Source organism: Streptomyces sp. NPDC029152 (assembly GCF_055564355.1).
The window spans coordinates 114,762-224,808 of the sequence record NZ_JBVHWR010000001.1; the positions used below are offsets into that span (position 1 = coordinate 114,762).

Below are 110,047 nucleotides of genomic sequence, written 5' to 3' on the forward strand. Positions count from 1 at the left end.
CAGGTCGACGGCGACGGGGTCGCGGTCGGCAAGTCCTTCGGGCAGTCCGTGATCGCCGCCGTGCTCTACGTCGCCTACGACACCTACATGACCGCCCGCACCGGTCAGACCCTCGGCAAGAAGTGGCTCGGCATGCGGGTGGCCGACCTGGGCAACGGCGCCACGCCCTCCGTGCAGACCTCGCTGATCCGGGCCCTGGTGCTGTGGATCCCGTTCGCGTTCTGCTGCGCCTGCGTGTGGACGGTCATCGCGGGCGGCTGGAGTTTCTTCGACAAGCCCTACAAGCAGGGCCTGCACGACAAGGCGGCCAAGACGGTGGTGGTCAGCACCCGCTGAGGGGCGCCGGGGCCGTGGTCAGGCGGCCCGGCCCCGCACCGACTCGCCGGCCCCCGCGTGGATCCGGGACGCGGCCGGCACCGGTTCCTCGGCCGCGGCGGGCCGCACGGCGGCCACCGGGCGGGTCCTCGGCTGCGGGACCGTCAGGGCGACCAGCAACCCGAGGGCGAGTGCGGCGACGGCGACGACCGCGATCCCCGGACCCGAACTCGTCCGTGACAGCAGCAGCATGGCGAGCGTCGAGACGATCACGGTGCACGAACCGTAGGCGAACTGAGCGGCAGTCGGACGGGGCATGGCCATCGTGTCCTCGGAAGGCGATCTGTGGGTAGGGCCGGCTGTCAGCCTGGCTTTCCGCCGACCTCGGGCGTTCCGCCAGACGACTCTAACGGGCTGTGTGCCCGAGTGGAACAAACAGTAAGCGTGACCTGGCCGACAGGGCAGATGCACGGGGGGCGCACGGATTCATGGTGCCGGACGCGGGGTCCGTCCCCGCACCCGCGGGCCGCGGCCGGTGTCCGCAAAGCGAACGGCGACTCCGCATAGTGCACTTGTTCTGCTCAAGTCAAGGTCTGTCTTTTCGCGCGAACCTCTAGTCAAATGTCGTCACTTGACTACACGCGTTGAGCACGTGTGCGCGGACTTCGCCATGTCCTTGGTCCCCCGATCCGCGCGCGTGGACGCGGGGGAGGAACTCAAGTGACCAGTAGATCCTGGACGTTCAGAACGGCGGCCACCGCCGTCGCGCTCGCCGCGGCGGGCGCCACGCTCTCCGCCGCCACCGTGGCGTACGCGGACGCGCCCGTCCGCCCGGCGGCCGCGGAGGGCAACGACCCCCACCCGGCCAAGGGCGTGGACTCGCACGACCTCGACGGCCCCCTCAGCAAGACCCAGGAGGCCCAGCGCCAGGAGGCGCTGAACCAGGTCCTCGCGGGCAAGGCCTCGGTGAAGAAGAAGGACGGCTCCAACGTCGTCCAGCTCAAGAGCAAGAAGGGCGACGCCAAGTACGTCGAGCTGGGTCGGGAGAAGACCGACAAGATCTTCACCATCCTGGTCGAGTTCGGCGACAAGGTCGACAGCCGCTACGGCGGCGAAGCGGGCCCGCTGCACAACCAGATAGCCAAGCCGAACCGCAAGAAGGACAACTCCACGGCCTGGCAGGAGGACTACGACCAGCAGCACTACCAGGACCTCTACTTCGGTTCCGGCACGGGCGTCGACTCCGTCAAGACGTACTACGAGAAGCAGTCCTCGGGCCGCTACTCGGTCGACGGCGAGGTGTCCGACTGGGTCAAGGTCCCGTACAACGAGGCCCGTTACGGCAACAACGCCTGCGGCGACACCAACTGCCCGAGCGTGTGGAACGTCGTCAGCGACGGTCTGAACGCCTGGGTCGCCCAGCAGAAGGCGGCCGGCCGCACCGACGCCCAGATCAAGGCCGACGTCGCCCGCTTCGACGAGTGGGACCGCTACGACTTCGACGGCGACGGCGACTTCAACGAGCCCGACGGCTACATCGACCACTTCCAGATCGTGCACGCCGGTGAGGACGAGTCCGCGGGCGGCGGCGTCCAGGGCACCGACGCGATCTGGGCCCACCGCTGGTACGCCTTCGGCACCGACGCCGGCGCCACCGGTCCGTCCGAGAACAAGCTCGGCGGCGCGCAGATCGGCTCCACCGGCGTCTGGGTCGGCGACTACACCATCCAGCCGGAGAACGGCGGACTCGGCGTCTACGCCCACGAGTACGGCCACGACCTCGGCCTGCCGGACCACTACGACACCGCCGGCGGCGACAACTCCACCGGCTTCTGGACGCTCATGTCGTCCGGCTCCTGGCTCGGCACCGGCCGCAACGAGATCGGCGACCTGCCCGGCGACATGAACGCCTGGGACAAGCTCCAGCTCGGGTGGCTGAACTACGACACCGCCAAGGCGGGCGTCAACTCCTGGCACAAGCTGGGCGTGGCCGAGTACAACACCAAGCACAAGCAGGGTCTGGTCGTCGAACTGCCGAAGAAGGCGGTCACCACCGAGATCGTTCCCCCCGCCCAGGGCCAGACCCAGTGGTGGAGCGGCAGCGGTGACGACCTCAAGAACACGCTGACCCGCAGCGTCGACCTCACCGGGAAGACGTCGGCCGCCCTCACCCTCGACGCCTGGTACGACATCGAGGCCAACTACGACTACCTCTACACCGAGGTGTCCACCGACGGCGGCGCCAACTGGACGGCCCTGGACGGTACGTTCGACGGCCGGCCGATCGAGCGCGACGGCAGCGACAAGCCGGCCCTGAGCGCCTCCGTCGACGCCTACGGCAAGCTCGTCTACCCGCTGGACGCGTACGCGGGCAAGAAGATCGACCTCCGCTTCCGCTACCAGACCGACGGCGGTCTGGCCATGAAGGGCTTCACCGCCGACGAGATCACGGTGACGGCCGACGGCGCGGTGCTCTTCTCCGACGACGCCGAGACCGCGGACGCCGCGTGGACCGCGAAGGGCTTCACCCGTCAGGGCGCGTCCTTCACCAAGGACTACGCGCAGTACTACCTCGCCGAGAACCGGCAGTACGTGTCGTACGACAAGACGCTGAAGACCGGTCCGTACAACTTCGGCTTCACGGACCGTCCGGACTGGGTGGAGCACTACCCGTACCAGAACGGCCTGCTGATCTGGAAGTGGGACACCTCCCAGGCGGACAACAACACCAGCCAGCACCCCGGTACCGGCCTGGTCCTGCCGGTCGACTCGCACCCGACCGCGATGACGTGGAAGGACGGCACGCTGCTGCGCAACCGCATCCAGGCGTACGACTCGCCGTTCAGCCTCTACCGCACGGACGCCATCACGCTGCACAAGGCGGACGTCGCGAAGTACTTCCCGGGCTCGAAGGGCGTCTCGGTCTTCAACGACCGCAAGAACACCTACTACGACCCGGCGAACCCGACCGGTGGTGTCAAGATCACTGACACCAACACGCAGATCAAGATCCTCAAGGAGGCCAAGGACGGCTCGACGATCGAGCTCGAGGTCGGCCCCGCGGGTAGGTAAATAGTATTTGCGCAGGTCAGAGCGTGATCGGCGGTGACCCCCTGGCGGGTTGCCGCCGATCCGTGTTTAGGTGCGTCCTGTGGCTCGCTTATTGACACCGGAACCCGCACCGACCGACACGGGGGTATGACCGCATGGCCGCAGGAGGCTTCTGCAAGCTGCCGAACGGCACGGTGGTGGTGGCACTGAACCTGCCCAGCCCCGCCGCCGAGGGCGACGTGCGCGTACTCGTCCACGCCCACAACCGGGCGCGCGCCCTGACCAGGCTGCGCAACCTGGGGCTGCGCGCGGTCTACCTGCGGGGCAACGCGGCACCACCCACCCCGGACGAGATCACGGCGGTCCTGCACCACCCGGACGGCCTCATATGGCGCACGGCCCCCGTGGGAGGCGCCCTCGTCCAGGAGCTGTGGCACCCGATCCGGGCGCTGCTCAGGCGCCCGGCGGCACAGCCCCAGGGCTAGCTGCTACTGGACGACGGGCTTGCCCGACAGCTCCACGCCCGCCGCCCGCAGCTCCTCCAGCGCCCGCTCGGTCGTCTCCGGGGCGACCCCGGCGGTCAGGTCGAGGAGCACCTGCGTGCGGAAGCCCTCCCGGGCGGCGTCCAGGGCGGTGGCCCGGACGCAGTGGTCCGTGGCGATGCCGACGACGTCGACCTCGTCGATCCGCCGGGCGCGCAGCCAGTCGGCGAGCGTCGTGCCGTTCTCGTCGGTGCCCTCGAAGCCGCTGTAGGCGGCCGAGTAGGCCCCCTTGTCGAAGACGGCGTCGATGGCGCCGGAGGCGACGGCGGGGGCGAAGTTCGGGTGGAAGCCCACGCCCTCCGTGCCGGCGACGCAGTGCGCCGGCCAGGAGTGGACGTAGTCGGGGTTGTCGGCGAAGTGGCCGCCCGGCGCTATGTGGTGGTCGCGGGTGGCCACGACGTGGCGGTAGCCGGCGGGCGCCTGCCCGATCAGCTCGGTGATGGCGGCGGCCACGTCGGCACCGCCGGTCACCGCGAGGCTGCCTCCCTCGCAGAAGTCGTTCTGCACGTCTACGACGATCAGGGCGCGGCGCATGGGCGGTGTCCTTCGACTGGGGATCGACGGGGGAGGGGGGACGGGAGGTCGAGGGCGGTGCGGGCCTTTTCGCGTCGCACCAGCATTAGCTACCCGAGCCTCCGTGGACGTACTCCGTCGGAATGACGGGTTCCCCACGGGACAGCTGGGTCGCGGACAGCGGCAGACCGGCGCGGGCGGCGGCGTGCCGGTCCCGGGCGACGTCCAGCGGCTCGCGGGCGACGACCTCGCCGCCCTCGACCAGCCGGACGAGGAGCTGCCGGTCGGCCAGCTCGGCGGGGACCGGGCCGGTGCCGACGACCTCGGCCTCGGCGTAGCCGTAGGAGTCCAGGCGGCGGGCGGCCCACTTGCGGCCGCCGATCGAGGTCTTGCCGCCGCTGGACTTCTTGGCCACCGGCACCAGCGGCGCCCCGGGGGCGTCGGACTCGGCGCGGGCGACGAGCTTGTAGACCATGGAGGCCGTCGGGTGCCCGGAACCGGTCACCAGCTGGGTGCCGACGCCGTACGCGTCCACGGGCGCCGCCGCCAGCGAGGCGATGGCGTACTCGTCCAGGTCGGAGGTGACGACGATCTTCGTCTCGGTGGCCCCCAGCTCGTCCAGCTGCTGCCGCACCCGGTGCGCGACCAGCAGCAGGTCGCCGGAGTCGATGCGCACGGCGCCCAGTTCGGGCCCGGCCACCTCCACCGCCGTGCGGACGGCCTCGGCGACGTCGTAGGTGTCCACGAGCAGCGTCGTGTCCCGGCCCAGGGCGTCCACCTGGGCCCGGAACGCGTCGCGCTCGGTGTCGTGGAGCAGGGTGAAGGCGTGGGCGGAGGTGCCGACGGTGGGGATGTTGTAGCGGAAGCCGGCGGCCAGGTCGGAGGTGGTCGCGAAGCCGCCGACGTAGGCGGCGCGGGCGGCGGCCACAGCGGCCAGCTCGTGGGTGCGGCGGGCGCCCATCTCGATCAGCGGCCGGTCACCGGCGGCGGAGGCCATGCGGGAGGCGGCGGCGGCGATCGCCGAGTCGTGGTTGAGGATGGACAGGAGCACCGTCTCCAGCAGCACGCACTCGCCGAAGGTCCCCTCGACCCGCATGATCGGCGAGCCGGGGAAGTACACCTCGCCCTCCGGATAGCCCCAGACGTCACCGCTGAAGCGGTAGTCGGCGAGCCAGTCCAGGGTCTCGCCGTCGACGATGTCCCTCTCGCGCAGGAAGCGCAGGACGCCGGCGTCGAAGCGGAAGTTCTCCACCGCGTCCAGCACTCGTCCGGTGCCCGCCACGACGCCGTAGCGGCGCCCGTTCGGCAGCCGGCGCGTGAAGACCTCGAACACGCTCCGCCGGCCGGCCGTGCCCGCCTTCAGGGCGGCTCGGAGCATGGTCAGCTCGTACTGGTCCGTGAAGAGCGCCGTCGAGGGAACGTCCACCGGCAGCCCAAGGTCCGCTGTGTTCATACCGGGGATCGTACCCCCATTTCGTCAGTCTGACGATTTGTGGTCCCGTGGCGTGGCCCACAGCCCCGTTTGTGCGGGCGCCCCCCTGTGGTGGCAGCATGGGCAGTGTGACGGCAGCCGCACCCATGGAGATCGAGAAGACCGAGTCGGCGGAGGAGGTCTTCGCCGTACCCGAACCCGACGTGCCCTGGGTGACGATCGTGCACAACGACCCCGTCAACCTCATGAGCTACGTGACCTACGTCTTCCAGTCGTACTTCGGCTATCCGAAGGACAAGGCCACCAAGCTCATGCTCGACGTCCACCACAAGGGCCGGGCGGTCGTCTCCAGCGGCAGCCGCGAGGAGATGGAACGGGACGTCCAGGCCATGCACGGCTACGGCCTGTGGGCCACTCTCCAGCAGGACCGGAAATGACCGACGCCCGCCCGCAGGACGGAAGCAGCTGAATCACCTCCATGCCAGGACAGTTCGAACCGCTCCCCGGCGGCGGCGCGGCCGTCGCCCTCGACGACGTCGAGATCTCCATCATCCGCTCGCTCGCCGTCCAGCTCCTGGAGCTGATCGGCCCCGGCCCCGCGGAGGACGCCTCCGGCGACCCGCTCGCCGAGCTCTTCGCCGACGGCCCCAGCGAGCCGCCCTCCGACCCGGTGCTGCGCCGCCTGTTCCCGGACGCCTACGTCGATCCCGAGGGCGCTCCGCGGGCGGAGGAGGCCGAGGAGCAGCGGGCGCACTCCGCCGAGTTCCGCCGCTACACCGAGAACGACCTGCGGGCCGGCAAGCGCGAGAACGCGCTCGCGGTGGTCCGCGCCCTGGACGCCCTGGCCTCCGCGTCGGCGTCGGCGGGCGAGGACGGCGCGGTGCTGAAGCTGTCGCCGGACGAGTCCCGGCAGTGGCTGGGCGCCCTGAACGACCTGCGCCTCGCGATCGGCTCCCGGCTGGAGATCACCGACGAGGACGACTCCGACCTGCTCTACCGGCTGCCCGACGAGGACCCGCGCAAGCCGATGGTGATGGCGTACCTGTGGCTGGGCGGCCTCCAGGAGACGCTCGTCGCCACCCTGATGCCCTGACCCGACCGGGGCCGTCCGGGGGGATCCGGGGGGAATCCGGGGTGTCCGGCGTGAACGTCCGCTCAGGGGACGTTCACGTCCGCATAACGATCCTGTGAAAACGGCACCCCCTTCTGCCCCGTTCAGGTGGCTTTTGTCCACTTCTTCTTGTGGGATGCGTCACAGGGTGCACCTGTGATCACTGTTGCGGCCGTGATAAATCTTCACGACCGCCCGGCGAACACCACCCGTATGTTCGGCCGGGTGCGCCACCGAGCCGGTAACCGCCGGCCAGGCACGAGCGAGCCCGTGAAGCCCGCTCAGCTCCATCATCCGGGGGGATCGAGACCCGATCCGCGGCCGACTCAAGGCCCGGGTCGGCATGGAGAAAGGCGCACCACTCATGACCTCTGCGCAGGTCGACCAGCATCACGACGGCAACGAGGCCGTGGAGCACGAGGGCGGCGAGGGGTATCAGCGCGGGCTCGGCGCCCGGCAGATCCAGATGATCGCCATCGGCGGTGCCATCGGCACCGGCCTGTTCCTCGGCGCGGGCAAGGGCATCTCCAAGGCCGGTCCCAGCCTGATCCTGGCCTACGCCATAGCGGGCCTGGTCATCTTCCTCATCATGCGGGCGCTCGGCGAGCTGCTGATGTACCGCCCGGTGTCCGGCTCCTTCTCGGAGTACGCCCGCGAGTTCATCGGCCCCTTCGCGGGGTTCGTGACCGGCTGGACGTACTGGCTCTTCTGGGTCGTCACCGGCATCACCGAGGTCACCGCCGCGGCGGCCTACATGACGTACTGGTGGGACATCCCGCAATGGGTGTCCGCGCTGGTCTTCACGGTCGTCCTGTACGGCGCGAACCTCATCTCCGTGAAGCTCTTCGGTGAGCTGGAGTTCTGGTTCTCGATGGTCAAGGTCACCGCGATCATCGGCATGATCCTCATCTGCGCCGGCGTCCTGACGATCGGCTTCTCGGACGCCGGCGACACCGCCTCCGTCTCCCACCTCTGGAACGACGGCGGCTTCTTCCCCAACGGCGTCGGCAGCAGCCTGATGACCCTGCAGATGGTCATGTTCGCCTTCCTCGCCGTCGAGCTGGTCGGCGTCACCGCGGGCGAGTCCAAGGACCCGAAGACGGTCCTGCCCCGCGCGATCAACACCGTGCCGTGGCGCATCGCCGTCTTCTACGTCGGCGCGCTGATCATGATCCTGTCGGTCGTGCCGTGGACGCACTTCCAGCCGGGCGTCAGCCCCTTCGTCGCCGCCTTCGAGAAGATGGGCCTGGCCGCCGGCGCGGGCATCGTCAACTTCGTCGTCCTGACGGCCGCGCTGTCCTCCTGCAACTCCGGCATGTACTCCACCGGCCGCATGCTGCGCGATCTGGCGCTCAACAGCCAGGGCCCGAAGTTCTTCACCAAGCTGACCCGCAGCGGCACCCCGCTCGTCGGCACGACGTTCTCCGCCGCGCTGATGATGGTCGGCGTCTGGATCAACTACCAGTGGCCGGGCAAGGCGTTCGACTACGTCGTCTCCTTCGCCACCATCTCCGGCATGTGGGCCTGGATCATGATCCTGGTCTCCCAGATCCGCTACCGCGCCAAGGCCGACCGCGGCGAACTGCCCCGCTCGGACTTCCGCGCCCCGGGCGCCCCGCTCACCAGCTGGTTCGCGCTCGCCTTCATCGGCATGGTGATCGTGCTGATGGGCATCGACAAGGACGCCCGCATCTCGCTGTACTGCGCTCCGCTGTGGGGCCTGCTCCTCCTGGTGTCCTACCTGGTGCTCAAGCGCCGCAACCCGCAGGCCGCGGCCTTCGCCAAGCGCTGACGCACCCGCCGGGGACGTCCGGCCGCCGGGAGCTCTCGTGGCGCCCCACGGCGGCCGCCGCTCAGGACGTCCGGCATGTGGGCCGTTCCGTACCGACCCTCGGTACGGAACGGCCCTTCTGCTTATCCTGACGGACATGCTGACCCTCACCCAGGCCCTCTACGACCAGATCGTCGCCCACGCCCGCAAGGACCACCCCGACGAGGCGTGCGGCGTCGTCGCGGGCCCGGCCGGCTCGGACCGCGCCGAGCGCTTCGTCCCCATGCTGAACGCGGCCATGTCGCCCACCTTCTACGAGTTCGACTCGGGCGACCTCCTCAAGCTCTACCGCGAGATGGACGACCGCGACGAGGAACCGGTGGTCATCTACCACTCCCACACGGCCACCGAGGCCTACCCCTCCCGCACCGACATCACCTACGCCAACGAACCCGGCGCCCACTACGTCCTCGTCTCCACCGCCGACACCGACGGCCTCGGCGAGTTCCAGTTCCGCTCCTTCCGGATCGTGGACGGTGAGGTCACGGAGGAGGAGGTCAAGGTGGTGGAGGCGTACTGATCTCGCACTGCGGATGAAAAGCGTCCGAGGCGTGAGATCACACTCCGGAAGCCGGACCGGGAATCGATACGATGAGCCCATGGTTCTTCTCGACGTGAGCGAAAAGGCGCCGGGCACGCTGCTCGTGGCGCGGCTGCACGTCGACCTGTGCAGGCTGAACAGCGCCATCTGTTGATCTTCCGCTGCCGCCGTACGGCCGTGAGCCGCGGCGGGCCGTCGCGTGCCGCCGCGCGCCCCACCGAACCCACGACACCTTCCGACAGGAGCCCTCAGCCATGGCCATCGAGGTCCGCATCCCCACCATCCTCCGCCAGTACACCGACGGCCAGAAGGCGGTGGAGGGCGACGGGGACACCCTCGCCGAGCTCTTCGCCGACCTCGAGACCCGGCACGCGGGTATCCGGGCCCGACTCATCGACGAGGCCAACGGCGACCAGCTGCGCCGCTTCGTCAACGTCTACCTGAACGACGAGGACGTCCGCTTCCTCGACGGCATCGACACCAAGCTCGCCGACGGCGACAGCATCACGATCCTGCCGGCCGTCGCCGGCGGTATGGCCTGATCGGGATGCGGTACGACTCCCCGCTGGCCGCGGTGGGCAACACCCCCCTGGTGCGCCTGCCGCGGCTGTCGCCGTCCGACGACGTCCGCATCTGGGCCAAGCTGGAGGACCGCAACCCGACCGGCTCGATCAAGGACCGCCCCGCCCTGCACATGATCGAGCAGGCGGAGAAGGACGGCCGGCTCACCCCCGGCTGCACCATCCTCGAGCCCACCTCCGGCAACACCGGCATCTCGCTGGCCATGGCCGCCAAGCTCAAGGGCTACCGCATCGTCTGCGTGATGCCCGAGAACACCTCGCAGGAACGCCGGGACCTGCTCGCCATGTGGGGCGCGGAGATCGTCTCCTCCCCGGCCGCGGGCGGCTCCAACACCGCCGTGCGGGTCGCCAAGGAACTCTCGGCCGAGCATCCCGACTGGGTGATGCTCTACCAGTACGGCAACCCGGACAACGCCGGCGCCCACTACACCGGCACCGGCCCCGAGATCCTCGCCGACCTGCCCTCGGTCACCCACTTCGTGGCGGGACTGGGGACGACGGGGACGCTGATGGGCGTCGGCCGCTACCTGCGCGAGCACAAGCCCGACGTGAAGATCGTCGCCGCCGAACCGCGCTACGACGACCTGGTCTACGGCCTGCGCAACCTCGACGAGGGCTTCGTGCCCGAGCTGTACGACGCCTCCGTGCTCACCACCCGCTTCTCGGTGGGCTCGGCCGACGCGGTCACCCGCACCCGCGAACTCCTCCAGCAGGAGGGCATCTTCGCGGGCGTCTCCACCGGCGCCGCCCTGCACGCCGCCATCGGCGTCGGCAGGAAGGCGGTCAAGGCGGGGGAGAGCGCGGACATCGTGTTCGTCGTCGCCGACGGCGGCTGGAAGTACCTCTCCACCGGCGTCTACACGGCGGCCACCACCGAGGAGGCCATCGAGACGCTGCACGGCCAGCTCTGGGCCTGACGCCTCACCGGGCGAGGTGGCGCACCTGGTCCCACAGGGCCGGGTCCACCTCGCCCACCCGGCGCCGGAAGTCGCCCACCGGCACCTGGCGCAGCTCGTCCGTCTCCAGGAAGCTCGTCCGGCCCCGCCCGTCGCCGACGGCCCCCGGCGGCAGCGTGATCACCCCGGCCCGGTCCTCCCGGTAGCGGCTGGTGATCTTCGCGACCAGCGCCCGCCGCCCGCGCACCGCGATCACCAGGCACGGCCGGTCCTTCGCGCCCCGGGTGTCCTCGAAGGGCACCTTCGCCCACCAGATCTCCGCCGGCCGCGGCCGCACCGCCCGCCCCCGCGGGCCCCGGGGACGCCCCGGCGGCCGCCGGCCGCCCGCGGGCCGCCGCCCACGCCCCCGGCCGTCGACGACCACGGCGACGAACGCGAGGAGCACCACCGCCGCGAGCGCGAACCACCAGGACGTGTCCATACGGACGACGTTACCGGCGCGCACCCGCGCCGCGCTCCCCCTCGGTGGCTCCGCGCGCCCCACTTCCAGCCGAACCGGTGACACCACAGGTGAGTTCGCCCACAACGGCCCTTGGCGGAGGAGCGACCAAAGGTTTCGCGCCTTACGCTCGACGGACCGCACGACCCCCGTCTCCCACACCCGCCAGCGGAGGTTTCTGCTTCATGAAGCTCACCGTCGTCGGCTGCTCGGGGTCGTTCCCGTCCGCGGAATCGGCCTGCTCGAGCTACCTCGTCGAGGCCGACGGCTTCCGGCTGCTCCTCGACCTGGGCAACGGCGCCCTCGGCGAGCTGCAGCGCCACTGCGGTCTCTACGACCTCGACGCGATCTTCCTCAGCCACCTGCACGCCGACCACTGCATCGACATGTGCGCCTACTTCGTGGCGCGCTACTACCGGCACGACGGCGGCCGCTGCGCCCCCCTCCCCGTCTACGGACCCGAGGGCACCGAGCACCGGCTGACCACCGCCTACGCCGACACGCCCTCCGCCTCCTCCATGAGCGAGGTCTTCGACTTCCACACGGTCAAGCCCTCCACCTTCGAGGTCGGCCCCTTCACCGTGCACACCGAGCGCGTCGCCCACCCCGTGGAGGCCTACGCGATCCGCGTCGAGCACGGCGGCCGGTCGCTGACGTACTCCGGCGACACCGGCACCACGCCCGTGCTGGACGAACTCGCCCGGGACACCGACCTGTTCCTGTGCGAGGCCGCCTTCACGCACGGCAAGGAGAACATCCCCGACCTGCACCTCAACGGTCGCGAGGCGGGGGAGACGGCGAGCCGGGCCGGCGCCCGCCGCCTGGTCCTCACCCACATCCCGCCGTGGACCGACCCGCGGGTCAACCTGGCCGACGCCCGCGAGGTCTACGAGGGCCCGGTGGACGTGGCGGCACCGGGCGCGGTGTACGAGATCTGACGCCGGGCCCGCGCCCGCGCGGACGCGACGAGGCCCCCGGAGCTCTGCGGCTCCGGGGGCCTCGGTCGTGCCGTGCTCATGCCGTGCGGCGGGACCTCACGCCTTGGTGAGGTCCTCGACCTCCTCCTCGGGCTCGCGGCCCGGGGTCTTGAGGTCGAACTTGACGATCGCGAAGCGGAACGTCACGTAGTAGATCGCCGCGAACACCAGACCGATCGGGATGATCAGCCACGGCTTGGTCGCCAGGTGCCAGTTCAGGGCGTAGTCGATGAAGCCGGCCGAGAAGTTGAAGCCGGCGTGCACCCCGAGACCCCAGGTCACCGCCATCGAGACGGCCGTCAGCACCGCGTGCAGCACGTACAGGACCGGCGCGATGAACATGAACGAGAACTCGATCGGCTCGGTCACACCGGTGACGAACGAGGTCAGGGCGAGCGAGACCATCATGCCGAGGACGGCCTTGCGGCGCTCCGGGCGGGCGCAGTGGGCGATGGCGATCGCGGCGGCCGGCAGACCGAACATCATGATCGGGAAGAAACCGGCCTGGAAGAGCCCGGCGTTCGGGTCGCCGGCCAGGAAGCGGGTGATGTCGCCGTGCACGACCTCACCGGCGGAGTTGGTGAAGTCGCCGAGCTGGAACCAGGCCACGGTGTTCACGAACTGGTGCATGCCGACCGGGATCAGCGCGCGGTTCACGCCGCCGAACAGGGCGGCGCCGCCGGAGCCGAGACCGGTCATCCACTCGCCGAAGTTCGAGATGCCGGTGCCGATGGGCTCCCAGACCAGACCGAAGAAGACGCCGACGACGATGCCGACGAAGGCCATGATGATCGGCACCAGGCGGCGGCCGTTGAAGAAGCCGAGCCAGTCCACCAGCTTGGTGCGGTGGAACCGCTGCCACAGCACGGCGGAGAGCAGACCCATGATGATGCCGCCGAGCACCCCGGGGTCGTTGTACGTCGCGGCGACGTCCTCGCCCTTCTGGATCACCGCCTCGGTGACCGGGAAGGCCTCCAGGACCTTGCTGTAGACGAGGAAGCCGACCACCGCGGCCAGCGCGGTCGAGCCGTCCGCCTTCTTGGCGAAACCGATGGCCACGCCTATGCAGAACAGGATCGGCAGCGAGCCGGTGAGGGCACCGCCCGCGTTGTTGAAGACGGCGGCGACCTTGTCCCAGCCGAGGCCGTCCTTGCCGAAGATGTCGTCCTGGCCGAGCCGGACCATGATGCCCGCTGCCGGCAGTACGGCGATCGGGAGCTGCAGGCTGCGGCCGACCTTCTGCAGGCCCTGGAAAAGGCCCTGTCCCCGCTTCTTCGCGGGGGCCGCCGTTGCGGTGGCGGTGCTCATAAGTCCTCCATCGGGTGATGGTCTACACCACTGAGTGGTGTAGACCTGTTGTAGCACGATGAAGGGCGCATAAGGAACCCGCGAATCCGCTACTGCGGCGCTACGCGCAGTGCCGGGCGAAGGCCCCGGGTCACACCCCGGCCGACCCCCCTCGGGAGCGCGCCGAAGGCCCCCGGACCAGAGGTCCGGGGGCCTTCGCGAGACCACGCTCCAAGGGTACGTGAGGTCTACACCTTGGTGACGTCCTCGACCTCGTCCTCCGGCTCCCGCCCCGGAGTCCTCAGGCCGAACCTCGTGATCGCGAACCGGAACACCACGTAGTAGACGGCCGCGAAGCACAGGCCGATCGGGATGATCAGCCACGGCCGGGTCGCCAGGTTCCAGTTGATGACGTAGTCGATCAGCCCCGCCGAGAAGCTGAACCCGTCGTGCACCCCCAGCGCCCACGTCACCGCCATCGACACACCCGTCAGCACCGCGTGCACCACGTACAGCGCCGGCGCGACGAACATGAACGAGTACTCCAGCGGCTCGGTGATGCCCGTCACGAACGACGTCAGCGCCACCGACAGCATCAGACCGCCCACCTCCTTGCGGCGGTGCGGCTTCGCGCAGTGCGTGATCGCCAGCGCGGCGGCCGGCAGCGCGAACATCATGACCGGGAAGAACCCCGACGTGAACTGCCCCGCGTCCGGGTCCCCGGCGAGGAACATGTTGATGTCGCCGTGCACCACCGTGCCGTCCGGCTTCGTGAAACTGCCGAACTGGAACCACATCGGCACGTTCAGGAACTGGTGCAGCCCGATCACCAGCAGCGCCCGGTTCGCCAGCCCGAACACGCCCGCGCCCCACGAGCCGATGCCGTTCAGCCAGTCGCTGAAGCCCTCCAGCGCGTCCCCGATCGGCGGCCAGACCCACAGGCACAGCGCCGCGAACAGGATCGCCACGAACGCCATGACGATCGGCACCAGCCGGCGGCCGTTGAAGAAGCCGAGCCAGTCCACCAGCCTCGTCCGGTGGAACCGCCGCCAGAAGTACGCCGACAGCAGCCCCATCACGATGCCGCCGAACACCCCCGGATTCTGGAAGACGAACGCCGTCACCGTGCCCGACCCGTCGGTCACCTGGCAGCCGACCTGCGGGATCGCCCTCGACCCCTTTGGGCAGTCCTCCGGGAACTGCCGCAGCACGTTGTAATAGACGAGGAACCCCGCCACCGCCGCCAGCGCCGTCGAACCGTCGGCCTTCTTCGCCATCCCGATGGCCACACCGACGCAGAACAGCAACGGCAGCCCCAGCGACCCGTCGAGCAGGGCGCCGCCCGCGCCCGTCATCACCTTCGAGACGTTCGTCCAGCCCAGACCGTCGGCCCCGAACACGTCCGGCTGCCCCAGCCGGTTGAGGATGCCCGCCGCGGGCAGCACCGCGATGGGCAGCTGCAGACTGCGGCCCATCTTCTGCAACCCCTGGAACCCCTTGTTCCAGCGAGCGCGCGCAGGACTGACCGCACTGTCGGCACTCATCCGGTCTCCATCCGGTCGCCGGTACACTGGTGTAGACCAGTTGTGGGACGGTTCCGCTGTCGTGACGCCATCATCGGGCAGCCACCACATGACCGCTCGCGAAGATGGGCCAACTGTGGGTTACTGCGACAAAGCGGTTCGGATCAGGGAGAAAGAACATGGCCAGCAAGGCTGAGAAGATCGTCGCCGGCCTCGGCGGCATCGACAACATCGACGAGATCGAAGGCTGCATCACCCGCCTCCGCACCGAGGTCAACGACCCCGCCCTGGTCGACGAGGCCGCCCTCAAGGCCGCCGGCGCCCACGGCGTCGTCAAGATGGGCACCGCCATCCAGGTCGTCATCGGCACCGACGCCGACCCGATCGCCGCGGAGATCGAAGACATGATGTGACCACCGGTCCACACCGGCTCACCGGACAGGGGCCCTTCCCGCCAGGCTCTTCCACAGCGGGGAAGGCCCCTTCCGCATGGGCCGCTAGGCTCACCCGCATGTCACGAATCGACGGCCGCACCCCCCGACAGCTCCGCCCCGTCACCATCGAACGCGGCTGGAGCAAGCACGCCGAAGGCTCCGTCCTCGTCTCCTTCGGCGACACCAAGGTCCTCTGCACCGCCTCCGTCACCGAAGGCGTCCCCCGCTGGCGCAAGGGCAGCGGCGAAGGCTGGGTCACCGCCGAGTACGCCATGCTGCCCCGCGCCACCAACACCCGCGGCGACCGCGAGTCCGTCAAGGGCCGCATCGGCGGCCGCACCCACGAGATCAGCCGCCTCATCGGCCGCTCCCTGCGCGCCGTCATCGACTACAAGGCACTCGGCGAGAACACCGTCGTCCTCGACTGCGACGTCCTCCAGGCCGACGGCGGCACCCGCACCGCCGCCATCACCGGCGCCTACGTCGCACTGGCCGACGCCATCGGCTGGGCCCAGGGCAAGAAGCTCATCAAGCCGGGCCGCAAGCCCCTCACCGGCACCGTCTCCGCCGTCTCCGTCGGCATCGTCGGCGGCACACCCCTCCTCGACCTCCGCTACGAGGAGGACGTCCGCGCCGACACCGACATGAACGTCGTCTGCACCGGCGACGGCCGCTTCGTCGAGGTCCAGGGCACCGCCGAGGCCGAACCCTTCGCCCGCGAGGAACTCGACGCCCTCCTCGACCTCGCCGCCGCCGGCTGCACGGAACTGGCCGACCTGCAGCGCAAGGCACTCGACACCGCCCTCGAAAAGTAAAGAGGGCACCAAGAAAAGGACGGCCGGCACGCAACTCGACCACCCGCCGCCGCGTCTTGGCCAGTACGGGCGTACGGCTCCACCGCCGTACGCCCGGCGCAACACGTCACACGGGCCGCCCGGCCCTGTCACAAGGGGAGGACCGAGACCCATGGCCGCGACCCGACGCAGCCGCCGTCGCCGCACCGCATACGCCGCCGCAGCCCTGGCGACCGCCGCCCTGACCGCGGGCCTGACCACCGGCTGCGACGCCGTCGACAAGGCACTCGACTGCGTCCAGACCGCCGACGCCATCGCCGACAGCGTCACCGCACTCCAGCAGGCCGTGGAGAACACGTCCGACGACCCGACACGCCTCGAGGAATCCCTCGACTCCATAGACAAGAACCTCGACGAGATCGGCGACCGGACCGACGACACCGACGTCGACAAGGCCGTCGAGGACCTCGGCAAGGCCGTCGACAACATCCGCACCTCCGTCAAGAACGGCGACAACACCCCCGACATCAGCCCCGTCACCGACGCGGCCGGCGAACTGACCAAGGTCTGCACGCCGTAAGGGAAGGCGGCCGCGAAAGAGGACGGGACCCGGCGCCCCCGGAACCGTCCGGAATACTGGGCCCCATGACCCGCCTGATCCTCGCCACCCGCAACGCCGGAAAGATCACCGAACTCAGGGCCATCCTCGCCGACGCGGGCCTGCCCCACGACCTCGTCGGCGCGGACGCCTACCCGGACATCCCCGACGTCAAGGAAACCGGCGTCACCTTCGCCGAGAACGCCCTCCTCAAGGCCCACGCCCTCGCCCGGGCCACCGGCCTGCCCGCCGTCGCCGACGACTCCGGCCTCTGCGTCGACGTCATGAACGGCGCCCCCGGCATCTTCTCCGCCCGCTGGGCCGGCCGCCACGGCGACGACAAGGCCAACCTGGACCTCCTCCTCGCCCAGCTCGGCGACATCGCCGACGAACACCGGGGCGCCCACTTCGCCTGCGCGGCGGCCCTGGCCCTGCCCGACGGCACGGAACGCGTGGTCGAGGGCCAGCTCCGCGGCACCCTGCGCCACGCCCCCGCCGGCACGGGCGGCTTCGGCTACGACCCGATCCTCCAGCCCGACGGCGAGACCCGCACCTGCGCGGAACTGACGGCGGCGGAGAAGAACGCGATCAGCCACCGGGGGAAGGCGTTCAGGGCGCTGGTACCGGTGGTGCGGGAGCTGCTGGGCTGAGGCAGCCCGTACAAGAAGCCGAAAGGCGCGGCTCCCTGCCAGGAGCCGCGCCTTCAACGTGGGGCCGACGAGACTCGAACTCGCACTGTCCACTACCTAAAAGTGGTGCCTCCTGCCGAAATTGGGCTACGGCCCCACGCACAGCTTACTGGTACTCGGCGAGCCGTTGCGGCGGGATGAAGCGTTCGCGCGATCGATTGGCGAACGTACTCGTCTGACTGTGGCAGGACGGGCAGAGGTAGCGCAGGTTTTCCCGGCGGTTGTCCAGACGATCGCCACTGATGTGGTCGATCTCCAGCACGAGTCGCCTGCCCTGCCAGGTGTCTTTGAGGCCGCACTCGCTGCAGACATGCGGCACGCCGAGGTCGTCAAGAGCTCGCCGAAGCAGAGCCGTCTTGGTACGGGCACATCCGGGAGCGAGCTGCACCAGGATCTCGGACGCCGCCTTGCGGTTCGGGGAGCGGATGCCGCGATAGTGACCCTGTCCTGTGAAGTGAGCGGTCGACAGACCGTACGCTTCGATGCTGCGCTTCACGAGTGTTCGAGCTGCACCGCCGTTGCTTCGGCCAAGGGCCGCGAGAACTCCCGCCACGCTCGTGGCGGCCTCCACCGCTGCCGCCAGTTCGCCGCGAGGAAGAAGGCCAGGACCGTATCTGCGTCCGCCGGTGAAGTGCGAGGTGTCGATCCCGAACTGGTCCAGCCTCTTCCTGATGTGGCCGTACGGGCTGTCCTGCGGGGGCAGCCCCATGTACTCCAGCATCTCCCTGATGCTGTTCGTATAAGCGGCGGCTTCTCTGAGGAGTTCTTCCGGGTAGCTGCGTCGTTCGCGCTCTGGCAGCGGATCATCGCGGAAGTGCGAGGTGTCGATGCGGTAGTGCTGTAGCCGCTTGCTGAGATAGCGGCGAGGGCCGTTTCCGATCGGCGTTCCGAGCTTGCGCATCAGGTCGACCATGCTGGTGGCCCCAGCTGCAGTGCGAGACAGCAGGTCACGTGTGTACTTCGGCTTGCTCATGCGGCCCTGCGCCTGCGGCCTCGATACGTGTCCGTCACGGCATGGCAGTTGGGGCAGAGCAGCCGGAGGTTCTCCGGGCGGTTGTCCCACCAGGCGCCGTCGAGGTGGTCGACCTCCAGCCGGAGGGGTTTGCCGTTCCACTTGGGCCCGGTGCTGCACATTGCGCAGCTTTCCGGAACTCCCAGCCGGAGCAGGTGCCGTAGCAGCCGGCTTCCCGGGATCCTGCCGTCTTGTGGTGTGCGAAGGACCAGGGGGTCGCCGTGTGAACTCTTGGGCCTTCGTGGTCGCTCGGTGAAGTGAGAGGTGTCGATGCCCAGTGTCGCGATACGGCGGCTGATGTGCGTGTGGTTGCCGCCTACCGGGTTGATGCCCAGGTGGCGTAGCACCTCCTTGACGCTGGCCGACGCGGCAACGGCCTCTCGGAGGGTTTCCTCGGTGTGGCGTGTCCATTGCGTGGGAAAGTGTGCGACGTCTACGCCTGTCTCGGCCATTTTCTGACGCAGGTAGCGTCTGCTGCCAGGCGTGGGCGTTCCGCCACACCAGCGTACGGCGTCGTCCCAGTTCGTTGTCGCCCGAGCCGCCTCTTCAAGCAGCTCACGGGTGTATCTGACCCCCATGCTTCCCCTCCGTTCCCGGCCGCGCGTTCGTGGCCTCGTACGGAGTAACGAACCGGTTATCGGACAGTCACGTACGAAAAACGGAACGGTCCGTACCGGAGTTCCGGTACGGACCGTTCCGCAGGCGCGGCGGAGTCAGATGCCCAGGTCCTTGATGATCTTGGCCACGTGGCCCGTCGCGCGGACGTTGTACAGGGCGCGTTCGACCTTGCCCTCCTCGTCCACGACGATCGTGGAGCGGATGACGCCCATGTAGGTCTTGCCGTAGTTCTTCTTCTCGCCGAAGGCGCCGTACGCGTCGAGGACCTTCTTGTCCGGGTCGGCGAGGAGGGTGACCTTCAGGGACTCGGTGTCGCGGAACTTGGCGAGCTTCTCCGGCTTGTCGGGGGAGATGCCGAGCACGTCGTACCCGGCGGCGGCCAGCAGTTCCAGGTTGTCCGTGAAGTCGCAGGCCTGCTTCGTGCAGCCGGGGGTAAGCGCGGCAGGGTAGAAGTAGACGATGACCTTGCGGCCCTTGTGGTCGGCCAGGGACACCTGGTTGCCGTCGGCGTCCGGGAGGGTGAAGGCGGGGGCCGGGTCCCCCGGCTGCAGTCGCTCGCTCATCGATCCAGCGTAACCGGGGGTCCTGGGAGTGCAGAGACACGAGTAGCTGACAGACTGTGCGGGACAGCGTCAGCAGACTTCGGAGGCCGTACGGTGGCGGACACGTCGGACATCAGAACCCCGGCGCAGATCGAGGCGGACATCAGGCGCCGCCGCGAGGTGCTGGCCGAGACGCTCGACGAGATCGGGGTGCGGGTGCACCCGAAGACGATCGTGGGCGATGCGAAGGCCAAGGTCGCTTCCAGCGTCGATCACACCCTTGGACGGGCGTACGTCCAGGTCAATCGTGTGGTCAGCGATGTGAAGTCGCAGTTCGTGGACGAGGAGGGCTCGCCGCGGATGGAGCGGGTCGTGCCCGTGGCGCTCGTCGTGGTCGGGGTGGTGGGGCTGCTCGCCCTCGGTACCCGGCGGCGCAAGGGCTGAGGCGGGGCAGGTAGGTTTCAGGGCGTGAGCGCCAACAGAAACGAGCACAGTTCCCCGGACGACAAGCTGCCCATCCGGATGCTGCACGACCGTGTCCTCGTGCGGCAGGACACCAACGAGGGCGAGCGGCGTTCCGGGGGCGGGATCCTGATTCCCGCCACGGCGGCGGTCGGCCGGCGGCTGGCCTGGGCCGAGGTCGTCGCGGTGGGGCAGAACGTACGGACGGTGGAGCCGGGCGACCGGGTGCTGTACGACCCGGAGGACCGGGCGGAGGTCGAGGTGCGGGGCACCGCGTACGTGCTCATGCGCGAGCGCGACCTGCACGCGGTGGCCGCGGACCGGTTCGAGGGGTCGGAGGACTCGACCGGGCTGTACCTCTAGAGCGGTGGGTGGAAGGGGCCGGTGACCGAGGTCACCGGCCCCTTTCCCCTGCCTTTGCTACCTTGGGAGACATCCCGACGAGACGCGCCGTACCGGGTTGAAGGAAAAGACGACGCACCACCGTTCAGTTCGCTCCACGGAGGTGCCTGTCATGGCGTGGGTCCTGCTTGTCGTCGCCGGTCTGCTCGAGGTCGGCTGGTCGATCGGGATGAAGTACACCGAGGGTTTCACGCGGCTGTGGCCGAGTGTGTTCACCGGTGCCGGGATCGTCGCGAGCATGCTGCTGCTGTCGTACGCCGCCCGGACGCTGCCCATCGGTACCGCCTACGGCGTGTGGGTGGGCATCGGCGCGGCCGGGGCGGCGGTGCTCGGCATGGTGGTGCTGGGGGAGCCGGCGACCGCCGCCCGGATCTTCTTCATCTGTCTGCTGCTGGTCGCCGTGGTGGGTCTGAAGGCGACCTCGGGTCACTGACCCGGTGCGGGGGTCACTGGCCGCGTGGCGTGGCGGGGAGGCCACCGACGAGTCCGCCGGTGTCCGTCCCGCCGCCGTCCGCCCCGCCGCCGTCCGCCCCGCCGGGCTCGCCCTCGTCGGTGCCGCCGTCGCCGTTGTCGCCGTCTCCGTCCCCGCCGCCGGTGGGGCCGGGTTCGGTGGTGGCGCCGCCGGTGGTGGGGCCGTCGGTCGAGGGGCCGCCGGCGCCGCCGGGGCCGCCGGTGTCGCCCGGTTCGGTGCTGGTGCTCCCGTTGTCGCCGGGGGTGGGGGTGTCGGTCTCCTGCTCGTCGGTGTGCTCCTCGTCGCCGGTGCCGCCGTCGGACCCGTCGCCCGTGCCGGTGTCGTCGGAGGGGTTGGCGGAGGGGGGTGCGGTGACGTCGGCGCCGGCCTGGAGCTGGAGGTCGAAGTCGGCGACGGGTTCGCCCTCGAGGGCCGCGCGGGTGTACTGCCCCCAGATCTCGGCGGGTGCCCCGCCGCCGTTGATGCGGTCGAGGCCCATGACGCCGTACAGGGGCATGTGCTGGGCGGTCTTCGGTTCCTGGCCCATGACGGCGACGACGGTGGCGAGGTCGGGAGTGTATCCGGCGAACCAGGCGGCCTTGTCGTCCTCGGCGGTGCCGGTCTTGCCGGCGGCGGGGCGGCCGGCGGCCTGGGCGGCGGTGGCGGTGCCGTTCTGGACGACGCTGCGCAGGACGGACGTGGTGGTGTCGGCGGCCTCGCGGCTGACGGCCTGGCTCTCGCGCGGTTGCGGCAGGTCGACCTCGTGCCGGCCGTCCTTCGTGACCTTCTCGACCAGGACGTACGGGGTGTGCCGGCCGTGGTTGGCGAGGGTGGCGTAGGCCTGGGCCATGTCGAGGGGGCTGGCGGTGGCCGTGCCGAGGGCGATGGCGGGGCCTTCCGGCATCTCGGGGGTGTCGGCGGCCAGTCCGAGGTCGATCGCGGTCTGCTTGACCTTGCCGGGGCCGACGTCGACCGCCATCTGGGCGTAGACGGCGTTCACGGACTTGTCGGTGGCCTCGCGGACGGTGATGTCGCCGTAGTCCCGGTGGTCCTCGTTCTCCGGGTTGTAGCGGGTGCCGGTCCAGCCCTGGACGGTGCGTTCGCTGTCACCGTTGTAGATCGTGTTCGGGTTGATCATGCGGCCGTCCTGGGTGCGGGAGTGGTTCTCGACGGCCGCGGCGAAGACGAAGGGCTTGAAGGTGGAGCCGACCTGGAAGTCCCGGCGGGTGGCGTTGGGCGTGTACTGCTTGACGTAGTCGATGCCGTTGTACATGGCGACGACCTTGCCGGTCTTCGGGTCGATGGAGGCGCCGCCGGCGCGGACGTAGGCGTCGACCTTGCGGTCCTCGTCCAGTTCGGACATGAGCTTGTCGTCGACGGCCTCGACGAAGGCGTCCTGCTTGTCCTTCTGGAGGGTGGTGGTGATGCGGTAGCCGCCGCGGTCGAGGTCCTCCTCGTCGACGATGTCGTTCTCGACCAGGTAGTTCTTGACGATGTTGACGACGTAGCCGCGCTGTCCGGACATGCTGGTGGAGACGGTGGTCTGCTTGGGGGCGGGGAACTCCAGCCCGGCGCGTTCGGACGGGTCGAGCCACTTCATCTTGACCATGCCGTCCAGGACGTAGTTCCAGCGGGCCTGGGCGGCGGCCTTGTTCTCCGGGTGGGCGACGATGTCGTACTGGCTGGGTGCGTTGAGCAGGGAGGCGAGGTAGGCGCCCTGGGCGGCGGTGAGGTGGGTGGCGTCGACGCCGTAGTAGGCCTGGGCGGCGGCCTGGATGCCGTAGGCGCCGCGGCCGAAGAAGCTGGTGTTGAGGTAGCCCTCGAGGATCTCGGCCTTGCTCTTCTCCCGGTCGAGCTTGATCGAGATGAAGAACTCCTTCACCTTGCGGGAGACGGTCTGCTCCTGCGCGAGGTAGTAGTTCTTGACGTACTGCTGGGTGATCGTGGAGCCGGACTGCTTGCCCTTGCCGGTGGCGGTGTTCCAGCCGGCCCGGATCATCGCCATGGGGTCGACGGCGGACTCCGTGTAGAAGTCGCGGTCCTCGGCGGCCAGGACGGCGTGCTGGGCGTCCTCGGAGATGCGGTCGAGGGAGACGTTCTCGCGGTTGACCTCGCCGTCGCGGGCGAGGACGGTGCCGTCGGCGTAGAGGTAGACGTTGCTCTGCTTGGTGGCGAGGGCGTTGGCCGACGGGATCTGCACCAGTGAGTAGCCGAGGAAGAAACCGCCGATCAGCAACAGGACGCCGACGACGAAGGCGCCCAGCGTCATGCGCCAGGTGGGGATCAGCCGGCGCCATCCGGTCCGCTTGGGCCTCTTCGGCTTCTTCGGCGTCGCCGTTCCCGGTTGCGAGCCCTGGTCAGGCTGCTGCGGCTCGTCGCTCATCTCGTGCACGGACTCCTGTTTCGCGTCGTACGGTTTGGTCTCGTACGGCCTTGTACGCTTCTGCGCCCTCTGTTGAAGACTCTCGCACCGGGCGTTCCGTTCCCGCTCTGCGGCACACCCGTGAAAACGGATGCCGTCGTCCGGGTGTCCGAACCGTGGCCCGGTAATTCCGTGGCGTTCCCCGTCGCCGTCGTACTACGCTCCTGCGCTTTGCTGTCGGGCGGAGGTGGAGGGCTGTGGGCGTGGGCTCGGGACGGTTGTACGCGGCCGTCGCGGTGGGGGGATTCAGACGGTACGCGACGTACCGGGCGGCCACCGCCGCGGGTGTGTTCACCAACACGGTCTTCGGGCTGATCCTCGTCTCCGCCTATCTGGCCCTGTGGGACGAGAAACCGCAGCTCGGTGGGTACGACCAGGCGCAGGCGGTCACGTTCGTGTGGCTGGGGCAGGCCCTGCTGGCGGCGTTGGCGATCGGTGGCGGCGGCTTCGAGGCCGAGTTGATGGAGCGCATCCGTTCGGGTGACATCGCCGTCGATCTGTACCGGCCGGCCGACCTCCAGCTGTGGTGGCTGGCGGCGGACGTGGGGCGGGCGCTGTTCCAGTTGCTGGGGCGCGGGGTGGTGCCGTTCGTGTTCGGGTCGCTGTTCTTCCCGGTGGCGCTGCCGCGGGAGGTGTCCGCGTGGCTGGCGTTCCTGGTGGCGGTGGGGCTGGCGATGGTGGTGGGTTTCGCGCTGCGCTATCTGGTGGCGCTCTCGGCGTTCTGGCTGCTGGACGGCACCGGGGTGGCGCAGATGGCGTGGATCACGGGGACGTTCTGCTCGGGGATGCTGCTGCCGCTGAACGTGTTCCCGGGCGCTCTCGGCGAGGTCGTACGGGCGCTTCCGTGGTCGTCGCTGCTCCAGGCGCCGGCCGATGTGCTGCTGGGGGAGGCGGATCCGGTGGGGACCTTCGCCTTCCAGGCGGGGTGGGCGGTGGCGTTGCTGGCGGTGGGGCGGCTGGTGCAGTCGGCGGCGACGCGGCGGGTGGTGGTGCAGGGTGGCTGAGACGGTGGTGGACGCGGAGGCGGACGCGGACGCGCAGGCGTGGGCGGGCCGGGGCGGCCGGGCCGTCGCGGGGCTGCGGGCCTACGGGCTGATCGCGGGGATGTGGATCCGGTCGACGATGGCGTACCGGGCCTCTTTCGCGCTGGCGGCGTCGGCGAGCTTCGCGGTGACCGCGCTGGACTTCGTGGCGGTCCTGATGATGTTCTCCCGGGTCGACGCGCTGGGCGGCTACGCGCTGCCCGAGGTGGCGTTCCTCTACGGGCTGTCCGGTGTCTCCTTCGGGCTGGCCGATCTGACGGTCGGCTCGATGGAGCGGCTGGGGCGGCGGGTGCGGGACGGCACGCTGGACACGCTGCTGGTGCGTCCGGTGCCGGTGCTGGCGCAGGTGGCCGCGGACCGGTTCGCGCTGCGCCGGGTGGGCCGGGTGACGCAGGGCGCGCTGGTGCTGGGCTACGCGCTGGTGGTGCTGGACATCGACTGGACGGCGGCGAAGCTGCTGCTGATGCCGGTGATGCTGCTCAGCGGCGCGGGGATCTTCTGCGCGGTGTTCGTGGCGGCGGGGGCGTTCCAGTTCGTGGCGCAGGACGCCTCGGAGGTGTCGAACGCCTTCACCTACGGCGGTACGACGATGCTGCAGTACCCGCCGACGGTGTTCGCGCAGGAGCTGGTGCGGGGGGTGACGTTCGTGGTGCCGCTGGCGTTCGTGAACTGGCTGCCGGCGAGCCACGTGCTGGGGCGGCCGTATCCGCTGGGGCTGCCCGGGTGGGTGGCGTTCACGTCGCCGCTGGTGGCCGTGGCCTGCTGCGCGCTCGCAGGGCTGGCGTGGCGGGCGGGACTTCGTTCGTACCGGAGCACAGGGAGTTGACGCGGATGGACACCAGTGGCGGCACCGGGGGGCCCGGGGCGGGCTTCATCGAGCTGGAGGGCGTCGAGAAGGTCTTCGACGTGCGCAGGAGGACCGGTTTCCTCAAGCGGGAGCGGCGCGAGGTGCGGGCGGTGGACGGGCTGTCGTTCACCGTGGCGCGGGGCGAGGTGGTCGGCTACATCGGCCCGAACGGTGCCGGGAAGTCGACGACGATCAAGATGCTCACCGGCATCCTGACGCCCAGCGGCGGGCGGCTGCGGGTGGCGGGCATCGACCCGTCGCGGGAGCGGACGCGGCTGGCGCACCGCATCGGGGTGGTGTTCGGGCAGCGGACGACGCTGTGGTGGGACCTGCCGCTGATCGACTCCTACCGGCTGATGCACCGCATGTACCGGATCCCGGACGCGCGTTACCGGGCGAACCTGGAGCGCTGCGTGGACCTCCTCCAGCTCGGCGCGCTGCTGGACGTGCCGGTGCGGCAGCTGTCGCTGGGGCAGCGGATGCGCGGCGACATCGCGGCGGCGCTGCTGCACGACCCGGACGTGCTGTACCTGGACGAGCCGACGATCGGTCTGGACGTGGTGTCGAAGGCCAAGGTGCGGGGTTTCCTGCGGGAGTTGAACGCGGAGCGCGGTACGACGGTGCTGCTGACCACGCACGACCTGCAGGACATCGAGCAGTTGTGTTCCCGGGTGATGGTGATCGACCACGGGCGGCTGATGTACGACGGCCCGCTGGCCGGACTGCACGAGGCGGGGGAGGGCGAGCGGACCCTGGTGGTGGACCTGGAGCGGGAGGTGCCGCCGATCGAGGCGCCGGCGCCGGCGCGGGTGGTGCGGGTGGAGGGGCCGCGGCAGTGGCTGGCGTTCCCCGCCTCGGCGTCGGCCGCGGGGCTGGTGGCGGACGTCGCGGCCCGGTACCCGCTGGTGGACCTCTCGGTGCGGGAGCCGGACATCGAAGCGGTGATCGCCAGGATCTATGCGGAACGGACGAGCGCGTAGTGCCCGGCGGGGCGAGCTCGTAGGCTGCTGTCCATGACTGACGACGCCCCGGAGCTCCGTGCATCCGACGCCGACCGCGAACGAGTCGCCGAGGTCCTGCGGGACGCCCTCGCCGAAGGCCGCCTGGACATGGGCGAGTTCGAGGAGCGGCTGGACGCCACCTACCGTGCGCGGACGTACGGGGAGCTGGCTCCGATCACGCGGGACCTGCCGGCCGGGGAGGGCGTCGTGGCGCCGGCGCCCCGGGTGTCGATGACCAAGGAGCCCGCGGGGGGCGGGGGCTGGGCGGGGCGGATCACCGGCGGCGAGGGGTCGTCGGCGTCGGCGGTCGCCGTGATGTCCGGCTTCGAGCGCAAGGGCCGCTGGACGGTGCCGAAGCGGTTCAACTCCTTCGCCTTCTGGGGCGGCGGCGAGCTCGACCTGCGGGAGGCGAACTTCGCGGACGGCGAGGTCGTGATCAACTGTGTCGCGATCATGGGGGGCATGAACGTGATCGTGCCGCCCGGCGTCGAGGTGATCGTGCGCGGCATCGGGATCATGGGCGGTTTCGACCACCGTGAGGAGGGCGTCCCCGCCGAGCCGGGGGCGCCGCGTGTGATCGTCACGGGCTTCGCCTTCTGGGGCGGGGTCGGCGTGGAGCGCAAGGTGACGCGGGCGGAGCGGCTGCGGCTGAAGGAGGAGCGGCGCCGGGAGAAGCTGGAGCGGAAGGCCGCGCGGCGGGAGCTGCACGCCTCGTTCCGGGAGGACGTGGAGGAGGCGCATCGCAGGATGCTGGAGGGGCATCGGGGGCTGATGCGTGAACACCGCGACGAGCGGCGCGAACGCCGGGACGAGCGGCGTGAGGGGCGCCGCGACGACGGCTGAGCCGCGGCGGGGCGGGTGCGCGGCCCGGCGCTGCCGGGTGCCTCCCCCGGAGGGGGTGCCGCCGCCGGCGCCCACCCGTGCCGCCTCGGCGGCACGACCGCCCGCGGCCGGGGGGCCGGGCGGTCACAGCATCGCCGGGGTCGTGTTCCTCAGGTCGTTCAGGTCCAGTTCCGCGGCCATCCGCGCGTAGCCCCTGTCGTTGGGGTGCAGGTGGTCCCCGCAGTCGTACTCCGCGCGCAGCCGCCGTGGGTCGTGGGGATCGCGCAGTGCCGCGTCGAAGTCGACGACCGCGTCGAACACCCGCCCCTCGCGGATCTCCTCGTTGATCTCCTGCCGCATGCTCTCGCGGGCGTCGGTGTAGCCGCCGTACCCGCCGAACGGCGTCACGGTCGCGCCGATGACCTTGAGCCCGCGGGCGTGGGCCATGTCGACCAGCGTGCGCAGCCCCGCGAGGACCGAGTCCCGGTCGGCGAGTTCCGGGCTGTGCAGGACGTCGTTGACGCCGATGGCGACGACGACCGCCTTGGCGTTGGTGCGGCCCAGGACGTCCCGGGGGAACCGGGACAGCGCGCTGGGGTTGGCGGGGGGCGTGCCCTGCCTGCCGGTGAGCAGGCGGTTGCCGCTGATGCCCTGGTTGACGACGCTGTAGCGGGGCACGTTCCGCCCGGCCGCGGCCGCCGCGCGCAGCCGTTCGGCGAGGACGTCGGTCCAGCGGCGGTTGGCGTCCGCGGTGGAGTGGGCGCCGTCGGTGATCGAGTCGCCGAGCGCGACGACGGTGCCCACGGCCTCGTGGCTGAGCACGTCCAGCGCGGTCACGTAGCGCCAGTAGGAGGTCCTGCCCGTGTACGCGGCGGCGGTGACGTCCTCGGCGCGGTCGCCCTCGGCGACGTAGCTGGTCTGCAGTGCCTGCGGGTGGTAGGTGACGGGGCCGGAGGGCACGGGGGAGTAGGTGGTGATCAGGACGTCGCCGCCGCGGGGGACGGCGATGCGGGCGGCGTCGCTCGTCACCTGCCCGCCCGCCGGGACGACGACCCGGGGGCTGCCGCCGAAGGTGAGCCGGCGCATGCTGCCGGCGACCGCGGCGGCGGTGCCGTCGCCGGCGGCCAGGGCGACGGACGCGTGGGTGACGGTCAGCGGCGACCGGCCGTACAGGTTGGACAGGGTGATCCGGGCGCCGGTGCCGCCGACGGCGGCGTGCACGACGTTGCGCACCGAACGGCCGGCCGTGCCCTGTGCCGCGGTGCCCGGTTCCGGGCCGGCGGGCGAGGCGGACCAGGCGCCGACCCAGATGCCGGTGGAGGCGGGCGCGGCGTCGTTGTGCGGGAGCCGGCCGCCGGTGAGCGGCGTGCGGTCGCGGACGCCGTCGTCGGAGGCCACGGTGGCGTACAGGGCGGCGGAGATCGCCACTGTCAGGGCGACGACCGCGGCCGGCAGGGCGCGGTGCCTGCGGGCAGGCGTCGCCGGGTCTTCGTCATGACCCCGGGTCATGCTGTGTTGTTCTCCTCGGGCGAGGGGAGCTTCGAGGCTCCGGTCCGACGAGGCCATGATGCGGCATGGGCCGGGGGAAGGCCGTGCGACTTCCCGGCCTTCCCCGTTCCCGTCGGACGCCGGGAACCCGTGTTCCGTTCCGGGAGCCGGTCAGGAAGGGACAATGGGTGCGGGACGGATCGTCGAACGGTGGAGCGGATGGCACGCACGAGGGCAGAACGTCCGAAGGGTCCTGCGGGTGGCGGGGAGGGCGTCGGGGAGGGTGAGGGCCCGCCCTCCGCGTCTGCCGGCGCCGTCCGCGACCGGGCGATGACGGCGTTCAGCCCGGCCGACGAGGAGAAGCGGCGCGGCGTGCGCCGCATGAAGCTCACCGCCACCGGCCTGCTGCTGTTCGTGGCGGTGGTCTACGTCCTGGCCGAGTGGGCCTCCCACCGGGGCGCGGGCGCCTGGGCGGGCTACGTGTCCGCCGCCGCCGAGGCCGGCATGGTCGGCGCGCTCGCCGACTGGTTCGCGGTCACCGCGCTCTTCCGCCACCCCCTCGGGCTGCCCATCCCGCACACCGCGATCATCCCGAAGAAGAAGGACCAGCTGGGCGTCTCGCTGGGCGAGTTCGTCGGCGAGAACTTCCTCTCCGAGGACGTCGTGCGCGGGCGGCTGCGCGCCGTCGGCATCGGCAGCCGGCTCGGTGCCTGGCTGGCGGTGCCCGAGCACGCCGACCGGGTGACGGCCGAGCTGTCGGCCGCCCTGCGCGGCGCGCTGACCGTGCTGCGGGACTCCGACGTGCAGGCGGTGGTCGGCGAGGCCGTCACCCGGCGGGCCGACGCGCAGGAGATCGCCCCGGGCATCGGCAAGATGCTGGACCGGGTCGTCGCCGACGGAGGGCACCGGCGGGCCGTCGACCTGATCGTCTCCCGCGCCCACGACTGGCTGGTGCTGCACGGCGACAGCGTGATGGACGCCGTGCAGGGCGGGGCACCCGGATGGACGCCCCGGTTCGTGGACCGGAAGGTCGGCGAGCGCGTCTACAAGGAGCTGCTGCGCTTCGTCACCGAGATGCGCGACATGCCCGCCCACCCCGCGCGCGGCGCCCTCGACCGCTTCCTCACCGACTTCGCCTCCGACCTGCAGTCCGACACCGAGACCCGGGCGCGCGTGGAGCGGCTGAAGACGGAGGTGCTGGGCCGCGGGGAGGTGCAGGACCTGATCGCGTCCGCCTGGACCGCCGTACGGTCCATGATCGTCTCGGCGGCGGAGGACGAGCGCAGCGAGCTGCGGCTGCGGGTGCGGGCGTCGCTGCTGTCGCTGGGGGCGCGGATGGCCTCCGACCCGAAGCTGCAGGGCAAGGTCGACTCGTGGGTGGAGGGCGCCGCGGTGTACGTCGTGACCACCTACCGGCGGGAGATCACGTCGCTGATCACCGACACGGTGGCGGGCTGGGACGCCGAGCACACCACGAGGAAGATCGAGGCGCACATCGGCCGGGACCTGCAGTTCATCCGGATCAACGGCACGGTGGTCGGCTCGCTGGCCGGGCTGCTGATCTACACGGTCTCCCGCATGCTGGGGGCGTAGCCCCCCGACCGGCCTGGCTTGTCCGCCGCGGTCGCGGGCACACGGGTTGCGATCGCTCGGTCCGACGGCGCCGCACGGCACCGGTGGCCCGGGCGTCGTCGTCCCACGGTCCTCAAGGGAGAGGGAGCCATGCCAGCGGAATCGTCGTCACCGGACTCCGTGCCGGCCTCCACGGGAACCGTCACCACGGCGGTCCCCGCACGCCTCGACCGGCTGCCCTGGTCCCGGTGGCACTGGATGATCGTGATCGGCCTGGGCACCGTCTGGATCCTGGACGGCCTGGAGGTCACGATCGTCGGCAACGTGGCCGGCCGGATCGCCGAGGACGGCAGCGGCCTGGACATCAGCTCCGCCCAGATCACCGGCCTGGCCGCCGCCCTCTACGTGGCCGGCGCCTGCTCGGGCGCCCTGTTCTTCGGCTGGCTGACCGACCGCCACGGCCGCAAGAAGCTGTTCATGGTGACGCTGGTCGTGTACCTGGCGGCGACCGCGCTGACCGCGGTGTCCTTCGAGTCCTGGTGGTTCTTCCTGTTCCGCTTCCTCACCGGCTTCGGCATCGGCGGCGAGTACGCGGCGATCAACTCGGCGATCGACGAACTGATCCCGTCCACGTACCGGGGCCGGGTCGACCTGATCATCAACGGCAGCTACTGGCTGGGCGCCATCGGCGGTTCCCTGCTGTCCATCGTCATGCTGGACACCGACATCTTCCCCAAGGACCTCGGCTGGCGGCTCAGCTTCGCCCTCGGCGTGGTCCTCGGCCTGGTCATCCTGCTGGTGCGCCGGCACGTCCCGGAGAGTCCGCGCTGGCAGTTCATCCACGGCTACGGCGACGACGCCGAGGAACTCGTCTCCTCCGTCGAGAGGGAGATCGAGCGGGAGAAGGGGAAGCCGCTGCCGCGGCCGGCCGGTGAGATCACCATCCACCAGCGCAAGAACATCGGCTTCGGCATGATCGCCAGGACGGTCTTCGGCAAGTACCCCCGCCGCGCGGTCCTCGGCCTGTCGCTCTTCATCGGCCAGGCGTTCCTCTACAACGCCATCACCTTCGGCTTCGGCACCATCCTCATCACCTTCTTCGACGTGCCGACCGGCCACACCGGCTACTACTTCGCCGTCATCGCCGCCGGCAACTTCCTCGGCCCGCTGCTGCTGGGCAAGCTGTTCGACACGGTCGGCCGCCGGATCATGATCTCGGGCACGTACCTGCTGTCCGGTGTCCTGCTGTTCGTCACGGCGTGGCTCTTCGACCGGGGCTCGCTGACGGCGAACACGATGACGGCCTGCTGGTGCGTGGTGCTGTTCTTCGCCTCCGCGGGCGCCTCCAGCGCGTACCTGACCGTCTCCGAGATCTTCCCCATGGAGACCCGGGCGATGGCCATCGCCTTCTTCTACGCCCTCGGCACGGCCGCCGGCGGCATCAGCGGCCCGCTGCTCTTCGCCGACCTCACGGAGTCCGGCGTGGTCGGCGACACGGTGCTCGCCTTCCAGATCGGCGCCGGGCTGATGTGCGCGGCCGGCCTGGTGGCGGCCTTCCTCGCGGTGAAGGCGGAACGCCGTTCCCTGGAGGACATCGCGGAGCCGCTGTCGGCCGCGGGGGCGGGCGCGGGGACGAGGGAGACCCCGGGCGCGGGCACCGCGACGGCGTAGAGTCCGGGCCGGACGTCCCCCGGCCCGACCGACCGCGAGGAGCCTTCGATGACCGTCCGCAGGATCGTCCCCAACATCCACGCCGGATCCGAGGAGGAGATGGCCTCCGGCCGCGACTTCTACGGCCTGCTGGGCTTCGAGGAGGTCATGGACATGGGCTGGGTGGCGACCCTGGCCTCGCCGTCCGTCCCCACCGCCCAGATCAGCTTCTTCACCGGGGAGCGCACCGGGCCCGTCGTCCCCGACCTGAGCGTGGAGGTCGAGGACGTCGACGCGGTCCACGCCCGGGTCGTCGCGTCGGGCGCGGAGATCGTACGGGAGCTGCGCGACGAGGAGTGGGGCGTACGGCGCTTCTTCGTGCGGGACCCGAGCGGGCGCGTCGTGAACGTGCTGACGCACCGCTCCTAGGCCGACGGGGTCAGGCCCGCCGGTCGGCGACCGCCCAGGACGCCAGCGCGACGGCGCCGGCGACGCCGAACACGGCGGGCCAGGCGCCCACCTTCCTGGCCAGCGGGTGGGACCCGGCGAAACCGGCGACGTACGCGGCCGTCAGCGCCCCGGCGGCCTTCCCGCCGGCCCGCTCGCGCCACTGCTGCGCGGCGGCGGCCCCGGCGACGGCGAGCACGGCTCCGCCGAGCTGCCGCTTCCCGCTCCAGCGGGCCACGCCGTACCCGCCGACGAGACCGCCCGCCGCGACCACCGCGCTGGGAACCTTCGCCATGTCTGCCTCCTGCTCTCCTGCTGCTTCTCTCCGTCTTCTCGGACCCGAGGCTAATCCCCGCCCGGCACGGCAGCCGTGCCGGGGCGCACGGCCGGCCGCACCGGAAAGACCGTGACGCAGGTCACGTCGTTCTCGGCGGCCGGCCTGTCACACCGCACGCCCGCGATCCGTCGTAGCTGTGTAACGCGATACGGCAACGGCCCACGGCCGACGACAACGACGGAGGACCCACCATGGACGCTCGCCTCAACCTCTTCGCCAACCCGGTCGCGGGCAAGCTCATCCGGCACATCAACGCGGCGGGCAAGGCCCTGGCGGACTCCACGCTGCCGGCCGCCACCCAGGAACTGGTGAAGATCCGCGCCAGCCAGATCAACGGCTGCGGCTTCTGCCTCGACATGCACACCAAGGACGCCGCGAAGGCGGGGGAGACCTCGCTGCGCCTCAACCTGGTCGCCGCCTGGCGGGAGGCCAAGGTCTTCACCGACGCCGAGCGCGCCGCCCTGGAGCTGACCGAGCAGGGCACCCGCGTCGCCGACGGCGGCGGCGTCACCGACGAGGCCTGGGCCGAAGCGGCGAAGCACTACGACGAGGACCAGCTGGCGGCGCTGGTCGGACTGATCGCCGTGATCAACCTGTACAACCGGGTGAACGTCATCACCCGGCAGCCGGCGGGCGACTACGAGCCGGGCATGTTCGGCTGACGCCCCCGCGGAACGCCGACGGCCCGCCCCGGCGCACCGGGGCGGGCCGCCCCGCCGGTCAGCCGGCGTGCAGCAGGACCGGGAGCCGCTGGTGGCCGTTGCTGATCAGGGAGGGCACGGCCCCGAGCCCGGCCGAGGGCTCGGCGAGCCGGATGCCGGGGAAGCTCTCGAAGAGGCTCCGGAGCGCGAGGGCGACCTCCATGCGGGCGAGGGGCGCGCCGAGGCAGAAGTGGACGCCGTACCCGAACGCCAGGTGGTCCTTGACCGTGCGGGCCGCGTCGAACGTGTCGGCGTCGTCGTGCCAGTCGGGGTGGCGGTTGGCGGCGGCGTAGGACGCGAGGATCGCCTCGCCGCGGGCGATGGTCCGCCCGTCGGGCAGGGGGATGTCCGTGACGGCGTACCGCAGCGGCAGGTGCTTGACCGCCGGTTCGTGGCGCAGCGTCTCCTCGACGACGTCGTCCCAGGTGACGGTGCCCTCGCGGACCAGTTCGAGCTGGTCGGGGCGGGTCAGCAGGGTGTGGACGGCCTGGTCGATGACGTTGACGGTGGTCTCGTAGCCGGCGCTGATCATCAGCAGCAGCGTGTCGCGCAGCTCCTCGTGCGTCAGGCCCGCGCCGTCGCTCTCGTCGTCCCGCGCGGAGATGAGCAGGGACGTCATGTCGTCGCCGGGGGCGCTGCGCTTGTCGGCGATGAGCCGGTCCAGGGTCTCGTACAGCCGGGCGGTGTTGGCCTGGGCCTCCTCCTGGCTCAGCGTGGTGTCGAAGACGCCGTCCACGAGGGCCCGGAAGCCCTCCCGCCGGCTCTCGGGCACGCCCATGAGGTGGCCGATCACCGCGATGGGCAGCGGGTAGGCCAGCTCCTGGCGCAGGTCGACCGGCTCGCCCGCGGGCAGGCCCGCGAGACGGTCGACGAGCCGGGCCACCACGCCCTCGACGGCCGGCCGCATGTGGGCTATGCGGCGGGAGCTGAAGGCGGGCGCCACCAGGCGGCGCAGCTTGCGGTGGTCGGGGCCGTACGCGGTGAACATGTTCTCCACCGCCACCCACAGGGCGAGCGGCCACGTGCCGACCACCTGCCCGAAGGCGGGCCAGTGCGCCCGGGCGTCCTTGGAGACGTCGGGGCTGGTGAGCAGCTGCTTGAGCAGGACGGGGTCGGAGACCGACCAGGCCTCCACGCCGAGCACGTCCACCCGGGTGGCCGGACCGCGGGCGCGCAGGGCGCGGTGCTCGGCGTGGTGGTCGGCGCCGGCGGGGTCGAGGACGAGGGGAGACTGCTGGTCGGCCATGGCGGACTCCTTAGGGGGCGGCGGGGAAGGTGACGGGCAGGGATTCCAGGGCACGGTGGAACGGGCCGGGGCGCCAGACGAGTCCGGCGACGGGGACGGCGAGCTCCGTCTCCGGCAGCGCGTCGAGGAGGTGGGTGACCGCGGTCTCCGCGATGAGGTACGCGTGCGAGCGGGCGGGGCAGGTGTGCGGGCCGGTGCTCCAGGCCAGATGGGCGCGGTTGCCCGTGTGACCGCCCCCGGGCACGCCCTCGGTGAGGACCGGGTCGTTGTTGGCGGCCGCCATGGAGATCACGACCGGCTGGTCGGCGGGCAGGAGCACCCCGTCCACGTCGACCGGGTACGGGGGGTACGAGATGCAGTAGTTCGCCATGGGCGGGTCGGTGTAGAGGACGGTGTCGAGCGCATCGCGCACCGTGGACAGCCCGGCGTGCAGGTCGGCGGAGAACTCCTCGTCGGTGAGGATCTTCAGCACCGTGTTGCCGATCAGGTTGGTCAGCGGCTCGATCCCGGCGCCGTAGAGCGTGACGAGCTGGTGGCCCATCTCCTCGTCGCTCAGCCGGGCGGAGTGGGCGATCAGCCGGGACGTGATGTCGTCGCCGGGCTGCTGCCGGCGCAGGGCCACCAGGTCGGCGACGGCCTGCCCGAGGATCCGGTTGCCCTGCTCGGCGTTGGTGGTGTCGAAGATCTTCGCCATGCCGTCGGCGATGCGCACGCCGATCTCGTCCGGGCAGCCCAGCAGCGCGCTCAGGACGCGGAAGGCGATCGGGAACGCGTACTGGGAGAGCAGGTCCGCCTCGCCCCGCCCGCGGAAGTCGCCGATGGCGCCCGAGGCGACCTTCTCGACGAGGGCCCGCAGCCCGTGCTGGTCGACCCCGCCGATCGCGGCGGTGTTCGCGCCGCGGTAGCGGGCGTGCTCGGCGCCGCCGGAACGCAGCGCGTTGGGACGCCACTCCATCATCGGCCTGACCGGGCAGGACGCCGGGACCAGCTTCTCCCACGCGCGGGGGTCGGCGGGGAAGCGCAGCGGGTCGTTGAGGATGCGGCGGGCCTGGTAGTAGCCGATCACCAGGGTCGCCGGGACGCCGGGCGCCAGGTCGACCGGGACGAGGGGGCCGTGGGTGCGGCGCATGCGCCGGTAGGCGGCGTGCGGGTCCGCCGCGAACTCCTCGGTGTACAGGGGGATCCGCCCCGGCGGGCTCGTCGGCGCGGACGCGGCGGGCGGCATCGTCATCGGCGGGACTCCAGGAGGGCGGCCGAGCGGTGCTCGGAGAGGTACTCGGTGAGCGTGATCAGGGCGTGCAGGGAGGACGTGCGGTCGCGGGCGTCGCAGGTCGTCAGCGGCGTGAAGGGGTCGAGGGCCAGGGCCTCGCGCAGCTCCGACTCGGGGTACTCCGGGGCGCCGGGGAAGGCGTTGACGGCGACGGCGTACGGTATGCCGCCGCCGTCCAGGAGACCGAGGGCGTCGTGGGAGGCGTCGAGGTCGCGGGTGTCGGCCAGGACGAGACAGCCGAGCGCGCCCTCGGCCAGGTCCTCCCACAGCGGCTGGAAACGGGCCTGCCCCGGCAGCCCGAACAGGTACAGCGCGATGCGTCCGCCGGCCATGTGGATGCGGCCGAAGTCCATCGCCACGGTGGTCGTCGTCTTGTGCGGGGTGCCCCGCAGGTCGTCCACGCCCACGCTGGCCTGCGTGATGGGTTCCTCCATCCGCAGGGGCCTCACCTCCGAGACGCTGCCGATCAGCGTCGTCTTGCCGACGCCGAAACCCCCCGCGACCACGATCTTGGCCGACCGCGTCACCGTGGCCGGGACGTAGGCGACGGGCGGGTCAGACCATGGAGCGCAGTCCACGCAGTACCTCCTGCAACAGGTCGGGTTCGGGCTGGTGGTCGCTCGCGGCGACCGGGCGGGCCAGGTGGCCGGAGTCCATCAGCGAGGAGACGAGGATGCGCACCGTGGAGGGCGGCAGCTCCAGCGCGGCGGCGATGTCGGCGACGGCCAGACCCCCCTCCGCGCCGGCGAACAGGCGCATCACCCGGCGTGCGTCCGGGCCGAGGGCGTCCGTGGGCCCGGTCGCGGCGATGAGCACGCTCTCCGGGCGCACGTCGGCGCGGGCGCGGACCCGGCCGCCGGTGCGGACGTAGGGCCTGACCATGTCGGGGTCACGCCGCGGCCCGCTCATGCCGGCCAGCCGCCTTCCGCGGCCGGCACGCGCTCGGCGGTGCTCAGTTCGTGCCCCACCCGGGTGGCGAGCCGCACCATGTGGTGGGAGATCAGCCCGACGTCGGCGTCCGGGCCGGTGGTGCACACCGACAGCATGGTGTTCTTCGCGGCGGTCGTCGTCAGTCCGATGCAGCCGACCGACTCGATCAGCAGCTGGCGCATGCCCTGGCCGCCGGTGAACTCGTCCCACGCCTTGCCCGCGGCCCGCAGCGCCGCCGTCAGCGCGGCGAACTTCTCCCCGTCGTCCTGGCCGATCGTCTCGGTCCGGGCCTTCAGCAGGCCGTCGCTGCTCATCAGCACGGCGTAGCGGACGCCCTCGACGGTGCCGAGTTCCTGGTCGAGCAGCCAGCCCAGGCTGTTGGTGTGTGTGTCTCGCACGATCAGTGTCCTTCTTCGTGTGCGGCGCCGGGTGCGACGTCGGGGCCGGGCCCGGACGCCGTGCGGTGCGCCGCGTCGGTTCCGGCGGGGGTCGGGGCGGGCTCGTCCAGCCGGCCGCGCCGGGTGCCCTCCGCCCAGGCCGCGATGACGGCGGGACGGCCGGGCCCGGCGTCGGCGGCGGGCGCGGCGGCGCGGCGCGCGGCGACGGGAGCCTTGGTGCGCCGGCGGACGGTCAGGCCGCTGGCGGTGGTGGCCGCGGGGGCGGCCTGCGGTCCGGGCCCGGCCGCGGGGGCCGCGGCCACGGGCTGCGGGGCCGGTTCGGCCACGAGGGCCGGTGCGGGGGCGGGCGCCGCGGCGGGCGGCCCGGTGTGCGCCACGGGGGCCGGCGGCGCCGAGGCGACGGCGGGGGCGGCCGGTCCGGGGACGGCGAGCAGGTTCTTCGGCAGCACGATCATGGCCCGGGTGCCCTGGTAGATGTTCGGCGCGGTCAGCTCGACCCGGAAGCCGTAGTTCTCCGCCAGCAGGGACGCCACGCGCAGCCCGGTCTGGGGGTGGGCGCCCAGACGGGTGATGTCGTCGCGCTGCTCGCCGGACATCACGTCGCTCGCCCACAGCAGCCGCTCGTCGTCCATGCGCAGCCCGGCGTCGTCCACGATCAGGAAGCACGCGTGGTGGCCCTGTTCGAGGGAGACGTGGACGCCGGCGGCGGGCGGGGAGTAGCGCAGCGCGTTGTCCAGCAGCACCGCGAGGGCGTGCACGACCGCCTCCACCGCGCGGCCCTCGACCGCGACGGACCCCATCTCGGGGTGCTTGATCCGCTCGTACCCCTCGATCCGGCCCATCGCCGCCCGCACGATGTCGGTCAGCGAGGTGGCGGGCCAGCGCCGCGAGAGCTTGTCCCCGGCGAGCACGGCGTACCCCGACGCCGTGAGCAGCATCTGCTGGGTGAGGTGGTCGATCTCCACGAGCGTCGCGTACGCCTCGTCCGAGATGTGCCGCCGCACCCCCTGGCTGACGGTCCGGCCGAGCCGTGCCGCCCGTGCCACCACGTTGTTGGCGAAGCCCCGTACGGCGGCCCGGGCCACGCCCACGGACTCGTGCCGCACCTGCGCGATCTGCCGTTCCGTCTCCTGCCGGAGCTGGTCGGCGGTGCGGACGGCCGCCGCCCGCTCCTGCGCCCGTATCCCGTCCACCGCGGAGGCGAGCGCCCCGGGCAGGGCGCGCAGCCGCTCGGCGAGCGGGGTGCCGTCGAGGTTCGGCGGGACGGTGAGGGCGCCCTTGCGGCCGGCGCCGTCCCGTCCGGGGGCGGCCGCCGCGGGGATGACGGTGGTCGCGAAGTGGCCCACGCACTGCTCGGCCGCCAGGAGTTGCAGGGTGAGCCGGTCGGCGTGCCGGCGCAGCAGCTCGGTCTGGCGCCGGGCCTGGTCGCGTGCGCGCCGGAAGTACCAGGCGGCCCCGGTCCCGGCCACCGCGAGCAACGCGGCGCCGGTCAGTACCAGTTCAGTCATCGGGTCCTCACGGATGGGGGAAGCCGTCGGTGGGGGAGCGGGGGCCGGTCCCGGCCGGGGGCGGTGGGGTGACCGGCGGGCGCGGCGGGGGCCGGCCCGGTGCCGCGGGCCGCCGGGAACGTGCCGACGCCGCCCGACGGCGTCCGGGGGCCTCAACAAGCCATAAAAAGCCGGCCCCTCCCGGCCTGCGGCAAAGGGACGCGGCGGCCCCCGGCGCTCTCCCGCGGTACCACCCGGGACCGCGCCCCCGTCACGCCCCCACGAGCCGAGGACTCATCGACGCTGACGACGGTGACGGTGCGCGACATGGATCTCCCGGGGACGAGCGCGGTCCTGCACGCGTGGCGGACCGACGGCGGAGCGGGCTCGCGGCAGCGCAGGTTCGTTCCTGCGAACACCTGGACGGCCGCGTCCGCCAAGGGCGTTCGGCAGGGACCATACCGCTTGTGCTCACGCGTCGTGGCCGCCCGGTGACCAGGGAACGGCGACCCCGGGGGAATGAGGCGAAAAATGCGCGGTTGATGCCCAACTTCCTTTGGCCGGAAAGGGGTTGGATCCCGGCCCGGCGTCCTGCTAACCGGGTGGCCGGACGCGGCCGGCTTCCCGTACGGGAGATCCGGCGCCGTCCCCCTCGACGTGAACCCCGCCCCGCCGCGGCCCCGGCCCGGACTGCTCGCGCAGCCACCCCTTCTCACGGTGCGCGGACATCGGCGGCACTAGGTTGGTGCCCCGATCGTCCACGCCACCCCGTAGGAGACCCCACCGTGACGACCCGCCCCGTCGACCACGAACTGATCCGGGCCGCGGCCGACGTCGCCCGCACGCGCTGCCGCGGCGACAACCACACCATGGCGGCCGCGGCCCGCGCCCGGGACGGCCGGATCATCACCGCGGTGAACGCCTACCACTTCACCGGCGGCCCCTGCGCCGAACTGGTCGTCGTCGGCACGGCAGCCGCCCAGGGCGCCTACGAGCTGGACACGATCGTCGCCGTGGGCGACCGCGACCGGGGCATCGTCCCCCCGTGCGGCCGGTGCCGGCAGGTCCTCGCCGACTACTTCCCCGACCTGGAGGTCATCGTCGGCACGGCCGCCCACACCCGGGCGGTCCCCGTCACCGACCTGCTGCCGGAGACGTACGTCTGGGCCGACCACCAGCTCGAGGCGGACACCGCGGAGGCGTCCTCCTGAAACCCTTCCCGCCCGTGCCCGGCGGGCCGGGGGGCCGCCGACGGCCTTCCCGCGCCGGGCCGCCCCCCGCCCCGCATCGGTACCGCACCGACCGGGCCCGGCTTGTCCCGCGTGGCCGGGGCCGGGGACCCGGGCATGCCGGCGACCTCTTCGAGACGGGTGGCCGGTGTGCCGGGTCCGTCGTCATGGGCGCGGTCATGACGGCGGTGGTGCGACCAGGCGGACCTCCCGGCCGCGGACCCGGTGCCGGCGGGGCGGGCGCGGGGCCGGCGACCCCACCGGACGCTCACCCCGCTCGGCGCGAACCGGGCGATCGGCGAAGGGAGTTGACGCCCGGCGGACGGAGTCCGCACTAGGTTGGTGCTCTGATCGCCCACGCCAACCCCGTAGGAGACTCTGCCGTGTCAGACACCACCTCCCAGGTCGCCGCGAGCGCGGAGATACGGGCCAGGATCGACACCTCCACGCCGCACTCGGCCCGCTTCTGGAACTACTTCGTCGGCGGCAAGGACAACTACGAGGTCGACCGGGAGATCGGGGACCAGATCAAGGAGATCTTCCCCGGCCTCGTCGACGTAGCCCTCACCAGCCGGCTCTTCCTGGGACGCGCCGTCCGCCACCTCGTCCGGGAACAGGGCATCCGCCAGTTCCTGGACATCGGCACCGGCCTGCCCACCGCCGACAACACCCACGAAGTGGCCCAGCGCGAGGCCCCCGACGCCCGCATCGTGTACGTCGACAACGACCCCATCGTGCTGGCCCACGCCAACGCCCTGCTCACCAGCACCCCCGAGGGCCGCACCGCCTACCTGGACGCCGACCTTCACGCCCCCGAAAGCGTCCTGGAAGCCGCCTCCGGCACCCTCGACCTCTCCCGGCCGGTCGCCCTGATCATCCTCAACACCCTCGGCCACGTCGCCGACCACGAGCAGGCCCGCGACCTGGTACGCCGCCTGATGGACGGCCTCCCGTCGGGCAGCCACCTGGTCATCAGCGACAGCACCGCCACCAGCGAGGGCATGGTCGCCGCGTCGAACGCCTACAACGCCAGCGGCGCGACGCCGTACCACGTGCGCAGCGTCGAGGAGATCGCCGGTTTCTTCGACGGCCTCGACCTGGTCGCCCCCGGCATCACCCGGGTCCCGTCCTGGCGCCCGGACCCCGACGCCCCGGCCACCGGCCCCGTCGACGCCTACTGCGGGGTCGGCCGCAAGCCGTGAGACGGGGCGCGGCACGTGCTCCGGCGGAACGCCGTTCCGCCGGAGCACGTACCGCGAAGCGGCTGGTATGACTGGGGTATGCAGGAAGAGACAGCGCGGTCCGCGATCGACACGTTCCTCTCCGCGTTCAACGCCTCGGACGACAGCTACGTGACTGCGCTGCTCTCCCAGGCGTTGACCTCGGACGTGGTCTTCTGGGGGCCGTTGGGCCGCAGGGAGGGGATCGAGGCGGTCGAGCAGTTCGTGCGGGACATCCGGTGCCACCCGGCGGGGCCCGGCACGATGGTGCGCTGCTCGGCGGTGGACATGCCCGACGAGTGGGCCCGGTACCAGTGGGCCTTCACCACGCCGGACGGAGGCCCCCGCCTGGCGGGAACGGACGTCGTCCACCTGCGGCGGAGCCTCATCGACCAGGTGATCGTCTTCGTGGGGGAGATCGAGCCGTCCGCTACCTGAGCGATCCCGATCCGGCACCGCCCTCCCCTCCGGCGGCGCGCACCCACGGCCGTCCGCTCCCCGACGGCGGCAGGGCGCCCCGGGCGGCCCGACGCGGCAGCACGGCGACGCGGCCTCACCCCGCGCTCTGCGAGCCGACGTGGGCGAGCACCGCGGCGGCGCCGTCCTCCGCGGCGATCCCGCGGGCGAGTCCGGCCGCGCGGCGACGGTGGGCCGGCTCGGACAGGCAGGCCGTGATCGCGTCGCCGAGGACCTCGGCCGTGAGTTCCTGGAACGGCACGGACCGCGGAGCGACTCCCAGCTCGCACAGCCGGGACGCCCAGAACGGCTGGTCGGCCATGACGGGAACGGGCACCGCGGGCACGCCGGCGCGCAGTCCGGCCGCCGTGGTGCCCGCCCCGGCGTGGTGGACGACGGCGGCGACGCGGGGGAACAGCCAGTCGTGCGGGACGTCGCCGACGGCCAGGACGTCGGAGCCGCAGCCGCCCAGACCGGCCCACCCCGCCTGTACCACCGCGCGCACGCCCGCCCGCTTCACCGCCGCGGCCACCAGCTCACTGAGCCGTTCCCCCTGCCCCACCGCCATACTGCCGAACCCGACGAACACCGGGAGCGGACCGGCCCGGAGGAAATCGACCAGCCCGGCCGGGGGCCGCCAGCCGTCCGGCCGCGCGGGCCACCAGTAACCCGCCACCTCGGCCCAGGCCGGCCAGTCCTCGGGGCGCGGCACCACCAGCGGGCTGAAGCCGTGGACGACCGGCCGGACGCCCACCGGCGCCGAGGGCGCGTCCGCGGGCAGCCCGAGGCGGACGCGCAGCCGGGTGACGGCGCCCGCGAAGACCCCCTGCGCGCGCCTCAGCACCTCCCGGCCCGCGGCGAGGTTGTCCTCCGGCCCCAGGCCGTCGGCGCTCCGTGCGTTGGGCAGCGGAAACCGTCTGGTGGCGAACGCCGGTACGAGGTAGGTGCCGATGACGGGGACGCCGAACGCCTCGCCGGCCGTCCGGCTGAGCGGTGCCGGACCGAAGGCCGTGAGCAGCAGGTCGGCTCCGCCCGCCACGGCCTCCGCCACTCCGTCGGCGAGCCCGTCCGCGTACGTCCTCGTCAGGGCCCGGGTCTCCTCCCGCGACGTCGCCCGGCCCCAGTCCCGGATCAGCCCCTGAGGGTCTCCCGGCACGGGCCGGTGGTCGAGGCCGCACCCGCCGACGAGCGCCTCGAAGGACGGATGAGCGGCCACGGCGACCTGATGCCCCGCCTCCAGCAGGCGCCGCCCCAGGCCCGTGTAGGGCGCGACATCTCCCCGTGAACCGGCGGTGACGATCAGAATGCGCATGGAGCGATTCTCCTCCGCGCACACCCCCCGGCCACCGTCGCCCGCCACGGGGCTCCCCGGGCCACTCGACCGCCGTGCCCCGGGCCGGGTGTGCTGTCGCCGCTCGGCGCCCCGGCCCGACCTCCGCGGAGCGGGACGGCAAGGCCGTGTCCGCGCCCGGACCGGGCATCGCCTGCCAACCGGTCCTCCGGGTCCGCCGGCCCTTCCGGCGAGGCACCGGCTCACCGACGGCGCCGCTCCCCCTGTCGCTCGTCTGCGTCGTCGGAGGCGACGGCGGCCGGCCCTCCGCCGAGGCTGGAACGAGAAACGGTGCGCTGCCGGTTCGGGGACCGGCCGGGAGGACGGGACCGCGGCACGGCAGGCACGCCTTTCCGAGGAAGGAAAAGTGCAGCCGGATGTCACACCACACCGCGACGAGGCCGGAAGCCACCTGGGCGGCCAGGTGGGCGGGAGCTCTGCTGTGTCTCGCGGTGGCCGCCATCCACGTCGTGGACCAGGGCGGCCTCACGACGACGAGAGACCCCTACTACGTCGGCGTCGCCTACCACGTGCTGGAGATCGTGGCTGTGGTCACCGCCGTGCTGCTCCTCGTCGGCCTCGTCCGATGGGGATGGCTGCTGGCCGCCGGGGTCGCCGCCGGCCCCCTGCTGGGCTACCTCCTTTCGAGGGGCCCGGGACTGCCCGACTACAGCGATGACGTCGGCAACTGGACGGAACCCCTCGGACTGGTCAGCCTGGCCGTCGAAGGAGCCCTGCTCCTGTTGTCGGTGCCACTCCTCCTGCGGAGCCTGCGCCGCGGAACCCGCTGAGGCGGCGCAGAACGTTCCCGTCGGCGCGACCGACCCGTACGCCGGTGGGCGCACGGACCTGACGGTCGTCGAGGGCGGGAACGAGGGGCAGGCCGACGACCGGGCGGGACGCGCCCCGCGTCATGAGGCTCGCAGAGCTACTCGGGAGTTCCGTCGTCCGGAGTCACCGACGTGATCGCAACCGTCGGAGGCGGAGGCGTCGATGTGTATACGTACGCCACCGCGAGCCCCGGTACGTCGTCCGACGGCTCGATCCTCGTCTTGCGTACTTCTATGCCATCCTCCCGGCGGGGACCCAGCAGCACTCCGAGCCGAGGAACCAGCTCCAGTTCCCGCCGCAGGGCTTCTACCGCCTGCTCCGCGCCGAGATCTTTCGCCCGTTGAGCCGCTCGCGCCGTCACGACAGCGATGACACCGGTCACTCGCCTCGCGCCTCCCGCTTCAAGCGCGTCACCAGATCGATTCCCTCTTGGACGGCGACGTCGAAGTCCGGGTCCTGATAGAGACGGATCCTGCCCCGGTAGTCGACGATCACCGCGGCCACGGCCTTGAGGTCCGTCTCCGTCGACGACTCGAGCGCACGCTGCAGGTCGGCCTCGAAGCTCTCCTTGTCACCAGGAAAACCATGCCCGGAACGCAGAGCAGCTCTTATGTCACCGATGGTCTTCAACGGCAGCGGTGCAGAACTTCCGGTCTCCGCGTGCTGTGCGCTCACGATCATCCGCTCCTCGGTCTCCTCGGTACTGGTTGGAGTCTCCTACAGACCGCCACGCGCCGCGGGCTCGGTCCGTCGCCTCACGCGTCATCGAGCCTTCGGCCAGCCTCGACCCATCGCGCGTGTGAAGGCGCGCCATGCCTGCGCCCCCACCTCGGTGACCACCTGGTCGCCGACCTTCGTGTCGCGCACGAGCACCAGGTCGTCGACACGGGCGCACTCGACGCACTCTCCCCCCGCGCCATTGCTGTAGGAGGACTTGACCCACGTGCACGAGGGCTCGGCACCGTCGGGATCACTGTTCACTGCGCGTGTTCCTTCACAACGTCTCTGATCAACTCAAGGGTCCGTCGCGGGCTCAGGGCCGAGGCCCGCAGCTCGTCGAACGCCCGGGTGTACTCACGGACATGGGGTTCCCCTTCCAAGTACATCGCATCGGTGATGCCGTCGCGGTACACCATGTCGGGGTCTTCCGGGTCGGGGAACCCCAGAATGGTGAACGGTCCCGTCGTGGGGCAGGTGCCGGCGTCGAAGGGAAGCACCTGGAGGGTCACGCTCGGCCGCTCCACGGCCTCCAGTACGTGCTCCAGCTGGTTCCGCATCAACGCCCGGTCGCCGATGACCCTGCGCACGGCGCCCTCGCTCACGACGAACCAGCAGTCCGGGGCCCCGGAACCGCTGAGCATCGCCTGACGTTCCAGCCTCACTCGTACGGCCCGGTCGATGTCCTCGGGGGACATGGAGGAGCCACAGGTGTGGAGTTCGTGGGCGTAGGGCTCCGTCTGCAGGAGTCCGGGCAGGACTTCGCACTGGTACTGGCGGAGCGTCGACGCGTCCTGTTCGAGGCCGATGTAGATGGAGAACCACTCGGGTACTCCCGACCCGTGGACCTGCCACCAGCCCCGCGTCTTCGCCTGTCGAGCCAACGACTTGAGGAACTCCCGCAGCTCGTCGGTGGTCTCGTAGAAGCGACACAGCGCTTCCACGTCGGACGGTTGGACGCGCCCGCTGCCGGTCTCCATGCGATTGACCTTGGAACCGCTCCAGTCGAGAGCCGACCCCACCTGGGCGCAGGTCAGTGAGTTCTTCTCCCGCAGCTTCTTCAGTTCGATGGAGAGGCGACGGCGGCGTGCCGTCGGTGATCCGGCCATCTGGGCCCCCTTCGTCCGAACGGCGTTCAGTCTCCGTGCCAAGAGCTCCCTCCGCCAATCACCCGAAGGTGGGATTCTCTCCGTGCACATTGCACGGCGGGATGCGCGCCGGCCATGCTGGCAGGCAGGACGACCGGTGCGGTACCGGAGCGGCGCACCGGCGTCTGCACGGGCCCACGAGTGTGGGAGGTCGGGAGTGATCCCAACTGCATGCATGACGCAGCCGTCGTGGGTTGTGGAGTTCACCGCTCTGGAGGAGGAGGTGGCGGGGCTGCGACGCGACGTGCGGGCGCGTCTCGGAGCGTGGGGACTATGGGACCTCGTGGACGAGGCACAGCTCTGCGTGAGCGAACTCGTGGCCAACGTCATCACCCACGTGGGCGCCGGCACCCCGACGACGCTGGTGATCCGGCTGGACGGCGCCTCCCTGCGCATCGAGGTCCACGACCCCGACACCCACGCCCTGCCCAGGCTCGTGGCCGCGGACTCCGAGTCGGAAGGGGGCCGCGGAATGGCGCTCGTCGGGGCGGTCACGGACCGATGGGGTGTCCAGCTCGATGCCGAACGGAAGATCACCTGGTGCGAACTCGCCACGGGGCTGCCGCCGGTGAGCGGACATGACGGCTGTCTCAGGACGACCCGGGTCGAGGCGATGATCGGTCTGTACGGTGCCCATGGAGCCAGGTCCGGACCGCGGCGCGGCAGGCTCGGCGTCACCGAGGGGGAGGAGGCGGCGATCTGCGTGATCACCGACCTCCTCCACTGGCTCAGCGCGCACGGCCGCGACGCGGACGACGTACTGGACCGTGCCCAGGTGCGGTTCGAGGCCGAGGTCTTCGAGGCGCGCTGGTGAGCCGCGGTGCCAGGTGTCAGCCCACGGTGAGGGGCGCGAAGAACCCCAGGGAGGGGTCCTCCGGCGTGCCCACCAGCAGCGCGCGGTCCAGGAGGATGTTGTTGTGCTCGCAGCTCGTCTCCGGGAGCATCACGCAGGCGTGGCAGGCGGCGAGGTTCGTACCGGCCGAACCGGCCGCCTCGGCCTCCATGCAGAGCGGGTCGGAGGAGCACCACTCGGCCCGGCGGACCGCCGAACGCAGCGCGCGGTCGAGGGACTCCGGTTCGCCCTGGGCGACGAGACCGCCGAGGCTGCCCGCCGAGTCGCTCGTCGCCGTGTAGACGAGCACCCCGGCCATGTCGTCCGCGGCGTACAGACGCTCGCGCAAGGAGGCGGACGGGTAGCCCGCCTCCAGGCTCCACTCGTTGATGAGCACGTGGGCCAAGGTGTGCAACAGCACCATGCGGGGCGTGGCCGGGGACTCCACGGCCCGGCTCGGGTCGTCGGCCCGCTGCTCGAGAACCCGCTGGTGAGCAGTACGCATGCGCTCGACCCGGGCCGCCACGGCCGGCGCCTTCTCCCAGGCCTCCAGGCGGCTCTCGTCCAGGCGCAGGAAGACTCCTTCGCCCTGGACCTCCATGGCCGGCAGCCAGCGCATGGGCTTCTCGGAGAGCGGCATCTCCTTCGCATCGGTCGTCGACTCGGCGTCGACGAGGCGGGTGAACGCCTTCAGGGCCCGCACCTCGCGGAGCTTCTTCACCAGCATCGGGCCGGTGATCCCGAGCGGCTGGAGCACGCTCGGATCACCGAGCGGCGTCTCGCAGACGAACTGCTCGTCACGGGACTGCTCGCTCTCGTCGTTGCCCGAACGCAGACGCTCGTACTCCTTGTTGCGGAGGGCGCGGTAGCGGTGGTCGAAGCTGGGCGTCTTCTCGTCCTCCGGGTCCTCCTCGCGTTCCGCGTCGAGCAGGGCCATGACCTCGTCCAACGGGACCGGGCACTTGCCCTGGAAAGCCCCCTGGAGGTAGATCCGGATGTGCTCACGGTCGTCGAACCGGCGGAGCGCGGACCAGTGTTCCGCGAGCGGATCCGCGCGGCCGCTGCTCCACGGGGGGATGGAGAGCGCCGACTTCAGCACCGGCTGCCACACCGACGAGGAACCGCGCTGCAGGGTACGCAGGGGGAGCCCGCACCCCGCCGGGTCCGTGGCGAAGGCGCCGAGCCACGGGCGGGCGCCTCGGCAGGTGAGGCGCAGGTCCTTCAGCGCGTTCCTGCGGAAGGAACCCTCCATCGAGACCTCGGGCACCTGGCCGCAGGTGCAGGAGATGACGACGGAGCGGAGCGAGGAGGTGCGCCCGGTCGTGCGCATCCTGAGCTTGCCGCCGCACTTCCCGATCCGCGTGGAATCACGGTCGGGCGAGCGGTGCACCCACTGCCAGTAGGGGAACTCGTCGAGGTGCCCGGCCTCGCAGGCGACGACGAAACGGGAGGGGACGAGGTCCACCTCGCACGTGCCACAGACGCTTCGACCGGCCGGTGGGGAGAAGTCACGGTGCGGCTGCAGGTCGTTGCACTCGGGACACGAGTGCATCAAGGGGAAGCGGCGGACCCGAAGACCGTCCTTGCTGGTGTCGTCGGACGCCGGCGGCAGCCGGAAGTGGTCGACGTCGAGCAGCCGGGCCAGTCGCCGCTCATGGACGACGGGCGACTCGTCCCTGCGCCAGCTTCGGTCGGCCTCGTCCAGCCCCGAGACGACGAAGGACTCGTGGTCGACGGCGATCAGCGATCCCACGCCGTATGTGCTGATCACCTGGGCCCGGCGGACCGTGCCGCGACGGGGGAGGTTGTGAGCCGGGGTGGTGCCGTTCGCCGCGGCCCGGCGGCGGCGGGCGGGGGGCGGGGTCATCGGTTTCCCTCCATGAACAGGGCGGACTCGGCGTCGACGTCGCGCAGGCTCCACAGGGTGGGCCACGCCTCGCGGTCCTCGGACTCGTCGTCGTACGACTTCAGGATCGAAGGGGAACGACTGCCCCGCTTCGGTTCGAAAAGCAACCCGCTGTGGATGTCCGCCTCCTGGCACCACCAGTCGACGAACTCGTCGAAGCCCTGCGCCACGGCCGCGGACTCCGAGGGGGTGACCGCGTGGACGCGGTCCAGGAGCAGGGACCTGATGCGGTCCTTGAGGATGTGCTCGTAGGACTCGACCTGTCCGGCGCCCTCGTTCGGGCGGGCGGCCGGGATCAGGATGCGGGCCAGGGCGACGATCACCGCGTGCAGCCCCCGTTCGCGCGCGCGGGCGGAGAACGGGGTCACGGAGGTGGACTCGACCTCGCGGTAGAGGGCCGAGTGGTAGTGCTGGAAGTTCTCGTAGTGCGAGCGGTCCCGGGCACGGGCCGAGTTGAGCATGACGGCGACCATGCCGGGGTGGGCACGACCGACGCGGCTCGTGGCCTGGATGTACTCGGCCGTCGTCTGCGGTTGGCCCATCACGGCCATCAACCCGAGCCGGTCCACGTCCACACCCACCGCGATCATGTTCGTGGCGAGCAGGACGTCCACGGTGTCCTTGTCGGGGAGCCTCTTCTCGATGCCCTTGAGGCGCGTGGGGATCTCGCTGGCGTCGATCCGGCTGGTCAGCTCCGAGTAGTTGGCCACCGGGCGCACCGCCACGCCCTCGCGTTCGGCGAGCAGCTCCAGGTACGCCACCACGTCGTCGTGGACCTGGAGTTCGGCCGCGGAGAGCAGCCGCAGGCTGTTGAAGTAGCCGATGAGGCTCCAGTACGCGTCGCGCACCTTGTCGTCGGTGTCCGCGTGCAGGGCTCGGTGCAGCAACGTGGCGTACGTGCGGATCAACAGCGTGGACTGGCTGGTGCCGGGAGCCAGGAGGCCGACGTAGCGGCGGCTCGCCTTCTCCTCGCGCGGGGTCTCCACGGCGAACCACGAGTCGCGGGAGTCCAGGCCGGCGGGCGGGAACTGCCGCACCTCGCGGGCGAAGAGGTGGCGACCCTGGTCGGCGGCGCGGCGGATGGTCGCCGTGGAGGCGATCACCTTGGGCCGGTCGGCCAACGCGTCCACGGCGGTCTCGTAGAGGCCGGTGAGGGTGCCCAAGGGGCCGGAGATCAGGTGGAGCTCGTCCTGGACGATCAGCTCGGGGGGCGGGGTGCCGTCGGTCGGATCGTCCCGGTTGAACAGTGCGGAGGTCGCCGGACGCCACGGCATGGAGGCGAACTTGTCGACGGTGGCGATCACCAGTGTCGGACGCGCGTCGTACACCGCCTCGTCGATCAGGTGGACGGGAAGGCCGCCGGCGAAGTCGCAATCCGCTCCGGAGCAGCGGATGTGCATCCGCTTGGCGTCCTCGTCGACCTCGTAGTCCCGGGCGTCGAGTCGGGTCCCGCACCAGGGACAGGCGTGCAACTGGACGGGGTTCTCGGTGGCGAGACGCTTGTCCGGGTTGCCGCGCAGCTCGTCCAGCCGGGCGGCGGCCTCGGCCAGCGTGTTGGGGGTGGCCGAACGTCCCACCCACATGCCGACGGAGAACGGCTCGTCGCCCAGCTCGGGCGTCCGGCGCCTCATGTGCTCCATGGCGCAGAGCAGGATCGCCGCGCGCTCGAACTGCTGCAGGGTGAGCAGCCGCAGCGTGTAACGCATGAGGACGGTGACACCGCCGCCTTCCACGCCCTTGCGGATGCGGCGCAGGAAGGACGTCAGGGCGATCAGGCCGAGGTAGGCCTCGGTCTTGCCACCACCGGTCGGGAACCAGAGCAGGTCGGAGATCTTGCGGTCGTCGTGCCCGGGGTCGTCGATGCCTGCCATGCAGAGCAGCAGGAAGGCGATCTGGAAGGGACGCCAGCGGCCGGCGGACGGATCGGGGTCGCCCACGCGTCCGCCCTTGACCCAGGCGCTGCGGGCCCGCTGGTCGGCCATGGCACGGTTGGCGAGCCGGAACGCCCGCATCAGATCGGGCTTGGCCCGCAGCAGCTCGATGCCCTCGCGGATCCGGCCGAGCGCCTCGCGACAGGCGTCCACCTGGTCCCGCGCGGGCTGCTCGTGAGGGCCGCCCGCCAGGGAGTCGGCTTCGGCCGACTTACGGGCGATCCAGTCCTCGTACCCCGTCGCCAGTGCCTCCAGGGCGGCCAGGACCTCGGTGTCGGGCTTCTCGGCCAGCCCGAGCATCGACAACGACGAGCTGTCGATCTCCGGATTGGAGTCGGTCAGCAGCACCTCCACGCTGGGTACGAACTCGCTGCGCACCTCGGGGACGGCGGCCGGGGTGTTGTCGGTCACGCCGATCGGCGACGGAACCCAGTCCCAGGCGGCGGCGCAACCGTGGCCGATGGCGAAGGTCGGGGCATGACGGTGCAGCAGCCGACTGGTGGCGATCTCCGGGTCGTGCGCGGCGTCCGGGGCGGGGCGCTCGACGAAGGCGCTGGAACCGTCGGCGGCCCAGACCGTCAGACCGCACTGGAACAGGGCGAAGGCGTCCTGAAGGTCCCGCTCACCGACCTTCTGCCTGTTGATCAACGTGACCGTGACGGTGACCGTGCCGGTGTCCGGATCGGGTCGACGGACGATGACGTGCAGGGCGACCTTCTCCGGAGCGAGGTCGATCAGCTCGCCCGGGGTGGGGGCGGTCACGTCGATGCTCTTCTCGGGGAGCTGGAGCTCCTTGCGCCGCCACTGCTCCCGCTGCTCCGCGACGGTCCGGGCCTCGGCACGGCGGGCCGGGACCGGGTTGCCGTCCGCGTCGGTGGGTTCGTAGACCGCCGCGCACGTCGAGACCACGATCGTGTCGCTCACGGCCGGGTCGACCGCGAAGGTCAGGCCCATCGAGGACGGGCGCTTGTCGCCCGAGACACCGGCCTCCTGCGCGGCACCGGACTCCTCGGCGTCCTCCCGGGCGAGAACGGGCGCGGCGTCAAGGCCGTCCTGCTCGGCGGCGTTCTCGACCCTCCGCTCCCGCGAGGCACGCGGATACAGCACGCCGGTCAGGTAGCGGTCGATCGGTGCGTCCTGAGTGAGGACCTCGTCCCGGTCCTCCGGCGCCGCGTCCTCGGCGGGACCGAAGAGTTCCCTGCGCAGCCCCGCGAGGAGTTCCTCGTCCCGCACCCGGTAGTGCTCGGAGTGCCGACCTGCCACGTGCGTCATGCGCCCTGCTCCTCTTCGTTGTCAGCCCGTCGAAACATGCCGATGCCGGTGATCCGCGGCACGATCCACACACCTCGGTCGCCCAGGCCGGCGTTGGCGCCGGCCGCGACGCTGCCCGTCACCGTCTCCAAGGTGTCGATCCGCAGGCCGTGGATCTCGTCGGGCCACCACGGGTCCCAGGTCCGGTTCACCTTCTGCACCCGGAACAGCTCCTGCCGGAACCGTTCCGACGCCTCGCCTATCTCGCGTCCCCGGTGCAGCAGCGCGTACGGCGGACTCTGGGCCTCGCCCGCCGGCAGATCGTGTCGCTTGCGCAGCAGTACCTCCTGGCCGGGACCGACCTCGTGCAGGAGGTAGGTCTGGGTCGCCACGGCGTCGGCCGCGTGCCCGGGCGGGTCGTCCCGGCAGACGTCGCCGGCCTCGGCCACCACGCCGAACCTGTCGTACGACCGCCACCCGCCGACGAACCGCCGACCGCTCTTGCGGTTCCCCGCCCTCTTGACGATCGGCAACTCGGGGGAGCGGACGTGGTAGAGGTCCTGTCGGGCGCGGGTCATCGCCACGTACAGGGCGCGGGCCTCCGCGGGGAGGTCCGCCTCGGTGCCGTACTGCTTGTGGAGTTCGGCGACGGTCGGCGGGGTCAGGACGATCACCCGGTCGAACTCCAGCCCCTTGGCCCGGTGCACGGTGGAGACGACGATCCGCGCCGTCTCCGGGTCGGCCGCCTCGTCGGGGAACCGGTCGTCGGCGACCAGGCGGCGCAGCCGGACCAGATCGAGCGCGGAGCGCCCGGGAGAGCGGGTGGCGCGGCGCAGCACCGTCCACAGGGCGCCCGCGTTCGGTTCGTGGAGCAGCGGAATCTGTTCCAGCAGGGAGCGGAACCGGTCCTCGGGCAGACCGGCCGCGTCGGTACGGCGCAGCAGCTCGGCCACCCAGTAGGGCACCGGCCGCTCCTCGAGAGGGCGGCGCAGCCGGTGGCCGATGCCGTTCTCGTGGAGCAGCCGGGAGACCACCAGGGCCTGCCGGTTGTCGCGGGTGAGGACGGCACAGGTGTCGTCGAGGTCCCGCAGGCCCTGGAGCGTGTACTCGTCGGTGAGGTCGCCGAGCGCGTTCGTCGGGTCCAGGAGCAGGTCGCGCAGTTCCTCGTAGAGGGTGGCGGCCTCGTCCGCGTCACGGACCCGCTGGAGCCGGGGACCGTGCGACAGCGCGACCCGTGCCTCCGGGGTGACGGCCCGGAAGTTCTCGGTGAGACGCAGCTCCACCAGGTCGTCGGGGTACGAGCTGCGCAGCCACTCGAAGAACCGGCCGGTCTCGTCGTTGCGCTCGGCCGGATCCTCGATCTGGAAGCCGTACACCGACTGGGCGGCGTCACCGACCACGGTGAAACCGCAGCTCTCCTGGTAGCGGTCGAGCAGGGCCTCCACCAGTTCCCGACGATCGCCCAGCAGGTCCTGTACCTCGTCGATCACCACGTGGGACGGCGGGACCGAGTCACCGGACTCCAGCACGCCCTCCTCGACGGCTTCCGTCGCGGCCCTGATCCGCTCGTCGAAGGAGGTCGTGGTCCAGTCCCGGTCCGGGTACGCCTGGACGAGCACCCCGTACGCCCAGGCGTCGAAGGTCTGGGCGCGCACCCGGCGGGCCCGGTCCCCGTGCCGGGTGATGCGCTCGCGCAGTTCGCGGGCGGCCGCCCGCGAGAAGGTGAGCACCAGGATGTCGGTGGCCTCCAGCGCCTCCTCCGGGTCCTCGTGACCGCACAGGGCGTCGAGTCGACGCACCAGCGTGTGCGTCTTCCCCGCGCCGGCCCCGGCGGTGACCAGGACCCGGGCGTCCCAGGGCTGCTCGACGACGTTCCGCTGCTCGGCGGTGAGCGGCGGACTGTCGAGGTAGACGTCGGTCACTTACGGCTCCAGAGGTGCTCGAACTGGGTGAAGGCCAGCTTGGTCTCGAAGTTGGCGATGTTGTCGTCGACGTTGAGGATCAGGCAGGTGTCCTTGCCGCCGTTCTTGGGGCCGCGCAGGCCGCGGCCGATCATCTGCTGGTACACGTTGGTGCTGTAGACCGGCCGTGCCACCACCACGACCCGGGTCGCGGGCGCGTCGAACCCCTGGGTGAGGACCCCGTAGTTGGTGAGCACACGGATGCGACCGTTCCTGAAGTTCTCGATCCGCGTCCGACGGTCCTGCGCACTGGTCGTCGAGTCCACGGCGGCGGCCGGAACGTCTCGGTCGTTGAGCATGGCCGCCAGGTACTTGGCGTGGTCGACGGAGGTGGCGAAGAGCAGCGTCGGCCAGTCCGAGGGCAGCGCTGCCACCGAGTCGACGATGCGCAGGCTCCGCTCGTGGTCGTCGGCGAGCCGTTGCTCGGCGGCACGGGACAGCATCGCCATGCGTTCGGCGTGTGTCTTCTCCACCTGGTCGAGCACGATCCGACCACCCTCGAGGGTGCGGTGCTCGACCTGGGCGAGCATGCCCCACTCCTGCAGGTCCCGGTAGGGGTCGCCGGAGGGGAACACGCCTTCGTCGAGCCGCCGACTGCCGAAGCGGGTGATCAGTCGGTGGGTCTCGTCCTCGTTGGTGTTGCGGAACGGGGTGGCGGTCAGACCGAGCAGGTGCCGACGCGTCTCGTACTGGGTCAGGCCCATCAGGCCGAGGATCTCCGTGTACCTCTTGGAGATGGCGGTGTGGGCCTCGTCCACGATCACGAGCGCGGGCTCACGCAGCCACGCGTACTGGTCGGTGCCCAGGCATCGATCCAGTTTCGCGTCCGTGGCGACCACCAGGTGGGGGTGGTCGACGACGTTGCCGACCTCGTTGCTGCTCCACAGCCGGCTGATGGTCAGCGGTCGCTCGGCACCGACCTTGCTCCAGACGAACTTCCAGCTCTGCACGGCCTGTTCGCACAGCTCCTCGGTCTGCGCGATCCACAGCAAGGGGCCCTTGAGGTCGCCGACCCGCTTCACCCAGCGGATCACGGCCTCGGCGGTGACCCGTGTCTTGCCGGCGCCGGTGGGCAGGGACAGCATGCCGCGCTGCGGAGCGAGCCGGTCGAGCAGGGTGGAGATGTTCCGGACCAGGTCCTCCTGGTAGTCGTGGAGCCTGGGGAAGTCCCGGGGTCCCTCGATCGTCTCGTAGGAGGGCGGCGAGGGAGTCCTGGAGCCCGCGAACGTCACCGGCAGGCGCAGGTCGGAGACGAACGCGATGGCGGCCGACGAACCCCCGTACGCCACCGGGGCGTTGGGGAAGCGGGCCTGGATGTCCCGGGCGTGCTGCTGGAGCACCCCGTCGCCGTGCGCGTTGAACGCCATCTGGGCGATGCGGCGCCCGGACGGCTCCACGCCGCCGGTCGCCTGCAGCTCGGCGTCCATCAGCCCTTCGGGCAGGCCGGCCCTGAGCGCGTCCGCGCCGATCAGCAGCTCGAGTTTGGTCACGACGTCCTCGGCGTCGCGCACGGCCTTCTGCGCCGCCTTCAGGGCGCTGTCCTTGGCCATGCGGTCCTGGTGCTCCAGCACCGCGCGGCAGCCGGCCGCCCCCAGACCGAGGCCGAGTTCGCGGTCGATCAGCCGCAACATGGGCTCGGGCTCACGCGGGACGCGGATCTTGACCGTGCTGTTCTGGCGCACGGCGTCCAGGGGGGAGGCGTGCGTGCCGTTGGGCGTGCGGGTGACCTCCTCCAGCTCGGTGCACCGCTGCACCATGCTGTTCCGGTTGCCGCTGTTCAGCCGCTGCCGCAGGGCGGGGAACAGCTCGACGAGAGGAACGGGGTCGCCCTCGGGCACCTCGCGGGTCTCCCGACTGATCACGTCGGCGTAGCGGAGCATGCCCCACTTCTCGACCATCAGCTCGGCGTCTTCGGCGGTCGGCACGAGCAGGGCGGGGAGCTGCTCGGCACGCAGGGCCCGGTACTCGGCGGCACCGACGGCGAGGGTGATCTCGTCGTCGGGGCGGGTGCCCCAGGTGTCACCGATCCGGCAGCGGGTGAGGGAGTCCTCGGGGAAGTCCGCCCCGAACCGGGTCAGCATCACGTAGGTGGCGCCGACGAAGGCGTCGTCCTCGCTGCGGGACACCTCGTCGAGGAGCGCGTCCCAGCGGTCGGCGGGGACCTCGTCGACGGTGATCGGCAGCCGCAGCTTGCGGGCCTTCTCGGGGGAGACGTCGGCGACCGGCAGCACATCGCGGTAGGCGGCGAGCTGGGGGCCGACGGCCTCCGTCAACGGCATGAGCCCCTGGGATGTGGCGACCCTGCCGTACTTGCGCAGCATCCAGCGGATCGGGGACATCACCGCCTGCCGAGTGCTGGTTTGGGCGCCGAACTGACGTGTCCAGTTGTCCACCACGGCGTCGTCGGGCAGCGCCTTGAGGAAGGCGGCGCGGGATTCCTCGGACAGATCGCGGAAGAGATGGAGAGGGCCACCGATCGCGGCGCCCTCGACCTTCATCCGGTTCAGCGCGGGGCGCGGGGCGCGGCTGTCCAGGGAGCGCAGGTGGGAAGCGTGGACGGCCGCCCGGTACTCCTCGAACCAGGCCTCGTCGGCCTGCGGCTGCACGCCACCGGTCGGACGGTCCCGCAGACCGATCAGGGAGAAGAAGTACGTGTCGTCGGAGTGGAACGTCATGTCGACGGCGACGCTCGGATCGCGCTCGGCGTCGACCACGACACCGGGCAGCATGCAGTCGGCGACCGGCCGGAAGTGCTTGTCGGCGGTCCGCACCCGGAGCGTCGTGCGCGGATCGAGCACGCGCTCCATGACCTTGTGGGCGAGACGACGGATGCCGGCCTGGCGGAACAGCTCCCAGAAGCGCTCCCAGTCGGACTCCCCGTAGTGGTCGAAGCCCTGGTCGAGGACGCTGACGAACCGACCCTCGGGGTCGGCCTCGCGGATGCCGAGGACACCGAGCGCGTGCGCCAGCGACGGGTCCTGGGCGAGCTCGTCGACGACGTAGACCGTGGACTCGCGCAGTCCGTCCTGGTGCTCGGCCCGACGGAACACCTTGCCGTGGACCGGGGCGACCAGCCCGTGTTCCTCGGTGAGCACGACGCGGGCCTTGCGGGCCTCGCCGGCGAAGGGGGAATCCTTCTCGATCATGTCGGCCAGGATGCGGACGGCCACCGCCGACGCCTCGGCGGTGCCGTTCGCGACGAGGGCCTCCAGCCAGTCGCGGACCCCGGCCCGCTCGTGTCCGGCGGCATCGAGGACGTGCTGGACCTTGCCGGAGCGCAGGGAGTCGGCCTCGACGCTCGGGTGCAGCCAGTCGGAAGGACGTCCGGGGCACTCGTGCCACATCCGCAGCCACCGCGTCAGCTGCTTCAGATCCTTGTCCAACCGCGGGTGGATGCGCAGGTGCTCGGGGAGGCGCAGGACGCCCTCCTGATCGGGCAGCGAAGGGTTCGTGGCGGTACGGGCCCAGATCTCCCGGGTCAGGAACTCGTCGGCCCAACTGATCGACTCCTTGACACGGCCGGGCAGCAGGGGGAGGTAAGCGGCCGGGTCCTCGGCCGGGGCCAGCCCGGGGAGGGAGTCGACGACGAGCTTCGCCGACATCCTGATCATCTCCTGGTTGAACGGAGAGGAGTCGAGCAGGTTCTGCCGGTCCTCGTTGGTCTTCCACGCCCCGTTGAGGATGCCGCTCAGCGACATCTCGTACTTGGTGGGGAAGAAGGACCAGAACTTGCCCCGCCCCCGGGAGCGGGGGCTGACGTACAGGCCGCTATCGGCGTCCCGTTCCAGCGCGGGGACGGCCCAGGAGAGGTCGAGCGCGACCCGGTCGTGCAGCTCTCCGGCGTCCGCGCGGGCCGCGGGACCCGGCTCGTGCGTGGTGGTGAACACGCGCCATCGCTCCGTGGAGAGGGCCTTCCCCGTGCGCTCCTCGGTCACGGTGTGCAGGTCACCGGACTGCTGGGTGGTCAGCGTCCGGCGCGCCATGGGCCTGGGGCGGTGGTCCTCCAGCACGACCTTGGCGACGTGCGGCGAGAAGAGCTGGAACCCGACAGGGAACTCCTCACGGGGCTCACCGTGTTCCTTGCCGCGTTTGCCGTGCATGTCCTTGCCCAGCCGGTCGTCGGCCTTCGGGAGCAGTGGGAGCCGAACGACCGTGGTCGCCCAGGTCAGCAGCTTGTCCAGTACGGGGTCGGAGGCGCGTTCGGTCTGCATGTCGAGCGGGCGGGCCATCCGCAGGACGGGGGCGTCGAACTCCGGACCGTAGCGCTCCGTCACACCGGGCACGGCCTTGATCTGCTCGTAGGACCAGGAACGGTCGAATCCGAAACTACCGGTGCGGCTGAAGAATTCCGGTGCGTCGGTCACCACGAGGACCGACTTCACCCCGACCCCGAACCGTCCGATCTGCCCACCACGCTTCTTAGACATGCTCATTCGAAGAATGGTCTCCGCCCCTTCCGGGGTGACCGGACTTCCTTCGTTGGCGCAGTACAGATGGGTCTCCGTGAGGACCACGTGGACGCGTCCGCCGGGTTCGTTCGCGATTTCGTCGGCCGCGTTCTGTACGAGTTCGAAAAGCTGACGGTCGCCGTATCCGCCCTGCGTGATACGACGCTCGCCATTGGCGTGCTCAGCGACGAGACCGGGATCCACGGCATATGTCTGCAGAACACGGGAGGACTGCTCGAGAACGGCATCGATCACCGTTGAGGACGAGGACGGCACGGTTGCGGCGCTCCTGATGTCAAAGGTGGGTGGAAGTCTGGATGACGGGCCGGCTCGCCGGCTGTGCGCGAGCCGGCCCGCAGTTCATCGCGCACTGACGGTCGGAGCGTCTCTCCGGTGGGCGAATGCGCAGCTCATACGTGTGGAGGGCGTGTGGTCAGGCGGCAGGAGGGCTTTCGTCCTGCAGTGCCGGAACCGTTCCGGCCGGGTCGGGGGACCCCGCGAGGGAATCGGCCTCGAGCAGGTCATGACGGCCCGATTCAGCCTTGCTCACCACCCGCTGAATGCCCAGCTCGAGTGTGCTGCGCTCCCGCTGGGAGAGCAGTAACGGAAAACAGTCGTCCTCGTTCATCGAGTCCCCACCCCTGTCGATCGATATTCTGTAATTCGCGCAGGGGTGTAATCGGGTAACGCCCCATGAAGCGAATGGTTCCTGCTGAGGGATTCACTCCCGTAGATCACGGTAGCGGCTGGATCCCCCCGGCCGCCAGGAATTCCCAAAAACGTTTCCTCGTGCGTTCGTCGAGCACATGAGGACATGCCTCTGGCCAGCCGCACGACCCCCGGGTGAACCGGTTCGCGAGCGAGTTGGCTTTTCCAACGTGGCGAATGTATCGGGGTTTTGAGGAGTCGGCAAGCCCCAATGCCTGCTCACTTAAAAGGAGTTGGCGCCTCCGTTTCTAAGATGCGGTCACATGGGGGTGAAGGGGTTGAATCGGACGATTCGGGATGCCCGACCTGGACCTGTCGCGCCCCCTCGCTCGGTTAACTTTCGGTTGACATGATCGCGCTCGTCAACTTAGCCTCCCTCTCACGACCCGAGGAAGAGCAGGTGACGCGTGGAGACAGGTGAGGAGTTCGGGCCGTGGCTGGCCCGGCAGCTCAAGCTCGCGGGGAGGACGCAGGCCGAACTGGCCAAGGAACTCGGGTTGACCCGAGCAGCCGTCTCCGCGTGGATCGCCGGGCGGTCGACCCCGCGCCCGACCCTCATGACGGACATCGCCAGGGTCCTCGGTACGGACGTCGGCACGGTGCACACCCGCACCACCGACACCCAAGCCGGCCTCCCGGTCACCTGGTACCACCGCCCCGGCTATCCCGACGGCGGCCGTGACCTGGGCAACGCCGCGGCCTTCGCCTTCGACGCCGACGTCCAGGTCCTCGCACGCGAGACGTGCCAGAACAGCCTCGACGAGCGACTGACGGAGAACGGCCGCCCCGTCCGAGTCCGTTACACCCTGCACGAGTTGACCGGTGAGCACCTGGACGCCTTCCGCGAGGCGATCCTCTGGAACGAACTGTTCCCGCACTACTCCGCCGTCTCGGCGCTCGCAGGTCACCAGAAGGTCGGTCGGGTCGTCGACGCCGGTGTGCGCGACATGTACGAGAAGGGTCGCCTTGTCCTTCTGCGGGTCGACGACTACAACGCTTCGGGCCTCACCGGTGACGACTACGCGGACGGCAAGTTCGCCGCCGTCGTCCGACGCCAGCTCGAAAGCCTGAAGTCCGGTCCGGCCGCCGGTGGTTCGTACGGCCTGGGCAAGGCGACGCTGTGGGCCACCAGCGCCCTCGGCCTCGTGCTCATCAACTCCACTCTGTCCGTGCCGCACGAGGGGCGTACCGAGCGACGGGTGATCGGCCGTCTCGAGCTGCCCTGGAGGGAGGTCGACGGACGCGTCTACGCGGGCCCCGCCTGGTTCGGACGCCCCGACCCCGACAAACCGGGCGCCGAGGTCGCCCGTTCCTGGTGGGCGGACGAGGAGACTGTGGATCGCCTGCATCTGAGCAGGGAGAGCGACGAGCCCGGCACGTCCTTCCTCATCGTGGGCGCGCACGACGTGGCCAGCCTCGAAGAAGAGGACTTCTACGACCAGGACGGGAAGACCCGCGCCGAGGAGGGTCCCGAGGACACCCGCGACATCAGCAGGATGCACGGCCGCCTGGTCGAGGCGTTGGGCCGCGACTTCTGGGCCGCCATGATCGGTGGAGGCGGCCGACTTCCCCTCCTGGAGGTCTCCGTCCGCGCTCTGCGCAACGGCGAGGTGGTCGTACCGGAGACGAAGGTGGACCCGTCCGTCGAGCAGCCTTCCCGTACCCGCGCCCTGCGGGCCCACTACGAGGGCATCACGGTGGACCGGCTCACCGAGGCCGGTCAGGTGGCGTCCAGAAACGTTCCGCTGAAGCTGCCGCTGACCGGAGGCGCCCGTGGGACGCTCGGCACCCATCAGGCGGTCCTCCTGGTCACCGAGGCCACCGGCGACAAGGACACCCCCAAGAACAGGGTGCACTCGCTGCGCGGCAACCGCATGACGGTCCGGAAGGCGCCGGTTCCCAACCTGCCGATCGGTACCAACCCCTTCCAGGCCGTCCTCCTGGTCGGCGAGGCCGCCGGTGAGTCGGCCCCGTTCGCGAAGGAGGCCGAGGAGTTCCTGCGCGCGGCGGAACCGCCCGAGCACGACCGTTGGGGGCAGTCGGAGGAGCTGACCCTGCGCTGGTCCCCTTCCGCGTACCGACGGATCCAGAATCTGACCACCGAGGTCAACAGCGCGGTCAGGGAACTCGTCGCCCGTCCGAAACGCGGCAGGGGCGAAGGCGGCGAGGCGCTGCGCAAGGCGCTGACCGTCAAGAGCCGGCCCAAGGCCAAGGTGCCCTCCGGCCCGGTGGTGCCGGTGCTGGACGTGCTCGAGGCGACGATCGGTGACCAGGGGGAGTGGCTGATCACGGCCGAGGTGAAGATCCCGCGCGGTGACGAGATCGTCCCGATGGTGCCGGTCGCCCAGTTGGACGTCCGCTCCGGAGGGCGCCCGCGCCTCGACTGGGCGGAACTCGTCGCCGTGGAGGGCTGCGAGGTGGAGAACGGGACCCTGCGCTTCCCGCCCGGCACGCGCCGCGCGAAGTTCCGGGGCGCCACCGACGTCTCCAGCCACCCTGTGAGGACCACGCTCACGCGTCTCGTCGTCGAACTGCGTGCCGGCAAGGAGGCGTGACGCGTGAAGATCTACCCGTACAAGCGACTCAACCGCCCGATCACGCTCAGGGTGACGTCGGTCTCCCTCAGGCTGTCCGACGGCACCCGTGATCCGCTCGACACCAGCGCCTACTCGGTTCAGGAGCAGGCCGTCGCTCTCGGCGTCGCGGGCCACGCGGACTGGGTGAGCGCCACGATCGGTCTCTCGGCCACGCTCCCGCCCGGCGCTGACGCTCCAGACGCGGTCTGGTCGGACCTGTGTGTCCTTGCCGTGCTGGCCGATGGGAAGACCAACGTACGCACCTCGACGCTCCTCACACGGGACACGGAGGACAGCCGAGACTGGTCGGGCTCCCTGGAACTGGTACGCGACGACCACGCGGGACGAGCCTTCCTCAGCGCGTACGCCGTCGGGACGGTCGACGGAGTACGCGGACGGTCGATCACCGAGACCGACCGGAGCTGGGTCGTCGACACCGTCTCCGACGAGCCGGTCAGAGGGCTGCGCCTGGACGTCCGGAAGGCGTCGTTCAGCAAGAGCTCCAGGGAGTGGCTGCGCGCCTACGCCGACGCGCCCTGGCTCGTGGACACCACGGCACGGGTCCCCACGGTGTTCGTCAACACCGACATCGACGGGATCGTCGGACTGTTGGACAGCAACGGATCCGGTGTGGACAGCAAGGTGCGAGACCTCCTCGTCGCCCAGATGGCCACAGACGTGTGGACAGCGGTCTTCCACGGCGCCATCGGCGATCTGGAGGTGGAACCGGGCGGCAGCCCGGTCTTCCCGACCGACTGGCAGGGCGAGGTGCTGCGGGAGATGCTCCCGGACGTCCTCCCCGGCGTGCACGTCGAGGAGGCACTGCGCCAGGTCCACCGCCGACGCACCGGTGACTCGGGCTGGGGCGAGCTGCAGACACGCATCCATTACGCGGCGGTCCGGCGTGCCGATGCCGCCAAGGCAGTGGGCTACATGATCCGCGGTCTGGAACGGACGAACAGGGAGAGCGAGACGTGATCACCCAGCCCCACCACGTACCGGAGCGCCTGGCTCTGCTTTCCGGCTCGGCCGCGGACACCTTCCTCACCGAGGGGCTGCTCAGGGGCGAACAGGTTCACAGCGGCATCGACCTTGCCAAGGTCGTTGAGCCTCTTCCCGAGGACGATGCCAGGTGGTCGGTCGAGCCGATCCGCAGTCTGGTGGACGACGCGATGTTCGCCTTCGACAAGGAGCGCACCCCGGCCGACGCCTGGCTCGCGCCACGGCTCCACGCCACACTGCGTCTGACGCGGAAGGAAGCTGCGGACAAGCGGCTGTGGAACCATTTGGCGCTCGCTGTCGCCCCTGACTATGTCGTGTGGCGGCATTTCTCGGAGCGGAAGGGACGCGTTGCCGCGGAGCGCTTCCAGGGCCCCTCTGACCGGCAGTGCTTCTCCCGCCTGTGGTGGGCGGCCGAGATTTTCCGGAACGGGCTGGACTACAAGCCGGTCGAGATTGCCTGTGGCAACCAGGACCTCATTCACACCGTCCTCCGGTTGGGCTTGCTCGACCACCGCCCCACAGCCCAGGCCGTCGTCCGCCTTCTGAAGGACGGAAAGATCACCACTGGACGGGAGGTCAACGGCCTGAGCGTCGCCATCAACGCGGCCGGAGCGACCTTGATCTACGACGTCCTCGCACCGGACGAACCCAGGGATCCCGCCCGTCTGCGGGACTGGATCGAGGAGGCTCAGACGGCCCCACCGGTCTCGCGCCACGTCCTCCCGGAGGGGCCCGACGAGGACCCCGCCCCGGAGAAGTCCGTGGCAGCCCTCACCAACTACTTCACCGAGCTGTTCGAGACCGCTCCGGTGAGGGGCCGGAAGAGCGAGGATTGATCGAGGCGGCGTCGAGCTACTCGGGGCGTGGGCAGCGGGCGGTGCAGTCGTCCGCCGTCCCGCAGCCGTGGCTCCGTAGCTTGGCCCGCTGTTCCTCGGTGGCCGGCACCCACGGCTTCCGCATCGCCTCCGGGGTCGGTGCGGGAAGGCCGAGCGCGGCGCTCAGCAGGTGGGCCCCGAAGAGGGGCGGTACCGCGTTGCCCACCTGCTGGGCCTGGGCCGTACCCGACCACGGATAGTCCGTAGGGAAGCTCTGCAGCATTCCCGCCTCGTTCATGCTGAACCTCGGGCCCTCACAAACGACATGAGGGTGGTGGTCGCCGACCGGTTCGAAGACCACGAAGCGCGAGATACGTCCGGTGACGGTGGTGGCGGGTTGTCGGTCGCTCCGCACTCCACGTCGTCCCGAAATTCCGGAGCTGCCGTAATTCGACCGGACCAGGAAGGGCGTCCTGCGCCCCGGGTGCGTGCCGACCGGCTCGGCGAGGGCGTCGCCCATCGACGTCCAGTGCTCCAGGCCGTCGTCCTCCGTGGGGCCCTCTCCCGGTTCGGGGACCTCCGCGTCGTAGAGGGTCGGCTGAATCGTCGGTGTCGTGACGTCGTCGTTCCTGCGATTCCACCCCCTTGCCTCGTAGGCGCGGTGGGTGGCCTCGGGCAGCGAGGGTTCGCCGAGTCCTTCACGACGGGCGATCAGCACGGCGCGGGACCTGGTCTGCGGCACGCCGTAGGTCTCGGTGGCCAGGACGTCGACGACGACCTTGTACTTGGTGCCGTCGGGGAGACCGATCTCCTGCAGTACCTCTGCGTAACGGTCCCAGAGCGCCCGCACTGCCGGGACCTGCTCCAGGACGATGACGTCGTACGGCCGGTGCCCTCGGTTCGGACTCCGGGTCGCCTGGATCGCGTAGCGCAGGGGCTCGAGCACCAACGCGGTGCGAGGGTCGCTGAGGTTCTGCAGCTCCTTGTCGATCTCCTCGTCGGGGTCGCCCGCCATGAGTCGGTCGATGAACTTCTTGACCTCTTCCAGAGCCTTACGGCCCGCGCCCTTGCCGGCCACCGAGTACGTCTGGCACGGAGGCCCGCCGGCGAGCACGTTGATCTCCGGCGGGAGCGACTCGAAGGACTCCCTGCGGACCGCGCTCACGTCGGCGTGGAGGGTGTCCAAGCCGGCCGCGTAGCGCGTCAGGCACGCGCTCTTGTCCCATTCGATCCCGAGACTCGGGACACCCAGCCGGTGACCAGCGACGTCCAGCCCGCCAGGTCCTGCGAAGAGGTCCAGGACAAAGGGCTTGTCGAGGATGGACTGGTGGGGCGGCGTGCTGGTCATGTGGCGGAAGTCTAGCCGGCAGCGACGGCCACCGGCTCCCCGCGCAGAGCTTTGGCGACGGCCCGGCCCAGGGCACGACCGACGGGCGGCGGTGTCGCGTGTCCGATCTGGCGATATCGGGCGGTCTTGAGACCGGTGACCTGCCACGACGTGGGGAAGCCCTGGAGCAGTGCCGCCTGCGCGACTGTGATCTTCACCATGTTGTCCCTGCCGAGTGAGGGATCCCATACGAAGTCGGGCCCGGGAACCTCGTTGCCCACCGTGTGTCCGTCGACACCCATGGTCGCCCACTTCCGCTTGGCCCCGGTCGGCCCCAGGTCGGCTCCGCCTCGGTTCTTCGAGCCTCCGACGAGGGTGGGAGCCGGCTGATCGGCCTGGGCGGCCCAACGGGCGGCGTCCGGCCAACCGCGTGCCGCCATGGACGGTTCCAGGGCGGCACCGACCGTCACGGGTTGCCGCACCGTGGGCGTCGGCGGACGGAACGCCTCGGCCCGACGTCGCTCGACGGCCACCAGCACCCCCTGCTTGCGGTTCTGTGGCACCCCGAAGTCGACGGCGTTCACGACGAGCCAGCTGAACTCGTAACCCAGATGAGCCAGTTCGGCATGCGCGAAGTCGCGGAAGCGCTGGTACCTGTCCGAGTGGGCGAGATCGGGAACGTTCTCGATGATCACAGCTCGCGGCCTGATGGCGTGGGTCAGGTAGACGGTCGCCTCCAACAGGCGCTCCTCCGAGCCCGATTCGGCTCGTCGGGCGGTCGCACTCGACTTCACCCGGGGCAGTCCGGCCGAGAGGAGATCCACGTCGTAGCTCTCGCGGTGCTCGGACGGGTCGAAGTCGAGCAGGTCGGTGCGGAGCACGTTCCAGTGCGGCCGATTGGCCCGTAGGGTCGCGACGGCGTCGTCGTCATCGTCCAGGAGCAGACGCGGTTCGAATCCGGCCTGTTCCAGACCGAGGGCGAGTCCACCCGCCCCCGAGCACACATCCACGAAGGTCAGTCCCCCCACGCCTCCTACCTTCCCGTCAGTTCCGCCAGACGCCGCTCCACGACCGTTCCCACCCGAGCGGCCACCTCTTCCGGTTGCTCATGCTCCCAGAACCGCAGCACCGTCCACCCCGCCGCGGTCAGATGCTCGGTCGTCTCCCGGTCGCGAGCCATGTTCCGGTCCAGCTTGTTGCGCCACCACTCGGCGTTGGACTTCGGGTGCGTGGCGTGTTCGGGGCATCCGTGCCAGAAGCAGCCGTCGATCAGAACGGCCACCTTGGCACGGGTGAACGCTATGTCGACGCGCCGCCGTGCCATGCCCGGCACCGGGTACTCCACGCGGTACCGCAGTCCGGCCGCGTGCAGCAGACGTCGGACGGAGAGCTCGGCGTTCGTGTCCTTGCTGGCCTGGCGGGACATGCGTGCCGAGACGGCGGGGGAAGAGGGCCTCACGGTGTCCAATACTGTCGCGCCTCAGGAACGTACGTCGTCTCGATCGGTGAAGACCGAATCCTGCCGGCTCCGGTCGACCGCGCGGAAGCGGACCAACCGGCGACCTCCCAGTGGCAGGCCGGGCGACGCCCGTGCCGAGGCGGTCCGGAGCGACGATCGGTCCGTGGCCCTCTCACTCGGCGTCCCCGCGCTCCACTGCTCCCGATGCCCCGACCGGCGTCCACATGCCGAGCCACTGCTCCGCGTCCCAGGCCTCGAACCGCTCCACCTCGGCGAAGCCCAGCCTCGCCGCGAGGCGCATCGAGCGGGCGTTGGCGGTCTGGGTGGCGAGGACCACCGGTTCGCCGGGGAGCGCGTCGGCGAACCAGTCGAGTGCCGCCGCGCACGCCTCGGCGGCGTACCCGTGCCCCCATGCCCGGGGCAGGAACAGATAGCCGAGCTCGGCCTTTCCCACGGCGGCCGGGCGATGGTGCTCCGTCGCCCTCCTGAGCAGGACCTGGCCGATCATCGCCCCGTCGAGATCGACGACGAAGCTCCCGGGCCACCGCTCGGGCGCCCCGGGCGTCTCGCGCTCGAGCCGGTCACGCGGACGGGGACCGCCGAGGTAGGTGTGCACCTCCGGCGACGCCAGCAGTTCGATGAACGTCGCTCGGTCCCGGGCCTCGGGCTCACGGAGTACGAGCCGGTCGGTTCTGATCGGCGCGGGTGGCCAGGCGACGGGGCCGAGGTCGGTCATGGCGGCCAGCCAATCAGCGGGCACGGCGGCGATCAAGGCGTGCGACCGATCGATCCCCCGGGTCTTGCCGGAGCACGGGGGCGCCGTCGTCCGCCATCGCCGCTTCGACAACGCCCTCACTACCGAAACAGCGGTGGCGAAGGGCCTCAGCCCCGCGTCCCCTCCGCCAGGAACGCCGTCAGCCCGTCCAGCAGCATCCCGCTGCCCTGCTCCGCCATGTCCCGCTCCTCCGCCGTGTCGCAGGTCTGGCTGAGGACGACCTCCGTGCGGGCAGGGCCCCGTTCCGTGAGGTCCAGGGCCATCGTCACCTGGTCCGGGCGGCCGGGGACGTCCATGCCGAGGACCAGGCGGTGGGGCTCGGCCACCTCCGCGTAGGAGCCGGTCAGCGGGAACGCGTCGCCGTCGGGCGTGAGCATCGTGGCCTTCCAGGCGCCGCCGGGGCGTACGTCCATCTCGACGGAGCCGGGGGCGGCGTGGGCCCACCGGGCGTACGCCTCGGGGGTGGTCCAGGCCTCCCAGACCCGGGCCACGGGGGCGTCCAGGGTGCGGGTCAGGGCGTAGGAGAAGCCGTCGGCCGCGGAGGTCTGCTCGGTGCTCATGTGGGGGCTCCTTCTCTCAGGTCCTCACGCCTCGTGTGAGGGGGTCGCACGGGTAGACGTCCGTGGACGGCGCATCTCATCGGTCCGCCGGAACGCTCCTCGATCCCGTCCCCTCACGCCCCGGTCCCGTGGCACTCCCCGTACGTCCGGCCCGACCCGCACCAGCACTCCGCGTCCCGCTGCGGGGGCCACGCCACCGCGCGGCCCCGGGCCGCCAGGGTCGTCGCGTACTGCGGCAGCAGCGTCGCGTCCGACGGGGACGCGCCCTCCGAGGCGGCGAACGCCTCGTACGACGGCACCGTGCCGCGGACGACGCCCAGGTTCGGCGTGCCCGACGAGGCCAGCTCGCGCAGGGCCGCCTCTATCGTCGCCTGGTGCTCCTCGTGGGAGGGGTACTCGGCGGACAGGGACGGGTACGCCTCCAGCAGCTCCGCCAGTTCGTCCGCCGGCCAGTGGAGCATGGCCACGGGGAAGGGGCGGGACAGGGCCTCGCGGTACGCGCCCAGCTCGGCGCGCAGGCGGGAGATCTCCGCCCGCAGGTCGGCCGGGTCGTCCGAGCCGAGGGACCACACGCGCTTGGGGTCGTGCAGCTCGTCCAGGGACACCGGCATCGAGTGGAGGGTGTCCGCCAGGCGGTCCCAGTCGTCGTGGGGCGCGCCCAGCATGCGCCGGACCCGGTGACGTCCGTACAGCAGCGGATGCGTGGCGTACGGCGGCTCGGCCACGTCCGTCAGGAGCAGGCGGGCGCCCTCCGTGAACGTCTCCTGGGCCGCCTCCAGCTCGTCGTGGGCCTCCAGGGCCTCGGCGACGATCACCCAGGCGGCCGGGTCGCGCGGGGCCGTCGCGCGGACGCCCTCGATGATCGCCCTGGCCTCGGCCTCGTGGCCGTACTCCCAGAGGTTCGACGCCTTGAGGGCGCGGACCAGGGACGGGTTCTCCAGCCCGTCCGGCGAGGACAGCAGGCGGTCGTAGAGCTTGGTCGCGGAGGAGCGGTCGCCGGACAGTTCCAGGTGGGCGGCGGCGCGCACCAGGAGGGCCTCGGCGTCCTCCGGGTACAGGCCGGCGGTCCGCTCGAGGCGGGCGGCTTCGGCGGTGTGGTCGACGTTTTCGGCAGGCGTGTCGGGGCGCATGGGTGACACCGTACTGCCGAGAGGTGACGAAGGTCAGGGGCCCGCAGGTCAGGGCCGTGGACGGGGGCGCAGCCGAGGGCGGAGACCGCACGGGCGGCCCGACCTCCGCCCGCGTGCTGCCGGGCGCCGTACGGAGTCCTGTATAACTGGGGCAAACGCGCGTACGAGAGGGGGGAGTCGGCCGTGATCCGAGACCGGGCCGTCCCGCGTCCCCTGCTCGTGCTGCTGCTCGTGCTCCTGCCCGTCGCCCTCGTCGACGTCGGCAGCCTCTCCGCCACCGTCGCGCTTGCCGCGACCGCCGCGGCCGGCTCCGCGCTCGCCGTCTGCGCCGTCATCGCCGCGCGCTGCGTGCCCGCCGTGCCGCCCACCCGGGTGCGCACGGCCATCAGGGACCGGGACCGCCGCACGGCCTTCCTGCCGCAACGCGATCCCGACGCCCCCGGCCGCCGCCGGCCACGGGCACCCGGACACGCCCTCCCGGCGACCACCGCGTAGGGCACCCTTCGTCACCGCAAGGACCGTGCGCTCGCGCGGGTCGTCATGCCGCACACCCCGATCACCCGGCCATCCCGGCCGCGTGGTCCTCCCGGCACGACGAGACCCCCGGAGGGCTCCTCACCCATGTCCGTTTTCGCCAGCCTGGTCGAGCGCCTCGCCGACCTGCTCCAGCCGCTGTTCGGCGCCTCGGCCGCGGCCGCGGCCATCGTCCTGTTCACCGCCCTCGTACGGCTCTTCGTCCACCCCCTGTCCCGGGCCGCCGCGCGCGGGCAGAAGGCGCGCGCCGAGCTCCAGCCGAGGATCGCCGAGCTGCGGCGCAGGCACGCGAAGAACCCCGAGAAGCTGCAGAGGGCCGTACTGGAGCTGCACGCCGAGGAGAAGGTGTCCCCGCTGTCGGGCTGCCTGCCCAGCCTGTGCCAGCTGCCCGCGTTCTTCCTCCTCTACCACCTCTTCTCCAGCACCTCGATCGGCGGTGGGGCCAACGCCCTCCTGTCCCACCAGCTGCTCGCCGCGCCGCTCGGCGGACGGTGGGCCGACGCGCTCGGGGACGGCGGGGTGTTCGGGGGCGCCGGACTCGTGTACGCGGGGCTGTTCGCCCTGGTCGCCTGCGTCGCCGCCTTCAGCTACCGCCTGACCCGGCAGCGGATGGCCGACCAGCCGCTGCTGCCCGCCGCCGGGGCCGGGGAGCAGCAGGTGCCCGGGCTGGGCGCGATCACCAAGGTCATGCCGTTCATGTCCTTCTTCACGCTCGTCACCGTGGCCGTCGTCCCGCTGGCCGCCGCCCTCTACATCGTCACCAGCACGACGTGGAGCGCCGTCGAACGGGCCGTCCTGCACCGGTGAGCCCCGGCCGCCCGCGCGTGGCTACGGTCCAGTACGTGAACGGGGTATTGCGGAGTGGAAGCCGACCTCGGACGATCGAACAAGTCCTCCGATGGCTGCGCACTGCCGCAACCAGGTCGCACCTCATCGGGCGGGCGCCCGCGAATGAGGGAGTTGGGGATCATGAAGCTGCTGCGAGTCGGTACGGCGGGGTCGGAACGGCCCGCGCTGCTCGACGCCGACGGGACGCTGCGTGACCTGTCGGGCGTGGTGACGGACATCGACGGCGAGCTGCTCGCCGACGACGCGGCGCTCGACCGGGTGCGGGCCGCCGCCGGCTCCGGTGAGCTGCCCGTCCTGGACGCCACGGGCCTGCGCGTCGGACCGCCCGTGGGGCGCATCGGCAAGGTCGTGTGCATCGGGCTCAACTACCACGACCACGCCCGGGAGACGGGGGCCGAGCCGCCCGCCGAGCCGGTCGTCTTCCTCAAGGCGCCGGACACGGTCGTCGGCCCCGACGACACCGTGCTCGTGCCGCGCGGGTCCGTGAAGACCGACTGGGAGGTGGAGCTGGCGGTCGTGATCGGCCGTACGGCCCGCTACCTGGAGTCGGCCGAGGAGGGGCTCGCGTGCGTCGCGGGGTACGCGGTCGCGCACGACGTGTCGGAGCGGGAGTTCCAGATCGAGCGGGGCGGGACCTGGGACAAGGGCAAGAACTGCGAGACGTTCAACCCGCTCGGCCCGTGGCTGGTGACCGCCGACGAGGTGCCCGACCCGCAGCGGCTGTCGCTGCGGCTGTGGGTGAACGGGGAGCTGAAGCAGGACGGGACGACCGCGGAGCAGATCTTCCCGGTGGGGGAGGTCGTGCGGTACGTCAGCCGGTTCATGGTGCTGCGTCCCGGTGACGTCATCAACACCGGGACGCCGGCGGGGGTCGCGATGGGGCAGCCGGAGCCGAGGTCGTACCTGCGGGCGGGCGACGTGGTCGAGCTGGAGGTCGAGGGGCTCGGGCGGCAGCGACAGGAGCTCAAGGACGCGTAGGCGCTCCGCTGGGGGCGGGGGACTGCGGTGCGTTGTTGGCCGCGGATGTGGTGGTGGCTGGTCGCGCAGTTCCCCGCGCCCCTTTGGGGCGCCCCTCTGGGGCGCCCTTCCTCACGCCAGTAGTGCGGCGAGCCTGCGCCACGCGTCCCGGGGGAGGTGCGTCATGCCGTCCTCCACCACCTGGAGGGCCACGTGGTCGGCGCCCGCGTCGTGGAAGGCGGTGACGCGGGCGCGGATCGTGTCCTCGTCGCCCCAGGCGAAGACGGCGTCGATCAGGCGGTCGCTGCCGCCGCCGGTGACGTCCTCCTCGGTGAAGCCCAGGTTCAGGAAGTTCCTGGTGTAGTTCGGCAGCCTCAGGTACATGGAGAGGTAGGCGCGGGCCGTCGCGCGGGCGCGGGCCGGGTCGGAGTCGAGGACGACCTTGAACTCCGGGGCGAGCAGCGGGCCCTCACCGAGCCGCTCGCGGGCCTGCGCGGTGTGCTCGGGGGTGACCAGGTAGGGGATCGCGCCCGCCGCCCGGTCCCGGGACAGCTCCAGCATCTTCGGCCCGAGCGCGGCGAGCACCCGGTGCCCGGGCCGCATCCCGGCCCTGTCCAGCTCGTCGAGGTAGCCGACCATCGTCGAGTACGGGCGGCTGTAGCCCTCGACGCGCGGGCCGTGGCTGACGCCGAGGCCGAGCACGAAGCGGCCGGGGTGGGACACCTCCAGCTCGGCGAAGCCCGCCGCGGCGGCGGACGCCCCGTGCTCCCAGATGCTCTGGATGCTGGTGCCGACGACGATCCGCGAGGTCGCCCCGATCAGCGGGGCGGCGTGCCGGGCGGCGCTGTTGCCGCCCAGCCACAGGGCGCCGAACCCGAGCCGTTCCAGCTCGGCGGCCGCCTCGGCGCGTTCGCCCCGGCCCTCCGGGTCCTCGGCGCGCAGGTGCGCGCTCCAGATCCCGTACCGTCCGACGGATTCCTTCAGTGCGGCCGTCGCGTCGTTCATCGGTTCCGATCCCTCCGGTGGGCACGTGATCGTCTGCCGTACGTCGCGTGCCAACCGGAGGGAACCGGCGATGATTCCCCGGGACGGCCGTCCGGGCCGTCCGGGCCGTCCGGTGCGGCCGTCCGGCCTACTGGCCCAGGAACCGCTCCAGCGCCTCCACCACCAGCCGGTGGTCCTCCACCTGCGGCAGGCCCGACACCGTCACCGCGCCGACCACGCCCACGCCCTCCACGGTGACCGGGAAGGAGCCGCCGTGCGCCGCGTAGGTGTCCGGGTCGAGCCGCGAGGAGTCCTCGAAGGTCGTGCCCTTGGCCCGGAACCGGGCGCCCACCAGGTACGACGCGGAGCCGTACCGCTCCACCACCCGGCGCTTGCGGGCGATCCAGGCGTCGTTGTCGGGGGCCGAGCCGGGCAGGGCCGCGTGGAAGAGCTGCTGGCCGCCCCGGTGGATGTCGACGGCGACGGGCGCCCGGCGCTCCCGGGCCAGCTCGACCAGGAGCGAGCCCAGCGCCCAGGCGTCGTCGTGGGTGAACCGGCGGAAGACCAGGCGGCGTTCCTGCTCCTGGAGTTCCTCCACGGTCGGGGCGGGGGTCTGTTCGCGCGTCACAGGGCCACCGCCACTCCGTCGCGGGCCGAACGGCGGGCCGCCTCCAGGACGTCCAGGGCGGCGGCCGCCTCCCGGACGTCGACCGGGTTGGGGCCCTGACCCCGCAGGGCCTTCGCCACGGCCGCGTAGTAGGCGGGGTAGTCGCCCGGGACGGTCGCCTCCACGCGTCCGCCGCCGGACCTCGGGGACTCCCCGGCGCCCACGCGGCCCCACAGCGACTCGTCCTCCTCGCCCCAGCCGGGACCCGGCCGCTTGCCCTCGCGCAGCGCGGCCTCCTGCGGGTCCAGGCCGTGCTTGACGTAGCCCGCCCGCGAGCCCAGCACCCGGAAGCGGGGGCCGAGCAGGGCGGCGGTGGAGGAGACGTAGAGGTGCGAGCGGACACCGCCGGCGTGCGTGATCGCGATGAACGTGTCGTCGTCCGCCTCGGCGCCCGCGCGCCGCACGACCGACTCGGCGTACACCTGGGTGGCCGGGCCGAACAGGACGAGCGCCTGGTCGACGACATGGCTGCCGAGGTCGTACAGGAGACCGCCGATCTCCGCCGGGTCGCCCGACTCGCGCCAGCCGCCCTTGGGCTTCGGCCGCCAGCGCTCGAAGCGGGACTCGAAGCGCCACACGTCGCCCAGCGCGCCCTCGTCCAGCAGCTTGCGCAGGGTGAGGAAGTCGTTGTCCCAGCGGCGGTTCTGGAAGACGGAGAGCAGCAGGCCGCGCTCCTCGGCCAGCGCCGCCAGCGCGCGCGCCTCGGCCGCCGTGCCCGCGACCGGCTTGTCCACGACGACCGGCAGACCGGCCTCCAGGGCGCGCGTGGCGAGCGGCACGTGGGTCTTGTTCGGGGAGGCGACGACGACCAGGTCCAGGTCGGCGGCCCGGTCGAACAGCTCGTCCGGCGTGGCGACGGTCCGCACGTCGGGGAACTCGTCGCGGGCCTGCCGCTGCCGGTCGGGGTTCGAGGTGACCACCGTGTCCAGGGTCAGGCCCTCGGTGGCGCCGATCAGCGGGGCGTGGAAGACGGAGCCCGCGAGGCCGTAGCCGACGAGACCGACGCGCAGGGGGGTGCCGGGGGGATTACCAGTCATGCCCTCCACTTTCGCAACGCTGTTGCCAAAGTGCAAGCACCGGGGACAATGGGGGCGTGAACACGGCTGACGGCGGAGGAACGGACGAGGGCGCGCGCGGCGGCGCGGCGGGCGGCGGCATGCGGGGCGCCGGGAGCGTGCGCGGCGGCGCGGCGGGCGGGGCGAACCTGCTCGCCCTGCGCAGCCACAACACCGCCCTGGTCCTCGACCTGCTGCGCACCGCCGGGACGGAGGGCATCAGCCGGCTCGAACTCGCCGAGCGCACCGGGCTCACCCCGCAGGCGGTCAGCAAGATCACCGCCAGGCTGCGGGCGGAGGGCCTCGCCGCCGAGGCCGGGCGCCGCGCGTCCACGGGCGGCAAGCCGCGCACGGTCCTGCGCCTGGTGCCGGGGGCGGGACACGCGGTGGGCGTGCACCTGGACCGGGACGAGCTGCGGGCCGTGCTGGTCGACCTGGAGGGGACGGTCGTGGGGGAGCGGCGGTCCCCGCTGGACCTGGGCGCGGGGGCGCCGGCCGTGCTGGAGGGGGTGGCGCGGGCGGCCGGGGCGCTGGTCGCCGGCGTGCTGCGCGTGCCGGACGGCCGTCTCGCCGGCGCGCCCACGCTCCTCGGTCTCGGCGTCGCCCTCCCGGGCCCCCTCGACCACGTCCGCGGCGTGCTGCACCGGGTCACCGGCTTCCCGGAGTGGGACGGCTTCCCGCTGCGGGACGCGCTGGCCGGGCACCTCGGCGTGCCGGTCGTCGTCGACAAGGACACCAACGCGGCGGCGCTGGGACTGGCGGTCGGCGGCGAGGGGGGAGGCGGCCGTTCCTTCGCCTACCTGCACCTCGGCACGGGACTCGGCGCCGGCCTCGTCTTCGGCGGCGGGGTGCACCGGGGGGCCCGGACCGGGGCCGGGGAGTTCGGGCACCAGGTCGTCCAGCTGGACGGACCGCCCTGCACCTGCGGCGGGCGCGGCTGCATCGAGGCCCTGTGCCTGGGCGCCGTCGCCCGCGGCGACCTCGCCGGGGCGGCCCGGGTCCTGGGCGCCGGCGCCGCCAACCTCGCCGGGCTGCTCGACATCGACCTGGTCCTGCTCGGCGGCCGTACCGTCGCCGCCGCGCCCGAGGTGTTCGTCCGGGGGGTCGGCGCCGTCCTCGACGCCCGTGCCCGGCGCGAGGGCGGGCGCGAGGGCGCCGTACCGGTGCGGATCGCGCCCGGCGGGACGCGCGGGGTCGCCCGGGGCGCGGCCCAGCTGCTGCTCGCGCCGCTGTTCGGGCGGGGCGACGGCCCCTGACCGGCCGGCCCCACGCCCCACCGCACCGCCCCCGGCACCACCACCGGGGGCGGCGTCGTGCCCGCACGCCGTCACCCCGCCTCCCTCGCGGAGGACCACGCGCCGCACCGCCCGTCCCGCCGCCGAGACCCCGAAGGTCCTCGTCGCTCCGGCGGCGACAACCGGTTCCGGGGGATCGACGGGGTCCGTCCGAGCGCGGGCTGACTAGGCTGAGGGCGTCGGTACGCCGTGGTTCCGGCGCCCAGTCCATGCCCCACCGCACGCCCGGGAGTTCGAAGACACATGGCAGACCGCAAGCCCGTCGAGTCGTGGCTCACCGACATGGACGGCGTGCTCATCCACGAGGGCGTCCCGATCCCCGGTGCCGACGCCTTCATCAAGAAGCTGCGCGAGTCCGGCAAGCCCTTCCTCGTCCTGACCAACAACTCGATCTACACCCCGCGCGACCTGCACGCCCGGCTGCGCCGCATGGGCCTGGAGGTGCCGGTCGAGGCGATCTGGACCTCGGCGCTGGCCACCGCCGAGTTCCTGGACGACCAGCGGCCCGGCGGCTCGGCGTACGTCATCGGCGAGGCCGGACTGACCACCGCCCTGCACGACATCGGCTACATCCTCACCGACCACGACCCCGACTACGTGGTCCTCGGCGAGACCCGCACCTACTCCTTCGAGGCCATGACGAAGGCGGTGCGGCTGATCAACGCCGGCGCCCGGTTCATCTGCACCAACCCCGACGAGACCGGCCCCTCCACCGAGGGCCCGCTCCCGGCGACCGGCGCGGTGGCCGCGCTGATCACCAAGGCGACCGGCAAGCAGCCCTACTTCGCGGGCAAGCCCAACCCGCTGATGATGCGCACCGGGCTCAACGCGATCGGTGCCCACTCCGAGTCCAGCGCGATGATCGGCGACCGCATGGACACCGACGTGCTGGCCGGCATGGAGGCCGGGATGCAGACCTTCCTGGTGCTCACCGGCCTGACCCGCCCCGAGCAGGTCGAGGACTTCCCCTACCGGCCGTCCCAGATCGTCGACTCCATCGCGGACCTCGTCGAGCGGATCTGAAACCCCCGCCTCCCCCTCGTCGCCCGTTCGGCGCAACGGTGCCCCCGCCCCGGATGCGGGGGCGCCCCTCGCGGGGGAGCCTCCAGATGACTGGAGGTACACGATGGGCTCGCTGAAGGTAACTCTCTGTGCCGGAGCCGCGCTGGCCGCGGTGTGCGCGCCGGTCGCGCCGGTGGCGTACGCGGCGGACGGGGCCGGGGTGTCGGTGACTCCGTCCTCCTCCGTGCCCGGCACCGACGTCAGGCTCCGCGTACCCGGCTGCGCCGAGCGGACGGCCGTCGCCGTGTCGGCGGCGTTCGAGTCGGACGTGCGGCTCTCCGCGGCCGACGAGGACGGCGTCCTCGTCGGTTCCAGCCGGGTCCGCCTCACGGCGACGGCCGGCGTCTACGCCGTGCGGGTCACGTGCGGCCGGGACGCCCGCCAGGGCACCCTCACCGTCGGCGGACCGCACCGTCCGGCGGACCGCCCGTCCGCGCACGCCTCCCCCGTCGCCCCCGTCGACGCGGGCGGCGGCGGTGCCGCGGAGCTGGCCGCGCCGGACACCGGGAACGGGGCGCGCGTCGATCCCCCCGGCACCGCGCACACCGTGACCGGCCTGGCGCTCGCCGGGATCGCCGCCGTCGCCGTGGGGCTGCGCGGGGTCCGCAGCCGGAGCCGCAGGGCGGACTGACCATGTCCGACCACGACCGGCGCCGGGAACAGGACCGCATACCCCCCGTCGGCCCCGGCCGCCTGGTGAGCGGCACCGCCTGGGTGGTGCTGCTCCTCGGGCTGTGGCTGTGGGGCCGCGAGGCCACCGACGTGCGCGAGGGCGTCTCCCGTCCGGCCACCGGCGACATGGCGGCGGCCGGACGGCCCCCCGGCACACCGCTTCCCCCCGCCCACGCACCCCTCGGGGACGCCCCGCCCGAGCGGCTCGACGTCCCGGAACTCGGCATCAGCGCCCCGGTGGTGGCGCGCGGCCTCGACGCGAAGGGCGCGATCGAACCTCCCCCCTTCGAACAGGCCGGCACCGTCGGCTGGTACGCGGCCGGCACGGCCCCCGGGGCGGCCGGGACCGCGCTGGTGGTCGGGCACGTCGACACCGAGACCCGCCCCGCCGTCTTCTACAAGCTCAGCACCCTGGAACCCGGCGAGACGATCCGGGTGGTCCGCGCCGGCGCCGAGGCCGCCGAGTTCACCGTCGACGACATCCAGGTCCTCGACCGCGACGGCTTCGACGCCCGGCAGGCCTACGGGCCGCACGACACGGGACGGGCCGAACTGCGGCTGATCACCTGCGGCGGCACCTTCGACCGCGCCACCGGCGGCTACACGGCCAACGTGGTCGTCTCGGCGTACCTCACGGGCACCGGCCCATGACCCGCGTGTGTCAGGATTGAGCCCTTCGAACAGTGCACCGAGGGGGGCTGGATGTACGGCAGCAGGGGGGCCGGGGCGGCGGCCGCGAGGCGGGTGTCCGCGGCGGTGCTGGGGGCGGCGCTGCTGGTCGCGGGGTGCTCCTCGTCCGGCGACGGAGACGGCGGGGACGAGGACGGCGACAAGCCCGCGGGGGCCGGGATCACCCAGCAGCCCAAGGAGACCGACCCCTTCTGGGTCAACCCCGACGGCAACGCGGCCCAGCAGGTGGCGTCCCTGGAGAGGGCGGGGAAGAAGGACGAGGCCGCTCTGATCCGCAAGATCGCCCAGCAGCCGACCGGCGAGTGGATCAGCCCGGAGAACCCGGAGGAGCAGGCCCGCGGCTTCACCGAGGCCGCCGACAAGGCCGGACGCACCGCGCTGCTCGTCCTCTACAACATCCCGCGCCGCGACTGCGGCCAGTACTCGCAGGGAGGCGCCGCCGACGGCGACGCCTACCGGAAGTTCGTCGACGGCGTGGCCAAGGGCATCGGCGACCGTGCCGCCACCGTCGTCCTGGAACCGGACGCGGTGCTCCACCTGGTCGACGGCTGCACGCCGGACGAGTTCCACGAGGAGCGCTACGACCTCCTCAAGGGCGCCGTCGCCAAGCTCACGGCGCTGAAGAACACCAAGGTCTACCTGGACGCGGGCAACGCCGGCTGGGGCCACCCCGACCAGATATTCGAACCGCTCAAGTGGGCCGGCATCGACCAGGCCGACGGCTTCGCGGTCAACGTGTCGAACTTCTACACGACCGAGGACTCCATCGCCTACGGCAAGCAGCTCTCCGCCAAGGTGGGCGGCAAGCACTTCGTCATCGACACCAGCCGCAACGGCAACGGCCCCTACACCGAGGGCGCCCCGGACGAGCGCTGGTGCAACCCGCCGGGCCGCGCCCTCGGCGAGACCCCGACCGTCAGGACGGCCGACCCCCTGGTCGACGCCTACCTGTGGGTCAAGCGCCCCGGCGAGTCCGACGGCGAGTGCAAGGGCGGCCCGAGGGCGGGCGTGTGGTGGACGGACTACGCCCTGAAGCTGGCCGGGGGAGCCGGCTGACGGCGGGTTCCCCGCGCCCGGGGGCGCGGGGCCGTGACGCGTGCGGCTCCGCCGCGCGTGCGCGGCCGGCCACGGCGGAGCCGCGGGAGACGCCGGCCGGGCGGCGCGGCGTCAGGGCACGCGCACCCACTGCGCCTTGGAGGGCGTTCCCTCGCCGTCCGTGGCGAACAGCATGTACCACCCCGACTGCACCAGGTTCCTGCCCTCCGGCACGGTCACCGTCAGCTTGTCCCCGTCCGCCTTGAAGTCCAGGGCGATGGACCGCTGGTCGACGTCCGTGACGTGCGTCGAGGCGCTCGGCCGGATCAGCCGCACCTTCTTGATCGTCGAGGCCGCCCGCGAGGTGAACGTCCCCGACCCGCCGCGCGCGATGGTCTCCGGACCGCTCGACAGGTCGGGCCGCGAGTCCCGGTACAGGTAAGGCGGCGTGTAGATCTCGATGCGCTGCTCGAACTTGCCCGGCTTGGTGTTGGCCTTGTCGCCGTACAGGGAGTCCGAGCCGAAGAACATCAGGCGCCCGTCGGGCAGCAGGATCGAGCCCGAGTGGTAGTTGCGGCCCACCAGCGGGTCGGCGACCCGCTCGAACTCGTTGGTGTCCGGGTGGTACAGCCGGGCCTGGAGGATGTTGGAGTCGCTGCGACCCCGGTAGTCCTCCGAGCCGCCGGAGACCAGCACGCTGTCGTCGGGCAGGATCGAGGCCTGCGGATAGCGCGTGCCCTTCTCCAGCGACGGCCCGTCCACGAACTTCGGGTCGTCGGCCTTCAGATCGACGATCCGCGTCTTCTCGCTGGCCAGCTTGGACTCGCCGACCCCCCCGCCGCCGATCACCATGTACTTCTCGTCCTGCGCCGGAGGCAGCAGCACGGTGCCCGAGGTCTCCAGCATGTTCGGGTCGCTCATGCCGGGGATCTTGGTGAACTTGTTGGTCTCCACGTCCCAGACGCCCGGGTCGCGCCCGACGTCGTCGGGGCCGTAGCCGGCGTTCGAACCCGAGTAGAAGACCTTGCCGTCCTGCATCAGGAACAGCGCCGGGTACGTCGGGAACTGGCGGACCTCGTCGGTGTAGGTCCACTTCCTGGTCTCCGGGTCGTAGACCTCGTTCTTGCCCGGGACCAGCTGGCCGATGTCGTCGAGGCCGGAGACGCTGAGGATCTTGCCGTCGCTCAGGGTGGTGAGCGTCGGGTACCAGCGGGCCTCGTGCATCGGGTCGACCTTGATGTACTTCTCGGCGACCGGGTCGAACTCGAAGGCGTCCCGGATGCCCTGGAAGTCCTTCTTGTCGAGGGCGAGCTTCTGCGCGATGCCGTAGGTGTTGCGCGCGTCCGCGCCCGACAGGCCCTCGACGGTGTAGTTGTCCTGGGTGCCCGTCTCGTACTCGGCGCCGCTCTTCTGCGCCTCGACGTAGATCCGGCCGAGGCCCGGGTCGTTGCGCAGGTACTTCCCGGTCGCCGGGTCGAAGACCTTCTTCGCGCGCGGCACCAGCACCGGGTCCTTGGAGACGAACGTCTTGCCGTTCCCCTTGCCGGTGAACTCGGTGCCCGCGGGCAGCGTGATCGGCTTGTCCGGGTTCTCGTTGTGGACGATCATCAGGCCGCCGGCCTTGGTGACGTCGCCCTTGAGCTTCTCGTACCGCTTCGTACCGCCCGCGATCAGCAGGTTGCCGTTGGCGAGCTGGGTGTGGCCGGTGCAGAACAGGTCGGCGGGCGTCGGCACCTTCTTGACGGTCCCCTTGACCGGGTCCCAGATCCGGGTGTCGAACTTCTTGTCGTCGAAGTTGTCCTGGTTGTTGCCCGACCCCGCGACGAGCAGCACCTTGCCGGTGCGCAGCAGCGCCGCGTGGATGGTGTTCTGCCGGTACTTCTCGGGAAACTCGATGATCTCCCACTTGCCGTTGGCGGCCTTGTACTCCGGCTTGTTGATCTTGTACTGGTGGTATTTCTCGGTTCCGAAGCGGTAGAGCCACGGCCCGTTCATCCCGGCCAGCGCTACTACCACCGCCGTGCCTATCGCGAAGCGACGGGCCCGGCGGCGGCCGGCACGGTCCTTCATTCCTTACGTCCCCCAAGTCCACCAAGGGCGATCTGCATGGTCTGGTCGCTGCCTCCGTCGGGGGAGGCGGCCCAGCTGGGCTTCTGCTGCGGCGCGTGCGCCCCGTGAGCGCCGTGCGCTCCGTAGGGGGCGTCCCGCACCGGCAGCGGCTGCGGCTGGTACGGCCCCGCGGGCGCCGCGTCCTCGGGCTGGGGCTGCGGCTCCGCGGGAGCCGCCGGGGCGGGCTTCTTCCTCGCCTCCCGCAGGGAGTGCCGCCAGGCGAAGATCGGCGAGGCGGTGATCAGCAGCGCGAAGGTCGCCCAGATGATCATGGCGGGGTGCGAGTGGCCGAGGGCGATGCCGGCGGTGATCGAGGCGCCGAAGACGACGATGAAGTACCAGTGGTACCGGAAGGTGCCGAACAGGGTGTCCGGGCTCGCCGAGTCGCCCTTGGGCGTGACCACGAACTTGCTCTTGCGGCGCAGCACGGAGTCGATGAGGGCCTTGGCGTACAGCGGCGCCGACAGCGCGGACATCACCATGCCGGCCACACCGCCGGAGCCCTCCGGCTCGTGCGGCGAGACGTTGTGGCGGCGGTTCCAGACGTACAGGCCGATCTGCAGGGCGGAGGCGTTGCCGTAGAGCATCAGCCAGACCACCGGGTCGATGTTCACGCCCGAGGCGCCGGCGCCCAGGAACAGCGCACAGCTCAGCGCCGCCAGGATCCAGTTCAGGGCCGACATCGGGTAGAAGATGATCATCATCGTGTAGTTGAAGAGCTTGCTCGGCGGAAGCGAGTACCAGCCCTTCCAGTACTGCTTGAGGATCGTCTCGTACGTCCCTCGCGACCAGCGCATCTGCTGGGTGAAGAAGTCCGTCCAGGCGTTCGGGCCCTCGCCGACGGCGAGCACGTCCGGGGTGTAGACCGAGCGCCACTTGCGGCCGGTGGCCGGGTTCTTGTGGCGGTGGATCTCGAAGCCGGTCGCCATGTCCTCGGTGATCGAGTCGTACAGACCGCCGATCTGCTTCAGCGCCTTGATGCGCACCGCGTTCGAGGTGCCCACGAACATCGGCGCGCCGTAGCGGTTGCCCGCGCGCTGGATCAGCGCGTGGAAGAGGAACTGCTGCGACTCGGCGGCCTTGGTGATCGGGTTGTCGTAGTTGCCGTAGACCTGCGGGCCGATGACGAAGCCGACGTCCGGGTCGCGGAAGAAGCCGAGCATCCGCTCCAGGTAGTTCGGCAGCGGCACGTGGTCGGTGTCGACGGAGGCGAAGAAGTCGTAGTCGTCGCCGTGCGCGTCCAGCCAGGCGTTGTAGTTGCCGTGCTTGGTCTTGGCGCGGTGCGGGCCCTTGGACGTGTTCCACCTGGCGACGCCCTTGCGGGAGAAGTGGTGCACGCCGAGGCGCTCGCAGACCGCCTTCACCTCGGGGTCGTCACCCTCGTCGAGGAGCCAGACGTGCATCAGACCGCGGTGGCGGATCTTGACGGCCGCCTCCAGGGTCTTCGTGACCATCTCCAGCGGTTCCTTGCCGGGCACGAAGGAGGTGAGGAAGGCGACCCGGGTACCGGTCTCGGGCACCACGGGTATCGGGTCCCGGGCGACCAGCGTGGCGTGCGCGTTCGACAGCACGTTCAGACAGCGGAACAGCTCGATCAGGCCGATCGAGACGAGCATCACGATGTCGAGCGCGGGCAGCCAGTCGAAGGCCGGGTAGTCGCGCTCCGTCCAGTGCTCGGGCCGCAGCAGCCAGACCAGCAGCACCACCGAGAGCAGCGGGGCCGCGGCCAGCATCAGGGCGACCCGGATGCGGTGCGGCTCCTGCGAGAGCAGCGAGCGGTACTGCACCGTGTAGGGCTTGTGCGGGTCCGGCTGGGTGAGGGGACCCGCGAGCCGGCTGTAGTGCTCGTAGTCGTACTTCGGCAGCGCCTTGCGTATCCGGCGGAACGAGCCGGTGTTCCAGTTCCGGTGCGAGGGCACCCTGAGCTGGGTCGTCTGAGACGGGTCGTGGTCCTGCCCGGCGCCCGTCGGCGTCGACGTCATGAGTCATCCCCCCACACGCGGGTCAACGCGCGTTTCGTCGCTTCCTTCGTCCGCCCGGTCCCCCACGACCTCCACGGACGTCACAGTGGTGGGTTGCTGTCACCACGGCATCCACACCTTATAGACATGGAACGGCGACCCCCGGTTGCATGATGCCCCCCTCGGCACCCGGGCCCCCAACCGGACCAGGGTTCTACGGCGTTCGTCATGATCGCAAGGGGTCGAGGACCCGGGCACGCCGAAGGCCCTCCGTGTGCTACGGAGGGCCTTCGATTGTCTGTGCGCCGCCAGGGACTCGAACCCCGGACCCGCTGATTAAGAGTCAGCTGCTCTAACCAACTGAGCTAGCGGCGCCTGCTGACCTGGAGAACTCTACCCGACGCCGACGGGTGCCGCGGACCACGGCCGGGGCCCGCGTCCCCCGTGCGCACCACCCGGGTACATCGTTCGGACCGTCAACATGCGCGCGGGCAAGACGGTTGGGAAACTGATCACCGTGCGCCGGTGCGCACGCCGACGCGGACTTTTTCACCTGCAGTGTGAGGGGAATCGCATGGAGACTCCGGTATTCGAGGAATTCGATCCCGTGAGCGACTGCGACTGCCCCGGTTGCCGGTACCGGTGCGGCGCCCTGCCGCACCCCCCGGGCGGCCGGGCCCCCGCCCGCCCGGCCGCCCACCGCGTCCTCGCCGTCGCCACCGCCGCCACCGCGACCGCCGCCCTCGGCGCGGGCCAGGCGGCGGCGGCCCCGGCCGTCCACGCGCTCCACGGCGTTCTCGCGGGTGAGGAATCCGGCACCCCGCAGGGTCCCCGGGCCCCGCTGCACGGTCCGACGGGCCGTCCCGCCAGTCCCGCGGCCGGTACGCAGCTGCCCGCCCTCACCCGTACGGACATCATCGAGCGGGCCGAGAAGTGGGTCACCGCGAAGGTGCCCTACAGCACGTCCTCCTTCTGGTCCGACGGTTACCGGCAGGACTGCTCGGGTTATGTGTCGATGGCCTGGAAACTGCCCGCGAACGAATGGACCGGGAGCCTCGGCGCCTTCGCGGACCGGATCACCAAGGAGGAACTCCAGCCCGGCGACATCCTGCTCTTCCACAACGCGTCCGACCCGCAGACGGGCTCCCACGTGGTGATCTTCGGCGGCTGGACGGACGGCACGCGCACCTCCTACACGGCCTACGAGCAGACCCCGCCGCACACCCGCAAGCGGTCCACCCCCTACGCCTACTGGAGCAACTCCGCCAAATACCTCCCCTACCGCTACAAGGGGGTGACGGACGGCACGACGTCCGCGACGGGCGGCACGACGTCCGCGACGGACGGGGTGCCGGCCACTACGGCCTACCCGGGGACGTCCGCCTTCGGCCCCGGCGCGGACACCCCGTACGTCACCGGCCTCGGCCGGATGCTCGCCGTCCGCGGCGCCGGACGCTTCCACGCCTTCGGGCCGGGCCCCCGCCGGCCGGACGCGGACCGCAGGGCCACCGAGGCGTTCCAGCAGGCCCAGGAGCGGCGGGGCGGGAACGCCGACGGGCTGCCCGGCCCGGCCGGCGCGGCGGACCCCGCCGCCGCACCCGCCTCGCACGGGGTGCCCGGCTATCCGGGCCGGGCGATGTTCCGCCCGGGCGCGGACAACCCGTACGTCACCCGGCTCGGCGGACAACTGGTGAGGAAAGGATTCGGCAAGCACTACACGAGTGGACCGGGGCCGCGCTGGGGCGAGGCGGACCGGCGGAACGTCGAGGCCTTCCAGCGCGCCCAGGGCTGGCGCGGCGGCGCGGCGGACGGCTATCCGGGCCCGGAGACCTGGCGGCGGCTCTTCTCGTGACCGGCCCCCCGGGGTCACCGTTCGTGATCACCCGTTCATGACGCATCTGGCGCGGAGGCTGGAGCACGCATGAGTACGACCTCTTCGACGACACCTTCGACCCCCCCGGCACCGGTTCCGGAACCGACGTCGGCACCGGCTCCCGCCCCGGCACCGGTTCCGGAGCCGGCTCCGGCTCCCGCCCCGGTCCCCGGGCTCGGCGGCCCGGTGGAGGGCACGGCCCGGCCCACGCGGCTCATCCGCAACGAGGCGACCACCGAGATCCCCGTCCACCTCCTGTTCCGGGACGACCCCGCCCCGTCGCCGGTGCCGCTGCGGCCCGCGGTCGTCGGCCGCCGGCAGGACACGGGGGAGCAGCCGCGGACGCGGCGCCCCACCGCGGCGCGGGCCCGGCCCGCGGTCACGGTCGACCCGGAGCTGTCGGAGCGTCCGGCCCGGGTGCTGCCCGGCACGGCCGGCGTGGCCGCCGGCGTCTGCGGGGTGGTGGGCTGCGCGGTCACCTCCTGGTGGGCCGGGATCGTGCCGCCGCTCGCCGTCGAGGCGCTGGGGCTGCCGGCGCAGGCGGGCGCCGGGCTCGGCCCCGCGCGGTGGGCGGCGTACGTGGCCGCCGGGACGCTGGGGCTGTTCGGCTTCGGCGGGCTGGCCCGGGGCCGGGCCGGGCAGGCGTGGGTCCTCGGTCTGTTCGGCCGCTACCGGGGGACCGTCCGGCGCACCGGCCTGATGTGGGTGAACCCGCTGTTCCTGCGCCGCCGGGTCGACGTGCGGCTACGGCACTGGCGCAGCGAGCCGATGCCCGCGGCCGACGGGAACGGCGTCCCGCTGAGGACGGTGACGCTGGTGGTGTGGCGGGTGCGGGACACCGCGCGGGCCACGCTGGGCGTCGAGGACCACGAGACGTACCTGCGCGAGTGCGTCGAGGCGGCGCTGGCCCGGGTCCCGGTGGAGCCGGCGGGCACGGTCCGCGGTGCGGCGGACGTGGCGGGGGAGACGCTGACCCGGCTGGTGGCGGCGGACGTGGCGCCGGTCGGCCTGGAGGTGTTCTCGGTGCGGCCGGTCCGGGTGGAGTACGCCCCGGAGGTGGCCGCCGCGATGCACCGGCGCCGGATCGCCGCGCTGGACGCGGCGCAGCGGGCGAGCGTGCTCACCTCGGTCGTGGACTCGGTGGAGGACACGGTGACCCGGCTGACGATGCGCGGGCTGGTGGAACTCGACGACTACGAGCGCAAGGTGCTGGTGAAGGACCTGACGGTGGCGTTCTGCGCGGGACGGGGTGATCCGGGGGCGTGAGCGGGGCCGGGAGGGGCCCCGGACCGGGTTCTCCGATTGGTATGGACATGTTCAACCAGCGGCCATAATCTGGCTTGGTCTAGACCAGAAAAGCTCGCTGCACTTCCCCCACGTCACAGGAGAAGCAGTATGCGCACAAGGACCAAGCTGTCCGCCGCGGCGGTGGGTATCGCGACCACCGGGGCCCTGGTGCTCTCGTCCGCCGGTGCCAGCGGCCACGGTTACACCGACCTTCCCGTCAGCCGGCAGAAGGTGTGCCAGAACGGCACCGTCACCGGCTGCGGCTCCATCCAGTGGGAGCCGCAGAGCGTCGAGGGACCCAAGGGCTTCCCGGCCGCCGGGCCGGCCGACGGGAAGATCTGCTCCGCGGGGAACGGGACGTTCGCCCCGCTCGACGCCCCCCGGCAGCCCAACAGCCAGGCGTGGCCGACCACCAAGGTGAACGGCGGACAGAGCTACACCTTCCGCTGGCAGTTCACCGCCCGGCACGCCACGACCGACTTCCGGTACTACGTCACCAAGCCGGGCTGGAACCAGGACCACGCCCTGTCCCGGTCCGACCTCAACCTCACGCCGTTCTTCACGGTGCCCTACGGCGGCAAGCAGCCGCCGGCCACGCTCTCCCACAGCGGCACGCTGCCGTCCGGGCTGAGCGGGCACCACGTGATCCTGTCGGTGTGGACGGTCGCCGACACGGGCAACGCGTTCTACGCCTGCTCGGACGTGACCTTCTGACGGCCGTCCGGACGAAGGAGGGCCCCCTCGCGTCTGCGAGGGGGCCCTCTTCTGTGCGCCGCCAGGGACTCGAACCCCGGACCCGCTGATTAAGAGTCAGCTGCTCTAACCAACTGAGCTAGCGGCGCATGACTCCCGCCTCCCGCTTCCCGCGGTCGGCGACGAAGAAAATACTACCCGGTCCGAAGGGGTGCTCACGACCACCGGCCGCACGGCCCGGACCGGCCTAGATCGCCAGCGGCAGCAGGACCCGTGCCGCGCTCCGGTTCAGGGCGTCCGCGGCCCGCCGCAGCCGGTGCGCGTGCTCGAGGGGGAGGGACAGGGCCAGGCAGCCCGCGGCGGAGCCGGCCGTCAGCGGCACGGCCGCGCAGACCGTGCCCACCGCGTACTCCTGGAGGTCGAGCACGGGCACCGTGGGCGGCTGCGACTCCAGCCGGGACAGCAGCAGGCGGTCGCTCGTGATCGTGCGCGAGGTCAGCCGGGCCATCCTGTGCCGGGCGAGGTGGTCGCGGCGCCCGGCGTGGTCCAGCTGGGTCAGCAGGCTCTTGCCGACCGCGGTGGCGTGCGCCGAGACGCGGAAGTCCACCCACTCGTTCACCCGGGGCGCGGCCGGACTGTCGGCGTACTGGGTGACGCTGACCTCGCCGTCGACGTACCGGCTGAGGTAGACGGCGGCGCCCACCGAGTCGCGCAGCCGGTCCAGGGTGTGCTGGAGCGTGTCGCGCAGGGCCTCCTCGCGGCCGTGCGCCGAGGCCAGGCGGGCCAGGGCCGCGCCCGTGACGTAGGCCCCGTCCGCGGTCTGCTCGACGTAGCCCTCGCGGCGCAGCATGCGCAGGAGCGGGGCCAGCCGCTCCCGGCCGAGGCCGGACTGCCGGGCGAGTTCGGTGTCGGTGATTCCGGTGCTGTGCCGCGCCACCGTCTCCAGGGCGCGCAGGGCGTCCTGGACCGAGTGGTGCGGCGCGGTCGGCTTGTGCTGCAGCGCCACGGTGGTCTCCCCCTGCGCTCGCTTCGAAGGCCCTGGTCCGGACAGCGGGTCCTCTTCACGATAACCGCCAAGCGGCTTGAAGTGAGGGGACGTTGGCGAGATCGCGTGCCTCCCGTCCGCGGTGCCGGCGCTCCGGCACATGCCAGGGGCCTGCCCCGACGCCCCGACCTCGGGCGTCGGGGCAGGCCCCGCCCTCACAGCACCGCGCTGAGGAATTCCCGGGTCCGGTCGTGTTCCGGCTCGCTGAAGATCTTCTCCGGCGCGCCGGCCTCGATGACCCGCCCCGAGTCGAACATCAGGACCTGGTCCGAGATGTCCCGGGCGAAGTTCATCTCGTGGGTCACGCAGAGCATGGTGATGTCGGTGCTGCGCGCGATGTCCCGCAGCAGGTCGAGGACGCCCGCGACCAGCTCCGGGTCCAGCGCGGAGGTCACCTCGTCCAGCAGCAGCACCTTGGGCCGCATCGCCAGCGCCCGCGCGATCGCCACCCGCTGCTGCTGGCCGCCGGAGAGCTGGGCCGGGCGGGCGTCGCACTTGTCGGCCAGGCCCACCATGTCGAGCAGGCCCCTGGCGCGTTCGACCGCCTCGTCCCTGGACATGCCGAGCACGGTGACCGGCGCCTCGGTGATGTTGCGCAGCACGCTCATGTTCGGGAACAGGTTGAACTGCTGGAACACCATCCCGATCTGCTTGCGGGCCTCGCGGCGCTCCTTCTCGGTCGCCGGGAAGAGCCTCCGCCCGTCCACGGTGATCGTGCCCTCGTCGGGCTTGAGCAGGGTCATCAGCAGCCGCAGGATCGTCGTCTTGCCCGACCCGGACGGGCCGATCAGGGTGACGTGCTTGCCGGCGTCGACGGAGAAGTCGAGGTGGTCGAGGACGGTGTTGTCCCCGAACCGCTTGGTGACCCGCTCCAGGCGGATCAGCTCGCCGGTGCTGCGCTCGGGGCTCTTCCCGGGGTTGGGGAGGGTGTCAGTGGGCAAGGCGTCGCTCCAGGGCTCGCAGGGCAAGGGAGGCCAGGTAGGAGACGATGACGAAGGCCACGCCGATCACCGTCAGGGGCTCGGTGAACTGGAAGTTCTGCTGGGAGAACAGCCGTGCCTCGCCGAGCATCTCCAGCACCGTGATCGCCATCAGCAGGGGCGTGTCCTTCAGCATCGAGATCACGTAGTTGCCGAGGGCGGGCACCACCCGGCGGACGGCCTGCGGCAGGATCACCGCGGTCCACGTCCGGCCCAGCGGCAGGTTCAGCGCCGTCGCGGCCTCCCACTGGCCGACCGGCACCGCCTCGATGCCGGCCCGGTAGACCTGCATCGTGTACGTCGAGTAGTGCAGGCCGATGCCGATCACGCCGGTGGTCAGCGCCGAGGCGGTCACGCCCCACTCGGGCAGCACGTAGAACAGGAAGAACAGCTGCACCAGCAGCGGGGTGTTGCGCACGAACTCCGTGACCACCCCGACCGGCCAGGTCACCCAGCGGGACGGCACCCGCATCAGCAGCGCCCACACCAGACCGAGCGCGAAGGAGATCAGCGAGCCGAGCACCAGGATCTGGAGGGTGACCAGCAGCCCGTCCCAGAAGTGCGGCATGAACTCGGAGACCGCGTTCCAGTCCCAGGTCACCGGGCACCCCCGATCCCGGCGGGCTCGGGAGCGACGGACCTCCGCCTCGGGGCCGCCTTCCCGACGCCCGCCTTCAGCTTCTTCTCCAGGCCGCGCATCCCCCGCGTGAGCAGGAACGCGATCACGAAGTAGATCAGCAGGACGTACGTGTAGATCTCCGCGCTCTCCTGGAGCGCCAGGCGCACCAGGTTGCCGCTGAACGCCAGGTCGCCCATGCCCATGACCGACACCAGGGCGGTGCCCTTGAGCAGCTCGACCAGCAGGTTGGAGAAGGGCGGGATCATCTCCGGCACCGCCTGCGGCAGCAGGATCAGCCGCATCCGCTGCCAGGGCGTGAAGCTGAGGGCGATGCCGCCCTCCTTCTGCGCCGGGTCGACCGCGCCGAGCGCGCCGCGCACGATCTCGGCGCCGTACGCCCCGTAGGTCAGGCCCAGCGCCAGCGTGCCCGCCCACATCGGCACCAGCTGCCAGCCGAAGGCCGGCGGCAGCACGAAGAACACCCAGAAGATCATCACCAGCGCGGAGGTGCCGCGGAACACCTCGGTGTAGAAGCCCGCGAGGAAGCGGACGATCCACAGCCGGTGGGTGCGCGCGACGCCGGCCACGAAGGCGACGGCCGTCGCCAGCAGCGCGCTGAAGAAGAGGAGCTGGACGGTGACCCAGACCCCCCGCAGTACGAGTTCCCAGAGTCCGGACGTCATCCGCCGCACAGCTCCTTCGCGGTCAGATCGGTCATCTCGTCCTCGGTGAACCCGAACGGCTTGAGGATGCGGAGCAGTTCACCGCTCTTCTTGAGCTTGTGCAGCTCGACGTTGAAGGCGTCCCGCAGATCGGTCTCGGTCGGCCGGAAGGCGAAACCGCCGCCGTCGACGTGCGGCCTGCCGCCCACGACCGGCTTGAACGCCTCGGTCGCCTCGGCCTTCGAGGACTTCTTCACCACCTCGCGGGTGGTCAGCGCCGTGCCCGCGAAGACGTCCACGCGCCCGGCCTCGACGGCGTTGAGGCCGGCCACCTGGTCGGGGACGATCAGGATGTCGCCCTCCGCGTACCCGGCCTCGACCGCGTACTGGATCTCGGCGTACCCGGTGCCGGTCGCGAACCTGGCCTTCTTCTCCACGACGTCCTGGTAGTCGCGCAGGCCGAGCGGGTTGCCCTTGCGCACGATGAAGGAGTCGAGCATCTGGTAGTCGGGGTCGGAGAAGATGACCTGTTCGCAGCGGTCCGGATTGATGTACATCCCGGCCGCCACGACGTCGAACTGCTGCGACGCCAGGCCCGGGATGAGGGAGCCGAACTCCGTCGGCACCGGCTGCACCCGGTCCACCCCGAGCCGCTTGAAGACGACCTTCGCCAGCTCCGGCGCCTCGCCGGTCAGCTCCCCGTTCCTGTCGATGTACCCGAAGGGGACCTCGCCCGCGATGCCGAGCCGGGCCACACCCTGCGCCCTCAGCCGGTCGAGCAGGTCGCCGCCCTCCACGTCGGACGCGGTGGCGACCCGCGAGCAGCCGGCGGCCCCCAGTGCGCCGAGCGCCGCGGCCCCCGCGAGCAGCGATCGGCGAGTGGGCCCCGAACTCCCGGGCGTTCGGACGGATATGCCCCATGGAGGGGTTCTGTGTGGTGGAGCCATGGGCGCGCAGCTACCCGAAGCCCCGGAGGTTATGCCGATCTTTTTCGGTCCGATACGTCGGCACGGCCGCCCCGGCCGCGACGGCCCGGCCCGCCGCCGTGGAGGGCATGGCCGGTCGCCGCACCGAAGTCCCGCTGGTCACCCGCGAGATCGCGTGCACGGCCCGACCGCTGGGCGAACGGGCCCCGCTCCCCTGCGCGGCGGTCCGGAAGGCCCTCCCCCCGGCCGGCGACGCGTATCGCGCCGAATGCGCCCGGAACGGGATCCACGCCCCCTTCCCGCCGTTCGCGGCGGACGGGCCACCGCCGGAGGACCCGGCCGTCACGCCCATCCCGGACGACCTGTGCCATTTTGCCCTCGCGGACGCCGAGTCGGGCACCGGGGCGTACGGCTGCGACCGCGGGGTCCGCGCCGGCGCCGCCCTCGTCGGCCCGGCCCCGTCCCACGAGGGCGGCGCCCCGGCCGCGCGTTCACGGGGCTGACCCGGCGCATCCGGAAGGTGCCGTACCGCGATGTGGCCGGGACGGCACGCCGGGAGGTGCCGAGCCCCGGGACGGCCGACGCGCCGTTCGCCTCCCGCGCCGGCCTCCCCGCCCACGACGTCGTCCCGCAGCCGGGGGCAGGGCCGCGCGGCCCGGTGTTCTCGGCCAACCAAGTGACGATGTGGGCGGCGCTGCGCCGACTGGGTACCCGTGCCGTGGGGCCGTACCGGGCGCCGGCCGACCCGGCGGCGCGGACCGGCCCCGCGGCACCGGGGCCGGGCGGCCCCGTACTGCCGGAGACCCCGAAGTCCCCGGCACGGAACAGCGGCAGGAAGGGCGGACATGACAGCACTGGGATTCCTGTACCCGGGCCACTCCGGCGAGGACGACTACCCACGCATCGAGCAGCTCCTGGGCAGCGACATCCGAGTGGACCTGGTGCACATCGACATCGGCGAGGACGCGCACCGCGTGGACGCCCTGCGCGAGATGGGCTCGCCGCGGCGGCTGGAGGCGGGCACGGCGGAACTGCGCCTGGCCGGAGCCGACGCCGTGGTGTGGGCCTGCACCAGCGGCAGCTTCGTGCACGGCTGGGAGGGCGCCCAGGAACAGGTGCGCTCCCTGGCCCGGACGGCGGGCCTGCCGGCCTCCTCCACCTCCTTCGCCTTCGTGCACGCGGCGAAGGAGCTCGGGCTGCGCCGGGTCGCGGTCGGCGCGACGTACCCCGAGGACGTGGCCCGGCTGTTCGCGGACTTCCTGCGCACCGGCGGCCTGGAGACCGTCGCCGTCGCCGGCTCCGGCGTCGTCACGGCCGCGGAGGCCGGCACCTGGACCGAGGCCGAGGTGCTGGCGCTGGCCCGCGCGGCCGACCACCCGGACGCGGAGGCCGTCCTCCTGCCCGGCACCGCCCTGCACACGGCGGCGCACATCCCGCTCCTGGAGAAGGAGCTGGGCAAGCCGGTCCTCACCGCCAGCCAGGTCAGCGTCTGGGAGGGGCTGCGGCTGGCCGACCGCCGGGTCAACGCGCCGGAACTCGGCGCGCTGTTCACACGGGAGCCGGTGGTGCAGGTGTGAGGCGGGGCTCCCTCCGGGCCCGCCGCCGGCCCCGGAGGGAGCCCCCGTGGTGCTTTCCGCGATGTTCCCGTGGTGCTTTCCGTGGTCAACACGGAGGCGCGCACGCCCCGGCCGCGAGAGGCTGTGAGCACAGCGGCCGGAACCGTCAGGGCACACCGGCCGACGGACCACCAGGACCACGGGAGGGACCATGACCACCACCGGGGACAGCACGTACGAGGGGTTCACGGCCGAGGAGCGGGCCGCGATGAAGGAGCACGCCCGGGAGCAGAAGAAGGCGGCGCGTCGCGGCTCGAAGGCGGACAAGGCGGCGGAGGCCGAACGGGACCTGCTCGCCAAGATCGCCGAGATGGGGGACTCCGACCGGGCCATGGCCGAGCGCGTCCACGCCGTCGTCACGGCCACGGCCCCCCAGCTCGCGCCGAAGCTCTGGTACGGGATGCCCGCCTACGCGCTGGACGGCAAGGTCGTCTGCTTCTTCCAGAGCGCGGCGAAGTTCAAGGCGCGCTACGCGACGCTCGGCTTCAACGACCCGGCCGGGCTGGACGAGGGCGCGATGTGGCCGACCGCCTTCGCCCTGACCGAGGTGACGCCCGAGGTGGAGGCGCGGATCGCGGCCCTGGTGAAGCAGGCGGTGGGCTAGGGGCCCGTCCGACGGTTCCCGCCTGCCCGGCGGGCGGACGACGGGAAGTGCCGGACGGGCCCCGGGGGACGTCGTCCGGGTCGTGCCGGGGGCGCGGGGTCCGGCACGCGCGTCCGCGGCGTCGCCGGCCGCACGGCGCCGTCGCCGGCCGCACGGTGCCGTCGCCGGCCGCACGGCGCCGTCGCCCGGGGCCGGCCCGATCCGGACGGGCACCCCCCGGGGCCTACGGCGCCGTCAGGCCCAGCCCGGCGAGCGCGGCCCGGCCGGCGGCGGCGTGCCCGCCCCCGGCGAGCAGCAGGGTGCGCGCCGACTGGTAGGGGCAGCCGGCCGCGTCGAACGCCGCCGCCGCGGCGAGCTGCCCCGGCAGGTCGCCGTCGAGCAGCGCCTGCGCGCGGTCCACCTGGGCACCGGCGACCGGATTGCCGGCGACCGTCCTGCGGGCGGCGTCGATCCGGGCCCGGGCGTCCGGGTGCCCGGCGAGCACGGCCGCCTCCGCCCTGAGCGCCACGTACCAGTGCAGCCAGATCCAGCACACCCACTTCCACACCTCCCCGGCCTCCGGGGCGAGCCGCTCCAGCGCCGCGTCCGCGTCCCCGTGGTGGAGCAGGACCACGGCGTCGAGGACGGCGCCGTACCCGAGGCGGTGCTGCTCCCGGGCCGTGTCCGCCCGGTCGACGACCGCGAGCCAGGCCGCCCGGGCCTCGCGGTCGCCGCGCAGGCCGTGCACCATGGCGACCGACGCCGCCGCGGCGCCCAGGGACAGCGACGGCCGGCGGCCGCTGTGCTCCCAGGCCTCCAGGAACCGCGCGCTGTGTCCGAGCACCTCGTCGGCGTGCCCGGCGAACGCGTCCGCCACCAGCAGCCAGGACGTGGCGTGGTGGCCCGCCTCGGCCAGCAGCGGGTGCTCGGCGAGCTGCCGGCCCCACCGCCGGGCGTCCCGCAGCCCGCCCACGCCGAGAGCGGTGCCGGCGGCCATGGCGAGGGCGTCCATCGCCTCGTGCGTCCGGGCGGGACTCGGCGCGACGGAGGCGAGGACCTCCACCCGGCGCCGCGCGGCCGCCGCGACGGCGAAGGCGTCACCGGCCCAGCTGCGGGCCCCGGACAGCGCGTCGAGGGCGGCGGACTCCGCCACCGGGTCGCCCGTGCGCCGGGCGAGGGCGGCGGCCCGTTCGGCGCGCAGGACGGTGTCGGCCACGGTGTTCTCGGCGGCGCCCTGGACCGCGCCGTACGCGTCGTCGAGCACCGCCGCCTCGGCCAGCGCGACGGCCGCCTCGGCCGCGGGGGTGCCGTCGGCCTGCTCGCGCGCCCCGGCGAGGAGGGCCGTCACCTCCGCCACGGGGGGAATCCGTGCGAACAGGGTGGAGAAGCGGTACGCGACGGTGGCGGCCGTCGCCAGGTCGCGGCACGCACCCGCACGGTCCCCGGCCCGGCGGGCGGCCTCGGCGGCGGCGCGGTGCAGCCGGTACATGTCGTCGCCGAGCCTGCGGCACCCGGCCACCGCGGCGGCCCGCCGCAGCGCCTCGGCCCGCGCGCCGTCGCCGTCGGCGAGGGCGGCCGCCTGCTCGTACCGCTGCTGGGCCTCGCCGAGCAGGGTCCGGGAGAAGGCCGCCCCGGCCAGCGACAGGGCGAGACGGTGGGCGTCCGCGCGCCGCTCCGGCCGGCCGGCGGCCCAGGCGAGGGCGGCCCGCAGGTCGTCCGCCGACGCGTCGAACCGGGCGCGCCAGTCCGCGTCCGACGCGTCCCCGAGGGCGGCCGCGGCACCCAGGCACCAGCGCAGGTGCCGGTACCGGACCTCCTCCTGCTCACCGGCGTCGGCGAGCCGCTCCGCCCCGTACTGACGGATGGTCTCCAGCGCCTGGTACCGGGTGCCGGTGGCCGTCGGCACCACGGTGAGCAGGTTCTGCTCGGCGAGCCTGCCGAGCCCGTCGACCACCGCGGCCGCGCCGGCCGGACCCGGCCCGGCGACCTCGCCGGCCGCCTCGGTGGTGAACGGCGCGACGAACACCGACACCCGGCGCAGCAGTTCCCGGTCCTCCAGGTCCAGCAGGTCGTGGCTCCAGTCCAGCACCGCCCGCAGCGACCGGTGCCGTTCGTCGGCGCGCGGCCCGCCGGTGAGGATCCGCAGCGGATCGGCGAGACCGGCCGTCAGACCGTCCAGCCCGAGCGTGGACCAGCGCGCCGCGGCCAGCTCGATCGCCAGCGCCATGCCGCCGAGCCGTTCGCAGAGCGCCACGACCCCGTCGCCCGCCGCCGGGCCGGGCGGCTGTCCGACGGCGGCGGCCCGGTCCGTGAACAGCGCCACCGCCTCCGACGCGTCACCGCCGTCCACGGACAGCGGCGGAACCGGCAGCACCCGCTCGAACGGCACCCTCAGCCGGGCCCGGCTCGTCACGAGCACCCGCAGCCCCGGGCAGGCGGCCAACAGCCGTTCCAGGAACGGCGCCACGCCGTCGCGCACCTGCTCGCAGTTGTCCAGCACCAGCAGCGCCCGGTGGTCCGCCAGCGCGGCCGCCACCGCGTCGTCGACGCCGCGCCCGGGCTGCTCGCCCACGCCGACGGCCGCCGCGACCGCCGCCCCCACCCGGTCCGGCTCGGCCACGGGGACGAGGTCGACGAACCACACCCCGTCCGCGAAGTCGCCGGCCACGTCCGCCGCCACGGCCAGCGCGAGACGCGTCTTGCCGACCCCGCCCGGACCGGTGACGGTCACCAGCCGGTGCGCCTTCACCGCCTCGGCCAGCTCGCCGCGCTCCCGCACCCGGCCGACGAACGCCGTCAGCGGCGCCGGCAGGGCGGGCGCCGACCGCGACCGCTGTGCCCGCGCCACCTCGGCCGCGTGCCGGGCGAGCGCCCGCCGGTCCGGCAGTCCCAGCTTCCGCAGCAGCGAGGAGACGTGCGACTCGACGGTGCGCACGGAGAGGACCAGCCGGGCCGCCATCTCCGCGTTGCTGAGGTGTTCCCCGAGCAGCGCTAGCACTTCCGCTTCCCGCGCCGATATCCCTGGACTGGTCACCGGGGCATTATCCGTGGCGCTTTCCGTGGCCGGCACGGAGGCGTCCGGTGCCCCGGCCGCGAGAGGCTCCGACCACGACGGCCCGCCCGGCCGGAACCGGGCGCCCGTGCCCCGCCACCGACAGGAGTGACCATGAGCGCCGAACCCCGCTCCCGCGCCCAGCGCCGCGAGGACACCGAGCACCGGCTCACCCACGACGTCGACGTCTGGGTGGCCAGCGCCTCGGCGGACGGCGCCCCGTACCTCGTACCGCTCTCCTTCGACTGGGACGGCGAGGCCCTGCTGGCGGCCACGCCGCCGGACAGCCCCACCGGCAGGAACCTGGCCGCGACCCGGGTCGTCCGGCTGGCCCTCGGCCCCACCCGTGACGTCACCGTGATCGACGGCGAGGTCGAGGTCCTGGACGCACCGACACCGCAGCGGGCCGACCTGTTCGCCGAGCGCAGCGGTTTCGACCCGCGTGCGTCGGCCACGCCGTACCGGTGGTTCCGCATCGTCCCGCGCCGTATCCAGGCCTGGCGCGAGGAGGACGAACTGACCGGCCGCGAGCTGATGCGCGACGGCCGCTGGCTGGTCTGACGCTCCGTTGTCGGCGCCGGCTGACAGGATGCCCGGCATGACGACGGACGCCGGCTTCGACTGGCCTTCCTTCCTGGGGCGTTGGCAGGCGGAATGGGCGCCGGACGAGCACGGGACGCCCCGCGGGCGGCTCGGCGGGCCGCCCGCCCCGGAGTCGGCCGTCGCGGCGGCCGAGCAGCGGCTCGGCACCCGGCTGCCGCCCTCGTACCGGGGGTTCCTGGCCGCCGCCGACGGCTGGTGGCCGACGAGGACGGCGAGCGGCGCCTGCTGACCGCACTGGAGCGCGAGTTCGCCCTGTCCCTGCCCCGCTTCGCCCTCACCGACGGCGCCCTGCACCGCTTCACCACCCGCTCGTGGACAAGGACGCCCCGCGAGGGGGAGGGCTACGCCGTCTTCGGCTGGTCGCGCCTCGGGTGACGGCCGCGCCGGCCGCGGACGTCAGCGGGCCGACGGGACGGACTCGGACTGGTCGAGCACGCGCGGCCGGCTTCCGGGAGGGCCGCCGCCCACCGCGACCGCCTCACCGCCCGCACCGTCGAGGACGCGGAGACGCCGGCCCCGCTCGCCCTGATCCGGGCGAGCACGGCCGGCCCCGCGGTGCGCGAGCTGCCCGTGCACCGCCGGGCCGGCCTCCGAAGACCGGCGCCGGCGCCCTTCCGGGGAATAACCGGAGGCTCCCTCCTGTTAGCCAGCGCAGCGATCCGCAGCGAACCGGCACGACAACAGGAGGCACCCCACCATGGCCGCAGACGCCGCAGAGGAGATCCGGGGCACCGCCCACGGCACCGCTCCCGTACCCCTCTCCGTACTGGACCTGGTGACCGTCGGCGCCGGTCGCACCGCCACGGACGCGCTGCGGACCAGCGTGGACATCGCGCGCCTCGCCGAGGCCCGCGGGTACCACCGGTACTGGGTCGCCGAGCACCACTCGATGCCGGGCGTGGCCTCCTCCTCGCCCGCCGTGATCCTCGCCCACCTCGCCGCCCACACCGGCCGCATCCGGCTCGGCTCGGGCGGCGTCATGCTGCCGAACCACGCGCCGCTGGTGATCGCCGAGCAGTTCGGCACGCTGGAGGCCATGGCGCCGGGCCGCGTCGACCTCGGCCTCGGCCGCGCCCCCGGCACCGACGGGGCGACCGCCGCCGCCCTGCGCCGCACCGACCGGCTGAACGAGGGCGCCGACGACTTCCCGCAGCAGCTCGCCGAGCTGATCCGGTTCCTGGACGACGACTTCCCCGACGGGCACCCCTACCGCCGCATCCACGCCGTGCCGGGCCCCGTGCAGGCCACGTCCCCCGGTGGCGTCCAGTCCCCGCACCGGCCGCCGGTGTGGCTGCTGGGCTCGTCCGGCTTCAGCGCCCGGCTGGCCGGCGCCCTGGGGCTGCCCTTCGCCTTCGCGCACCACTTCTCCGCGCAGAACACCGTCCCCGCGCTGGACCTGTACCGCGAGTCCTTCCGCCCGTCCGCCGTGCTGGACGCGCCCTACGCCCTCATCGGCGTCGCCGCGCTCGCCACCGACGACGAGAAGGAGGCCCGCCGGCAGGTGCTGGCCGCCGCGCTGAACATGGTCCGGCTGCGCACCGGGCGCCCCGGTCTGGTGCCGACGCCCGAGGAGGCGGAGGCGTACGACTTCAGCCCGATGGAGCGGGAGTTCGTGGCGTCCTGGAACGCCAACGTCATCCACGGCACCGCCGACGAGGTCCGCGCCGGCCTCGACGACCTCCAGAAGCGCACCGGCGCCGACGAGCTGATGCTCACCGCCAACGCCCACGGCGGCGACGTACGCCTGCGCTCCTACGAGCTGATCGCCGACGCCTACGGCCTGCCGGCGCCGGCCTGAACCCCGGGCGTCCCGGAGGCGCCCAGCAGCGCGGAGATGCGGTCCGGCGCCACGGGCCGGGAGTACAGCCAGCCCTGGCCGGTGTCGCAGCCGATGCGGCGCAGCCGGCTCGCCTGGTCGGAGGTCTCCACGCACTCGGCGGTGACGGTCAGGCCGAGGCGGTGGGCGAGCTGGACCATCGCCTCGACGATGACCTCGTCGGCCGGGTTCGCCGCGGCGGCGCCGGACGCGTCCGACGCGTCCGACGCGTCGGAGGCGCCGGCGGCGTCGGGGGCCCCGGCGACCCCGTCGTACTGGAAGCCCCGGACGAAGGCGCCGTCCAGCTTCAGCACCGACACCGGCAGCCGGCTGAGGTAGGCCAGGTTCGAGTAGCCGGTGCCGAAGTCGTCGATGGCGATGCGGACGCCCATGTCGCTCAGCGCCTTCAGCACCTGCAGCGGCCGGCCCGCCGAGCCCATCACCGCGGACTCCGTCAGCTCCAGCTGGAGCAGGTGCGGGGCGAGGCCCGTCTCCTCCAGGACCGCCGCCACGTCCGCCACCAGGTCGGAGTCCCAGACCTGGCGGACCGCCACGTTGACGCTGACGAAGAGGGGCGGCCCGTCGGGGTGGTCGAGCTGCCAGCGGCGGGCCTGCCCGCAGGCGGTGCGCAGGATCCAGCGGCCCAGCGGGACGATCGAGCCGTCCTCCTCCGCCAGCGCGATGAACCGATTCGGCGCCAGGACGCCGAACTGGGGGTGGTTCCAGCGGACGAGCGCCTCGACGCCCCGCACCCGGCCGTCGTCCATGCCCACCAGCGGCTGGTACTCCAGGGCGAACTCGCCGCGGTCGATGGCCGGGCGGAGCGTGGCGGCGAGGGCCTGGCGGGTCATGCGGCTGGCGTTGCGCTCGGGATCGAACAGGGTCCAGCGGGCCCGGCCGTCGGCCTTGGCCCAGTACAGGGTGGTGTCGGCCGCCTGCATCAGCGCGGTGGGCGTCGTCCCGGCGGCGTGCCGCTCGACCACGCCGACCGACGCGGTGACCGACAGGCGGCGGCCGGAGAGCTCGAAGGGCTCCTGGAGGGCCGCCAGCACGGACTCGGCGAGGTCGGCGAGCTGATCGGTGCCGGTGGAGTCCTCCACCAGCAGGGCGAACTCGTCGCCGCCGAGGCGGGCCACCAGCGGCACCCCGGCCCGCGCGCCCGCGGCCTCCTCCGCGCAGCGCGTGAGCCGCTCGGCGACGGAGGCCAGCAGCCGGTCGCCGAAGCGGTGGCCGAGGGTGTCGTTGACGGCCTTGAAACCGTCCAGGTCCAGGTAGCACAGGCCGACCCGGCCGGTGCCGCCGTGCTCGTACGCCTCCGCCTCCAGCGCGGCCGTCAGCCGCTCGAAGAACAGGGCGCGGTTGGGCAGCCGGGTCACCGGGTCGTGCATCTGGAGGTGGCGCAGCCGGGCCTGGAGTTCGCGCCGGGCGCTGATGTCGGAGACGGAGAGCAGCAGACCGGATGCGTCCCCGGCCAGCCGCGCCACGGTGACCTGGACCCACAGGGAGTGGCCGTCGGCCCGCTTCAGGCGGCGGGTGCAGCGCAGCCGGGACTGCCGGCCGCCCAGCACCTCGCGGTACGCCTGCCAGGTGTCCGCGTCGGAGGCGAGGTCGACCAGGTCGGCCGCCGCGCGGCCGGTCAGGGACGCGGGGTCGGCGCCGAGCAGCGTGCCCAGCGTGTCGTTGGCGCTGACCACCAGGCCCTCGGGGTCCACGACGGCCATCGCGAGCGGGGCGGCCGTGAACACCGAGCGATAGGTCGGAGGCCCCGCACAAGAGGCCGGGCCGGTACCCGCGGCCAGGTCGATGTCACTGTCCGTGACGGCCGACCGGTCGAGGTCTGCCGCGGGCGCCGGCCCTTCGGAGGTTCCGCTCACCGCTCGCTCCCGCAGTGCCTCGATCTCGGTCCGTCTGTCCGTGCAGGAAAGTGTGCCGATCATAGAGGCTGGCTCCGGCCCCTTCCAGCCGCCGAACCGCCTTCCGGACCGGGTGAGCCCTCCGGGTGATCGTTTCTGCCCATCTCTGGACGGCTCCGTCACGCCTCCGACCAGTCGTGACGTTCCGTGAAGGGGTCGGGGGCGTCGGCTCCGGAGGGACCTCGCGCGACTCACCCGTCCGGTGCAGGCGAACAGGGCGCAGTACGACAAACATGCACAAGCTGGGTGCGGTGTCCCGCGAACCGCACCCGGAGGTCCACGTGCCGCGCCAGTTCCCCCTGAGGCGACTTCCCCGCGAGGCCCTCAAGGGTCCCGGCGCGGGCCGCCCCGCGACGGGGGCGGCCCGGCTCAGGCTGCGCAGCACGGCCGCGGTGTGCACCACCATGTCGGCACTCGCCGCGACCTCCCTGATCAGCGCCCCCTCGGTCGCCGAGCCCTTCTCCCCGCGGCCCTGCGCGCTCCGGCGCACCGCGGCCCACCACTCCGAGGGCCTGGACACCTGGAACGCCGCCTACCCGCGCCCGGCCCGCGTGCTGGACGCGGTGATGGTGTTCCTGTCCTTCCCGGACTCCCGGCCGCTGACCGCACCGGCCGAACTGGCCGCCGACCACTTCCCGGCCACCACCCGCTTCTTCCAGCGCGCCTCCTACGGCGCGTTCACGCTCCGCCCGCACCCCCTGCGGAACTGGATCCGCATGCCGAGGCCGTCGACGGCGTACGACATACGGCGCGACTGGAGCGCCGGGCACCGGGCCGCCTACCTGCACGACGCGCTCGCCGCCGCCGATCCGCACGTGGACTTCTCCCGCTACGACATCGTCTACCTCGTCGCCGACCCGGACGCCCCCGGCGTCGACTCCGACGCCACGAAGGTCGTCAACCTGGACTCCCCGATGCGGGCCGACGGCACCGACGTCCGGCGGGTCGTCACGGTGTTCGAGAACCATCCGCCGGACCGGCTGGTGCTGGCCCACGAGACCGGGCACGTCTTCGACCTGCCCGACCTGTACCACCGGCCCGCCGACGGCAAGGGCGACTGGGACACGTTCGTCGGCGACTGGGACCTGATGGGAAGCCAGTTCGGACTGGCCCCCGACCTGTTCGGCTGGCACAAGTGGAAGCTGGGCTGGCTGCGGCCCCGGCAGGTGACGTGCGTGCGCGGCAGCGGACCGACCCGGCTGACCCTGGAGCCGCTCGGCGCGGGCCCCGACGTGGTGGTGGCGGGGGCCGCCGGGGCGCCGGGCTTCGGGCTCGGCCGGGGCACCAAGCTGGCCGTGGTCCGCACCGGGGCCGACAGCGCCCTCGCCTTCGAGGCGCGGGGGCCGGCGGGCAACGACGCCGCCGCCTGTCGCACGGGGGTGCTGGTGTACCGGGTGCGCGGCGGGGCGCGGTCCGGGGGCGGGCCGGTCGAGGTGATCGACGCCCACCCGCGCACCGAGGCATGCTGGGCGGACTCGGTCTACCCGCCGCTCGCGGACGCGCCGGTGGGACTCGGCGAGAGCTTCACGGTGCCGGGGGACGGCGTACGGGTCGAGGTGGAGGGGCGGACGACGTCGGGAGCCTGGACGGTGAAGATCACGCCCGGCTGAGCTTCCCGGGCGGGGCTCGCCGCGGCCGGGGGTCGGGGGGCGAAGCTCCCGCCACGCGCGGCGCGGCCGCGCGGGAACGACGACGGCGAGGCCGTTCGCGCTTTTCCGCGAACATGCCTCGCCGTCGACAACGTGCGCCGCCAGGGACTCGAACCCCGGACCCGCTGATTAAGAGTCAGCTGCTCTAACCAACTGAGCTAGCGGCGCCTGCTGACGTCGTAGACCTTAGCACCCGGGTCGGCGGGAGGAAAAATCGAGATCCGCACCGCGGTCCTGGCCGCCCGCACGGCCGCCCAGAGCAGGATCTCCGGGCCCGGCAGCCACGGCAGACGGGTGTCGGGGGCCACCAGCCAGCGGGAACCGGAACGCGGGGACGCGCCGGCGAGGGCCGGGACGGTCACCGCGTCCCCGGCACCGTGGCACAGCAGTGGCGGCACGGCGCCGGCGCGGCCGTCCCGCCGGCCGCGCGCGCTCCACTCCTCCCACTCCAGCAGCGAGGGCAGCCGCTGGGCGGTGCCCGGCGCGGCGAACAGCAGCATCCGGCCCCGGAACTCGGCCACGGGGCCCGACCCCGGGCCCTCGTCCCACATCCGGTCCAGCATCCGGCGCCCGAAGACCGTGGGGACGCTCACCACGTCGAAGGCCGAACCGCAGGGCAGGACGACCGGGGCGTCCGGCCGCTCCCGCCACAGGGCGAGGGTGCTGCGCGGGTAGGCACCCGCCGAGGCCAGCCAGGCGGCGCCGTCCGCGGTGACGTCCGAGACATTCCGTGTGCTGCTCATGCTCCTTACGTCTACCGGGAGTGAGAGCACCGCTCCGTTGAGTTGCGGGAAACCGGGACGGGGGAGCGGGCGAGCGGGTATCTTGCCCGTCTGGCATATGCGTCCGGTCTGGTCGAACAGACGGCCGGTGCCGGAGGGGGTGCGGTCACACCGGGTCGACGTGTCCCGGTCCGCCGCCCTCGGCGCCGCGCAGCAGGTCCCGGCCGAACTCCACCATCTTCTTGGCGTAGTCCTCGGTCCACTCGGCCCGGTCGGCGATGTCCGCGGCCGTCAGCCGGTCGAACTTCCGCGGGTCCGCCAACTGCGCCGCCGCCATCGCCTGGAACTCCACCGCCCGGTCCGCCGCCGCACGGAACGCCTGCGTCAGCTCCGTCGCACGGTCCAGCAACGCCCGGGGGTCGTCGATCGACTCGAGGTCGAAGAAGTGCTCCGGATCGGCGGCCGCCTCGGCGGGCTCGAAGAGCAGGGGCGCGGGGCGCAGCCGCGGTTGGTTCCGACCCGGCGTGGGCTCCGCCATGTCTTCTCCTTCTCGTACGTCACGAACGACCCGCCCCGCGAGCGGGGGCACCCCCGGTGGAGTGGGCCACCGTCCATTGTCCCGCGCCCGTGCAAGTGGGCCTCGGCCGCACGAGGGGCACGGACGCTCGCCGGACACCTGTGCGATCAGGGCTCCGCCCGGGGGGTGGAGGGCGGTGGTGTTCAGGGGGCCAGTGGGTCCGGTGTTCCGCGAGGTGGGCCGGTGCGGCGTGGTGGGCCTCCCAGCCGTCCGGGCCGCGGTCATCGGCCGCCTCCGGCGGTGTGCCGGGCTCCGCCCGGCGGGCGGAGCGGGGGTGGTGGTCAAGGGGACCAAGGGGTCCGGTGTTCCGCGAGGTGGGCCGGTGCGGCGTGGTGGGCCTCCCAGCCGTCCGGGCCGCGGTCACCGGCCGCCTCCGGCGGTGTGCCGGGCTCCGCCCGGCGGGCGGCGCGGGGGTGGTGGTCAAGGGGACCAAGGGGTCCGGTGTTCCGCGAGGTGGGCCAGCACGGCGTGGTTGGCCTCCCAGCCGTCCGGGAACTTCACCAGCGTTCCCAGCTGGACCGGCTCCGTCGACGGGTAGTCGTCCAGCAGGGCGTCCACCCCCGCCCGGCACACCACGATGCACGCGTGCCGGTGCCGGGAGGCCAGGACGCACAGGCGGCCCGTCTCCAGGTGGAAGGCGGTGGCGTCGGGGCGGCCCGAGAGCGGGTGCAGGACGACCGTCACGTCGTACTCCCGGCCCTGGAGCCGGTTCGCCGTGTCGACCGTCACGTCCCGCACGCCCAGGCCGGCCAGCGCCGCCCGGACCGCCGCGGCCTGGTCCCGGTGCGCGGTGCCCACGGCGATGCGGCCCGCGGTCAGCGCAACGGGGTCGGGGGAGCGCTCGGAGGTCGCCGCGCCCCCGCGGTCGAGCAGCCGGCGCACCACCGCCGCCACCGCCCGCACCGCCTCCGGGTCCGTGCGCGGGGTGTGCCGGGCGGGCAGCTCCAGCAGGCCCCAGCCCGAGGCGGCGGCCTCGTCGATGACCCGGTCGGGCCCCGAGCCGTCCGACGGCACGGCGAAGGCCAGGCGCCGGTCGCCGTGACCCGTGCCGCTGCGGAACGGCGTGTACGGGTAGAACGCCGCCGACACCAGTGGCGCCGCCGACGCCGGGAGCCGCCACGACACCGGCAGCCGGTGCTGCGGCAGGCCCGGGTTGTGGGCGAGGAGCGTCGTCACCGCGGAGGCCGACGGGTCGTACGACAGCCCCGCCCACTGCTCGCTGCCCACCGTCGCGAACGGGTCGAGCTGGCCCGGGTCGCCCACGAACAGTGCCCGCTCGAACAGGCCCGCCACGGCCAGCAGCGAGTCGGAACGCATCTGGTACGCCTCGTCGACGATCGCGTGCCGCCACGGCTCGTCCACCGTGACGTGCGCCCACTTCGCGGCCGTCGACAGCACCACCGCCTGCCCGGCGAGGTCCGCGGCCTTCGCCGACGTGCGGACGTTCGCCAGGCCGTCGAGCGCCTTGTCGTACGGATCGGCGTCGCTGCTGTGCAGGCGGCCCACCGGGAGGTCCGGGTTCTTCTCGGCGAGGCGCAGGACCAGGTCGTCCACCTGGGCGTTGGTCTGCGCGACCACCATCAGCGGACGTCCGGCCTCGGCCAGCTCCAGCGCCGCCCGCACCACGAGCGTGGACTTGCCGGCACCGGGCGGGGAGTCCACGACGACACCGCGCTCGGTGCCGTGCAGGGTGTCGTGGAGGATCGCCGCGGTGGCGCGGGCGGCCTCGGCGCCCGGGTCGGATCCGGCCCCGGCGGGGGCGGTGGTGGCCTCGGTGGTCACAGGACGTCCTCCGGGGTCTGGGCGTCGGCGGGCTCCGGCACGGCGGCCGCCTCACCGGGCGGCCCGCCGTGCGTCCACGGCGTCCGTTCCGGCTCGGGCAGCTTCGCGCCGCCGCGCTGCTCGTGTTCGAAGAGGGTGAAGCAGACCAGGTCGCCCTTCTCGGGCACCGACCCGGCCTCGGGCTCCTTGCCGCGGCCCATCTTGTCCAGGATCCGCAGGACGAGGCTGCCCTCGTCGTCCTCGCCGACGTACTCCGCGGCCTGCGGCTTGCCGCCCAGCGACCGGTACACCTTCACCCGCTCGCCCAGGTGCGGCCGGTCGTCCGTGCGGACCGTGACCAGCGGGCGCGGACCGGGCCGCCTGCTCTCGCTGTACGCCATGACCACGTCCACGACCTCGCCCGCGAACGCCTCCCCGGCCAGCCGCCGCCCGGCCATCACCAGCGGATCGTCCAGCGCCTCCTGCGCCTCCAGCCGGGCCTGCTCGCGCTCGCGCGTGGCGAGCTTGTTCGCCGCCGTCACCGCGTCGTCCCGGCGCGGCTGCGGGGGCTCACCGGCGAGGACGCGGTCGCGGTGCGAGGTGAACGACCAGCGGTCGCGCGTCCACCGGTCCGCGACGTGCGCCCCCGCGGGCAGCTCCCGCAGCAGGTCCAGGCCCAGCCACACCGCGTCCCAGGTGGGCCGCGTACGGCTCTCGACCAGGTCGCGGATCTCCCGCTCGGCGGCGGTGAGCGCGCCCAGCCGCTCGTCGGCCTCCAGACCGTCCTCGGCGGCGGCGAGCGCCGTGCGCGCGCGGTCGTAACGCTCGACGGCCGGCGCGAGCAGCCTGTTGTCGAAGGCCGGGTCGGTCGCCGGGCCCGCGGGCGGGCACCGCAACTGGCCGTCGGCGTCGCGGGCGAGTTCGGCGTGGCGCGCGGCCTCGGCACCGGTGGCGAAACCCTCCGGCGGGGCGATCCACCCGAGCAGCGCCCCCAGGTGCTGGTCCTCCAGGGAGGACTGCCCGGTCGCCCAGTGCCGGCCCAGCAGGTCGGTCATGGCGAGGAGGAGGGAGGAGCCGGGCACCCGCGCCCGTTCGCCGTAGTGGGTCAGCCACCGGCCGAGCAGCGGCACCCTCGGCGGCGCGGGATGCGGCGTCTCCGGATCCTGCTCCGCCGTACGCCGGAAGCGCATCGACCGGCCGAGCAGCCGTACGAAGTCGATGCCCGCGCGGCTCGGCACGATCAGCTGCGCCGCGTCCGCGCACAGGTCGACCTCGACCTTGACCCGCTTGCCGGTCTCCGGATCGGTCTCGGTCCGCTCGGCGGCCTCGACGCCGTCCGCGCACGCCTCGACGTGCGGCAGCACGATGCCGGCCAGCTCGGCCAGGAACGCGAAGCGCAGGTCGCGGTCGCGGGGCTGCGGGACGACCAGCAGGCGCGGCGCCTGTCGGTCGGTGCCGACCAGCGCGCCCAGCGGGGCGCCCGCCTCACCGGCGGTGGTCAGCGGCACGAAGACCAGCGGGCGGTCGGACAGGTGCCGGTGCCGGACGGTGGCGGCGGGCTGGGCACGACCGCTGCGCACCGCCTCGAGCCGGGCGAACGTGGTGATCAGCGACATACGGCCACCCCGCCGGTCCCGGCGCCGGCCGTCGCGAGGGCCTCCGCCCGCAGCCGGGCCGCCCGGCGCAGGGCCGCCACCGCCGGGTCGTCCGGGTCGCCGGCCTCCCCGCGCGCCGCCGCCAGCACGTCGTCCACCGTCGACAGTCCGCCGAGCTCGGCCCGCACCGGGCGGCCCAGCGAGGTCACCGCGCCGTTCTCACGGGAGCGGGCACGGCAGTGGAAGGCCAGCTCGCACGCGGACAGGCACTCGGGCGCGTACGTCGCCGGGACCGCCTCGACCGCGGCCGTCAGCTCGTCGGCCGGCAGCGCGGTGGAGAAGCAGACGCCCTCGGGGAGCGCGTCGGCGATCTCCTCGACGCGGGTGAGGCGGGCCAGCTGGCGGGCGGTCACCGCACGCTGCTTGCGCACGTCGACGGCGGACGCGGTGGGCAGGTTGGAGAAGTCCTTCGGGCAGACCAGCAGGACCCGGTGCCGCACGCGTGGTGCCGGATCCAGGCGGCCGGCCACCTCCTCCAGCGCCAGCACGTACACCGCGGCCTGCCGGGCGGCCGCGCCCACCTTCGCCGGGTCCGCGGAACCGTCCAGCATCGGGAAGGACTTGATCTCGACGACCGTCCAGGTGCCGTCCGGGTGGACGACCACCGCGTCCGGCTCCAGGAAGGCGGGGGAGCCGGCGACGTCCAGGACCAGCATCGGGTGGTCCAGGAGCGTCCAGGCGCCGGACGCCCGGGTCGCCTCCCGCAACGCCAGCGAGGTGCGGGCGGCGCGGCCCTCGGGGCCGGTCGCCGTCAGGTCGGGCACCCGCGCCCCGGCGGGCGGCTCGGCGCCCCGGTCCAGCCTCTCGTGCACGAGCCGCAGCAGTTCGGCGCCGCCGTCCGCCTTCACCCGCGCCTCAAAGGCGTTGCCCCGCGTCAAGGCGAACTGCGACTGCCCGAAGACCGACGGCGAACCCAGCGCACTCGCCAGCGAACCCTTGTCCACCCCGGCGCCGTCGAGGATCGCGCGCCGCCTGCACCCCGGGTTGGCGGCGAGGGCGGCCAGGGCCCGCGCGTCCAGCGCCTTCGCCGGGACGTCGGGGCCGCGCAGCTCAGCGAGCCGGTGCCGGAGTCTCGTCCCCCGCGTCCGTGGGGGAGGTGTCCGGCTCGGCTCCCGCTCCGAGCCGCTGCTCGCGCTGCCGTGGAAATCGCTCACCCGCGGAAGTCTGGCATCCACCGCTGACAATCGGGGAGTCGGTGCCGCCCGAACCCTGCGGGGCGGAAGCGAGACGCGTGGTGATCCGGGTCCGCGCCCGGTCCGAGACCCGCATCACGAACGGTGCCAGCAGGAAGCCCGCGCCCATCACGGCGGCGCCCGCCACCGCGTCGAGGAAGTAGTGGTTGGCGGTGCCCATCACCACGATCGTCGTCACCAGCGGGTAGACGACGCCGGCCGCCTTCGCCGCGCGCGTGCCGCCGTGGCGCCACAGCATCACGCCGCACCACAGCGCCCAGCCCACGTGCAGGCTCGGCATGGCCGCGTACTGATTGGTCATCCCGCCCAGACCGCGCGGCGCGCTCGCCTCGCCGCCCCACCAGCCGTACGAGCTGTAGTGGGCCATCGTGTCGACGAAGCCGTGGCTCGCGTCCAGCAGCCGGGGCGGGCAGGTCGGCAGCAGTGTGAAGCCGATCAGTCCGATGAACGTGGACGTCATCAGCCAGGTCCGGGCCGCCCGGTAGCGCACGGCGCGCGAGCGGAACAGCCAGATCAGGACCGCCGGGGTGACGACGTAGTGCAGCGACGCGTACCAGAAGTCGGCCGGGACGCCGAGCCACGGTTCGCGGGTGAAGAGCCGGTTGAGCGGGTGCTCCGCGTTGAGGAACAGCGCCTTCTCGATGCGCAGGATCGCCAGCCCGTGGTCCACGGCGTCCGAGACGTCACCGCGCACGAGGAGGCGGCCCGCGGAGTAGCAGGCGTACACGAGGACGATCAGCGGGAGCTCGGTCCACCAGCGAAGCCGAGTCTTCGGGGTCGCCTCGGTGCCCGGTGCCTCGGTGTGCGGCAATCCGATCGCCCTCCCCCTTCTTCTCGTTCTTCTCGTGCTTCTCGCTTCTCGCGCGTCCCGACGGCGTCGGGCGTGCCACTCTACGGCGTCCGGTGGCCCCGCCCGCGGAGCGCCCCCGGCCCTGATAGACGCCGGGGCGTCCCCCCGGGTTGCCCGCCCGGGGCGTGCGCGATGATGGGAGGGACCCCTCCGACGTCCCTCCCGGAAAGGCCCCTCCATGGCACCGCGCATCCTGCTGGCCCGGCACGGACAGACCGAGTGGTCGCTGTCCGGCAAGCACACCGGCAGGACCGATGTGCCGCTCCTGGAGGAGGGCCGGCGCGGCGCCAAGCTGCTCGGCGAGCGCCTGCACCGGGCGCCCCTGGACGGCCTGCCCGGCGTCGAGGTGCGCACCAGCCCCCTGTCCCGCGCCCGCGAGACCTGCGAACTCGCCGGCTTCGGCGAGCGCGCCCGCACCTGGGACACGCTCATGGAGTGGGACTACGGGGCGTACGAGGGCATGACGCCGGCCGAGATACAGGCGGTCCGGCCCGGCTGGCTGATCTGGCGGGACGGGGTCCCGCAGGGCGAGAGCCCGGCCGACGTCACCGCGCGCGCGGACGAGGTGGTCGCGTGGGCGCGGGAGGCCGACCGGGACGTCCTGGTCTTCGCCCACGGACACGTCCTGCGGTCGATCGGCGCCCGCTGGCTGGGCCTGCCGCTCGACTTCGCGTCCCGGATCCGCCTGAACCCGACGTCCCTGTCGGTCCTGGGCTGGGCCTACGGCGAACCGGCCATCGAATCCTGGAACGACCAGGGCCACCTGACCGACCAGTCGTGACCACGCGGCCGCCGTGCCGACGCGGCCGCGGGCGGTCGTGCCTCCCCGGAGCCTGGACGGTCCGGGAGGCACCCCCGGGGGCCGCACGGGCGGGCGCTGGGGGTGCCCCCTTCGGGGAGGCGCCCCGGCAGCGCCGGGGCAGCGCACCCACGCCCCCCCCTTCCGGCCGGTCAGGCCGTCCGCGGCAACGACGCGTGCCGTTCCAGGAACGCCGACACCCCCGACGCCCGCCGGTGCGGCAGCAATACCCGCGCCGTTCCCGCCAGCATCGTGTGGATCCGCGACGACTGGACCTCGCCCAGCAGGTCCAGCACCCGCATCCCCGCCCCGGCCGCCTCGTCGGGCCGCCCGCCCCGCGCCAGGTCGTCGGCCAGTTCCGCCGAGTACAGCGCGAGGTTCCGCGTGAACTGCGGACCCTGCAGTCCGGCCGCCCGGCGCGCGTGCCCGGCCGCCCGGGGCCAGTCGCCGAGCGTGGACCAGCACTGCGCCTCCAGGCCCTCCAGTTCGGCCTCCCCGTAGAAGCTCATCCACTCGGGGTCGGCGTCCGAGGGGCCCCGCTCGAAGAGGAGGTGCGCCCGGGTCAGCGCCTGCTCGCAGCCGACGCGGTCCGCGAGTCCCGCCCAGCCGCCCGCCTCGCGCAGCGCGAGCAGGGACATCAGCCGCGGCGACCCCAGCGGGCGGGCGGCGCGCTGCGCGGCCTGGGCCGCCCGTACCGCCTCGCGCGGCCGGCCGGCGTCCCGGGCCAGGAACGCCGTGTTGCAGAAGGCGTGTGCCTCCAGCCCCGGGTCTCCGGTCATCCGGGCGGTGGCGAGGGCCTCGGCGTAGTGGGAACGCGCGTCGTCGAAGCGCCCCGAGTCGTGGGCCAGCCAGCCCACGGAGATGGCGAGTTCACCGGCGCCCGCGTAGAGCCGGTCCGCCGTCGCCTGCCGGGTCGCACCGGCGTCCAG

At 72.3% G+C, this 110,047-nt stretch carries 106 protein-coding genes, 4 tRNA genes and 1 riboswitch (2 of these 111 only partly in view); of the genes, 54 read left to right on the top strand and 56 right to left on the bottom strand.

The window, feature by feature from the left end; translation table 11 throughout:
* Positions 1-336, top strand: partial view of an RDD family protein gene (locus ACZ4V6_RS00440; RefSeq protein ID WP_467821539.1) — the 3' end only. The gene continues 348 nt to the left of window position 1, outside the view; the window shows 336 of its 684 coding nt (coding positions 349-684); its start codon lies off the left edge, out of view; it ends in the stop codon at positions 334-336.
* 18 nt (positions 337-354) lie between these two features.
* Here the strand turns inward: ACZ4V6_RS00440 and ACZ4V6_RS00445 are convergent, their stop codons facing one another.
* On the bottom strand, positions 355-633 hold the full coding sequence (locus tag ACZ4V6_RS00445; protein WP_467821540.1) for a hypothetical protein: 279 nt from the start codon (positions 631-633) through the stop codon (positions 355-357).
* Positions 634-1,035: 402 nt separating this feature from the next.
* On the opposite strand from ACZ4V6_RS00445, the gene ACZ4V6_RS00450 reads away from it, so the two are divergent.
* Both ACZ4V6_RS00450 and ACZ4V6_RS00455 read left to right on the top strand, forming a co-directional pair.
* A complete protein-coding gene (locus tag ACZ4V6_RS00450; RefSeq protein WP_467821541.1) occupies positions 1,036-3,387 on the top strand; it encodes an immune inhibitor A domain-containing protein in 2,352 nt (783 codons plus the stop codon).
* A 134-nt stretch (positions 3,388-3,521) separates the two neighbouring features.
* Positions 3,522-3,851, top strand: coding sequence for a hypothetical protein (locus ACZ4V6_RS00455; protein ID WP_467821542.1), 330 nt, complete (start codon positions 3,522-3,524; stop codon positions 3,849-3,851).
* A gap of 3 nt (positions 3,852-3,854) precedes the next feature.
* Here the strand turns inward: ACZ4V6_RS00455 and ACZ4V6_RS00460 are convergent, their stop codons facing one another.
* Together ACZ4V6_RS00460 and ACZ4V6_RS00465 are read right to left on the bottom strand one after the other, a co-directional pair.
* A complete protein-coding gene (locus tag ACZ4V6_RS00460; RefSeq protein WP_467821543.1) occupies positions 3,855-4,442 on the bottom strand; it encodes a nicotinamidase in 588 nt (195 codons plus the stop codon).
* 85 nt (positions 4,443-4,527) lie between these two features.
* The gene (locus ACZ4V6_RS00465; RefSeq protein ID WP_467821544.1) at positions 4,528-5,874 is read right to left on the bottom strand and encodes a nicotinate phosphoribosyltransferase; all 1,347 of its coding nucleotides are present in this window, start codon (positions 5,872-5,874) and stop codon (positions 4,528-4,530) included.
* A 98-nt stretch (positions 5,875-5,972) separates the two neighbouring features.
* Here ACZ4V6_RS00465 and clpS point away from each other — a divergent pair, with 98 nt between their 5' ends.
* The 7 genes from clpS (at position 5,973) to ACZ4V6_RS00500 (ending at position 10,834) form a co-directional block, all read left to right on the top strand.
* A complete protein-coding gene (clpS, locus tag ACZ4V6_RS00470; RefSeq protein ID WP_467821545.1) occupies positions 5,973-6,290 on the top strand; it encodes an ATP-dependent Clp protease adapter ClpS in 318 nt (105 codons plus the stop codon).
* Between the two features lie 41 nt (positions 6,291-6,331).
* Complete coding sequence (locus ACZ4V6_RS00475) at positions 6,332-6,946, top strand: DUF2017 domain-containing protein (RefSeq protein WP_467821546.1); 615 nt, start codon at positions 6,332-6,334, stop codon at positions 6,944-6,946.
* Positions 6,947-7,328: 382 nt separating this feature from the next.
* Entirely contained in the window at positions 7,329-8,756 is a 1,428-nt protein-coding gene (locus ACZ4V6_RS00480; RefSeq protein WP_467821547.1) for an amino acid permease, read from the top strand.
* A gap of 136 nt (positions 8,757-8,892) precedes the next feature.
* Positions 8,893-9,315, top strand: a complete 423-nt coding sequence (locus ACZ4V6_RS00485) for a M67 family metallopeptidase (protein WP_467821548.1) — start codon at positions 8,893-8,895, stop codon at positions 9,313-9,315.
* Positions 9,316-9,394: 79 nt separating this feature from the next.
* Entirely contained in the window at positions 9,395-9,490 is a 96-nt protein-coding gene (locus ACZ4V6_RS00490) for a putative leader peptide (protein ID WP_310873142.1), read from the top strand.
* Positions 9,491-9,590: 100 nt separating this feature from the next.
* Positions 9,591-9,878, top strand: coding sequence for a MoaD/ThiS family protein (locus tag ACZ4V6_RS00495; protein ID WP_467821549.1), 288 nt, complete (start codon positions 9,591-9,593; stop codon positions 9,876-9,878).
* A 5-nt stretch (positions 9,879-9,883) separates the two neighbouring features.
* Complete coding sequence (locus tag ACZ4V6_RS00500) at positions 9,884-10,834, top strand: PLP-dependent cysteine synthase family protein (RefSeq protein WP_467821550.1); 951 nt, start codon at positions 9,884-9,886, stop codon at positions 10,832-10,834.
* A 4-nt stretch (positions 10,835-10,838) separates the two neighbouring features.
* On the opposite strand, the gene ACZ4V6_RS00505 is transcribed toward ACZ4V6_RS00500, so the two are convergent.
* The gene (locus tag ACZ4V6_RS00505; protein ID WP_467821551.1) at positions 10,839-11,294 is read right to left on the bottom strand and encodes a type II toxin-antitoxin system PemK/MazF family toxin; all 456 of its coding nucleotides are present in this window, start codon (positions 11,292-11,294) and stop codon (positions 10,839-10,841) included.
* Between the two features lie 203 nt (positions 11,295-11,497).
* Here ACZ4V6_RS00505 and ACZ4V6_RS00510 point away from each other — a divergent pair, with 203 nt between their 5' ends.
* Entirely contained in the window at positions 11,498-12,250 is a 753-nt protein-coding gene (locus ACZ4V6_RS00510; RefSeq protein WP_467821552.1) for an MBL fold metallo-hydrolase, read from the top strand.
* Between the two features lie 96 nt (positions 12,251-12,346).
* On the opposite strand, the gene ACZ4V6_RS00515 is transcribed toward ACZ4V6_RS00510, so the two are convergent.
* The gene (locus ACZ4V6_RS00515; protein WP_467821553.1) at positions 12,347-13,597 is read right to left on the bottom strand and encodes a PTS transporter subunit EIIC; all 1,251 of its coding nucleotides are present in this window, start codon (positions 13,595-13,597) and stop codon (positions 12,347-12,349) included.
* Positions 13,598-13,824: 227 nt separating this feature from the next.
* On the bottom strand, positions 13,825-15,120 hold the full coding sequence (locus tag ACZ4V6_RS00520) for a PTS transporter subunit EIIC (RefSeq protein ID WP_467821554.1): 1,296 nt from the start codon (positions 15,118-15,120) through the stop codon (positions 13,825-13,827).
* Between the two features lie 158 nt (positions 15,121-15,278).
* Here ACZ4V6_RS00520 and ACZ4V6_RS00525 point away from each other — a divergent pair, with 158 nt between their 5' ends.
* From ACZ4V6_RS00525 to rdgB, 4 genes are all read left to right on the top strand, one after another.
* Positions 15,279-15,512 carry a PTS sugar transporter subunit IIB gene (locus tag ACZ4V6_RS00525; protein WP_077801219.1) on the top strand — a complete coding sequence of 78 codons (234 nt, stop codon included), beginning with the start codon at positions 15,279-15,281 and terminating at the stop codon, positions 15,510-15,512.
* A gap of 98 nt (positions 15,513-15,610) precedes the next feature.
* A complete protein-coding gene (gene rph / locus ACZ4V6_RS00530) occupies positions 15,611-16,348 on the top strand; it encodes a ribonuclease PH (RefSeq protein WP_467821555.1) in 738 nt (245 codons plus the stop codon).
* 151 nt (positions 16,349-16,499) lie between these two features.
* Positions 16,500-16,907: a hypothetical protein gene (locus ACZ4V6_RS00535; protein WP_467821556.1), complete on the top strand. Its 408-nt coding sequence runs from the start codon at positions 16,500-16,502 to the stop codon at positions 16,905-16,907.
* Between the two features lie 65 nt (positions 16,908-16,972).
* On the top strand, positions 16,973-17,575 hold the full coding sequence (gene rdgB, locus ACZ4V6_RS00540; protein WP_467821557.1) for an RdgB/HAM1 family non-canonical purine NTP pyrophosphatase: 603 nt from the start codon (positions 16,973-16,975) through the stop codon (positions 17,573-17,575).
* A gap of 59 nt (positions 17,576-17,634) precedes the next feature.
* Here the strand turns inward: rdgB and ACZ4V6_RS00545 are convergent.
* From ACZ4V6_RS00545 to bcp, 4 genes are all read right to left on the bottom strand, one after another.
* A tRNA-Leu gene (locus tag ACZ4V6_RS00545) sits at positions 17,635-17,711 on the bottom strand.
* 9 nt (positions 17,712-17,720) lie between these two features.
* A complete protein-coding gene (locus ACZ4V6_RS00550; RefSeq protein WP_467821558.1) occupies positions 17,721-18,587 on the bottom strand; it encodes an HNH endonuclease signature motif containing protein in 867 nt (288 codons plus the stop codon).
* Positions 18,584-19,204: an HNH endonuclease gene (locus ACZ4V6_RS00555; protein WP_467821559.1), complete on the bottom strand. Its 621-nt coding sequence runs from the start codon at positions 19,202-19,204 to the stop codon at positions 18,584-18,586. Before ACZ4V6_RS00555 ends, ACZ4V6_RS00550 begins: the two co-directional genes overlap by 4 nt.
* A 135-nt stretch (positions 19,205-19,339) precedes the next feature.
* The gene (gene bcp, locus ACZ4V6_RS00560) at positions 19,340-19,807 is read right to left on the bottom strand and encodes a thioredoxin-dependent thiol peroxidase (RefSeq protein ID WP_467821560.1); all 468 of its coding nucleotides are present in this window, start codon (positions 19,805-19,807) and stop codon (positions 19,340-19,342) included.
* Positions 19,808-19,900: 93 nt separating this feature from the next.
* On the opposite strand from bcp, the gene ACZ4V6_RS00565 reads away from it, so the two are divergent.
* The 3 genes from ACZ4V6_RS00565 to ACZ4V6_RS00575 all read left to right on the top strand — a co-directional run bounded on the left by ACZ4V6_RS00565 (position 19,901) and on the right by ACZ4V6_RS00575 (position 21,083).
* Positions 19,901-20,230, top strand: coding sequence for a DUF3618 domain-containing protein (locus ACZ4V6_RS00565; RefSeq protein WP_403522877.1), 330 nt, complete (start codon positions 19,901-19,903; stop codon positions 20,228-20,230).
* A 78-nt stretch (positions 20,231-20,308) separates the two neighbouring features.
* Positions 20,309-20,611, top strand: a complete 303-nt coding sequence (locus ACZ4V6_RS00570) for a GroES family chaperonin (RefSeq protein ID WP_467822199.1) — start codon at positions 20,309-20,311, stop codon at positions 20,609-20,611.
* 51 nt (positions 20,612-20,662) lie between these two features.
* Positions 20,663-20,730, top strand: a riboswitch (guanidine-III (ykkC-III) riboswitch).
* Positions 20,731-20,762: 32 nt separating this feature from the next.
* Positions 20,763-21,083 carry a DMT family transporter gene (locus tag ACZ4V6_RS00575; protein WP_133885480.1) on the top strand — a complete coding sequence of 107 codons (321 nt, stop codon included), beginning with the start codon at positions 20,763-20,765 and terminating at the stop codon, positions 21,081-21,083.
* A gap of 13 nt (positions 21,084-21,096) precedes the next feature.
* Here ACZ4V6_RS00575 and ACZ4V6_RS00580 read toward each other — a convergent pair whose 3' ends face one another.
* Complete coding sequence (locus ACZ4V6_RS00580; RefSeq protein WP_467821561.1) at positions 21,097-23,484, bottom strand: transglycosylase domain-containing protein; 2,388 nt, start codon at positions 23,482-23,484, stop codon at positions 21,097-21,099.
* A gap of 236 nt (positions 23,485-23,720) precedes the next feature.
* On the opposite strand from ACZ4V6_RS00580, the gene ACZ4V6_RS00585 reads away from it, so the two are divergent.
* The 4 genes from ACZ4V6_RS00585 to ACZ4V6_RS00600 are packed head-to-tail and all read left to right on the top strand — an operon-like array spanning position 23,721 to position 27,257.
* Complete coding sequence (locus tag ACZ4V6_RS00585; protein WP_467821562.1) at positions 23,721-24,527, top strand: ABC transporter permease; 807 nt, start codon at positions 23,721-23,723, stop codon at positions 24,525-24,527.
* The gene (locus ACZ4V6_RS00590) at positions 24,520-25,392 is read left to right on the top strand and encodes an ABC transporter permease (protein WP_467821563.1); all 873 of its coding nucleotides are present in this window, start codon (positions 24,520-24,522) and stop codon (positions 25,390-25,392) included. Before ACZ4V6_RS00585 ends, ACZ4V6_RS00590 begins: the two co-directional genes overlap by 8 nt.
* A gap of 5 nt (positions 25,393-25,397) precedes the next feature.
* Positions 25,398-26,393, top strand: coding sequence for an ABC transporter ATP-binding protein (locus tag ACZ4V6_RS00595; RefSeq protein WP_467821564.1), 996 nt, complete (start codon positions 25,398-25,400; stop codon positions 26,391-26,393).
* A gap of 33 nt (positions 26,394-26,426) precedes the next feature.
* A complete protein-coding gene (locus ACZ4V6_RS00600) occupies positions 26,427-27,257 on the top strand; it encodes a DUF1707 SHOCT-like domain-containing protein (protein WP_467821565.1) in 831 nt (276 codons plus the stop codon).
* Positions 27,258-27,380: 123 nt separating this feature from the next.
* Here the strand turns inward: ACZ4V6_RS00600 and ACZ4V6_RS00605 are convergent, their stop codons facing one another.
* Complete coding sequence (locus ACZ4V6_RS00605) at positions 27,381-28,745, bottom strand: SGNH/GDSL hydrolase family protein (RefSeq protein ID WP_467821566.1); 1,365 nt, start codon at positions 28,743-28,745, stop codon at positions 27,381-27,383.
* A 198-nt stretch (positions 28,746-28,943) separates the two neighbouring features.
* Between ACZ4V6_RS00605 and ACZ4V6_RS00610 the strand changes: the two genes are divergently transcribed.
* The 3 genes from ACZ4V6_RS00610 (at position 28,944) to ACZ4V6_RS00620 (ending at position 32,375) form a co-directional block, all read left to right on the top strand.
* Positions 28,944-30,317 carry a DUF445 domain-containing protein gene (locus ACZ4V6_RS00610; protein WP_467821567.1) on the top strand — a complete coding sequence of 458 codons (1,374 nt, stop codon included), beginning with the start codon at positions 28,944-28,946 and terminating at the stop codon, positions 30,315-30,317.
* 129 nt (positions 30,318-30,446) lie between these two features.
* Positions 30,447-31,967: an MFS transporter gene (locus ACZ4V6_RS00615; RefSeq protein WP_467821568.1), complete on the top strand. Its 1,521-nt coding sequence runs from the start codon at positions 30,447-30,449 to the stop codon at positions 31,965-31,967.
* Between the two features lie 48 nt (positions 31,968-32,015).
* On the top strand, positions 32,016-32,375 hold the full coding sequence (locus tag ACZ4V6_RS00620) for a VOC family protein (protein WP_467821569.1): 360 nt from the start codon (positions 32,016-32,018) through the stop codon (positions 32,373-32,375).
* Positions 32,376-32,385: 10 nt separating this feature from the next.
* Here ACZ4V6_RS00620 and ACZ4V6_RS00625 read toward each other — a convergent pair whose 3' ends face one another.
* On the bottom strand, positions 32,386-32,688 hold the full coding sequence (locus tag ACZ4V6_RS00625; RefSeq protein ID WP_467821570.1) for a hypothetical protein: 303 nt from the start codon (positions 32,686-32,688) through the stop codon (positions 32,386-32,388).
* A 233-nt stretch (positions 32,689-32,921) separates the two neighbouring features.
* Here ACZ4V6_RS00625 and ACZ4V6_RS00630 point away from each other — a divergent pair, with 233 nt between their 5' ends.
* A complete protein-coding gene (locus ACZ4V6_RS00630) occupies positions 32,922-33,392 on the top strand; it encodes a carboxymuconolactone decarboxylase family protein (RefSeq protein WP_467821571.1) in 471 nt (156 codons plus the stop codon).
* A gap of 58 nt (positions 33,393-33,450) precedes the next feature.
* Here ACZ4V6_RS00630 and ACZ4V6_RS00635 read toward each other — a convergent pair whose 3' ends face one another.
* The 6 genes from ACZ4V6_RS00635 to ACZ4V6_RS00660 are packed head-to-tail and all read right to left on the bottom strand — an operon-like array spanning position 33,451 to position 38,783.
* Positions 33,451-34,677: a cytochrome P450 family protein gene (locus ACZ4V6_RS00635; protein WP_467821572.1), complete on the bottom strand. Its 1,227-nt coding sequence runs from the start codon at positions 34,675-34,677 to the stop codon at positions 33,451-33,453.
* 10 nt (positions 34,678-34,687) lie between these two features.
* Positions 34,688-35,908, bottom strand: coding sequence for a cytochrome P450 (locus tag ACZ4V6_RS00640; protein WP_467821573.1), 1,221 nt, complete (start codon positions 35,906-35,908; stop codon positions 34,688-34,690).
* Entirely contained in the window at positions 35,905-36,525 is a 621-nt protein-coding gene (locus tag ACZ4V6_RS00645; protein WP_467821574.1) for a GTP-binding protein, read from the bottom strand. Before ACZ4V6_RS00645 ends, ACZ4V6_RS00640 begins: the two co-directional genes overlap by 4 nt.
* Entirely contained in the window at positions 36,503-36,856 is a 354-nt protein-coding gene (locus ACZ4V6_RS00650) for a DUF742 domain-containing protein (protein ID WP_467821575.1), read from the bottom strand. The genes ACZ4V6_RS00645 and ACZ4V6_RS00650 overlap by 23 nt, the downstream gene beginning before the upstream one ends.
* The gene (locus ACZ4V6_RS00655; RefSeq protein WP_467821576.1) at positions 36,853-37,275 is read right to left on the bottom strand and encodes a roadblock/LC7 domain-containing protein; all 423 of its coding nucleotides are present in this window, start codon (positions 37,273-37,275) and stop codon (positions 36,853-36,855) included. The genes ACZ4V6_RS00650 and ACZ4V6_RS00655 overlap by 4 nt, the downstream gene beginning before the upstream one ends.
* Positions 37,276-37,277: 2 nt before the next feature.
* Positions 37,278-38,783, bottom strand: coding sequence for an ATP-binding protein (locus ACZ4V6_RS00660; RefSeq protein WP_467821577.1), 1,506 nt, complete (start codon positions 38,781-38,783; stop codon positions 37,278-37,280).
* A 764-nt stretch (positions 38,784-39,547) separates the two neighbouring features.
* Between ACZ4V6_RS00660 and ACZ4V6_RS00665 the strand changes: the two genes are divergently transcribed.
* The 3 genes from ACZ4V6_RS00665 (at position 39,548) to ACZ4V6_RS00675 (ending at position 41,649) form a co-directional block, all read left to right on the top strand.
* Positions 39,548-39,973 (top strand): cytidine/deoxycytidylate deaminase family protein, encoded by a 426-nt coding sequence (locus ACZ4V6_RS00665; protein ID WP_467821578.1) that lies wholly within the window; start codon positions 39,548-39,550, stop codon positions 39,971-39,973.
* A 401-nt stretch (positions 39,974-40,374) separates the two neighbouring features.
* Positions 40,375-41,193, top strand: a complete 819-nt coding sequence (locus ACZ4V6_RS00670) for an SAM-dependent methyltransferase (protein ID WP_467821579.1) — start codon at positions 40,375-40,377, stop codon at positions 41,191-41,193.
* Positions 41,194-41,271: 78 nt separating this feature from the next.
* On the top strand, positions 41,272-41,649 hold the full coding sequence (locus tag ACZ4V6_RS00675; protein ID WP_467821580.1) for a nuclear transport factor 2 family protein: 378 nt from the start codon (positions 41,272-41,274) through the stop codon (positions 41,647-41,649).
* A 115-nt stretch (positions 41,650-41,764) separates the two neighbouring features.
* Here the strand turns inward: ACZ4V6_RS00675 and ACZ4V6_RS00680 are convergent, their stop codons facing one another.
* Positions 41,765-42,979 (bottom strand): glycosyltransferase, encoded by a 1,215-nt coding sequence (locus tag ACZ4V6_RS00680; RefSeq protein ID WP_467821581.1) that lies wholly within the window; start codon positions 42,977-42,979, stop codon positions 41,765-41,767.
* A 395-nt stretch (positions 42,980-43,374) separates the two neighbouring features.
* On the opposite strand from ACZ4V6_RS00680, the gene ACZ4V6_RS00685 reads away from it, so the two are divergent.
* Positions 43,375-43,788: a hypothetical protein gene (locus ACZ4V6_RS00685; RefSeq protein WP_467821582.1), complete on the top strand. Its 414-nt coding sequence runs from the start codon at positions 43,375-43,377 to the stop codon at positions 43,786-43,788.
* 418 nt (positions 43,789-44,206) lie between these two features.
* Here the strand turns inward: ACZ4V6_RS00685 and ACZ4V6_RS00690 are convergent, their stop codons facing one another.
* From ACZ4V6_RS00690 to ACZ4V6_RS00700, 3 genes are all read right to left on the bottom strand, one after another.
* On the bottom strand, positions 44,207-44,503 hold the full coding sequence (locus tag ACZ4V6_RS00690) for a DUF6247 family protein (protein ID WP_467821583.1): 297 nt from the start codon (positions 44,501-44,503) through the stop codon (positions 44,207-44,209).
* A gap of 87 nt (positions 44,504-44,590) precedes the next feature.
* Positions 44,591-44,809, bottom strand: a complete 219-nt coding sequence (locus ACZ4V6_RS00695) for a DUF397 domain-containing protein (RefSeq protein ID WP_467821584.1) — start codon at positions 44,807-44,809, stop codon at positions 44,591-44,593.
* On the bottom strand, positions 44,806-45,654 hold the full coding sequence (locus ACZ4V6_RS00700) for a helix-turn-helix domain-containing protein (RefSeq protein ID WP_467821585.1): 849 nt from the start codon (positions 45,652-45,654) through the stop codon (positions 44,806-44,808). The genes ACZ4V6_RS00695 and ACZ4V6_RS00700 overlap by 4 nt, the downstream gene beginning before the upstream one ends.
* A 214-nt stretch (positions 45,655-45,868) precedes the next feature.
* Here ACZ4V6_RS00700 and ACZ4V6_RS00705 point away from each other — a divergent pair, with 214 nt between their 5' ends.
* Positions 45,869-46,507 carry an ATP-binding protein gene (locus ACZ4V6_RS00705; RefSeq protein WP_467821586.1) on the top strand — a complete coding sequence of 213 codons (639 nt, stop codon included), beginning with the start codon at positions 45,869-45,871 and terminating at the stop codon, positions 46,505-46,507.
* A gap of 16 nt (positions 46,508-46,523) precedes the next feature.
* On the opposite strand, the gene drmB is transcribed toward ACZ4V6_RS00705, so the two are convergent.
* The 5 genes from drmB to ACZ4V6_RS00730 all read right to left on the bottom strand — a co-directional run bounded on the left by drmB (position 46,524) and on the right by ACZ4V6_RS00730 (position 58,650).
* The gene (drmB, locus tag ACZ4V6_RS00710) at positions 46,524-48,392 is read right to left on the bottom strand and encodes a DrmB family protein (RefSeq protein ID WP_467821587.1); all 1,869 of its coding nucleotides are present in this window, start codon (positions 48,390-48,392) and stop codon (positions 46,524-46,526) included.
* Complete coding sequence (locus ACZ4V6_RS00715) at positions 48,389-51,634, bottom strand: helicase-related protein (protein ID WP_467821588.1); 3,246 nt, start codon at positions 51,632-51,634, stop codon at positions 48,389-48,391. The genes drmB and ACZ4V6_RS00715 overlap by 4 nt, the downstream gene beginning before the upstream one ends.
* On the bottom strand, positions 51,631-53,535 hold the full coding sequence (locus ACZ4V6_RS00720) for a UvrD-helicase domain-containing protein (protein WP_467821589.1): 1,905 nt from the start codon (positions 53,533-53,535) through the stop codon (positions 51,631-51,633). Before ACZ4V6_RS00720 ends, ACZ4V6_RS00715 begins: the two co-directional genes overlap by 4 nt.
* Complete coding sequence (locus ACZ4V6_RS00725; RefSeq protein WP_467821590.1) at positions 53,532-58,298, bottom strand: DEAD/DEAH box helicase; 4,767 nt, start codon at positions 58,296-58,298, stop codon at positions 53,532-53,534. Before ACZ4V6_RS00725 ends, ACZ4V6_RS00720 begins: the two co-directional genes overlap by 4 nt.
* A 157-nt stretch (positions 58,299-58,455) precedes the next feature.
* On the bottom strand, positions 58,456-58,650 hold the full coding sequence (locus ACZ4V6_RS00730) for a hypothetical protein (RefSeq protein WP_467821591.1): 195 nt from the start codon (positions 58,648-58,650) through the stop codon (positions 58,456-58,458).
* A gap of 487 nt (positions 58,651-59,137) precedes the next feature.
* Between ACZ4V6_RS00730 and ACZ4V6_RS00735 the strand changes: the two genes are divergently transcribed.
* The 3 genes from ACZ4V6_RS00735 to ACZ4V6_RS00745 are packed head-to-tail and all read left to right on the top strand — an operon-like array spanning position 59,138 to position 63,144.
* Positions 59,138-61,285, top strand: coding sequence for a helix-turn-helix transcriptional regulator (locus ACZ4V6_RS00735; protein ID WP_467821592.1), 2,148 nt, complete (start codon positions 59,138-59,140; stop codon positions 61,283-61,285).
* 3 nt (positions 61,286-61,288) lie between these two features.
* Positions 61,289-62,284 carry a hypothetical protein gene (locus ACZ4V6_RS00740; protein ID WP_467821593.1) on the top strand — a complete coding sequence of 332 codons (996 nt, stop codon included), beginning with the start codon at positions 61,289-61,291 and terminating at the stop codon, positions 62,282-62,284.
* A complete protein-coding gene (locus ACZ4V6_RS00745) occupies positions 62,281-63,144 on the top strand; it encodes a DUF6339 family protein (RefSeq protein WP_467821594.1) in 864 nt (287 codons plus the stop codon). The genes ACZ4V6_RS00740 and ACZ4V6_RS00745 overlap by 4 nt, the downstream gene beginning before the upstream one ends.
* Before the next feature lie 16 nt (positions 63,145-63,160).
* On the opposite strand, the gene ACZ4V6_RS00750 is transcribed toward ACZ4V6_RS00745, so the two are convergent.
* The 6 genes from ACZ4V6_RS00750 to ACZ4V6_RS00775 form a co-directional block, all read right to left on the bottom strand.
* On the bottom strand, positions 63,161-64,471 hold the full coding sequence (locus ACZ4V6_RS00750) for a DNA cytosine methyltransferase (RefSeq protein WP_467821595.1): 1,311 nt from the start codon (positions 64,469-64,471) through the stop codon (positions 63,161-63,163).
* 11 nt (positions 64,472-64,482) lie between these two features.
* Positions 64,483-65,478, bottom strand: a complete 996-nt coding sequence (locus tag ACZ4V6_RS00755; RefSeq protein WP_467821596.1) for a DNA cytosine methyltransferase — start codon at positions 65,476-65,478, stop codon at positions 64,483-64,485.
* 5 nt (positions 65,479-65,483) lie between these two features.
* A complete protein-coding gene (locus ACZ4V6_RS00760) occupies positions 65,484-65,876 on the bottom strand; it encodes a very short patch repair endonuclease (RefSeq protein WP_467822200.1) in 393 nt (130 codons plus the stop codon).
* Positions 65,877-66,081: 205 nt separating this feature from the next.
* Positions 66,082-66,645: a GNAT family N-acetyltransferase gene (locus ACZ4V6_RS00765; protein WP_467822202.1), complete on the bottom strand. Its 564-nt coding sequence runs from the start codon at positions 66,643-66,645 to the stop codon at positions 66,082-66,084.
* Between the two features lie 146 nt (positions 66,646-66,791).
* On the bottom strand, positions 66,792-67,244 hold the full coding sequence (locus ACZ4V6_RS00770) for an SRPBCC family protein (RefSeq protein ID WP_467821597.1): 453 nt from the start codon (positions 67,242-67,244) through the stop codon (positions 66,792-66,794).
* A 113-nt stretch (positions 67,245-67,357) separates the two neighbouring features.
* Positions 67,358-68,374: an SEC-C metal-binding domain-containing protein gene (locus ACZ4V6_RS00775; protein ID WP_467821598.1), complete on the bottom strand. Its 1,017-nt coding sequence runs from the start codon at positions 68,372-68,374 to the stop codon at positions 67,358-67,360.
* 183 nt (positions 68,375-68,557) lie between these two features.
* Here ACZ4V6_RS00775 and ACZ4V6_RS00780 point away from each other — a divergent pair, with 183 nt between their 5' ends.
* From ACZ4V6_RS00780 to ACZ4V6_RS00790, 3 genes are all read left to right on the top strand, one after another.
* Positions 68,558-68,869 carry a DUF6412 domain-containing protein gene (locus ACZ4V6_RS00780; protein WP_467821599.1) on the top strand — a complete coding sequence of 104 codons (312 nt, stop codon included), beginning with the start codon at positions 68,558-68,560 and terminating at the stop codon, positions 68,867-68,869.
* 126 nt (positions 68,870-68,995) lie between these two features.
* Complete coding sequence (locus ACZ4V6_RS00785) at positions 68,996-69,715, top strand: YidC/Oxa1 family membrane protein insertase (RefSeq protein WP_467821600.1); 720 nt, start codon at positions 68,996-68,998, stop codon at positions 69,713-69,715.
* Between the two features lie 162 nt (positions 69,716-69,877).
* Positions 69,878-70,735 carry a fumarylacetoacetate hydrolase family protein gene (locus ACZ4V6_RS00790; protein ID WP_467821601.1) on the top strand — a complete coding sequence of 286 codons (858 nt, stop codon included), beginning with the start codon at positions 69,878-69,880 and terminating at the stop codon, positions 70,733-70,735.
* A 111-nt stretch (positions 70,736-70,846) separates the two neighbouring features.
* Here the strand turns inward: ACZ4V6_RS00790 and ACZ4V6_RS00795 are convergent, their stop codons facing one another.
* The 3 genes from ACZ4V6_RS00795 to ACZ4V6_RS00805 all read right to left on the bottom strand — a co-directional run bounded on the left by ACZ4V6_RS00795 (position 70,847) and on the right by ACZ4V6_RS00805 (position 73,402).
* Positions 70,847-71,719, bottom strand: coding sequence for an LLM class F420-dependent oxidoreductase (locus tag ACZ4V6_RS00795; protein WP_467821602.1), 873 nt, complete (start codon positions 71,717-71,719; stop codon positions 70,847-70,849).
* Between the two features lie 127 nt (positions 71,720-71,846).
* Positions 71,847-72,326, bottom strand: a complete 480-nt coding sequence (locus ACZ4V6_RS00800; RefSeq protein WP_467821603.1) for a heme-degrading domain-containing protein — start codon at positions 72,324-72,326, stop codon at positions 71,847-71,849.
* Positions 72,323-73,402, bottom strand: coding sequence for a Gfo/Idh/MocA family oxidoreductase (locus tag ACZ4V6_RS00805; RefSeq protein ID WP_467821604.1), 1,080 nt, complete (start codon positions 73,400-73,402; stop codon positions 72,323-72,325). Before ACZ4V6_RS00805 ends, ACZ4V6_RS00800 begins: the two co-directional genes overlap by 4 nt.
* A gap of 119 nt (positions 73,403-73,521) precedes the next feature.
* On the opposite strand from ACZ4V6_RS00805, the gene ACZ4V6_RS00810 reads away from it, so the two are divergent.
* The 5 genes from ACZ4V6_RS00810 (at position 73,522) to ACZ4V6_RS00830 (ending at position 78,195) form a co-directional block, all read left to right on the top strand.
* Complete coding sequence (locus ACZ4V6_RS00810) at positions 73,522-74,676, top strand: ROK family transcriptional regulator (RefSeq protein WP_467822203.1); 1,155 nt, start codon at positions 73,522-73,524, stop codon at positions 74,674-74,676.
* Between the two features lie 282 nt (positions 74,677-74,958).
* Positions 74,959-75,738 (top strand): HAD-IIA family hydrolase, encoded by a 780-nt coding sequence (locus ACZ4V6_RS00815; RefSeq protein ID WP_467821605.1) that lies wholly within the window; start codon positions 74,959-74,961, stop codon positions 75,736-75,738.
* A gap of 103 nt (positions 75,739-75,841) precedes the next feature.
* Complete coding sequence (locus tag ACZ4V6_RS00820) at positions 75,842-76,408, top strand: hypothetical protein (RefSeq protein WP_467821606.1); 567 nt, start codon at positions 75,842-75,844, stop codon at positions 76,406-76,408.
* Positions 76,409-76,410: 2 nt separating this feature from the next.
* Positions 76,411-77,100, top strand: coding sequence for a class F sortase (locus ACZ4V6_RS00825; protein WP_467821607.1), 690 nt, complete (start codon positions 76,411-76,413; stop codon positions 77,098-77,100).
* A 51-nt stretch (positions 77,101-77,151) separates the two neighbouring features.
* A complete protein-coding gene (locus ACZ4V6_RS00830; protein ID WP_467821608.1) occupies positions 77,152-78,195 on the top strand; it encodes a glycoside hydrolase family 6 protein in 1,044 nt (347 codons plus the stop codon).
* Between the two features lie 111 nt (positions 78,196-78,306).
* On the opposite strand, the gene glxA is transcribed toward ACZ4V6_RS00830, so the two are convergent.
* The 3 genes from glxA to ACZ4V6_RS00845 form a co-directional block, all read right to left on the bottom strand.
* Positions 78,307-80,244 (bottom strand): radical copper oxidase GlxA, encoded by a 1,938-nt coding sequence (glxA, locus tag ACZ4V6_RS00835; RefSeq protein WP_467821609.1) that lies wholly within the window; start codon positions 80,242-80,244, stop codon positions 78,307-78,309.
* A complete protein-coding gene (locus tag ACZ4V6_RS00840; protein WP_467821610.1) occupies positions 80,241-82,265 on the bottom strand; it encodes a glycosyltransferase family 2 protein in 2,025 nt (674 codons plus the stop codon). The genes glxA and ACZ4V6_RS00840 overlap by 4 nt, the downstream gene beginning before the upstream one ends.
* Before the next feature lie 280 nt (positions 82,266-82,545).
* Positions 82,546-82,619, bottom strand: a tRNA-Lys gene (locus ACZ4V6_RS00845).
* A 199-nt stretch (positions 82,620-82,818) separates the two neighbouring features.
* Here ACZ4V6_RS00845 and ACZ4V6_RS00850 point away from each other — a divergent pair.
* The 3 genes from ACZ4V6_RS00850 to ACZ4V6_RS00860 all read left to right on the top strand — a co-directional run bounded on the left by ACZ4V6_RS00850 (position 82,819) and on the right by ACZ4V6_RS00860 (position 86,118).
* Positions 82,819-84,096, top strand: a complete 1,278-nt coding sequence (locus ACZ4V6_RS00850; RefSeq protein WP_467821611.1) for a peptidoglycan-binding protein — start codon at positions 82,819-82,821, stop codon at positions 84,094-84,096.
* 69 nt (positions 84,097-84,165) lie between these two features.
* Positions 84,166-85,383, top strand: a complete 1,218-nt coding sequence (locus ACZ4V6_RS00855; RefSeq protein ID WP_467821612.1) for an SPFH domain-containing protein — start codon at positions 84,166-84,168, stop codon at positions 85,381-85,383.
* Positions 85,384-85,512: 129 nt separating this feature from the next.
* Positions 85,513-86,118: a lytic polysaccharide monooxygenase auxiliary activity family 9 protein gene (locus tag ACZ4V6_RS00860; protein WP_467821613.1), complete on the top strand. Its 606-nt coding sequence runs from the start codon at positions 85,513-85,515 to the stop codon at positions 86,116-86,118.
* A 54-nt stretch (positions 86,119-86,172) separates the two neighbouring features.
* On the opposite strand, the gene ACZ4V6_RS00865 is transcribed toward ACZ4V6_RS00860, so the two are convergent.
* From ACZ4V6_RS00865 to ehuB, 6 genes are all read right to left on the bottom strand, one after another.
* A tRNA-Lys gene (locus ACZ4V6_RS00865) sits at positions 86,173-86,246 on the bottom strand.
* A gap of 98 nt (positions 86,247-86,344) precedes the next feature.
* Positions 86,345-87,103, bottom strand: coding sequence for an IclR family transcriptional regulator (locus ACZ4V6_RS00870; RefSeq protein WP_467821614.1), 759 nt, complete (start codon positions 87,101-87,103; stop codon positions 86,345-86,347).
* 194 nt (positions 87,104-87,297) lie between these two features.
* Positions 87,298-88,083 carry an ectoine/hydroxyectoine ABC transporter ATP-binding protein EhuA gene (gene ehuA / locus ACZ4V6_RS00875; protein WP_467821615.1) on the bottom strand — a complete coding sequence of 262 codons (786 nt, stop codon included), beginning with the start codon at positions 88,081-88,083 and terminating at the stop codon, positions 87,298-87,300.
* Positions 88,073-88,723: an ectoine/hydroxyectoine ABC transporter permease subunit EhuD gene (gene ehuD / locus ACZ4V6_RS00880; protein ID WP_077799839.1), complete on the bottom strand. Its 651-nt coding sequence runs from the start codon at positions 88,721-88,723 to the stop codon at positions 88,073-88,075. Before ehuD ends, ehuA begins: the two co-directional genes overlap by 11 nt.
* The gene (gene ehuC, locus ACZ4V6_RS00885; RefSeq protein ID WP_467821616.1) at positions 88,720-89,424 is read right to left on the bottom strand and encodes an ectoine/hydroxyectoine ABC transporter permease subunit EhuC; all 705 of its coding nucleotides are present in this window, start codon (positions 89,422-89,424) and stop codon (positions 88,720-88,722) included. Before ehuC ends, ehuD begins: the two co-directional genes overlap by 4 nt.
* Positions 89,421-90,350, bottom strand: a complete 930-nt coding sequence (ehuB, locus tag ACZ4V6_RS00890; protein ID WP_467821617.1) for an ectoine/hydroxyectoine ABC transporter substrate-binding protein EhuB — start codon at positions 90,348-90,350, stop codon at positions 89,421-89,423. Before ehuB ends, ehuC begins: the two co-directional genes overlap by 4 nt.
* Positions 90,351-90,457: 107 nt before the next feature.
* Between ehuB and ACZ4V6_RS00895 the strand changes: the two genes are divergently transcribed.
* From ACZ4V6_RS00895 to ACZ4V6_RS00905, 3 genes are all read left to right on the top strand, one after another.
* Positions 90,458-90,832, top strand: a complete 375-nt coding sequence (locus tag ACZ4V6_RS00895; protein ID WP_467821618.1) for a DUF3830 family protein — start codon at positions 90,458-90,460, stop codon at positions 90,830-90,832.
* Positions 90,833-91,174: 342 nt separating this feature from the next.
* Positions 91,175-91,906, top strand: a complete 732-nt coding sequence (locus ACZ4V6_RS00900; protein WP_467821619.1) for a maleate cis-trans isomerase family protein — start codon at positions 91,175-91,177, stop codon at positions 91,904-91,906.
* 190 nt (positions 91,907-92,096) lie between these two features.
* Complete coding sequence (locus tag ACZ4V6_RS00905) at positions 92,097-92,549, top strand: iron chaperone (protein WP_467821620.1); 453 nt, start codon at positions 92,097-92,099, stop codon at positions 92,547-92,549.
* Between the two features lie 223 nt (positions 92,550-92,772).
* Here ACZ4V6_RS00905 and ACZ4V6_RS00910 read toward each other — a convergent pair whose 3' ends face one another.
* Positions 92,773-95,562, bottom strand: a complete 2,790-nt coding sequence (locus ACZ4V6_RS00910; RefSeq protein WP_467821621.1) for an ATP-binding protein — start codon at positions 95,560-95,562, stop codon at positions 92,773-92,775.
* 132 nt (positions 95,563-95,694) lie between these two features.
* Between ACZ4V6_RS00910 and ACZ4V6_RS00915 the strand changes: the two genes are divergently transcribed.
* From ACZ4V6_RS00915 to ACZ4V6_RS00930, 4 genes are all read left to right on the top strand, one after another.
* Positions 95,695-96,141, top strand: coding sequence for a pyridoxamine 5'-phosphate oxidase family protein (locus tag ACZ4V6_RS00915; protein ID WP_467821622.1), 447 nt, complete (start codon positions 95,695-95,697; stop codon positions 96,139-96,141).
* Positions 96,142-96,178: 37 nt separating this feature from the next.
* Positions 96,179-96,412 (top strand): SMI1/KNR4 family protein, encoded by a 234-nt coding sequence (locus ACZ4V6_RS00920; protein ID WP_467821623.1) that lies wholly within the window; start codon positions 96,179-96,181, stop codon positions 96,410-96,412.
* Positions 96,379-96,558, top strand: a complete 180-nt coding sequence (locus ACZ4V6_RS00925) for a hypothetical protein (protein ID WP_467821624.1) — start codon at positions 96,379-96,381, stop codon at positions 96,556-96,558. Before ACZ4V6_RS00920 ends, ACZ4V6_RS00925 begins: the two co-directional genes overlap by 34 nt.
* A 322-nt stretch (positions 96,559-96,880) precedes the next feature.
* Complete coding sequence (locus tag ACZ4V6_RS00930; RefSeq protein WP_077799850.1) at positions 96,881-97,981, top strand: LLM class flavin-dependent oxidoreductase; 1,101 nt, start codon at positions 96,881-96,883, stop codon at positions 97,979-97,981.
* On the opposite strand, the gene ACZ4V6_RS00935 is transcribed toward ACZ4V6_RS00930, so the two are convergent.
* The gene (locus tag ACZ4V6_RS00935; protein ID WP_467821625.1) at positions 97,957-99,873 is read right to left on the bottom strand and encodes a putative bifunctional diguanylate cyclase/phosphodiesterase; all 1,917 of its coding nucleotides are present in this window, start codon (positions 99,871-99,873) and stop codon (positions 97,957-97,959) included. The two genes, ACZ4V6_RS00930 and ACZ4V6_RS00935, sit on opposite strands and share 25 nt — an antisense overlap.
* 272 nt (positions 99,874-100,145) lie before the next feature.
* On the opposite strand from ACZ4V6_RS00935, the gene ACZ4V6_RS00940 reads away from it, so the two are divergent.
* Complete coding sequence (locus ACZ4V6_RS00940) at positions 100,146-101,522, top strand: M6 family metalloprotease domain-containing protein (protein WP_467821626.1); 1,377 nt, start codon at positions 100,146-100,148, stop codon at positions 101,520-101,522.
* Positions 101,523-101,655: 133 nt separating this feature from the next.
* Here the strand turns inward: ACZ4V6_RS00940 and ACZ4V6_RS00945 are convergent.
* From ACZ4V6_RS00945 to ACZ4V6_RS00975, 7 genes are all read right to left on the bottom strand, one after another.
* Positions 101,656-101,729: transfer RNA gene (locus ACZ4V6_RS00945), tRNA-Lys, on the bottom strand.
* A complete protein-coding gene (locus tag ACZ4V6_RS00950; protein WP_467821627.1) occupies positions 101,720-102,304 on the bottom strand; it encodes a bifunctional DNA primase/polymerase in 585 nt (194 codons plus the stop codon). The genes ACZ4V6_RS00945 and ACZ4V6_RS00950 overlap by 10 nt, the downstream gene beginning before the upstream one ends.
* Positions 102,305-102,449: 145 nt before the next feature.
* A complete protein-coding gene (locus ACZ4V6_RS00955) occupies positions 102,450-102,821 on the bottom strand; it encodes a hypothetical protein (protein ID WP_189230911.1) in 372 nt (123 codons plus the stop codon).
* Between the two features lie 459 nt (positions 102,822-103,280).
* On the bottom strand, positions 103,281-104,642 hold the full coding sequence (locus tag ACZ4V6_RS00960; protein ID WP_467821628.1) for an AAA domain-containing protein: 1,362 nt from the start codon (positions 104,640-104,642) through the stop codon (positions 103,281-103,283).
* Entirely contained in the window at positions 104,639-106,237 is a 1,599-nt protein-coding gene (locus ACZ4V6_RS00965; protein ID WP_467821629.1) for a hypothetical protein, read from the bottom strand. Before ACZ4V6_RS00965 ends, ACZ4V6_RS00960 begins: the two co-directional genes overlap by 4 nt.
* Positions 106,228-107,430 carry a hypothetical protein gene (locus ACZ4V6_RS00970; RefSeq protein WP_467821630.1) on the bottom strand — a complete coding sequence of 401 codons (1,203 nt, stop codon included), beginning with the start codon at positions 107,428-107,430 and terminating at the stop codon, positions 106,228-106,230. The genes ACZ4V6_RS00965 and ACZ4V6_RS00970 overlap by 10 nt, the downstream gene beginning before the upstream one ends.
* Entirely contained in the window at positions 107,327-108,280 is a 954-nt protein-coding gene (locus ACZ4V6_RS00975; RefSeq protein WP_467821631.1) for a phosphatase PAP2 family protein, read from the bottom strand. Before ACZ4V6_RS00975 ends, ACZ4V6_RS00970 begins: the two co-directional genes overlap by 104 nt.
* Before the next feature lie 217 nt (positions 108,281-108,497).
* Here ACZ4V6_RS00975 and ACZ4V6_RS00980 point away from each other — a divergent pair, with 217 nt between their 5' ends.
* Positions 108,498-109,100 (top strand): histidine phosphatase family protein, encoded by a 603-nt coding sequence (locus ACZ4V6_RS00980; RefSeq protein ID WP_467821632.1) that lies wholly within the window; start codon positions 108,498-108,500, stop codon positions 109,098-109,100.
* 170 nt (positions 109,101-109,270) lie between these two features.
* Here ACZ4V6_RS00980 and ACZ4V6_RS00985 read toward each other — a convergent pair whose 3' ends face one another.
* Positions 109,271-110,047 carry the 3' portion of a hypothetical protein gene (locus ACZ4V6_RS00985; protein ID WP_467821633.1) on the bottom strand. 663 nt of this gene lie beyond the right edge of the window, so the window shows 777 of its 1,440 coding nt (coding positions 664-1,440); its start codon lies off the right edge, out of view — the gene reads right to left on this strand; the stop codon is at positions 109,271-109,273.

What these genes read in the sequence shown, in the direction of transcription:
- ACZ4V6_RS00445 (WP_467821540.1), bottom strand. Translation starts at nt 633, where the DNA reads ATGCCCCGTCCGACTGCCGCTCAGTTCGCCTACGGTTCGTGCACCGTG.
- ACZ4V6_RS00455 (WP_467821542.1), top strand. Translation starts at nt 3,522, where the DNA reads ATGGCCGCAGGAGGCTTCTGCAAGCTGCCGAACGGCACGGTGGTGGTG.
- ACZ4V6_RS00460 (WP_467821543.1), bottom strand. Translation starts at nt 4,442, where the DNA reads ATGCGCCGCGCCCTGATCGTCGTAGACGTGCAGAACGACTTCTGCGAG.
- ACZ4V6_RS00465 (WP_467821544.1), bottom strand. Translation starts at nt 5,874, where the DNA reads ATGAACACAGCGGACCTTGGGCTGCCGGTGGACGTTCCCTCGACGGCG.
- clpS (WP_467821545.1), top strand. Translation starts at nt 5,973, where the DNA reads ATGGGCAGTGTGACGGCAGCCGCACCCATGGAGATCGAGAAGACCGAG.
- ACZ4V6_RS00475 (WP_467821546.1), top strand. Translation starts at nt 6,332, where the DNA reads ATGCCAGGACAGTTCGAACCGCTCCCCGGCGGCGGCGCGGCCGTCGCC.
- ACZ4V6_RS00480 (WP_467821547.1), top strand. Translation starts at nt 7,329, where the DNA reads ATGACCTCTGCGCAGGTCGACCAGCATCACGACGGCAACGAGGCCGTG.
- ACZ4V6_RS00485 (WP_467821548.1), top strand. Translation starts at nt 8,893, where the DNA reads ATGCTGACCCTCACCCAGGCCCTCTACGACCAGATCGTCGCCCACGCC.
- ACZ4V6_RS00490 (WP_310873142.1), top strand. Translation starts at nt 9,395, where the DNA reads ATGGTTCTTCTCGACGTGAGCGAAAAGGCGCCGGGCACGCTGCTCGTG.
- ACZ4V6_RS00495 (WP_467821549.1), top strand. Translation starts at nt 9,591, where the DNA reads ATGGCCATCGAGGTCCGCATCCCCACCATCCTCCGCCAGTACACCGAC.
- ACZ4V6_RS00500 (WP_467821550.1), top strand. Translation starts at nt 9,884, where the DNA reads ATGCGGTACGACTCCCCGCTGGCCGCGGTGGGCAACACCCCCCTGGTG.
- ACZ4V6_RS00505 (WP_467821551.1), bottom strand. Translation starts at nt 11,294, where the DNA reads ATGGACACGTCCTGGTGGTTCGCGCTCGCGGCGGTGGTGCTCCTCGCG.
- ACZ4V6_RS00510 (WP_467821552.1), top strand. Translation starts at nt 11,498, where the DNA reads ATGAAGCTCACCGTCGTCGGCTGCTCGGGGTCGTTCCCGTCCGCGGAA.
- ACZ4V6_RS00515 (WP_467821553.1), bottom strand. Translation starts at nt 13,597, where the DNA reads ATGAGCACCGCCACCGCAACGGCGGCCCCCGCGAAGAAGCGGGGACAG.
- ACZ4V6_RS00520 (WP_467821554.1), bottom strand. Translation starts at nt 15,120, where the DNA reads ATGAGTGCCGACAGTGCGGTCAGTCCTGCGCGCGCTCGCTGGAACAAG.
- ACZ4V6_RS00525 (WP_077801219.1), top strand. Translation starts at nt 15,279, where the DNA reads ATGGCCAGCAAGGCTGAGAAGATCGTCGCCGGCCTCGGCGGCATCGAC.
- rph (WP_467821555.1), top strand. Translation starts at nt 15,611, where the DNA reads ATGTCACGAATCGACGGCCGCACCCCCCGACAGCTCCGCCCCGTCACC.
- ACZ4V6_RS00535 (WP_467821556.1), top strand. Translation starts at nt 16,500, where the DNA reads ATGGCCGCGACCCGACGCAGCCGCCGTCGCCGCACCGCATACGCCGCC.
- rdgB (WP_467821557.1), top strand. Translation starts at nt 16,973, where the DNA reads ATGACCCGCCTGATCCTCGCCACCCGCAACGCCGGAAAGATCACCGAA.
- ACZ4V6_RS00550 (WP_467821558.1), bottom strand. Translation starts at nt 18,587, where the DNA reads ATGAGCAAGCCGAAGTACACACGTGACCTGCTGTCTCGCACTGCAGCT.
- ACZ4V6_RS00555 (WP_467821559.1), bottom strand. Translation starts at nt 19,204, where the DNA reads ATGGGGGTCAGATACACCCGTGAGCTGCTTGAAGAGGCGGCTCGGGCG.
- bcp (WP_467821560.1), bottom strand. Translation starts at nt 19,807, where the DNA reads ATGAGCGAGCGACTGCAGCCGGGGGACCCGGCCCCCGCCTTCACCCTC.
- ACZ4V6_RS00570 (WP_467822199.1), top strand. Translation starts at nt 20,309, where the DNA reads ATGCTGCACGACCGTGTCCTCGTGCGGCAGGACACCAACGAGGGCGAG.
- ACZ4V6_RS00575 (WP_133885480.1), top strand. Translation starts at nt 20,763, where the DNA reads ATGGCGTGGGTCCTGCTTGTCGTCGCCGGTCTGCTCGAGGTCGGCTGG.
- ACZ4V6_RS00580 (WP_467821561.1), bottom strand. Translation starts at nt 23,484, where the DNA reads ATGAGCGACGAGCCGCAGCAGCCTGACCAGGGCTCGCAACCGGGAACG.
- ACZ4V6_RS00595 (WP_467821564.1), top strand. Translation starts at nt 25,398, where the DNA reads ATGGACACCAGTGGCGGCACCGGGGGGCCCGGGGCGGGCTTCATCGAG.
- ACZ4V6_RS00600 (WP_467821565.1), top strand. Translation starts at nt 26,427, where the DNA reads ATGACTGACGACGCCCCGGAGCTCCGTGCATCCGACGCCGACCGCGAA.
- ACZ4V6_RS00605 (WP_467821566.1), bottom strand. Translation starts at nt 28,745, where the DNA reads ATGACCCGGGGTCATGACGAAGACCCGGCGACGCCTGCCCGCAGGCAC.
- ACZ4V6_RS00610 (WP_467821567.1), top strand. Translation starts at nt 28,944, where the DNA reads ATGGCACGCACGAGGGCAGAACGTCCGAAGGGTCCTGCGGGTGGCGGG.
- ACZ4V6_RS00615 (WP_467821568.1), top strand. Translation starts at nt 30,447, where the DNA reads ATGCCAGCGGAATCGTCGTCACCGGACTCCGTGCCGGCCTCCACGGGA.
- ACZ4V6_RS00620 (WP_467821569.1), top strand. Translation starts at nt 32,016, where the DNA reads ATGACCGTCCGCAGGATCGTCCCCAACATCCACGCCGGATCCGAGGAG.
- ACZ4V6_RS00625 (WP_467821570.1), bottom strand. Translation starts at nt 32,688, where the DNA reads ATGGCGAAGGTTCCCAGCGCGGTGGTCGCGGCGGGCGGTCTCGTCGGC.
- ACZ4V6_RS00630 (WP_467821571.1), top strand. Translation starts at nt 32,922, where the DNA reads ATGGACGCTCGCCTCAACCTCTTCGCCAACCCGGTCGCGGGCAAGCTC.
- ACZ4V6_RS00635 (WP_467821572.1), bottom strand. Translation starts at nt 34,677, where the DNA reads ATGGCCGACCAGCAGTCTCCCCTCGTCCTCGACCCCGCCGGCGCCGAC.
- ACZ4V6_RS00640 (WP_467821573.1), bottom strand. Translation starts at nt 35,908, where the DNA reads ATGACGATGCCGCCCGCCGCGTCCGCGCCGACGAGCCCGCCGGGGCGG.
- ACZ4V6_RS00650 (WP_467821575.1), bottom strand. Translation starts at nt 36,856, where the DNA reads ATGAGCGGGCCGCGGCGTGACCCCGACATGGTCAGGCCCTACGTCCGC.
- ACZ4V6_RS00660 (WP_467821577.1), bottom strand. Translation starts at nt 38,783, where the DNA reads ATGACTGAACTGGTACTGACCGGCGCCGCGTTGCTCGCGGTGGCCGGG.
- ACZ4V6_RS00675 (WP_467821580.1), top strand. Translation starts at nt 41,272, where the DNA reads ATGCAGGAAGAGACAGCGCGGTCCGCGATCGACACGTTCCTCTCCGCG.
- ACZ4V6_RS00680 (WP_467821581.1), bottom strand. Translation starts at nt 42,979, where the DNA reads ATGCGCATTCTGATCGTCACCGCCGGTTCACGGGGAGATGTCGCGCCC.
- ACZ4V6_RS00685 (WP_467821582.1), top strand. Translation starts at nt 43,375, where the DNA reads ATGTCACACCACACCGCGACGAGGCCGGAAGCCACCTGGGCGGCCAGG.
- ACZ4V6_RS00700 (WP_467821585.1), bottom strand. Translation starts at nt 45,654, where the DNA reads ATGGCCGGATCACCGACGGCACGCCGCCGTCGCCTCTCCATCGAACTG.
- ACZ4V6_RS00705 (WP_467821586.1), top strand. Translation starts at nt 45,869, where the DNA reads ATGACGCAGCCGTCGTGGGTTGTGGAGTTCACCGCTCTGGAGGAGGAG.
- drmB (WP_467821587.1), bottom strand. Translation starts at nt 48,392, where the DNA reads ATGACCCCGCCCCCCGCCCGCCGCCGCCGGGCCGCGGCGAACGGCACC.
- ACZ4V6_RS00715 (WP_467821588.1), bottom strand. Translation starts at nt 51,634, where the DNA reads ATGACGCACGTGGCAGGTCGGCACTCCGAGCACTACCGGGTGCGGGAC.
- ACZ4V6_RS00730 (WP_467821591.1), bottom strand. Translation starts at nt 58,650, where the DNA reads ATGAACGAGGACGACTGTTTTCCGTTACTGCTCTCCCAGCGGGAGCGC.
- ACZ4V6_RS00750 (WP_467821595.1), bottom strand. Translation starts at nt 64,471, where the DNA reads ATGACCAGCACGCCGCCCCACCAGTCCATCCTCGACAAGCCCTTTGTC.
- ACZ4V6_RS00760 (WP_467822200.1), bottom strand. Translation starts at nt 65,876, where the DNA reads ATGTCCCGCCAGGCCAGCAAGGACACGAACGCCGAGCTCTCCGTCCGA.
- ACZ4V6_RS00765 (WP_467822202.1), bottom strand. Translation starts at nt 66,645, where the DNA reads ATGACCGACCTCGGCCCCGTCGCCTGGCCACCCGCGCCGATCAGAACC.
- ACZ4V6_RS00770 (WP_467821597.1), bottom strand. Translation starts at nt 67,244, where the DNA reads ATGAGCACCGAGCAGACCTCCGCGGCCGACGGCTTCTCCTACGCCCTG.
- ACZ4V6_RS00775 (WP_467821598.1), bottom strand. Translation starts at nt 68,374, where the DNA reads ATGCGCCCCGACACGCCTGCCGAAAACGTCGACCACACCGCCGAAGCC.
- ACZ4V6_RS00785 (WP_467821600.1), top strand. Translation starts at nt 68,996, where the DNA reads ATGTCCGTTTTCGCCAGCCTGGTCGAGCGCCTCGCCGACCTGCTCCAG.
- ACZ4V6_RS00790 (WP_467821601.1), top strand. Translation starts at nt 69,878, where the DNA reads ATGAAGCTGCTGCGAGTCGGTACGGCGGGGTCGGAACGGCCCGCGCTG.
- ACZ4V6_RS00795 (WP_467821602.1), bottom strand. Translation starts at nt 71,719, where the DNA reads ATGAACGACGCGACGGCCGCACTGAAGGAATCCGTCGGACGGTACGGG.
- ACZ4V6_RS00805 (WP_467821604.1), bottom strand. Translation starts at nt 73,402, where the DNA reads ATGACTGGTAATCCCCCCGGCACCCCCCTGCGCGTCGGTCTCGTCGGC.
- ACZ4V6_RS00810 (WP_467822203.1), top strand. Translation starts at nt 73,522, where the DNA reads ATGCGGGGCGCCGGGAGCGTGCGCGGCGGCGCGGCGGGCGGGGCGAAC.
- ACZ4V6_RS00815 (WP_467821605.1), top strand. Translation starts at nt 74,959, where the DNA reads ATGGCAGACCGCAAGCCCGTCGAGTCGTGGCTCACCGACATGGACGGC.
- ACZ4V6_RS00820 (WP_467821606.1), top strand. Translation starts at nt 75,842, where the DNA reads ATGGGCTCGCTGAAGGTAACTCTCTGTGCCGGAGCCGCGCTGGCCGCG.
- ACZ4V6_RS00825 (WP_467821607.1), top strand. Translation starts at nt 76,411, where the DNA reads ATGTCCGACCACGACCGGCGCCGGGAACAGGACCGCATACCCCCCGTC.
- ACZ4V6_RS00830 (WP_467821608.1), top strand. Translation starts at nt 77,152, where the DNA reads ATGTACGGCAGCAGGGGGGCCGGGGCGGCGGCCGCGAGGCGGGTGTCC.
- glxA (WP_467821609.1), bottom strand. Translation starts at nt 80,244, where the DNA reads ATGAAGGACCGTGCCGGCCGCCGCCGGGCCCGTCGCTTCGCGATAGGC.
- ACZ4V6_RS00840 (WP_467821610.1), bottom strand. Translation starts at nt 82,265, where the DNA reads ATGACGTCGACGCCGACGGGCGCCGGGCAGGACCACGACCCGTCTCAG.
- ACZ4V6_RS00850 (WP_467821611.1), top strand. Translation starts at nt 82,819, where the DNA reads ATGGAGACTCCGGTATTCGAGGAATTCGATCCCGTGAGCGACTGCGAC.
- ACZ4V6_RS00855 (WP_467821612.1), top strand. Translation starts at nt 84,166, where the DNA reads ATGAGTACGACCTCTTCGACGACACCTTCGACCCCCCCGGCACCGGTT.
- ACZ4V6_RS00860 (WP_467821613.1), top strand. Translation starts at nt 85,513, where the DNA reads ATGCGCACAAGGACCAAGCTGTCCGCCGCGGCGGTGGGTATCGCGACC.
- ehuC (WP_467821616.1), bottom strand. Translation starts at nt 89,424, where the DNA reads ATGACGTCCGGACTCTGGGAACTCGTACTGCGGGGGGTCTGGGTCACC.
- ehuB (WP_467821617.1), bottom strand. Translation starts at nt 90,350, where the DNA reads ATGGCTCCACCACACAGAACCCCTCCATGGGGCATATCCGTCCGAACG.
- ACZ4V6_RS00895 (WP_467821618.1), top strand. Translation starts at nt 90,458, where the DNA reads ATGGCCGGTCGCCGCACCGAAGTCCCGCTGGTCACCCGCGAGATCGCG.
- ACZ4V6_RS00900 (WP_467821619.1), top strand. Translation starts at nt 91,175, where the DNA reads ATGACAGCACTGGGATTCCTGTACCCGGGCCACTCCGGCGAGGACGAC.
- ACZ4V6_RS00905 (WP_467821620.1), top strand. Translation starts at nt 92,097, where the DNA reads ATGACCACCACCGGGGACAGCACGTACGAGGGGTTCACGGCCGAGGAG.
- ACZ4V6_RS00915 (WP_467821622.1), top strand. Translation starts at nt 95,695, where the DNA reads ATGAGCGCCGAACCCCGCTCCCGCGCCCAGCGCCGCGAGGACACCGAG.
- ACZ4V6_RS00920 (WP_467821623.1), top strand. Translation starts at nt 96,179, where the DNA reads ATGACGACGGACGCCGGCTTCGACTGGCCTTCCTTCCTGGGGCGTTGG.
- ACZ4V6_RS00930 (WP_077799850.1), top strand. Translation starts at nt 96,881, where the DNA reads ATGGCCGCAGACGCCGCAGAGGAGATCCGGGGCACCGCCCACGGCACC.
- ACZ4V6_RS00940 (WP_467821626.1), top strand. Translation starts at nt 100,146, where the DNA reads ATGCACAAGCTGGGTGCGGTGTCCCGCGAACCGCACCCGGAGGTCCAC.
- ACZ4V6_RS00950 (WP_467821627.1), bottom strand. Translation starts at nt 102,304, where the DNA reads ATGAGCAGCACACGGAATGTCTCGGACGTCACCGCGGACGGCGCCGCC.
- ACZ4V6_RS00955 (WP_189230911.1), bottom strand. Translation starts at nt 102,821, where the DNA reads ATGGCGGAGCCCACGCCGGGTCGGAACCAACCGCGGCTGCGCCCCGCG.
- ACZ4V6_RS00965 (WP_467821629.1), bottom strand. Translation starts at nt 106,237, where the DNA reads ATGTCGCTGATCACCACGTTCGCCCGGCTCGAGGCGGTGCGCAGCGGT.
- ACZ4V6_RS00980 (WP_467821632.1), top strand. Translation starts at nt 108,498, where the DNA reads ATGGCACCGCGCATCCTGCTGGCCCGGCACGGACAGACCGAGTGGTCG.